Annotated in this window: 97 protein-coding genes, 2 tRNA genes and 2 pseudogenes (1 of these 101 only partly in view); 47 read left to right on the forward strand and 54 right to left on the reverse strand. The window is 62.3% G+C overall.

The window, feature by feature from the left end; translation table 11 throughout:
- Positions 1-186: 186 nt before the first annotated feature.
- Positions 187-840, reverse strand: coding sequence for a TetR/AcrR family transcriptional regulator (locus tag RAC97_RS09335; RefSeq protein WP_377748428.1), 654 nt, complete (start codon positions 838-840; stop codon positions 187-189).
- Positions 841-979: 139 nt separating this feature from the next.
- Here RAC97_RS09335 and RAC97_RS09340 point away from each other — a divergent pair, with 139 nt between their 5' ends.
- The 3 genes from RAC97_RS09340 (at position 980) to RAC97_RS09350 (ending at position 3,225) form a co-directional block, all read left to right on the forward strand.
- Positions 980-1,720 carry an SDR family NAD(P)-dependent oxidoreductase gene (locus RAC97_RS09340; RefSeq protein ID WP_377748427.1) on the forward strand — a complete coding sequence of 247 codons (741 nt, stop codon included), beginning with the start codon at positions 980-982 and terminating at the stop codon, positions 1,718-1,720.
- 112 nt (positions 1,721-1,832) lie between these two features.
- Entirely contained in the window at positions 1,833-2,270 is a 438-nt protein-coding gene (locus tag RAC97_RS09345; protein ID WP_377748425.1) for a nuclear transport factor 2 family protein, read from the forward strand.
- A 13-nt stretch (positions 2,271-2,283) separates the two neighbouring features.
- Complete coding sequence (locus RAC97_RS09350; protein ID WP_377748423.1) at positions 2,284-3,225, forward strand: LLM class oxidoreductase; 942 nt, start codon at positions 2,284-2,286, stop codon at positions 3,223-3,225.
- A gap of 53 nt (positions 3,226-3,278) precedes the next feature.
- Here RAC97_RS09350 and RAC97_RS09355 read toward each other — a convergent pair whose 3' ends face one another.
- Positions 3,279-3,869: a TetR/AcrR family transcriptional regulator gene (locus RAC97_RS09355; RefSeq protein ID WP_377748422.1), complete on the reverse strand. Its 591-nt coding sequence runs from the start codon at positions 3,867-3,869 to the stop codon at positions 3,279-3,281.
- Positions 3,870-4,019: 150 nt separating this feature from the next.
- On the opposite strand from RAC97_RS09355, the gene RAC97_RS09360 reads away from it, so the two are divergent.
- From RAC97_RS09360 to RAC97_RS09375, 4 genes are all read left to right on the forward strand, one after another.
- Complete coding sequence (locus tag RAC97_RS09360) at positions 4,020-5,228, forward strand: ATP-NAD kinase family protein (RefSeq protein WP_379671409.1); 1,209 nt, start codon at positions 4,020-4,022, stop codon at positions 5,226-5,228.
- 28 nt (positions 5,229-5,256) lie between these two features.
- Positions 5,257-6,660 (forward strand): aminomethyl-transferring glycine dehydrogenase subunit GcvPA, encoded by a 1,404-nt coding sequence (gene gcvPA, locus RAC97_RS09365; RefSeq protein WP_379671410.1) that lies wholly within the window; start codon positions 5,257-5,259, stop codon positions 6,658-6,660.
- Positions 6,657-8,198 (forward strand): aminomethyl-transferring glycine dehydrogenase subunit GcvPB, encoded by a 1,542-nt coding sequence (gene gcvPB / locus RAC97_RS09370; RefSeq protein WP_379671411.1) that lies wholly within the window; start codon positions 6,657-6,659, stop codon positions 8,196-8,198. Before gcvPA ends, gcvPB begins: the two co-directional genes overlap by 4 nt.
- 234 nt (positions 8,199-8,432) lie before the next feature.
- Entirely contained in the window at positions 8,433-10,055 is a 1,623-nt protein-coding gene (locus RAC97_RS09375; RefSeq protein WP_379671412.1) for an acyl-CoA synthetase, read from the forward strand.
- Between the two features lie 171 nt (positions 10,056-10,226).
- Here RAC97_RS09375 and RAC97_RS09380 read toward each other — a convergent pair whose 3' ends face one another.
- The 6 genes from RAC97_RS09380 to RAC97_RS09405 all read right to left on the reverse strand — a co-directional run bounded on the left by RAC97_RS09380 (position 10,227) and on the right by RAC97_RS09405 (position 16,728).
- A complete protein-coding gene (locus tag RAC97_RS09380; protein WP_379671413.1) occupies positions 10,227-11,171 on the reverse strand; it encodes an alpha/beta fold hydrolase in 945 nt (314 codons plus the stop codon).
- A gap of 75 nt (positions 11,172-11,246) precedes the next feature.
- On the reverse strand, positions 11,247-12,458 hold the full coding sequence (locus tag RAC97_RS09385) for a CynX/NimT family MFS transporter (RefSeq protein WP_379671414.1): 1,212 nt from the start codon (positions 12,456-12,458) through the stop codon (positions 11,247-11,249).
- Positions 12,459-12,524: 66 nt separating this feature from the next.
- Entirely contained in the window at positions 12,525-13,649 is a 1,125-nt protein-coding gene (locus RAC97_RS09390) for an alkene reductase (protein ID WP_379671415.1), read from the reverse strand.
- 123 nt (positions 13,650-13,772) lie between these two features.
- The gene (locus RAC97_RS09395) at positions 13,773-15,227 is read right to left on the reverse strand and encodes an aldehyde dehydrogenase family protein (RefSeq protein ID WP_379671416.1); all 1,455 of its coding nucleotides are present in this window, start codon (positions 15,225-15,227) and stop codon (positions 13,773-13,775) included.
- Positions 15,228-15,407: 180 nt separating this feature from the next.
- Entirely contained in the window at positions 15,408-16,085 is a 678-nt protein-coding gene (locus tag RAC97_RS09400; protein WP_379671417.1) for a type 1 glutamine amidotransferase domain-containing protein, read from the reverse strand.
- Positions 16,086-16,134: 49 nt separating this feature from the next.
- Positions 16,135-16,728, reverse strand: a complete 594-nt coding sequence (locus tag RAC97_RS09405; RefSeq protein ID WP_379671418.1) for a TetR/AcrR family transcriptional regulator — start codon at positions 16,726-16,728, stop codon at positions 16,135-16,137.
- Positions 16,729-16,900: 172 nt separating this feature from the next.
- Between RAC97_RS09405 and RAC97_RS09410 the strand changes: the two genes are divergently transcribed.
- Positions 16,901-17,854: a GlxA family transcriptional regulator gene (locus RAC97_RS09410; protein WP_379671419.1), complete on the forward strand. Its 954-nt coding sequence runs from the start codon at positions 16,901-16,903 to the stop codon at positions 17,852-17,854.
- Between the two features lie 54 nt (positions 17,855-17,908).
- Here RAC97_RS09410 and RAC97_RS09415 read toward each other — a convergent pair whose 3' ends face one another.
- From RAC97_RS09415 to RAC97_RS09440, 6 genes are all read right to left on the reverse strand, one after another.
- Positions 17,909-18,604, reverse strand: coding sequence for a hypothetical protein (locus RAC97_RS09415; protein ID WP_379671420.1), 696 nt, complete (start codon positions 18,602-18,604; stop codon positions 17,909-17,911).
- Between the two features lie 2 nt (positions 18,605-18,606).
- The gene (locus RAC97_RS09420) at positions 18,607-20,907 is read right to left on the reverse strand and encodes a molybdopterin cofactor-binding domain-containing protein (protein ID WP_379671421.1); all 2,301 of its coding nucleotides are present in this window, start codon (positions 20,905-20,907) and stop codon (positions 18,607-18,609) included.
- Complete coding sequence (locus RAC97_RS09425; RefSeq protein ID WP_379671422.1) at positions 20,897-21,400, reverse strand: (2Fe-2S)-binding protein; 504 nt, start codon at positions 21,398-21,400, stop codon at positions 20,897-20,899. Before RAC97_RS09425 ends, RAC97_RS09420 begins: the two co-directional genes overlap by 11 nt.
- 399 nt (positions 21,401-21,799) lie before the next feature.
- The gene (locus RAC97_RS09430) at positions 21,800-22,504 is read right to left on the reverse strand and encodes a glutamine amidotransferase (protein WP_379671423.1); all 705 of its coding nucleotides are present in this window, start codon (positions 22,502-22,504) and stop codon (positions 21,800-21,802) included.
- Between the two features lie 16 nt (positions 22,505-22,520).
- Complete coding sequence (locus RAC97_RS09435; RefSeq protein WP_379671424.1) at positions 22,521-23,519, reverse strand: homoserine dehydrogenase; 999 nt, start codon at positions 23,517-23,519, stop codon at positions 22,521-22,523.
- Between the two features lie 19 nt (positions 23,520-23,538).
- Positions 23,539-23,961 (reverse strand): VOC family protein, encoded by a 423-nt coding sequence (locus tag RAC97_RS09440; protein WP_379671425.1) that lies wholly within the window; start codon positions 23,959-23,961, stop codon positions 23,539-23,541.
- 103 nt (positions 23,962-24,064) lie between these two features.
- Here RAC97_RS09440 and RAC97_RS09445 point away from each other — a divergent pair, with 103 nt between their 5' ends.
- The 6 genes from RAC97_RS09445 (at position 24,065) to RAC97_RS09470 (ending at position 31,202) form a co-directional block, all read left to right on the forward strand.
- A complete protein-coding gene (locus RAC97_RS09445; protein ID WP_379671426.1) occupies positions 24,065-24,961 on the forward strand; it encodes a LysR family transcriptional regulator in 897 nt (298 codons plus the stop codon).
- A 207-nt stretch (positions 24,962-25,168) separates the two neighbouring features.
- Positions 25,169-25,843, forward strand: coding sequence for a response regulator transcription factor (locus RAC97_RS09450; protein ID WP_379671427.1), 675 nt, complete (start codon positions 25,169-25,171; stop codon positions 25,841-25,843).
- Positions 25,840-27,180, forward strand: a complete 1,341-nt coding sequence (locus RAC97_RS09455) for a sensor histidine kinase (protein WP_379671428.1) — start codon at positions 25,840-25,842, stop codon at positions 27,178-27,180. Before RAC97_RS09450 ends, RAC97_RS09455 begins: the two co-directional genes overlap by 4 nt.
- 314 nt (positions 27,181-27,494) lie before the next feature.
- Positions 27,495-28,799, forward strand: a complete 1,305-nt coding sequence (locus RAC97_RS09460) for an ABC transporter substrate-binding protein (protein WP_379671429.1) — start codon at positions 27,495-27,497, stop codon at positions 28,797-28,799.
- 56 nt (positions 28,800-28,855) lie between these two features.
- Positions 28,856-30,469: a methyl-accepting chemotaxis protein gene (locus RAC97_RS09465; RefSeq protein ID WP_379671430.1), complete on the forward strand. Its 1,614-nt coding sequence runs from the start codon at positions 28,856-28,858 to the stop codon at positions 30,467-30,469.
- 49 nt (positions 30,470-30,518) lie between these two features.
- On the forward strand, positions 30,519-31,202 hold the full coding sequence (locus tag RAC97_RS09470) for a DJ-1/PfpI family protein (RefSeq protein WP_379671431.1): 684 nt from the start codon (positions 30,519-30,521) through the stop codon (positions 31,200-31,202).
- 554 nt (positions 31,203-31,756) lie between these two features.
- Here RAC97_RS09470 and RAC97_RS09475 read toward each other — a convergent pair.
- From RAC97_RS09475 to RAC97_RS09560, 18 genes are all read right to left on the reverse strand, one after another.
- Positions 31,757-33,658: a UvrD-helicase domain-containing protein gene (locus RAC97_RS09475; protein WP_379671432.1), complete on the reverse strand. Its 1,902-nt coding sequence runs from the start codon at positions 33,656-33,658 to the stop codon at positions 31,757-31,759.
- A complete protein-coding gene (locus RAC97_RS09480; RefSeq protein WP_379671433.1) occupies positions 33,640-35,874 on the reverse strand; it encodes an ATP-dependent endonuclease in 2,235 nt (744 codons plus the stop codon). Before RAC97_RS09480 ends, RAC97_RS09475 begins: the two co-directional genes overlap by 19 nt.
- Positions 35,875-36,337: 463 nt before the next feature.
- Positions 36,338-38,065 carry a hypothetical protein gene (locus RAC97_RS09485; protein ID WP_379671434.1) on the reverse strand — a complete coding sequence of 576 codons (1,728 nt, stop codon included), beginning with the start codon at positions 38,063-38,065 and terminating at the stop codon, positions 36,338-36,340.
- 76 nt (positions 38,066-38,141) lie between these two features.
- Positions 38,142-38,417 (reverse strand): hypothetical protein, encoded by a 276-nt coding sequence (locus RAC97_RS09490; protein ID WP_379671435.1) that lies wholly within the window; start codon positions 38,415-38,417, stop codon positions 38,142-38,144.
- On the reverse strand, positions 38,414-39,394 hold the full coding sequence (locus RAC97_RS09495; protein ID WP_379671436.1) for an integrase domain-containing protein: 981 nt from the start codon (positions 39,392-39,394) through the stop codon (positions 38,414-38,416). The genes RAC97_RS09490 and RAC97_RS09495 overlap by 4 nt, the downstream gene beginning before the upstream one ends.
- A gap of 929 nt (positions 39,395-40,323) precedes the next feature.
- Entirely contained in the window at positions 40,324-41,643 is a 1,320-nt protein-coding gene (locus RAC97_RS09500; RefSeq protein ID WP_379671437.1) for a tyrosine-type recombinase/integrase, read from the reverse strand.
- Positions 41,644-41,805: 162 nt separating this feature from the next.
- Positions 41,806-41,881: transfer RNA gene (locus RAC97_RS09505), tRNA-Thr, on the reverse strand.
- 98 nt (positions 41,882-41,979) lie between these two features.
- On the reverse strand, positions 41,980-42,225 hold the full coding sequence (locus RAC97_RS09510; RefSeq protein WP_379671438.1) for a hypothetical protein: 246 nt from the start codon (positions 42,223-42,225) through the stop codon (positions 41,980-41,982).
- A gap of 324 nt (positions 42,226-42,549) precedes the next feature.
- Positions 42,550-43,767: a methyltransferase gene (locus RAC97_RS09515; RefSeq protein ID WP_379671439.1), complete on the reverse strand. Its 1,218-nt coding sequence runs from the start codon at positions 43,765-43,767 to the stop codon at positions 42,550-42,552.
- 52 nt (positions 43,768-43,819) lie between these two features.
- Complete coding sequence (locus RAC97_RS09520) at positions 43,820-44,509, reverse strand: ABC transporter permease (RefSeq protein ID WP_379671440.1); 690 nt, start codon at positions 44,507-44,509, stop codon at positions 43,820-43,822.
- On the reverse strand, positions 44,509-45,201 hold the full coding sequence (locus RAC97_RS09525; RefSeq protein WP_379671441.1) for an ABC transporter permease: 693 nt from the start codon (positions 45,199-45,201) through the stop codon (positions 44,509-44,511). Before RAC97_RS09525 ends, RAC97_RS09520 begins: the two co-directional genes overlap by 1 nt.
- A 57-nt stretch (positions 45,202-45,258) precedes the next feature.
- Positions 45,259-46,008: an ABC transporter substrate-binding protein gene (locus RAC97_RS09530; protein WP_379671442.1), complete on the reverse strand. Its 750-nt coding sequence runs from the start codon at positions 46,006-46,008 to the stop codon at positions 45,259-45,261.
- Between the two features lie 11 nt (positions 46,009-46,019).
- A complete protein-coding gene (locus RAC97_RS09535) occupies positions 46,020-46,793 on the reverse strand; it encodes an ABC transporter ATP-binding protein (RefSeq protein ID WP_379671443.1) in 774 nt (257 codons plus the stop codon).
- A 582-nt stretch (positions 46,794-47,375) separates the two neighbouring features.
- Positions 47,376-47,819 (reverse strand): hypothetical protein, encoded by a 444-nt coding sequence (locus RAC97_RS09540; RefSeq protein WP_379671444.1) that lies wholly within the window; start codon positions 47,817-47,819, stop codon positions 47,376-47,378.
- A 262-nt stretch (positions 47,820-48,081) separates the two neighbouring features.
- Positions 48,082-48,157: transfer RNA gene (locus tag RAC97_RS09545), tRNA-Phe, on the reverse strand.
- Positions 48,158-48,246: 89 nt separating this feature from the next.
- Complete coding sequence (locus RAC97_RS09550; protein ID WP_379671445.1) at positions 48,247-48,519, reverse strand: oxidative damage protection protein; 273 nt, start codon at positions 48,517-48,519, stop codon at positions 48,247-48,249.
- A complete protein-coding gene (gene mutY, locus RAC97_RS09555) occupies positions 48,516-49,583 on the reverse strand; it encodes an A/G-specific adenine glycosylase (protein ID WP_379671446.1) in 1,068 nt (355 codons plus the stop codon). Before mutY ends, RAC97_RS09550 begins: the two co-directional genes overlap by 4 nt.
- Positions 49,580-51,829 carry an AsmA family protein gene (locus RAC97_RS09560; RefSeq protein ID WP_379671447.1) on the reverse strand — a complete coding sequence of 750 codons (2,250 nt, stop codon included), beginning with the start codon at positions 51,827-51,829 and terminating at the stop codon, positions 49,580-49,582. Before RAC97_RS09560 ends, mutY begins: the two co-directional genes overlap by 4 nt.
- A gap of 369 nt (positions 51,830-52,198) precedes the next feature.
- Here RAC97_RS09560 and RAC97_RS09565 point away from each other — a divergent pair, with 369 nt between their 5' ends.
- The 6 genes from RAC97_RS09565 (at position 52,199) to hisF (ending at position 57,107) form a co-directional block, all read left to right on the forward strand.
- A complete protein-coding gene (locus RAC97_RS09565) occupies positions 52,199-53,857 on the forward strand; it encodes an OFA family MFS transporter (RefSeq protein WP_379671448.1) in 1,659 nt (552 codons plus the stop codon).
- A gap of 211 nt (positions 53,858-54,068) precedes the next feature.
- Positions 54,069-54,662, forward strand: coding sequence for an imidazoleglycerol-phosphate dehydratase HisB (gene hisB / locus RAC97_RS09570; RefSeq protein ID WP_027907596.1), 594 nt, complete (start codon positions 54,069-54,071; stop codon positions 54,660-54,662).
- A complete protein-coding gene (gene hisH, locus RAC97_RS09575; RefSeq protein ID WP_379671449.1) occupies positions 54,662-55,300 on the forward strand; it encodes an imidazole glycerol phosphate synthase subunit HisH in 639 nt (212 codons plus the stop codon). Before hisB ends, hisH begins: the two co-directional genes overlap by 1 nt.
- Positions 55,301-55,561 carry a DUF2164 domain-containing protein gene (locus RAC97_RS09580; protein ID WP_379671450.1) on the forward strand — a complete coding sequence of 87 codons (261 nt, stop codon included), beginning with the start codon at positions 55,301-55,303 and terminating at the stop codon, positions 55,559-55,561. It begins immediately after the preceding gene.
- Between the two features lie 27 nt (positions 55,562-55,588).
- On the forward strand, positions 55,589-56,326 hold the full coding sequence (hisA, locus tag RAC97_RS09585; protein WP_275635842.1) for a 1-(5-phosphoribosyl)-5-[(5-phosphoribosylamino)methylideneamino]imidazole-4-carboxamide isomerase: 738 nt from the start codon (positions 55,589-55,591) through the stop codon (positions 56,324-56,326).
- 10 nt (positions 56,327-56,336) lie between these two features.
- Positions 56,337-57,107 (forward strand): imidazole glycerol phosphate synthase subunit HisF, encoded by a 771-nt coding sequence (gene hisF, locus RAC97_RS09590; protein WP_379671451.1) that lies wholly within the window; start codon positions 56,337-56,339, stop codon positions 57,105-57,107.
- 156 nt (positions 57,108-57,263) lie between these two features.
- Here the strand turns inward: hisF and choV are convergent, their stop codons facing one another.
- The 3 genes from choV to RAC97_RS09605 form a co-directional block, all read right to left on the reverse strand.
- A complete protein-coding gene (gene choV, locus RAC97_RS09595) occupies positions 57,264-58,442 on the reverse strand; it encodes a choline ABC transporter ATP-binding protein (protein ID WP_379671452.1) in 1,179 nt (392 codons plus the stop codon).
- Positions 58,439-59,287, reverse strand: a complete 849-nt coding sequence (gene choW / locus RAC97_RS09600; RefSeq protein ID WP_379671484.1) for a choline ABC transporter permease subunit — start codon at positions 59,285-59,287, stop codon at positions 58,439-58,441. The genes choV and choW overlap by 4 nt, the downstream gene beginning before the upstream one ends.
- Positions 59,288-59,359: 72 nt before the next feature.
- Positions 59,360-60,355 carry a choline ABC transporter substrate-binding protein gene (locus tag RAC97_RS09605; protein WP_379671453.1) on the reverse strand — a complete coding sequence of 332 codons (996 nt, stop codon included), beginning with the start codon at positions 60,353-60,355 and terminating at the stop codon, positions 59,360-59,362.
- Between the two features lie 446 nt (positions 60,356-60,801).
- Between RAC97_RS09605 and RAC97_RS09610 the strand changes: the two genes are divergently transcribed.
- Both RAC97_RS09610 and RAC97_RS09615 read left to right on the forward strand, forming a co-directional pair.
- Positions 60,802-62,178, forward strand: coding sequence for an L-serine ammonia-lyase (locus RAC97_RS09610; protein ID WP_379671454.1), 1,377 nt, complete (start codon positions 60,802-60,804; stop codon positions 62,176-62,178).
- A gap of 393 nt (positions 62,179-62,571) precedes the next feature.
- On the forward strand, positions 62,572-63,678 hold the full coding sequence (locus RAC97_RS09615) for a GlxA family transcriptional regulator (RefSeq protein WP_054886700.1): 1,107 nt from the start codon (positions 62,572-62,574) through the stop codon (positions 63,676-63,678).
- A 73-nt stretch (positions 63,679-63,751) separates the two neighbouring features.
- Here RAC97_RS09615 and RAC97_RS09620 read toward each other — a convergent pair whose 3' ends face one another.
- Entirely contained in the window at positions 63,752-64,009 is a 258-nt protein-coding gene (locus RAC97_RS09620) for a hypothetical protein (RefSeq protein ID WP_379671455.1), read from the reverse strand.
- Positions 64,010-64,340: 331 nt separating this feature from the next.
- On the opposite strand from RAC97_RS09620, the gene RAC97_RS09625 reads away from it, so the two are divergent.
- Positions 64,341-65,894 (forward strand): reprolysin-like metallopeptidase, encoded by a 1,554-nt coding sequence (locus RAC97_RS09625; RefSeq protein WP_379671456.1) that lies wholly within the window; start codon positions 64,341-64,343, stop codon positions 65,892-65,894.
- A 2-nt stretch (positions 65,895-65,896) separates the two neighbouring features.
- On the opposite strand, the gene RAC97_RS09630 is transcribed toward RAC97_RS09625, so the two are convergent.
- The 4 genes from RAC97_RS09630 to choX all read right to left on the reverse strand — a co-directional run bounded on the left by RAC97_RS09630 (position 65,897) and on the right by choX (position 69,333).
- Positions 65,897-66,370, reverse strand: a complete 474-nt coding sequence (locus RAC97_RS09630) for a thioesterase family protein (protein WP_379671457.1) — start codon at positions 66,368-66,370, stop codon at positions 65,897-65,899.
- A 10-nt stretch (positions 66,371-66,380) separates the two neighbouring features.
- Positions 66,381-67,346, reverse strand: coding sequence for an L-carnitine dehydrogenase (locus RAC97_RS09635; RefSeq protein WP_379671458.1), 966 nt, complete (start codon positions 67,344-67,346; stop codon positions 66,381-66,383).
- A gap of 25 nt (positions 67,347-67,371) precedes the next feature.
- On the reverse strand, positions 67,372-68,256 hold the full coding sequence (locus tag RAC97_RS09640) for a 3-keto-5-aminohexanoate cleavage protein (RefSeq protein WP_379671459.1): 885 nt from the start codon (positions 68,254-68,256) through the stop codon (positions 67,372-67,374).
- Positions 68,257-68,388: 132 nt separating this feature from the next.
- Positions 68,389-69,333, reverse strand: a complete 945-nt coding sequence (choX, locus tag RAC97_RS09645) for a choline ABC transporter substrate-binding protein (RefSeq protein WP_379671460.1) — start codon at positions 69,331-69,333, stop codon at positions 68,389-68,391.
- A gap of 147 nt (positions 69,334-69,480) precedes the next feature.
- Here choX and RAC97_RS09650 point away from each other — a divergent pair, with 147 nt between their 5' ends.
- Entirely contained in the window at positions 69,481-70,416 is a 936-nt protein-coding gene (locus RAC97_RS09650) for a GlxA family transcriptional regulator (protein ID WP_379671461.1), read from the forward strand.
- 204 nt (positions 70,417-70,620) lie between these two features.
- On the opposite strand, the gene RAC97_RS09655 is transcribed toward RAC97_RS09650, so the two are convergent.
- A complete protein-coding gene (locus RAC97_RS09655) occupies positions 70,621-71,025 on the reverse strand; it encodes a lysozyme inhibitor LprI family protein (protein WP_379671462.1) in 405 nt (134 codons plus the stop codon).
- A gap of 285 nt (positions 71,026-71,310) precedes the next feature.
- Here RAC97_RS09655 and RAC97_RS09660 point away from each other — a divergent pair, with 285 nt between their 5' ends.
- From RAC97_RS09660 to RAC97_RS09695, 8 genes and pseudogenes are all read left to right on the forward strand, one after another.
- Positions 71,311-72,288 carry a dipeptidase gene (locus tag RAC97_RS09660; RefSeq protein WP_003257506.1) on the forward strand — a complete coding sequence of 326 codons (978 nt, stop codon included), beginning with the start codon at positions 71,311-71,313 and terminating at the stop codon, positions 72,286-72,288.
- Between the two features lie 77 nt (positions 72,289-72,365).
- Complete coding sequence (locus RAC97_RS09665; protein ID WP_379671463.1) at positions 72,366-72,896, forward strand: DUF5943 domain-containing protein; 531 nt, start codon at positions 72,366-72,368, stop codon at positions 72,894-72,896.
- Positions 72,897-72,911: 15 nt separating this feature from the next.
- A complete protein-coding gene (dgcA, locus tag RAC97_RS09670) occupies positions 72,912-74,972 on the forward strand; it encodes a dimethylglycine demethylation protein DgcA (RefSeq protein ID WP_379671464.1) in 2,061 nt (686 codons plus the stop codon).
- A gap of 47 nt (positions 74,973-75,019) precedes the next feature.
- Positions 75,020-76,972: a dimethylglycine demethylation protein DgcB gene (gene dgcB / locus RAC97_RS09675; RefSeq protein ID WP_379671465.1), complete on the forward strand. Its 1,953-nt coding sequence runs from the start codon at positions 75,020-75,022 to the stop codon at positions 76,970-76,972.
- Positions 76,972-78,204, forward strand: coding sequence for an electron transfer flavoprotein subunit alpha/FixB family protein (locus RAC97_RS09680; RefSeq protein ID WP_379671466.1), 1,233 nt, complete (start codon positions 76,972-76,974; stop codon positions 78,202-78,204). Before dgcB ends, RAC97_RS09680 begins: the two co-directional genes overlap by 1 nt.
- Before the next feature lie 10 nt (positions 78,205-78,214).
- Positions 78,215-78,985, forward strand: a complete 771-nt coding sequence (locus tag RAC97_RS09685; protein ID WP_379671467.1) for an electron transfer flavoprotein subunit beta — start codon at positions 78,215-78,217, stop codon at positions 78,983-78,985.
- A 587-nt stretch (positions 78,986-79,572) separates the two neighbouring features.
- Positions 79,573-79,818: pseudogene (locus tag RAC97_RS09690) on the forward strand (RHS repeat-associated core domain-containing protein); the annotation flags it as partial.
- A 102-nt stretch (positions 79,819-79,920) separates the two neighbouring features.
- Positions 79,921-80,424, forward strand: coding sequence for a hypothetical protein (locus RAC97_RS09695; protein ID WP_379671486.1), 504 nt, complete (start codon positions 79,921-79,923; stop codon positions 80,422-80,424).
- Positions 80,425-80,481: 57 nt separating this feature from the next.
- Here the strand turns inward: RAC97_RS09695 and gbcA are convergent, their stop codons facing one another.
- On the reverse strand, positions 80,482-81,774 hold the full coding sequence (gene gbcA, locus RAC97_RS09700) for a glycine-betaine demethylase subunit GbcA (RefSeq protein ID WP_379671468.1): 1,293 nt from the start codon (positions 81,772-81,774) through the stop codon (positions 80,482-80,484).
- Between the two features lie 297 nt (positions 81,775-82,071).
- On the opposite strand from gbcA, the gene gbcB reads away from it, so the two are divergent.
- On the forward strand, positions 82,072-83,172 hold the full coding sequence (gene gbcB, locus RAC97_RS09705) for a glycine-betaine demethylase subunit GbcB (RefSeq protein WP_379671469.1): 1,101 nt from the start codon (positions 82,072-82,074) through the stop codon (positions 83,170-83,172).
- A 126-nt stretch (positions 83,173-83,298) separates the two neighbouring features.
- On the opposite strand, the gene RAC97_RS09710 is transcribed toward gbcB, so the two are convergent.
- Entirely contained in the window at positions 83,299-84,171 is an 873-nt protein-coding gene (locus RAC97_RS09710; RefSeq protein ID WP_379671485.1) for a methyl-accepting chemotaxis protein, read from the reverse strand.
- A pseudogene (locus RAC97_RS09715) lies at positions 84,154-84,924 on the reverse strand (MCP four helix bundle domain-containing protein); the annotation flags it as partial. The gene RAC97_RS09710 and the pseudogene RAC97_RS09715, both read right to left, overlap by 18 nt.
- Before the next feature lie 271 nt (positions 84,925-85,195).
- On the opposite strand from RAC97_RS09715, the gene RAC97_RS09720 reads away from it, so the two are divergent.
- Complete coding sequence (locus RAC97_RS09720; RefSeq protein ID WP_379671470.1) at positions 85,196-85,426, forward strand: hypothetical protein; 231 nt, start codon at positions 85,196-85,198, stop codon at positions 85,424-85,426.
- Entirely contained in the window at positions 85,423-85,725 is a 303-nt protein-coding gene (locus RAC97_RS09725) for a cell division protein ZapA (protein WP_379671471.1), read from the forward strand. Before RAC97_RS09720 ends, RAC97_RS09725 begins: the two co-directional genes overlap by 4 nt.
- Positions 85,726-85,810: 85 nt before the next feature.
- Here the strand turns inward: RAC97_RS09725 and RAC97_RS09730 are convergent, their stop codons facing one another.
- Both RAC97_RS09730 and RAC97_RS09735 read right to left on the reverse strand, forming a co-directional pair.
- The gene (locus RAC97_RS09730; RefSeq protein ID WP_379671472.1) at positions 85,811-86,239 is read right to left on the reverse strand and encodes a hypothetical protein; all 429 of its coding nucleotides are present in this window, start codon (positions 86,237-86,239) and stop codon (positions 85,811-85,813) included.
- 145 nt (positions 86,240-86,384) lie between these two features.
- Complete coding sequence (locus tag RAC97_RS09735) at positions 86,385-87,425, reverse strand: low specificity L-threonine aldolase (RefSeq protein ID WP_379671473.1); 1,041 nt, start codon at positions 87,423-87,425, stop codon at positions 86,385-86,387.
- 328 nt (positions 87,426-87,753) lie between these two features.
- Here RAC97_RS09735 and RAC97_RS09740 point away from each other — a divergent pair, with 328 nt between their 5' ends.
- The 7 genes from RAC97_RS09740 to fdhA all read left to right on the forward strand — a co-directional run bounded on the left by RAC97_RS09740 (position 87,754) and on the right by fdhA (position 96,751).
- The gene (locus tag RAC97_RS09740) at positions 87,754-89,007 is read left to right on the forward strand and encodes a serine hydroxymethyltransferase (protein ID WP_379671474.1); all 1,254 of its coding nucleotides are present in this window, start codon (positions 87,754-87,756) and stop codon (positions 89,005-89,007) included.
- 14 nt (positions 89,008-89,021) lie between these two features.
- Positions 89,022-90,272 (forward strand): sarcosine oxidase subunit beta family protein, encoded by a 1,251-nt coding sequence (locus tag RAC97_RS09745; protein WP_379671475.1) that lies wholly within the window; start codon positions 89,022-89,024, stop codon positions 90,270-90,272.
- A 16-nt stretch (positions 90,273-90,288) separates the two neighbouring features.
- Positions 90,289-90,621, forward strand: coding sequence for a sarcosine oxidase subunit delta (locus tag RAC97_RS09750; protein ID WP_379671476.1), 333 nt, complete (start codon positions 90,289-90,291; stop codon positions 90,619-90,621).
- A complete protein-coding gene (locus RAC97_RS09755) occupies positions 90,618-93,635 on the forward strand; it encodes a sarcosine oxidase subunit alpha (protein WP_379671477.1) in 3,018 nt (1,005 codons plus the stop codon). The genes RAC97_RS09750 and RAC97_RS09755 overlap by 4 nt, the downstream gene beginning before the upstream one ends.
- A 142-nt stretch (positions 93,636-93,777) precedes the next feature.
- Positions 93,778-94,410 (forward strand): sarcosine oxidase subunit gamma, encoded by a 633-nt coding sequence (locus RAC97_RS09760; protein WP_379671478.1) that lies wholly within the window; start codon positions 93,778-93,780, stop codon positions 94,408-94,410.
- Positions 94,411-94,422: 12 nt separating this feature from the next.
- The gene (purU, locus tag RAC97_RS09765; protein WP_379671479.1) at positions 94,423-95,280 is read left to right on the forward strand and encodes a formyltetrahydrofolate deformylase; all 858 of its coding nucleotides are present in this window, start codon (positions 94,423-94,425) and stop codon (positions 95,278-95,280) included.
- 271 nt (positions 95,281-95,551) lie between these two features.
- Complete coding sequence (gene fdhA / locus RAC97_RS09770) at positions 95,552-96,751, forward strand: formaldehyde dehydrogenase, glutathione-independent (RefSeq protein ID WP_379671480.1); 1,200 nt, start codon at positions 95,552-95,554, stop codon at positions 96,749-96,751.
- A 21-nt stretch (positions 96,752-96,772) separates the two neighbouring features.
- Here fdhA and RAC97_RS09775 read toward each other — a convergent pair whose 3' ends face one another.
- Positions 96,773-96,988: a hypothetical protein gene (locus RAC97_RS09775; RefSeq protein WP_379671481.1), complete on the reverse strand. Its 216-nt coding sequence runs from the start codon at positions 96,986-96,988 to the stop codon at positions 96,773-96,775.
- 99 nt (positions 96,989-97,087) lie between these two features.
- A complete protein-coding gene (locus RAC97_RS09780) occupies positions 97,088-97,987 on the reverse strand; it encodes an RHS repeat-associated core domain-containing protein (RefSeq protein ID WP_379671482.1) in 900 nt (299 codons plus the stop codon).
- Between the two features lie 304 nt (positions 97,988-98,291).
- Here RAC97_RS09780 and RAC97_RS09785 point away from each other — a divergent pair, with 304 nt between their 5' ends.
- On the forward strand, positions 98,292-98,867 hold the full coding sequence (locus RAC97_RS09785; RefSeq protein ID WP_379671483.1) for a DUF2780 domain-containing protein: 576 nt from the start codon (positions 98,292-98,294) through the stop codon (positions 98,865-98,867).
- A 14-nt stretch (positions 98,868-98,881) separates the two neighbouring features.
- Here RAC97_RS09785 and RAC97_RS09790 read toward each other — a convergent pair whose 3' ends face one another.
- A complete protein-coding gene (locus tag RAC97_RS09790; protein WP_375099533.1) occupies positions 98,882-99,769 on the reverse strand; it encodes an acyltransferase in 888 nt (295 codons plus the stop codon).
- 181 nt (positions 99,770-99,950) lie between these two features.
- Between RAC97_RS09790 and RAC97_RS09795 the strand changes: the two genes are divergently transcribed.
- Entirely contained in the window at positions 99,951-100,454 is a 504-nt protein-coding gene (locus RAC97_RS09795) for an ATP-dependent zinc protease (protein WP_375099534.1), read from the forward strand.
- 79 nt (positions 100,455-100,533) lie between these two features.
- On the opposite strand, the gene RAC97_RS09800 is transcribed toward RAC97_RS09795, so the two are convergent.
- The 5 genes from RAC97_RS09800 to aceE form a co-directional block, all read right to left on the reverse strand.
- Positions 100,534-101,157, reverse strand: a complete 624-nt coding sequence (locus RAC97_RS09800) for a glutathione S-transferase (protein ID WP_375099535.1) — start codon at positions 101,155-101,157, stop codon at positions 100,534-100,536.
- Between the two features lie 3 nt (positions 101,158-101,160).
- Positions 101,161-101,829 (reverse strand): peptide-methionine (S)-S-oxide reductase MsrA, encoded by a 669-nt coding sequence (msrA, locus tag RAC97_RS09805; RefSeq protein ID WP_375099536.1) that lies wholly within the window; start codon positions 101,827-101,829, stop codon positions 101,161-101,163.
- A gap of 165 nt (positions 101,830-101,994) precedes the next feature.
- On the reverse strand, positions 101,995-104,688 hold the full coding sequence (locus tag RAC97_RS09810) for a putative bifunctional diguanylate cyclase/phosphodiesterase (protein WP_375099537.1): 2,694 nt from the start codon (positions 104,686-104,688) through the stop codon (positions 101,995-101,997).
- Between the two features lie 318 nt (positions 104,689-105,006).
- On the reverse strand, positions 105,007-106,647 hold the full coding sequence (gene aceF / locus RAC97_RS09815; RefSeq protein ID WP_375099538.1) for a dihydrolipoyllysine-residue acetyltransferase: 1,641 nt from the start codon (positions 106,645-106,647) through the stop codon (positions 105,007-105,009).
- A 13-nt stretch (positions 106,648-106,660) separates the two neighbouring features.
- On the reverse strand, positions 106,661-109,306 hold the full coding sequence (gene aceE / locus RAC97_RS09820; protein ID WP_375099539.1) for a pyruvate dehydrogenase (acetyl-transferring), homodimeric type: 2,646 nt from the start codon (positions 109,304-109,306) through the stop codon (positions 106,661-106,663).
- 384 nt (positions 109,307-109,690) lie between these two features.
- Here aceE and glnE point away from each other — a divergent pair, with 384 nt between their 5' ends.
- The 3 genes from glnE to waaC form a co-directional block, all read left to right on the forward strand.
- The gene (glnE, locus tag RAC97_RS09825) at positions 109,691-112,624 is read left to right on the forward strand and encodes a bifunctional [glutamate--ammonia ligase]-adenylyl-L-tyrosine phosphorylase/[glutamate--ammonia-ligase] adenylyltransferase (protein WP_375099540.1); all 2,934 of its coding nucleotides are present in this window, start codon (positions 109,691-109,693) and stop codon (positions 112,622-112,624) included.
- Positions 112,625-112,722: 98 nt separating this feature from the next.
- Positions 112,723-113,772 carry a lipopolysaccharide heptosyltransferase II gene (gene waaF, locus RAC97_RS09830; RefSeq protein WP_375099541.1) on the forward strand — a complete coding sequence of 350 codons (1,050 nt, stop codon included), beginning with the start codon at positions 112,723-112,725 and terminating at the stop codon, positions 113,770-113,772.
- Positions 113,773-114,324 carry the 5' portion of a lipopolysaccharide heptosyltransferase I gene (waaC, locus tag RAC97_RS09835; RefSeq protein ID WP_375099542.1) on the forward strand. 507 nt of this gene lie beyond the right edge of the window, so 552 of the gene's 1,059 nt are visible here — the first part of the coding sequence; its start codon is at positions 113,773-113,775; its stop codon lies off the right edge, out of view. It abuts the gene before it with no gap.

Genomic DNA, 114,324 nt, shown 5'->3' on the forward strand with positions numbered 1-114,324 from the left:
CGCGCAAAATATAATTCCGCTATCGGTACGATTGAGGTGGTGCATCGGGGGATTGGGGGATGGCACCGGCGTTGCCGGTGTTCGCGGGCCAGCCCGCTCCTGCAGGGATGCAAAATCCGCTGCGAACCAAGGGGCAGCCCTGGCCATTCACCGCAGCGCTCTCATCGCGCGTGCAAACCCGCCGCGTCAGGCGCCGCTGGCCGCCACCCGCGCATCCCAACCCAACATGGCCGCATGCGCCACGGCCTCCAGCTCCTCGCGCCCCACCTCATCGCGGGCCAGGATCGACATGCCGCTTTGCACCGTTTGCACGAAACGGGCAAGGCTGTGGGCATCGAGGCTCTCGGGCAACTCTCCCTCTGCGATGCCCTGTTCGATCCGCGCCTTCACCCGCATGAATGGCGAATTGCGGAAGTTGCGCACCAACTCACCCAACGCCGGGTAGCCTTCGCTGCCCACTGCAGAGAGGGTGACCATGCAACCTGTGGGCGTGTCCGACAGCGACCCGGTGAGGAACGCCGCCGAGGTCATCAGCCACGACTGTACAGCCGCGCGCGCTGTGGCGGCCTGGGAGAAATCGCTCCAGCCCAGGGCTTTGTAGCTGTCGCAATAATGCTGCAAGGCCTCGGCGTACAGCGCCTCCTTGGAGCCGAACGCGGCGTACAGGCTCGGCGAGCCAATGCCCATCGCCTCGGTGAGGTCGCTCATCGAGGTGGCTTCATAGCCCTTGAGCCAGAAGACCAGCGCCGCCTTGGCCAATGCCGCGTCGCGGTCGAAGGCGCGTGGGCGCCCGCGAGGGCGTGGCCGGGTGCTGCAGGGGAGATCGTCTGAAGTGCGCATGCCGCGATTGTAGGGCCATCGCCGGGCTTGGACAACGCGCAGCGCGATATTTATGTATTGATCGGCACAATATTTATTGACAAGGCGGCATGCGCTCTCCGACTATTTATGTATCGTTCAACACATAAACAGGTGAGTCATGAGTGATCTGATCGGCAAACGCGCCTTGGTAACAGGTGCTTCGCGGGGTATCGGGGCCGCAATCGCGGTCGCCCTGGCGGAGAAGGGCGCGGATGTGGCCATTACCTACGAGCGCTCGGCCGAGAAGGCGGCCGAGGTGGTCGCGCGGGTCGAGGGCCTGGGCCGCAAGGCGGTCGCGATCCAGCTCGACGGCGGCAACCCGGCAGCGGTCAAGCGTGCGGTCGATGCGGCGGCCGATGCGCTGGGCGGGCTGGATATCCTGGTCAACAACGCCGGCGTCGCGCTGTTCGAAGCGATTGCCAACATCAGCGTCGACGACATCGACACGCTGCTCGACATCAACGTGCGTTCCCCTTTGCTTACCGCACAGGCAGCGATTCCTTACCTGAGCGCCGGCAGCCGGGTGATCAACATCGGTTCGGCGGGCGCCGAGCGCATCGTCGGCGACACCGGCACGGTGTACTACATGACCAAGTCGGCGCTGCACTCCTTCACCCGCGGCCTGGCGCGTGAACTGGGCGCGCGGGACATCACCGTGAACCTGGTGCAGCCAGGCTCGACCAACACCGACATGAACCCCAGCGATGGCGAATCCGCCGAGTTCCAGCGCGGCCTGATGCCCCTGGGTCGCTACAACGAGCCGAAGGACGTCGCGGCAGTGGTGGCGTTCCTGGCAAGCCCGGCGGCGCGGCAGGTAACCGGGGCGATCATCAACGTCGACGGTGGCTTGAATACCTGAAGCCTCTGGCATAGGGTACACACATACGAAGCGTATGTAGAGTTTGACATACGCTTCGTATGCCAATATGTTGCTCCTGTCCCCATCCCCTGGCAGTGCTACAGGAGCACCCATGATCGACTCGCTCGCAGGCTACCAATCCCCTTCGATGATCGCTGACCCGGCCACCCGGAAATCGCTGAACAGCTTCATCGCCGACGCGCTCGAAGCGCTGTCCACCCCTGGCTCGAACGTCACCGACTACTTCGCCGACGCAGACGTGGCCATCGCAGGTTCAGGTCTGGACGAGTACTTCATGGGCCGCGATGCCGTACACGACGGCCTGACCTGGGTCGCCACCCTGGGTATCCGCTGGCAGCCGCGCCTCGTCGTGTCGTGGATGCGTGGCGACATTGCCTGGGCGCAGATTCGTATCGACGGCCACAAGCTCGAAGACGACGCCCCGATCGTCGTGCCCTACGTGACCACCGGCGTGTTCCAGCGCACCGGCGACAGCTGGTCGTGGCTGTACTGGGGCGGCGGCGAGCCGCAGCAGACCCCGCGTCTGTAAGCCAGGGTGAATCATGACTGACTTCAGCAAACACCCCGGCTATTCGGCCATGTTCCAGGAAGGGCGGCTGACGCTAGGGTTGTTCTTCGCCATCGAGTCGTACAGCGGCGCCGTGCCGCAGATGGACATCACTCAACAGCTGAAAACCGCGCGCCTGGCCGAAGACCAGGGCTTTGCTGCGTTGTATTTCCGCGATGTGTTTCTCAACGTGCCGTCGTTCGGTGATGTCGGCCATATCCACGACCCCTGGGTGTTCATGGGCTTCGTTGCCGCGCAGACCTCGCGTATCGCCCTGGCCACCGGCAGCATCGTCACCACCCTGCGTCACCCGCTGCATGTGGCCAAGGCCGCTGCGTCGGTCGATCGCCTGTCCGGACAGCGGCTGGTGCTGGGGCTGGCTACCGGTGACCGGCCCAGCGAGTTCGCGGCGTTCAACACCCCGATCGAGCAGCGCCCGGAGCTGTTCCGGGAAGCCTTGGCGGTGATGCGCCAGGCTTGGGGTGAGGACTACCCGAGTATTGCCACGCCAAGGGTGGCGCTGTCGGGTGCGGATACCCTGCCCAAGCCCTTGCTGGGCTCGATCCCGGTGATGGTCACCGGGCACTCGCGCCAATCGCTGGAATGGATCGCCGAGCAGGCCGATGGCTGGCTGTACTACCCGCAGGGCGCGGCGCAGCAAGCCGATACCATCGCCCAGTGGCGCGCGCTGACCCCCTCGTTCAAGCCGTTCGCGCAATCGCTGTACGTGGACCTGGCAGAGGATGCGAACGCGCCGCCGACCCCGATTCAACTGGGCTTCCGCGCTGGGCACAAGTTCCTGCGCGAGTACCTGGAAATGCTCGAAAGCATTGGCGTGAACCATGTAGGGCTGAACCTGAAGTACGCCCGGCGCCCGGCACATGAGATGGTGCAGGAGATCGGCGAGTTCGTGCTGCCGCGCTTCGCTGCCCATTGATTTGCAGTAGCGGCGAACCTGTGGGAGCGGGTTGCAGCCTCCGCGCTTAGGGCTCACTTACCCAGCAGCAACCCCGAAGCCAGCACCTTGAACCCCTCGGTAGCCTTTACCGAAGCATCCTGCGGGTCGTCGGCATGGGCGATCCACAGCGAGGCATTGAGCAGCGCGCCCATCACCATCCGTGCCATGGCCTCGGCATCCACCGCCCGCACCGTGCCTTCATCCATCAGCTTCTGGATGCTGCGCTCGGTGCTGCGCATGCACGCGTTCTGGCTGGCCCAGCGCGAAGAGTCGCCCAGCACGGCGGGGCCGTCGAGCAGCACGATGCGCTGGATCTCCGGCTCCAACGCCATGCGGATATAGGCGATGGACTCCTCGATGAAGCCCTCCCAGGTGCTCGATGCCTGCTCGATCACCACCGCCAGGCGCTGCACCATTTCGCTGTCGATCTGCGCGATCACCGCTTCCAGCAGGCCTTTCTTGCCACCGAAATGGTGATACAGCGCGCCACGGGTCAACCCCGCCTCGGCGGTCAGGTCATCCATCGAGCTGTCGGCGTAGCCCTGGTTGGCGAAGGCTTGCCGGGCCGCTTTGATCAGCTTGGCGCGGGTTTCCACAATCATCTCTGCACGTTTCTGTGCCATTACCCTGATTCCCGAATATGACATACGGAGCGTATGTGAGAATTGACATACGTGGCGTATGTTGTATTTTGAATGGCATACGCGGCGTATGCAAGTTTCCTGGTTGTTCCTGTTACCTGCAGCGCCGTCCGTCCCCCTAGGAGTGTGCACATGTGTGAGCGGACCGGCCTGCCCCCCTTGGGTGCCGACGATAATGCCATTGATGCGCTTGTACAGGCCAAGTCCTTGGTCAGCAGCGGCATCAAGACGCTGGGGTTGATCGTCAACCCCATCGCTGGCATGGGCGGGCGCGTGGGCCTCAAGGGCACCGATGGCGTCGAGGTGCTGGCTGAAGCCAGACGCCGAGGCGCTCGCCCGCTCTCCAACGAGCGCGCCCTGCAAACCCTCCAGTACCTGGCCGCTACCTGTGCGCCTTTGCACCTGGTGACCGCTGCCGGCGAGCTGGGCGAGGACGTGGCCCGCGCTGCGGGTCTCGACCCTCTGGTGGTGTACCGTCCCTGCGCTGATCTCAGCGGCCCGGGTGCCACGCGCAACGCCGCACTGGCCATGGCCCGCGCCGGTGTCGACCTGGTGCTGTTCGCCGGTGGCGACGGCACGGCGCGCGACGTGCTGGCCGTCGTTGCCGACCGCATACCGCTGCTGGGCATTCCCACTGGCGTGAAGATGTACTCCGCGGTGTTCGCCACCACCCCGCGCAACGCCGGGCAACTGCTGGGCGATTTCCTGGCCAGTGCGCCCTCGGTAAGCGTGCGCGAAGCCGAGGTGATGGACATCGACGAAGCCGCCATGCGCGAAGACCGCGTGTCCACCCAGCTGTATGGCTACGCCCGCAGCCTTTACCAACGCCACCGGGTGCAGAACGCCAAGTCCGGCTCGGTGCTGGGCGCCGACGCCGCACTCGATGCTGCCAGCGCGCAAGTCGCCCAGCAGATGCAGCCCGGTTGCCTTTACCTGCTCGGCCCCGGCACCACCACCCGACGGGTGATGAATGCCCTTGGCCTGCCCTCGACGCTGTTGGGGGTGGACGCCGTGCTGGATGGCCAGCGCATCGCCGCCGACCTCGACGAACAAGCCCTGCTGCGCCTGATGGACGGGCGCCCCACGCGCATCGTGGTCGGTGTGCTCGGCGGCCACGGCAGCCTGTTCGGGCGCGGCAACCAGCAGTTCAGCGCCGAAGTCATCCGCCGTGTCGGGCGCGAAGGCATCGTCGTGATCGCTGCCATGGACAAGCTTGTTTCCCTCGACGGCGGCTGCCTGCGCGTCGACACCGGCGATGCCGAGGTCGACGCATTGCTCAGCGGCTACCTGCGAGTGCACACCGGGCCGGACCGCACCACCTTCTTCAAGGTTCGCGCCTGATCCCTTCCACCCCACCCAGGACCCTCCCATGAGAAGTCACGTCGCCCACCCCTACATGGCGAACTCCGTGCCCGCGCTCAAGCAGGAAATGCTCGAGTCGATCGGTGCCACCAGCATCGAGGAGCTGTTCCAGCAGATCCCCCAGGACCACCGCCTGAAGCGCCCGATCAACCTGCCGCCAGCCCTCACCGAAAGCCAGTTGCGCCGGCACCTGGTCGACACCCTGGCGAAGAACGTCACCTGCGAACAGAACCTCAACTTCCTCGGCGCCGGGTGCTGGCAGCACCATGTGCCCGCTGCCTGCGACGAAGTCGTACGGCGCAACGAATGGCTCACCTCGGTGTTCGGCGAGCCCAGCTCCGACCATGGCCGCAACCAGGCCTGGTTCGAGTTCTGCAGCCAGCTCGGCGAGCTGTTGAACATGGACCTGGTCGGCATGCCCGTGCGCAGCTGGGGCAGTGCCGCCGGCCACGCCATTCGCATGGCCGCGCGCCTCACCGAGCGCCGCGAAGTGGCGGTGGTGCGGGCCATCGACCCGGAGCGCCTGTCGGTGATCCGCAACTATTGCGAGCCGACCGAAATGGCCAGCCACATCGCCGTGCGCCTGGTCGACTACGACCCCGGCACCGGCCTGCTCGACCTCGAGCACCTCAAGGCCACCCTCGGCGAGCAGACCGCCGCGGTGTACTTCGAGACGCCCTCCTACTTCGGCGTGATCGAGCAGCAGGGCGCCGAGATCGCCCGCCTGGCCCATGCCGTGGGTGCCCAGGTGATCGTCGGGGTCGACCCGATTTCCCTCGGCGTGCTCGCCGCTCCAGTGGACTACGGCGCCGATATCGTGGTCGGCACCACCCAGCCACTGGGCGTGCACATGAACAGCGGTGGCGGCGTCAGCGGCTTCATCGCCTCGCACGACGACGCACGCTATGCCCACCAGTACCCGACCCTGTTCATCAGCATCAGCGAAACCACCCAGCCTGGCGAATACGGCTTCGGCCTGAGCCTGTTCGAGCAGTCGTCCTATGGCCTGCGCGACAAGGGCAACGATTTCACCGGCCACTCGGTGTACATGTGGGCCATCGCCAATGCCGTGTACATGGCCATGATGGGCCCCCAGGGCTTCGAGGAAGTGGGCGAGGTGATCCTGCAGCGCGCGCACTTCGCAGCCAAGCGGCTGGGTGAGATTCCTGGCGTGCGGGTGACTTTCCCGAACGGCTTCTTCAAGGAGTTCGTGGTGAATTTCGAGGGCACCGGGCACAGCGTCGCGACCCTCAACAAGCGCTTGCTGGCCAAAGGCATCTTCGGCGGCAAGGACCTCTCCACGGACTTCCCCGAGCTCGGCCAAAGCGCTCTGTACTGCGTCACCGAAATCCATACCCAGGCCGATATCGAGCGCCTGGTCGCCGCACTGAACGAGGTAATCGCACAATGAGTACGCCACTGCGGGAATACCACGCGCCGGTCTGGAACGAGCCGGTGATTCTTGAAATGGGCTATCCCGGTCGACGTGGCGTCGTCTTTCCAGAAGTGGAAGAGGCGGTGCACAACGCCAGTGGCGGTCTCGACGAGCTGGTGCCAGCGAGCATGCGCCGCACCCGCAAGCCGGCGCTGCCGGAGCTGTCGGAGCCGGAGGTGCTGTACCACTACCTGCGCCTGTCGCAGCAGACCCTGGGCATGATGAACATCAGCCTGTTCGGCACCTGCACCATGAAGTACAACGCGCAGATCAACGAAGCCATGGCCTGGCGCCCGGAAATGACCCACGTGCACCCCTACCAGGATGAAGACACCCTGCAAGGCACGCTCGAGGTGGTGCACGGCATGGACAGCATCCTGCGCGAGCTGTCGGGCATGGACCAGTTCATCTTCCAGCCCGGTGGCGGTGCCGATGCGGCGTACACCCACTGCGTGGTCACCCGTGGCTACCACGCCGCGAGGGGCGAGCTGGCCCAGCGTGATGAAATCATCACCACCATCCAGACCCATCCCAGCAGCGCGGCGACTGCGGCAGCGGCGGGGTTCAAGGTCATCACCCTGATGATCGAGGAAAACGGCTACCCGTCGCTGGAGTCGCTCAAGGCCGCGGTGTCCGAGCGTACGGCAGCCTTGATGCTGAACAACCCCGACGACATGGGCGTGTACAACCCCGAGATCCGCGAGTGGGTGCGTATCGTCCATGAGGCCGGCGGCCTGTGCTTCTACGACCACGCCAACTTCAACGGCGCGATGACCAAGATCCGCGCCCGCGAGCTGGGTTTCGATGCCTGCATGTTCATGCTGCACAAGACCTTCGGCGCGCCCAAGAGCGGCGTCGGTGGGCCGGCGGTGGGGGCTTATGGCTGCTCGGCCGAGCTGGCGCCGTTCCTGCCCGCGCCGGTGGTGGCCTTCGACGGCCAGCGCTACAGCCTGGACTACGACCGCCCGCACAGCAGCGGCAAGATCCGTGAGTTCTGGGGCAACGTGCCGGTGATCCTCAAGGCCTACGCTTGGGCCCGGGCGATGGGCGCCGAAGGCATGGGCGAGGCCTCGGATATCTCGGTGCTGGCCAACAATTACATGGAGAAGGGCCTGCTGGCGATTCGCGGCGTCACCCGCTCGCACCCCGACGCCACCAGCCCGCGTCTGGAGATGACCCGCTACAGCCTGCAACAGCTCAAGGACGACACGGGTGTCGATGCCCACGATGTGCAGAACCGCATGACCGACTTCGGCATCGACGCCATGTGGAGCAGCCACCACCCCTGGCTGATCCCCGAGCCGTTCACCCCCGAAGCCGGCGAGATGTATGGCAAGGAAGCGCTGGATACCTGGATCGCGGTGCTGGCGCACATTTGCGAGGAGGCCTACAGCAACCCCGAGATCGTCAAGACCGCGCCGCACAACCAGGCCATTCATAGGCTCAAGGGCCGTGACCTGGAAGACCCGGCGCAATGGGCGATGACCTGGCGCGCGTACCAGCGCAAGAAGTAGGCATACGCATCCCCTGTAGGAGCGCTGTGCTTCAGAACACCGCAGTACCTGTGGGAGCGGGTTCACCCGCGAAAAGAACACCGCGGTGCATGGCCAGGGCTTCGCCCTGGTTCGCGGGTAAACCCGCTCCTACAGGTTCAGCGCTGTGCTCAAGAGCGGCGTAACACCCTGACCAGAGCTAACAATCAGCCACTCGCGGGTTCGCTCGCTGCAACCCGCGTACAGGAACTTCCCATGTCTATCTTCGACCAGGGCCTGGCGCCCTTGCCTGTCAACCATATCCCGCTCTCGCCGCTGAGCTTCATCGAGCGTACCGCCAGCGTCTACGGGCACTATCCTGCCGTGATCCACGGCGCTATCCGCCGTAACTGGCAAGACACCTATGCCCGCTGCCGCCGCCTGGCCAGCGTCCTCCATGCCCGTGGCATCGGCAAGGGCGACACGGTCGCGGTGATGCTGCCAAACATCCCGGCCATGCTCGAAGTGCACTTCGGCGTGCCAATGCTCGGCGCAGTGCTCAACACGTTGAACGTACGCCTGGATGCAGCGGCAATTGCCTTCATGCTCGAGCATGGCGAAGCGAAGGTGTTGATCACCGACCGCGAGTTCCACGCGGTGATCCGTGAAGCCTTGAGCCTGTTGGCCAACCCGCCGCTGGTCATCGATGTCGACGACCCGGAATACGGCGAGGGCCAGCCGGTCAGCGAACTGGACTATGAGGCGCTACTGGCCGAAGGCGATCCGGAATTCGCCTGGCAATGGCCGGAAGACGAATGGCAGGCCATCTCGCTCAACTACACCTCCGGCACCACCGGCAACCCGAAAGGCGTGGTCTACCACCACCGCGGGGCCTACCTCAACGCGTTGGGCAACCAGATGACCTGGGCCATGGGCAACCACCCGGTGTACCTGTGGACGCTGCCGATGTTCCACTGCAACGGCTGGTGCTACCCCTGGACCGTCACCGCCCTGGCGGGCACCCATGTGTTCCTGCGCCGGGTCGAGCCGCAGAGGATTCTTGGGTTGATCAACGAACACCGGGTCAGCCACCTGTGTGGCGCACCCATCGTGCTCAATGGCCTGGTCAACGTGCCCGAGGCCGCCAAGCTGGCCATCGACCACCCGGTGGCGGCGATGGTCGCGGGCGCGGCGCCGCCGGCCAAGGTGATCGGCGCGGTGGAGGCGATGGGTATCAAGGTCACCCATGTCTATGGTCTGACCGAAGTCTATGGCCCGGTGACCGTGTGCGCGTGGCACGCCGAGTGGGAAGCACGGCCGTTGGACGAGCGTGCACGGATCAAGGCGCGCCAGGGCGTGCGCTACCCGACCCTGGAAGGGCTGATGGTGGCCGACCCGCAAACCCTGGCGCCGGTAGCTGCCGACGGCGAAAGCATCGGCGAGATCTTCATGCGCGGGAACACGGTGATGAAGGGCTACCTGAAGAACCCGCAAGCCACCCAGGAGGCGTTCGCCGGTGGCTGGTTCCACACCGGCGACCTGGCGGTGCGACACCCGGATGGCTACGTGGAGATTCGCGACCGGCTCAAGGACATCATCATTTCCGGCGGCGAAAACATTTCCACCATCGAGGTGGAGGGCGTGCTCTACCGTCACCCGGCAGTGCTGGAGGCGGCAGTGGTGGCGCGGCCAGATGAGAAATGGGGCGAGACGCCCTGTGCGTTCGTGACTTTGAAGGAGGGCTTTGTGGAGACCGATGCGGCCGAAATCGTGCGCTTCTGCCGTGAGCATCTGGCGGGGTTCAAGCTGCCGAAGACCGTGGTGTTCGGCGAGTTGCCCAAGACTTCGACGGGAAAGATCCAGAAGTACCTGCTGCGTGAGCGGGCGAGAGCACTTTAAGGCTTGCAAGTTTGCGCAAGGGCACTGGTGGATGGCACCGGCTTTGCCGGTATTCGCGGGTAAACCCGCTCCCACAGGTTGGGCGCCATTCTCACGGGCAGCGTCGTACCTGTGGGAGCGAGTTCACTCGCGAACACCGGCGCAGCCGGTGCCATCCACCGCGCAGCTCAGTTACTTCACGTGCTTGTCGAGAAACTCACGAATCACCGGAATGATTTCCTTGGCGTGGGTTTCCAGGGCGAAGTGCCCGGTGTCATAGAAGCGAATGTCCGCCTTCGGAATGTCACGCTTCCAGGCCTCGGCGCCGGCCGGCAGGAAGAACGGGTCGTTCTTGCCCCACACCGCCAGCAGTGGCGGCTGGTACTTGCGGAAGAACGCCTGGAACTCAGGGTACTTCGCCACGTTGTCCGCATAGTCCAGGATCAAGTCGAGCTGGATGTCGGCATTGCCCGGCTGGGTGATGTGCAGCCCTTCCAGGGTATAGCCGTCGGGCGACACCTTGCTCTTGTCCGCCACTCCTTCAAGGTACTGCCACTTGATCGAAGCCGGGGTCGGGAAGTCGCTCAGTGCTTCGCGGTTCTTCTGCGAGGGCTCGCGCCAGTAGGTCTGGATCGGCGCCCAGCCGGCCCCCAGGCCTTCCTCATAAGCGTTGCCGTTCTGCGAAACGATCGCCGTCACCCGGGTAGGGTGCGCGACCGCCAGGCGCCAGCCCACCGGGGCGCCATAGTCGTGGACCATCAGCGCGTACTTGTCGAGCTTGAGCTGCTCGGTGAACTGGCCAATGGTCTTGGCCAGCTGGCTGAAGGTGTAGGGGTATTTGCCGCGCGCGGGCGACTCGGTGAAGCCGAAGGCTGGCAGGTCCGGGGCGATCACGTGGTAGCGGTCTGCAAGGGCCGGGATCACGTCACGGTACATGAACGACGAGGCGGCGAAGCCATGCAGCAGCAGCACGGTCGGCGCCTTCGGGTCGCCTGCCTCGCGGTAGAAGACCTTCACGTCGCCGACCTGCTCATAGCGGTAGCGCACATCCTGCTTGGAAGGTTCAGCGGCTTGGGCATGGGCCGCCAGCAGCGTGGTCGCCAGTCCGGCGGATGCCATCAGTTTTGAGAAAGACATGACAGGACCTCCTGTGTAACTAGTTAAGTGGTGTAAAGAGGTTACTTGCCCCTATGTAACTCGTCAATAGCATTTTTAAGGGTTACATTGCCGATGTACACGCTGGTGGTAAGGCTGCATGAAAGGGGTTACCAGCAGCATCACGGCGCCTACGCCAACCAGCATCCACAGCGCCGACTGGAAATTCCCCGTGCTGTCGCGCAGGTAGCCCACCAGCAATGGCCCGGCCGCGCCGAGCACGTAGCTGATAAGCATCACGAAGGCATTCCAGGCGCTGGCTTCTTCTGGCGTCGAGGCGTTGTCCAGTGGCAGGGTCATGGCCAGGGTGAACGCGCCGCCCGTGCCGAACGCGGCGATGGGCACGATGAGCAAGGGCATGCTGTTCGGCGAAACGGCCATCGCCAGGCTGCCGAGCAGGGCGATGGACGAGCTTGCAGCCAGTGGCAGGCGGCGGTCGTCGCTGCGGCTGAGGAAGCCGAAGACCGGGTTTGCCACCATGAAGCCCAGGGTGTAGCTGGCCAGTATCAAGCCAGCCGAGGCAGTGCTCTCGCCCAACTCGCTGTACAGCGGTGCCAGCCAGGCGATCAGCGCGTAGAACACTACGGTGTTGCAGGCGAAGAACAGCGCGATCAACCAGGCGGTGGCATTGCTCCAAGGCATGCTCGGCATGGGCGTGTTGCCCGCGGCCGGGCGGTTTCCCAGGCTACGACGCTCGACCAGCAGCCAGGCCAGCGCTGCCAGCAGCACCGGCAGCACCCAGGCGCCGCTGGCCCAGCGCCAGCCCTGCAACACTTGCTCGAGCAGCCCGGTGCTGGCGGCTGCGACCGTGCTGCCCATGCCGATGGCCGTGGCGTAGATGCCCATGAACAAGGCCAGTCGTCCCGGTGCGCGGGCCTTCACGTAGCTGGAGAACAAGGTACCGGCGATGGCGATGCCTGCGCCCACGCCAGCGGTGGCGGCGAACAATTGGCCAGCGGAGCTTGCGAAGGTGCGCAGGGCAATGGCGCAGCCCAGCACCAGCAAGGCCGCCAGGATCACCCGGTCGCGCCCGTAACGGTGCGCCAGCCAGGGCGCGGGCAATGCCAGCAGGCCCATCAGCAACGTGGGGATGACGGTCAGCAGGGCGGCTTCGGTATGGCTCAGGCCCAGTTCGAGAATGATCGCAGGCAGCAACGGCCCCACCGAGACGATGCCTGGACGAAACGTAGTGGCGATGAGCACGATGCAAGCCACCAGCACCAGCGTCGACGGTGCATGGGGCTTGGCAGGTAAGGAGTCGGCGGACATGGCGAAGGCTTCCGGTCGTTTGATGATGGACTGCGCGGCTGAACGGGGCGTTCAGCCGCGTCGAGGTCAGGCCGAGTACGTGGGGTAGTCGGTCAGGCCTTTTTCGGCACCGCCGTACACCGTGGCCGGGTCGAGCGGGTTGAGCGGCCAGCCGTTGGCGATACGCGCCGGCAGGTCAGGGTTGGCGATGAACGGGCGACCGAACGCCACCAGGTCCGCCAGCCCCGACTCGATCAGGCGCGCCCCCCGCTCGGCGGTGTAGCGCCCGGCGTAGAGAATGCGCCCGCTGAACGCGGCGCGTACGTCGCGGCGGAAGGCTTCGGGCAGGTCGGGCGCGTTGTCCCAGTCGGCTTCGGCGATCGACACGTAGGCAACGCCAGCGGCCTCCAGCACCTTGACCGCCTCGACGTAGGTGGTGTGCGGGTCTTCCTCGACCAGGCCGATGTACACGCGGTCCTGGTCGGTGCTGGTGAACAGCGGGGTGAAGCGCACGCCCAGGCGTTCGCCACCCACTACCGCGCTCACCGCCTCGACGATTTCCCGCAGGAAGCGCAGGCGGTTTTCCAGCGAGCCGCCGTACTGGTCGGTGCGCTGGTTGGCGTGGGCCGAGATGAACTGGTTGACCAGGTAGCCGTTGGCCGAATGGATTTCCACGCCGTCGAAGCCGGCATCGATGGCATTGCGTGCGGCCTGTGCGTACTGCTGCACCAGCTCGCCGATCTCGGCCACTTCCAGTGCCCGCGGCACCGGTGGCTGCACCAGCTCGCCCGTGCCTGGGCCGGTCTGGATGAAGGCCTTGACCTTCTGCGCCTGGATCGCCGAAGGCGCTACCGGGGCGGCGCCGCCGGGTTGCAGGTCGTTGTGCGAAACCCGGCCCACGTGCCACAGCTGGGCGAAGATCACCCCGCCTTCGGCATGCACGGCGTCGGTGACTTTGCGCCAGCCTTCGATCTGCTCGGGGGTGTAGATGCCCGGGGTCCAGGCATAGCCTTGGCCGCGTGGCTCGATCTGGGCGCCCTCGGTGACCATGAAGCCGGCACTGGCGCGCTGGCGGTAGTAGGTGGCCATCAGGTCGGTGGCGATATCGCCGGGCTGGGCCGCGCGCTGGCGGGTCAATGGCGGCAGCACGATGCGGTTCTTCAGGGTGATGTGGCCCATCTCGAGGGGGGTGAACAATGCGCTGTGGTTCATGGCTCTAATCCTGTCGTTCAGGCGCACGGAGGCGTGCGTGAAGGCGCGAACGCCCACGGGCTCCAGTGCGAAAAATCAGGGGTGCTGGAAGGGCGGCCTCCCGCGGGGAGAGGCCGCACCGGCTTACTTCTTGATCAGCACGGTCTTGGGGTTGGTGAACAGCAGGCGGCCTTCGTGGCCGTGCTCGGTGCCCAGGCCCGACTGCTTGTGGCCACCGAACGGCACGTCGATGCCCTGGGTGTGGATCTCGTTGACCCAGACCATGCCGGTCTCCAGGCGGTTGGCCACGGCCACGGCAGCCTTGGTATCGCGACCCCAGACCGAGCCACCAAGGCCGAATGGGCTGTCGTTGGCGCGGGCGACCACGTCGTCGACATCGTCGTAGGCGATGATCGGCACGATCGGGCCGAACTGCTCCTGCTGCACGATCATCGACTGCTCTGGCGGGTTGTCCACCACGGTCACCGGGATGAAGTAGCCAGGACGGCTTTCGTCCACTTCGCCACCGAGCACCACCTTGTAGCCATTGGCCTTGATGTCATCGAGGAAGGTGCGCACCTTGTCGAACTGCATCTTGTTCTGCACCGGGCCCACGGTCACTTCAGGGTCCAGGCCGTTGCCCATCTTCTGCTGTTTGGCGTAGTCGACGAAGGCCTCGACGAACTCGGCGCGGTAGCTGCTGTGCACGTACAGGCGCTTGATGCCAACGCACCATTGGCCGGAGTTGCCCACCGCGCCCCAGTACAGCTGCGGGATGATGGCTTTGAAATCGGCGTCCGGCAGCACGATGGCCGCGTCGTTACCGCCCATCTCCATGGTCAGGCGCTTCATGGTGCCGGCCGCCGAGCGAATCACGTGCTTGCCGGTCTCGGTGGAGCCGGTGAAGCTGATCTTGGCGATGTCGGCGTGGGCGGTCATCTGTGGGCCCAGCTCGTTGCCGCCGGACACGACCGACAGCACGCCTGGCGGCAACACGGCCTGGGCGATCTGGCCGAAGCGCAGGGTGGTCAGCGGGGTGAACGGCGAAGGCTTGATGACCATGGTGTTGCCGGTGATCAGGGCCGGGGCCACTTTCCACAGCGCCAGCAGCACCGGGAAGTTCCACGGGGTGATCGCGCCGATCACGCCCAGCGGGGTGTGGTGCAGCTCGACCACATGGCTGTCGTTGTCCTCGACGATTTCCACCGGGATGCGGCGGGTGGCGATCTGGCGGATCCACGAGATGGCCTGGTCGACTTCAGGCTCGGCCATGGTCTTGAGCGGCTTGCCTTGCTCCAGGGTCAGCAATTGCGACAGCTCGTCACGGTGTGCTTGCAGGGCATCGGCGTAGGCGTTCAGGTAGACCTGGCGCTGGTCGTAGCTCAGTGCGGACCAGGTCTTGAAGGCGCTTTTCGCGCTGGCGATGGCGGTTTCCAGTTGCTCGGGCGAACCCGATGGCGCCTGGGCCAACACCTGGCCGGTGGCCGGGTTGAACACGTCGAAGTGCTCGGCGGTGGACACCAGGTCACCGGCGATGGACAGGTAGTAAGGGCCGGCGAAGACGCTGGCTGAGTAGGTGTAGCCTTTGGAAGTGGTCATTTTGCTAACTCCTTGAGTTAAATGGGAAAAGCCTGTTCGAAAAGGTTGATGAAGCTTTTTTCGGGCAACACGAAGCCCGTCATCCTGAAAAGGGCGACTGTGCAGACGTGCAGGTTGGTACTACGGCGCGACGGGCCTGGGCTTATCGATTCCCCGTGGCCCGTCGTTGACCCCTGTGGATCAGGCGATCAGGGCCAGCAAGGCCTTGGCGGCAGCCTCGGAACTACCCGGGTTCTGCCCGGTGACCAAGCGCCCATCGGTGATGACGAACGAACCCCAGTCCGGGCCTTTCTCAAACTGAGCACCGAGCGCTTGCAGCTCGTCCTCGACCAGGAAGGGCACGACCTGGGTCAGCTGGACGGCTTCTTCTTCGCTGTTGGTGAAGCCGGTCACGCGGCGGCCTTTGACCAATGGCTGGCCATCGGCGCCTTTGACGTGGCGCAGTACGCCAGGGGCATGGCAGACGAAGCCGATGGGCTTGCCGGCGCGCTCGAAGGCCTCGATCAGGGCGATGGACGTGCTCGACTCGGCCAGGTCCCACAGCGGACCGTGGCCGCCTGGGTAGAACACAGCGTCAAAGTCGCTGGCGCTCACATCGCTCAGCTTCACGGTATTGGCCAGGGCCTTCTGCGCCTCGGCATCAGCGCTGAAGCGGCGGGTGTCGTCGGTCTGGAAATCCGGCGAGTCGCTTTTCGGGTCCAGCGGCGGTTGACCGCCGGCGGGCGAGGCCAGGGTCAGCGCGGCACCGGCGTCCTTGAACGCGTAGTAGGGGGCGGCGAGCTCTTCGAGCCAGAAGCCGGTCTTCAGGCCGGTGTCGCCCAGTTGGTCATGGGAGGTCAGCACAATCAGGACTTTCATTTCGATTTCCTCGGGTTGGCATGGCTAGGGCGTGAACGGGCAGGCGCGTTCACAGGTTGTTCAGCGTAAGCCGGGTTTGCAGCAAGGCTTCGTCGAAGGGCTGGGTGGTACGGGTGATCTTGACCATCACGCTGGCGCCCAGCCATTGGGCGTAGAGCCTCATCGCGACTTGCCGGGGGCTGGCGGCGATCTTCACCGAGCCTTCGTCCACGCCCCTGGCGATGGCGACTTCCAGGCGGTCGGTGATCTGCGAGGTGCCGCGGTGCAGGGCCAGGCGCATCTGCTCGGAAAGGTCGGCCACTTCGGCGCCCAGCTTCACCGCCAGGCATTTGCCGCAGTCGGTCTGGCTGGTCTGGTTGCGGATCCACAGCTGCCAGTAGCTCATCAGCGCATCGAAGGCAGTGGCTCGGGGGCTTTGCAGGATCAGGTCCATCTCCTTGAAGTAGCCTTTGAAGTAGTGTTCCAGCAGCGCCGTGCCGAACGCGTCCTTGGAGGCGAAGTAGTGGTAGAAGGAGCCCTTGGGTACCTCTGCCGCTTGCAGCACTTCGTTGATGCCCACGGCGGAAAAACCTTTGCGGGCAATGATCGATTCCGCGACGTCGAAGATGCGTTGTTGGGTCGGGTTGCTGGCGACGGTTGCCATGGTCGGGTTCCTCAGTAGACCAGTCGTCTAGTGCGATGGGCCCATGGTAGGAAGTCGCCTGCCAGCGAACAATGTCATCCTCGCAAGGATTCCGGACATCGGCGCGTCGAGCTGTTGCGTGGGCTGTGGGGCATCCTGAAAATCGGCTGCACACGTATCCACGAGGTGCCCTATGCATACGGTAGCGCTGGTGGTCTACCCGCAGTTCCAGCCTATGAGCCTGTCGCTTGGCTCGGTGTTCGAGTGCGCCAACCTGCTGCATGGCAAGCAGATCTACGCGTTCACCCTGGTGTCCGAGGAGGGCGGGGCGGTGATGTCATCCCAGGGGTATTCGGTCAATACTGAGGCGCTCAAGTGTTCCGGCTACGACACCCTGATCATCAGCGGCTACTTGGAACTGGGCGTGCCCAGCGCGCGGCTGCTGAGTCACCTGAGCGTGGTCAGTGGCAAGTCGCGGCGCATCGCCTCGCTGTGCACCGGCGTCTTCGCGTTGGCCGAAGCGGGCCTGCTGGCCAATCGGCGGGTGACCACCCATTGGCTGCATGCGCCGGAGTTCAAGCAGCGCTACCCACACTTGCGCATGGATGACGACCGCTTGTTCGTGGTCGATGGCCCGGTGTGGACCGGTGCGGGCATGAGCGCTGGCGTGGACCTGGCCATGGCCATGGTCGAGAAGGACCTGGGTGTCGACCTGGCGCGCCGGGTGGCGCGCAAGCTGGTAATGCAGCAGCGCCGAGGGGCTGAGCAATCGCAGCTGTCGGCACTGCTGGAGATGGACCCCAAGTCCGACCGTATCCAGCTGGCCATGGCCTATGCCCGCGAGCACCTGCGCAGCGACCTGTCGGTGACCCTGCTGGCCCAGGTCGCAAGGCTCAGCCCGCGGCAGTTCAGCCGGGTGTTCCGCGAGGAGACCGGCACCTCCCCGGCGAAGGCCATCGAGCGCCTGCGGGTGGAGGCGGCGCGCACCCTGATGGAAACCAGCTGCCACCCGGTGGAGGTGATCGCCCGCGAGACCGGCTTCGGCGACCGCGAGCGCATGCGCCAGGCCTTCCTGCGTGCCTACGGCAAGCCCCCGCAAGCGATCCGCGTGAAGCTCTATGCCGATGCCTTCGAAGGCGCGCCCTGACCGCGCCTTCGTTTTCGTGGAGGCGGCGCAGTACCGGTAGGCGCAAGGTCGCAACTACAGGCTTTTCTTGCCGTCATCGGGGCAAGGCGCCCCTGCGCTGGTCCACAGCTGCATCGCCTCCACCAGTTGCTTGTGCGTGCCCGGTGCCGGGAGACGCCCAGGCCCCGGTTCCCAGGCCCAGCGCACCAGTGGGTCGTCGTTGACGTGGTGATCGAACTCCTTCTTGAAGGTCTTCAGGTCGTGGCGCCCGCCGCGCACGGCCAGGAAGCTGTTGCGGGCCGGGTCCAGCAACTGCTCGCACAGCGCCTGCACGCCCATGTCGCGGGTCAGCAGCATGGTTGGCGGAGGCATGTGCCAGACGAACCCCGGCATCAGGTCGTTGGCCGCGCCCGGCGGCATGCCCGGTGCGTCGCCGTTCTTGTCCTGGTGGCAGCTGCGGCAGTTGACCGGCTGCGAGGAGTTGGCGATTTCCACGAACATCTTGCCTTCCACCTTCAGGCGCAGGTTGTGCACGATGGAAATGTTCATCGGGTGCAGGCGGCCGTCCTCGCCGACCGTTGGCCGCTGCACGCCATCCTTGATGACCCCGTGGCAGTTCACGCAGCGCTGGTGGGTGGTGACCTGGTGGATGTACTTGAACGCGGAGTCTGGGTTGGGGGCTTTTACATAGTCCTCGTAGGCGTCGGCTTGCACCACGCCGGTAAAGCCGGTGATTGCCAGCACGCAGAGCGTCAGACGAGCGGTGGCCATGGTCAACCTACCTTCTTTTCAAGGGCTGCAAGGATGTGTGCCGGGCGCATCGGAAGGTCCCGAAGCCTGACGCCTACGGCCTGGTAAATGGCATTGCTGATGGCCGGCGCGATGCCGATCACGCCGGGTTCGCCGAGGCCTGTGGGGAATTCGCTGCTGTCGACGAACTCGATGACGATTTCCGGCAGCTCGTTCATGCGAATGGGCATGTAGGTGTTCAGGTTCACGTCACGCACTTGCCCGTTGGCGAACTCGGTGTGTTCGTTGAGCGCCATGCTGAGCCCCCACATTGCGCCGCCCTCCACTTGGGCGCGGGCGCCATCGGGGTGGACGATGATGCCGGCGTCCACCACCATCACCACCTTCTTCACTCGAATGCTGCCGCTGGCCGGGTCGACCGCCACCTGCACGGCGGTGGAAATCCACGTCGCGTTGGTACGCTCCTGGCCTGCCGACAAGGCGATGCCGATGCCCTCGTTGGCGGGCAGGGGGCTGCCATAGTCGATGCGCGCCTTGAGCACTTCCAGGGTATGGCGCAGGCGGTTGGCGCCGCCGGCGGTTTCCGGCGCGATGCCGGCGTGCTTGCCTTTGCCATCGAGCATCTGCAAGCGGAACTGCAGCGGGTCGACCCCGGCGCGGTGCGCGGCTTCGTCGATGAACGCCTCCAGCCCCCAGACAATCCAACCCTGCCCGACCGACCTGAGCCAGCCGGGCAGGAAGGTGCGCTGCGCAAGGTCGTTGTTGATGGCCCGCGAACGGTGGTTGGCGATGCTGTACCAGTGGTCGGCGCCGCTGGCGGAGAACGGGTCGACCTTACCTTTCTTGTCCACGCTTTCGGTCATCCCGGCCGGGAACATGGACAGGGTCGGCCAGGCGGCGGAAAAGGCGTGGTCCATCGCCACCAGTTGCTTGTCGGCGCTGAAGTTGGCCTGGAAGCGCTGCACAGAGGCCGAACGCACCTGGTCGAAGCGCGAGTCGTCGGCTCGGGTGAAGATCAGCTTCACCGGCTTGCCGTACTGCTTGGCGGTCAGGGCGGCCGGGATCATGTAGTCGCCCCCGAGCCTGCGGCCGAAGCCACCGCCGAGGTAGTACTGGTGGATGACGATATCGGTCTCTGCGACTTCGAGCGCCTTGGCCAGAATCGCCAAGGTCAGCGTCTGCCACTGGTTGCCGCCGTGGATATGCCACTTGCCGTCCTGTTGCAAGGCGATGGCGTTCAGCGGTTCGAGGGCGAAGTGCAGGACGGTGTGGGTGTTGTAGATCGCGTCTATCGAGTCTGGGTGCTTGGCCAGGGCGGTATCGACATCTCCGTCGTCGATGAACAGGACGCCTTCCGATGGGTCGTTCACCTGACGCAGGCCTTCGGCCAGGATGTCGCTTTCGTTGACCAGTGCCGTTGGGCCTGGCTGGTACTGCACCTTGATCAGGTCACCGGCCTTGATCGCGGTGGGGTAGTCCTTGGCGAGCACCGAAACCCAGCCTTCGAGCTGGCCGCTGGGGTCCTTGAGTACTTCAAAGCCCAGGTAGCCGGGCAGCGCTTTGGCGCGTTGGTCGTCAACCCCGATCACGCGGCTGCCATAGCGCGTTGGCGGTACGATGGGGCGGGCGTAGACCATGCCTTCGACTTCCACATCGATGCCGTACACGGCCGAGCCGTTGGTTTTCGGCGGGATGTCCAGGGCCTTGTGCTGGGTGCCGATGAGTGTGTGCCTGCTCTTGGGCTTGGCGTTGAAGGCGTTCAGTTGTTCCGGGGTGAAGGTACGGTCGATGGCGCCTTTTTGCACCACCTCGGCAAAGCTGAGGTTGCCGGCGGGCGTCAGCACATAGCCGTTTTGGGTATCGCACTGGGCAGCGGAAACGCCCTTGAGTTTCGCCCCTGCTTCGATCAGCGCCGTGCGGCCGGCGGCGCCGGCCTGGGAAAGGGTCTTGAACGAGGTGTTCACCGACCAGGACCCACCCGTGATCATCAGGCCCCACTTGGGGTCGGTGTCCACGTGGATGATCTTTACCTGGCTCCAGTCGGCGCCGAGTTCGTCGGCAACGATGCGCGCCAGCGCAGTGCCCACGTGCTGGCCCATTTCCGCGCGGGTGATGTTCACGGTGACCGCGCCGCTGCTGTCGATCTGGAACCAGATGGTGGGCGAGAACAGCTTGTCCTTGAGCAGGTCCTTGGCGGGGGCGGCGAAGGCCTGGAAGGTCGGGGCAAAGGCCATCATCAAGGTGCCTGCGACGCTGCCGACCAGGAAGTTGCGCCGTGACAGGCTGGCCATGTCGGCGGTGAGGCGCAGTTGCTTATTCGACATGGGCGACCTCCACCACGGCAGGCGTGGCGAGGGCCTGTGCTTCGGCGCGAGTCATCGCCGCCGCGTGCTTGATGGTGTCCTTGATGCGCTGGTAGGTCATGCAGCGGCACAGGTTGGAGCTCATGTGGTTGACGATGTCGTCATCGCTCGGGTTCGGCGTGCGGGTCAGCAGGGTGGCCGCTTGCATGATCTGCCCGGACTGGCAGTAGCCGCACTGCGGTACCTGTTTTTCGACCCAGGCGTGTTGCAGCGGGTGGTTGCCGCCCAAGCCTTCGATGGTGGTGATACGCGTACCTTTGGCCATGGCCATCGGGTAGACGCAGGCACGAATGGCATTGCCATCGATATGCACGGTGCACGCACCGCACATGGCCACGCCACAACCGAACTTGGTGCCTTTGAGTTTGAACTCGTCGCGAATGACCCAGAGCACAGGTACATCGTCAGCGGCGTTCGATTGGACTTTCTCGCCGTTCAAGTAGAACTCGATCATGCCGACCTCCAGAGGGTTTCAGGCTTCGCGTTATTGGTCTCTCTCGCTGTTTTTCAGGCAGCCGCATACGCAAGGCGCCACGCGAGGTGGCACACATACAACCGTTGAATAGGCAAGCAGTCGGCGCGATCAAAGTGTCGTGCCAGAGGGGTTTTTATGGCGTTCGCACAACCGCGCGCCCAAGAGGAAAAGTGCGCATTGGTGCACGTTGTCCTTGTACGTCGGGAAATTAATAGTTATTGGCTTAGTGCGAAAAGAAGCGCGACCACGGTGTTCAGAATGAGATGAAGTCTAGCAAGGGCAGGTGGGGCGGCAATGTCATATACGCAATGTTTTGGGACATTGTTGGAGTAAAGAAATGGGGCCGCTATGCGGCCCCACTTCCAGACAACGCTGGACTCAGAACGAAAGCCCGGCCAACCAACTGCGCAGCATGCGCTTGCCCGCTTGCTCCAGCCCTTTCGCATACAACCCGGCATCATGACGCAGGGCAACCGGGTCGATACCCGAGGTGGCCAGCTCGCACGCGTGCCCCAGCAGCCAATGCTCGAAGCGTGCGCCTAGCACTTCGGGGTGGAATTGCAGGCCCAGCTGGTTCGAACCACGGGAAAACGCCTGGTTGCGGCAGATCTCGGTGGACGCCAGGCGGGTGCAGCCTTGCGGCAGGTCGAAGGTATCGCCGTGCCAGTGCAGTACCGGCACATCGCGCAGTTCGGCCAGCGGGTTGGGCGCGTCCGTGTTTGCCAGCTCGAGCACCGACCAGCCGATTTCCTTCGCCGGGCCCGGATAGACCCGCGCCCCCAGGGCGGCGGCCATCAGCTGCGCGCCCAGGCAGATGCCGAGGGTCGGGCGGTCGGCGGCCAGGCGTGTGCGCAGAATCTCCAGCTGGTGAGTGACGATGGGGTAGGTGTCGTGGTCGTAGACGCCGATCGGCCCGCCGAGAATTACCAGCAGGTCGGCGCCGTTCGGGTCCAGCTGGGTCAGGTCGTGTTCTGCTGCCTCGATGTACTCGATGACATAACCGGCCTCGCGCAGCGGGGCTTCGAAGCTGCCGAGGTTTTCGAAACCGACATGGCGGATGGCTTGCAGGGTGCGTTGGGTCATGGTGCTGTTCCGGACGTTAGGCGTACTTGGCCATAAGGATATGTTCTAGGTCTTTCAACGCAGCGGCCGCAGTGGCCAAGGGCTCGGCCCCGCCGCCGATGGCGACGGTCTCGCCCATGGCATCGCTGTGGATGCGGATTGCCTTGTTCTTGCCCCGCACGTGGGCGAACGGGTCGGAGATTGGGTAGGTCTTGATGCCGACGCTGGCGCGCACCTTGCCATCCTCGTAGCTCAGGCTGCCGACCAGCTTGGGCACCAGGCCCTGGGCGCGCCAGCCTTCGCTGAGTTCCGGGGTGACCGAGTGAATGCCGTCGACTTCGAGGTCGTCCATGGTCAGGTCGGCGCCCAGGCCGAAGTTGGCCAGCAGCAACAACTTGCAGGCTGTGTCCCAGCCTTCGGTGTCGTTGCGTGGGTCCGCTTCGGCGAAGCCATTCTCCCGCGCCAGGCGCAAGGCTTCATCGAAGCCGAGCCCATGGGCGCCCATGGAGTCGAGCAGGAAGTTGGTGGTGGCATTGAGAATGCCGTCGACCGACAGCACCTTGCAGCCCGCCAGGCTATGCCCGACCAGGTCCAGGGTAGGCAGGGCGGCAGCGGTGGCGCCGCTGAGCTTCAGGGTCGCCCCCGAAGCCTTGGCCAGTTCGCGCAGCTGGCGCCCGCTGTGGACCAGCGCACCTTTGGAGATGACGATGCAGTCCTTCCCGGCAGCCAGGGCCGATTGCAGGTAGGGCAGGCCTGGGCCGCCGCTACGGAAGTCGCTCGGCCCCGCTTCTATGAGCAGGTCGGCGCCACTGGAGGCGATGAATGCCGGCCCTGTGAGGTCGGCTTGCAGCGCCTGCAACTGGCTGTCGCGCAGGCCATCGGTAGCGACCAGGCCGGCCTTCGACCCGCACACCGCCACCAGGCGCACGTCCACGCCGTAGCGCTGGCGATAGTGATCCTGGCGGGACAACAGCAGCTGGGCCGTGGTGCGGCCGACGCCGCCGAAGCCTGCGATGGCGACCTTGAGGGTGTGCATGGAGGCGCTCCTCGAACCGTTACTTGGCGAACAGGTTGTTGATATCGGCGAAGGCCTTCATCTCGACGGCATTCCCGCTGGGGTCCTTGAAGAACATGGTGGCCTGTTCCCCAGGCTCGCCCTTGAAGCGGATGTAGGGCTTGATGATGAAGTCGACGCCCGCTGCGGTCAGGCGTTCGGCGGCTTCCTGCCACTGGGGCATGGACAGCACCACGCCGAAATGTCGCACCGGCACGCCGTGGCCGTCCACGGCGTTGGCCGACACGCTGCCGGTCTGGTCGGGGGCGAGGTGGGCCACGACCTGGTGGCCATAGAAGTTGAAGTCGATCCACTGGTCGGAGCTGCGGCCTTCACTGCAGCCCAGCAGGTTGCCGTAGAACTCGCGGGCCTCGGCCAGGTCGTTGACGGGGAAGGCGAGGTGGAAGGGGCATAGTGCGGTCATCGGAGTATCCCTCTGGGGTGTGTGGAAACAGCGTATCCGGCGACAAGGCTCATGAAAAACTATATGTTCTTATCATGAGAACAACGAAGCGTTATCAATCCCTATGATCGTCGAACTCCGCACCCTGCTCGCCGTGGCCCGTCACGGTACCTTCAGCGCCGCCGGGGACCGCCTGGGCCTGACCCAGGCTGCCGTCAGCGGCCACATGCGGCGTCTGGAAGAAGCCCTGGGCTTCGCCCTGTTCGACCGCACCGGCCGTTCGGCCACCCTCAATGCTGCCGGCCTGCGCACCCTGGCCCGCGCCGAAGTGCTGGTGGCCGGGTTCGACGCGCTGGGCGAGCCGACCACTGACGAGGAATGGGGAAAGCCCCTGCAGGTCGGCGCCATCGCCTCGGTGCAGGCCACCCTGGTCACCCGCGCGCTGGTGCCGTTTCGCCAACGTTTCCCTAACTGCCGGGTGCACCTGGCGCCAGGGGTTTCCCTTCACATGATGGACCGCGTCGAAGCAGGCGAACTCGATGTGGCCATCCTCATCCGCCCGACCTTCGAGCCCCCGCAGGAGCTGGAGTGGATACCCCTGGTGCGCGAGCACTACGTGCTGCTCGCCCCCCAGGATGTGCGGGGGGACGACTGGCAGCGACTGGTGCTGGAGCAGCCGTTCATTCGCTACAACCGCTCGTCGTTCGGCGGCCGGCAGGTGGAGCGCTACCTGCGTGAGCACGTTCCGACGCTGCGTGAGTGGGTGGAGGTGGATGATATCCAGGCGATGGTGGCGATGGTCGAAGGCGGGTTGGGGGTGGCGGTGGTGCCGCTGACCGAGACCATCGTGCCGCTGCCGACGAGGGTGCGGGCGATACCGCTTGGGGGGGAGCCGATACATCGGGAGATTGGCGTGCTTTGCAGGCGGGTGGCGGTTTCGGATGCGGTGAAGGGGTTTGTGGCGTGCCTGCGCGATAAATCTAACTGTGAGCTAAGTTCGTCAAGGGCGTTGCAAGAATAATTACCCCGGCAGGATGGCGATATTGCAAAGTCGATTGAACGGTCAAGTATATGTGGAACATTGGTATACGAGACGTAATGAATATCGCCGGGCAAGTGAGTAAGCGTTACTTGTAGCTGTTTATCAGGAAGTGCCTGAATATTCTGTTTGGTTTTAGCAAAAGCCTATATTATCGGGCCCTCTCCAAACCCATGTATCGAGGTTGTCGTGCGTATCTTGTTGGTGGAAGACGACCCGAACATGGCCTCTGCCATACAAGGCGCCTTGGCGCGCTACGGTATGGTCGTCGATGTTGTGCACTCTTTGCTCATGGCCAAGTCTGCGTTGAAGTTGCAGGTCCATGACCTGATGATCTTGGACCGCACCTTGCCAGACGGCGATGGGCTGGCTTTCGTCGGTGTGGCTCGTCAGCTCAGTGCGGTGCTGCCGATCATTTTGCTCACGGCCCGTGGCGAGGTCTGCGATCGGGTGGCGGGGCTCAACGAGGGGGCCGATGACTATATCGTCAAGCCTGTCGCGGTGGATGAGCTGGTCGCGCGCGTGCGCGCCATTGCACGTCGACCCGCGACAGTAAGGTTGCCGTGCGCGACCATCAGTGCGCTGACGTTCGACTTTGCCGCGCTCGAAGTGCGGGTCAATGGGCGGGTGTTGCCCTTGCAGCGCAGGCAACTGTTGATTATCGAAGCGTTGATCTACCGACAAGGCCGCACGGTGCAGCGCGAACACCTGCACGAGGCGGTCTACGGGCTCGATGACGAAATCCAGTCCAACGCGCTGGATGCCCATATATCGAAATTGCGCCGCGTATTGAAGGCGGCGCAGGCGGGGGTCGAGATCGTGGTCATCCGCGGTGTCGGCTACCTGCTCAGGGAGTGCCAGTGACCTTCCGATTCGGCCAATCGCTGACCGCACGATTCCTCTGGGCCCTTTGCGCGTTGCAGGGTGCGGTGCTGCTGGCCTCTCTGGCGGGTACGCTTTATTACCTCATCGATGACAAGGTCGCGTATGTCAATGAGTCGGTCACCGATGCGCTCTTGAGCTCGGTGACGGTAGGGGAGCAGCTGACACTCAGCCGTGGCGAGGCGCTTGAGCAACTGCAGCAGGAGCACCCCAGGCTATGGGTGATAGTGGCCGCCGCGCAGCGCCCCACCCTGCGTTTGGGTGAGGTGCCGGCGGAATATCAGGGCCTCGTCGATAACCTGTTGCTGATCGGCAAACTCGATGTTGCCGCTTTCAAAGAACGCTCGGAACTGGCCTTGCATGCAGACTCCAGGGTGATCGACGGAGTGCGCGTGCATGTATTGGCAGGGGGCGCTGCGACGACGGATTTCAACCGGCTGATTTTCAATATCACCAAGGCTGTCAGCCCTTACTTTCTGATACCCGTGTTGCTGTTCAACCTGACCGTCACGCCCTGGGTGGTGCTTCGTGCCACGCGCGGTGTACGTCACGTGGCGGTGGAAGCCTCCTCGCTGGACATATCGGATATGAATTCGCGCCTGAGCGAGGAGTTCGTCCCGCGCGAGATTCGCCCTCTGGTGGCGGCGTTCAATGAATCGATGGAGCGGCTGCGCACAGCATACTTCCTGCGCAATCGTTTTTTACGCGATGCCGCCCATGAGTTGCGCATGCCGATCGCCATCTTGATGGTGCGCCTGGATGAAATGCCATCGAGCCCGTTGAAAGCGCAGCTGTTAACCGACCTGGAGCGCTTGGCCAATGTGGCCGAGCAGTTGTTGGACCTGCAGCGCCTTCATGAGCCGAAAGCGGCACTGGTGCCCCTCGACCTGGTGGCCCTGGCGCGCGATATGGCGGCGGATGTGGCGCCGTTGGCGCTGTCGCGCAATTACGAGCTGGAGTTGTTGGTGCCCGAACAGCGAGTAGGTGTGCTGGGGGATGTCCATGCGCTGAGCCGGGTGCTTGCCAATCTGCTGCAGAATGCGCTGGTCCATGGGGGCGGCAGAGGCAGGATCAGTTTGACCGTGACCGCCGATGGCAGTGTGGCGGTTGCCGACCAGGGCGATGGTGTGTGTCTGGCGGATATCGAACAGATCTTCCAGCCGTTCTATCGTGGCATCACCAACAAGCCTGGGCATGGGCTTGGGCTGCACCTGGTGCAAGAGATCGTCAGCCGGCATGGCGGGCGAATCACTGCCGCCAATGTGCCGGGCGCCGGGGCCATCTTTACCGTGTACCTGCAATCGGTGGATTTGAGCTGAGCATGCCCGCCGGCACGGCACCCGACCGGTGGCGGCGACGTGCGCAATGTTCGGGCAATGTCCGCCAGCAACCATGGGCACGGGGAAAAGGGGCGCCAGGTAAGCGCCCGCGCGGCCCCCGCCGGTTTAGGGACAATCGTTCGTCGCTCAGCAGCCGCTGACCAGTCGACGTTCTCTGCATAACGCATTGCAAGCGCCGCCCAGGGGCATCGATGCGTATGTGCGGCATCTTCCGAAGGGAAACGGAGCGCGTCTGCCAGTGGCCGGCGGCACACGCCTGCGCACGATCTTAGAGCTGACTGGAGCACCTGCAATTGAGCAGATTCTTTGCTTTTGGCCTGTTGGCCAGCTGTTGCACGCCTTGGGTATCGGCGACCACCACGGTCAATATCGCGACGATCAACAACCCTGACATGGTGATGTTGAAGTCGCTGTCCAGTGCGTTCGAAGCGGCCAATCCGGATATCCGCCTACGCTGGGTAACGCTCCCGGAAAGCGACTTGCGCCAGCGCGCCTTGATCGATGCGGTGACGCAATCCGGGCAATTCGACCTGATCACCATCGGCGCCTATGAAACGCCGCTCTGGGCCAAGAAGGGTTGGTTGATGCCGTTGGACATGCCACCCAGCTACCAGGCGTCGGACCTCATCCAGTCGGTGCGCGATGGGCTTTCCCACGAGGGGCGGCTGTACGCCTTGCCGTTCTATGCCGAAAGCTCCATGACCTACTACCGCAAGGATCTGTTTGCCAAAGCCGGCCTCAGCATGCCGCCGCAGCCGACGTGGAGCGACATCGCCGGTTTTGCCCAGCGGCTGGATGACAAGGCAGCCGGTGTGCACGGCATATGCCTGCGCGGCAAACCCGGCTGGGGTGAGAACATGGCGCTTCTCGGCACCATGGCCAACGCTTACGGTGGTCGCTGGTTCGACATGCAGTGGCGCCCGACGCTGGACTCGCCGGCGTGGAATCAAGCCCTCGGCGTGTACACCCAGGTGCTGCGCCAGTTCGGCCCGGCAGACCCGATCAGCAAGGGTTTCAACGAAAACCTCGCGTTGTTCAGCCAGGGCAAGTGTGCGATGTGGGTCGACGCCACCGTTGCCGCCGGCATGCTGTATGGGCAGGCGCAGTCCCAGGTGGCCGACAAGGTCGCCTTCGCGCCCGCCCCCATCGGCACGACCTCCAAGGGTAGCCACTGGCTGTGGAGTTGGGGGTTGTCGGTGCCCGCCGCCTCGCGTCACAAGGCCCAAGCCCAGCGCTTTGCCGCCTGGGCCACCTCGCGTGAATACATCGAGCTGGTGGCCAGCAAGCACGGTTGGGCAGCGGTGCCGCCCGGCACGCGCACCTCCACCTATGAAAACCCGGCCTACCAGCACGCCGCACCCTTCAGTGCGTTCGTGTTCGATGCGATCAAGAGCACTACCCCGACCGACCCGACCTTGGAGAAGGTGCCTTACACCGGCGTGCAGTTCGTGACCATCGCGCAATTTCAGTCGATCGGTACGTTGGTCGCCCGAGAGGTGGCGGATGCACTGAGCGGAAAAACCGATGTCGCCACGGCCTTGCGCAGCTCCCAAGCGTCGACGGAAGCCGCCATGCGTCGCGCAGGCCGTATGCCTTGAGTGCGCTCTTCCAACCGCCGGCCCAGTCTGGGACTTCACCCTGGAGCAACACCATCATGACCGTTTCCGCCCGTATCACGCTTCTGCTGGTGATCGCCGCCACAGGGCTTTCGCTGTTGGCTGGTATCGCATTCCTGACGTTCTACCGTCTGGATACCGACATTCGCAGCCTGACGGACGACACCCTGCAGAGCTCCCACACCATCCTGCTCATCCAGACCTTCACTGCCCATAGCCAGGCGGTTTCGAGCAGACGCATCTACTGGACCAATGGCCATGAAGAACAGGATGTACAACGTGCCGAACTCGATAGCAAAAGCGAAAAGCTGTTCCAGCAATACAGCAAGCTGCTGGTCACCGACGCGCAGGACAAGCGCTTGATGGAAGCCAGCCAGCAACTGTTCGGCCAGTGGCGCAGCAGCGTGGACGAGTCCATCACCGCCGCCCTCGAGCAACGCCTGGACGATGCCATCCTGATTGAAGACCAGCAGGCCAAGCCGCTTGCGCAAAAGCTCAGGGCAGCGCTGGAAGAATGGGCGGACTACAGCGACCGCCTGGGCAATCTGTCACGTCAGAGTGCGTTCGACTCGATGGCCTTGGCCCGCTACGAGATCGCCGTCGCCAGCGCCGTGACCGTCGCGGTGGTGCTGTTGCTGGGCATCTGGTTGTATCGCAGCATCCTGGTGCCGATGCGTTCGCTTCGCCAGGCTGCCCGCGACATGGCCGAAACGCTGGACTTCTCGCAGCGATCGCCGGCCACCTCCAACGATGAAATTGGCCAGACGGTCAGTGCCTTCAACCAACTGATCGGCTCGATCGAGAAAAGCATGCTGGCCCTGCAAAAGGCTTCCGACGAGGTGTACGGCATGGCCGGCACGATGGAGCAGGGCGCGATGGCCGTGGCGTCCGATTCGCGCACGCAAAGCGATGCGACCAACAGCATGGCGGCTGCCGTGCAGGAGCTGACCACCAGCATTTCCCATGTGTCCGATCGCGCGCAGCTTTCTGCCGAGGCGGCGGCCCGCTCGGGCAGCAGCGCCGAGCAAGGTGGGCAACTGATTGGCCGCACCGCCGAGGAAATTCGTCAGGTGGGGCAAAGCATCGAAGGCGTCGTGAACCTGGTCGAAGAGGTGGAGCAGCGCAGCCAGCAGATCGATGTGGTGGTGAAGGTCATTCGTGATGTTGCGGAGCAGACCAACCTGTTGGCATTGAACGCCGCCATCGAGGCTGCCAGGGCCGGTGAGCAGGGCCGCGGCTTTGCCGTGGTGGCGGACGAAGTTCGCCTGTTGGCCGAACGCACGGCGTCGTCGACAGGCGAGATCAACAACTTCATCAACCAGATGAAACAGAGCAGCCTCAAGGCTTCGCAACAGGTGCGCGGCGCGATGCAGCTTGCCCAGGCCTGTGCAGGGCAGGTCGTGCAGGTGGAGGAGGCGATGCTGGCCATTCGCGACTCGTCATCGGTTGCCTTGCACCTGGCTTCTGACATCAGTGCTGCGATTTCCCAGCAGGGCGTGGCCAGCAACGAGATCGCGGCGCAGGTGGAGTCGGTTGCCTTGATGACGTCCAGGAACAGCGAGTCGGCCGAGCGCTCGGCCAGCTCGGCAGGCAGCCTCAAGTCGATCACCCAGCGGCTCAACTCCGAGATCGGTGCCTATCGCTTTTCCTGACGGGCTTTATGTCGTCGGAAGACCTGCTCGAGCAAACGGAGGACATTGGATGCACTGCAATATCATCGCTGTGCCGGGCATGGTCCAGTTGAGTCTGACGGGTGCCTACGAAGTGCTTTCGCGCACACCGGGCTGGAGCGTTCATGTGGTGTCCGCAAGCCCTTGGCCAGTACGCACTAGCGGCGGCTTGCGGCTGCTCCCCGACGTGACCCGCGAGCAGGCCCTGCCCAGCGACATCTTGCTGATTCCTGGCGGCGACGGTATCGAACTGGCCATGTTGGATGCGCAGTGGTTGTCGTTCATCCAGCGTGAAGCGGCGCGAGCCAGGTACGTGGTGTCGGTGTGCAGCGGCTCGTTGCTGTTGGGGGCTACGGGGTTCCTAAAAGGCCGGCGTGCGGGCGGGCATTGGCAGTCGCGCGCGTTGCTTGCGCAGTTCGGAGCGATAGCCTGTGATGAACGGGTGACCATCGATGGGAATATCTACTCGTCTGGCGGCGTTACCTCAGGCATCGATATGATCCTGCGGCTGGTCGGTGATGTGGAAGGCGAGACGGTCGCGAAAAGTATTCAACTTGCGATGGAGCATGACCCTGTACCGCCTTATGCGGGCGGGACCCCGTTCAATTCCCATCCCGATATCGTGCGGGCCGTCAATCATGCTTCGCAGGCGAAGCAGGCGGGGCGGGAGAAGTTGGTTTCCCATGCGGTGGGGAATCGGGTGTTTTTTCCTTGAGGCGATTGCCGTCGAGGCTGGCAGCCTGTCCCTGAACCCGCAGTCTCTCGGTGCTTGTTGGATACTCCGCCGCGTCCAGCTCAGCCCCAGACAAATGCTGTGGATAGTGGTCGACTAGCTTCGAGTCCCAAGGCGCTCACTCGTCCAATATGCTTGTAGCCGGTAGGTCTGTCGCAGTTTAGCGCCAGGCCCGCCAGATCAGGCTTGCATTGCGTCTGGTAGCTTCTGGGCGATTGCCGTAGGCGTGATCGTCAGAATTGAGAGCCTTCGCCATCTGAGTCAGGTCGCGCGCCAAAGCAAAAAAGGCCCACCTTTTGGTGAGCCTTTTGAGTACTTCGTATGGTGCGGCACCAGGAGTCGAAATACCATTTATCTACCTAATTCTTATAGTTTTTTTTCATTGATTGGCGCTGTCTATCTCTAAAAATATCCTTTTTATCATCATGGGGGGTGTCGAGTTGCGGATAGTTCTTCGCGAACAGAGACACCCAGATACAGCTTCAAGGCCGATTGTAGCCGAAATTGAGCATCTCCAGATGATGACTAAAGTCGGACTACGTAATAACTGTTACGGCATCTTGCCCGAACCATTGAGTTGCAGTTTTAATGGCTGTTTTGCTTGGGTTTTTGTAATATATGGCTAGGCTTTTTTTGGATCTAGTAGTGCAAACGTAAAAAAGTTTCTTTGTGCGTTCGATGACAGATTCAGTGCCTTGCCCCTCGAATATGTAATTGAAGTTGTAGCTTGACCAGTTTCCATTGTCTAGGACGACAAGCACGTTATCAAACTCAGCTCCCTTTATTTTGTGCTGTGTAGAGAATGGGGTGTAGCCCTCCAGATAAGAATAAAGGTTTTGAAATTCGCTGAATTTGATTTTTTTGACGCGATCATAAACATAACTGTTTTTAGAAATAAATATTTCCAGTTTGTCGTCTTTTCTGCAGATGCCTAGTTCGTCTGCCTTGTCAATGACGGTCCCAATTTCGGTGTTTGACATATCGCTAAGATGTTCTATGACGGTTTTAAGCTTTCGCTTGTCATCTATAGATCTGATTTTGAATTCTGTGCGCTTTAAAAAGTCGTTGTATTTTTGTCTTTGATAAAGGCTAAGGATGTCCTGGATTTTAAATAAGTGTTTTATCAAGGCGTCTCTTTTACTGCCGGCTTTCTGCGGGTCATCAGGATTGTCTTTTTTATCATCTATTAAAGCATCTTTAGTTAAATAGATTCGACGGAAAATTTCGTAATTTTCTCTTTTTGCACGTTCAAAAAGTTCTGGCGCATCGTCGATGAACCTTTTCATGGCAGGCGTGGGGTTGATCCTGTTCAGATCCTCGGGGAAACTCTGCATCAAGTGTTGAATGACTTCTCCAAATGTGTGTGACGAGAAGTCGTCTGCTAGCTCTTTGGTTTTGATATAGCTCTTTATCCGGTCTCTGTAATCTAATATCTTGTCCCCGTCATATATAAGCATGAGTCCGGGGAAGCCAGCTTTGGGTGCGATTAAATTGTGAGTCAAGTTTAGCTCTTTGTTTTCCTTGCTGTCACTAAAGTCCCAGCCAAGCGAATCCTTAACTTGCGCTAATTTGTCCTCTTCCCCCAGGCTGTAGATGAACTTTACATCGCCATCTATGACGCTACCATTTAACATATTTGGTGCATTACTGTCTTGGGATGCTTGCTGCTCAAGATTGTCAGTTCTCAAGCGGTTTGCCAATTCATAAATGAGGCGAGGATTTCTCCTGTTCTGAGTTTTTTTTACTTCTTGAACGCGGTTCGCCTCTACATATTTTTTAAGGTCACCAACCCCGTCCGGATATATTGACTGCATAGCGTCGCCAAAAAAACCTACAACATTGTTTTTTACACCGCTTAAGAAGTGCTCTAGGAATATCTCAATGACCATTTGGGATGTGTCTTGATATTCGTCAATGAATATAAATCTGTATCTGTCTTTAGCAATGTCACAGAGCTTCGGATAGGATCTAAACATGCCGTGGGCGAGGATTAAAACTTCATCATGAGAAATTATGGCTTCTCTCACTAATGTGTATTCTTTATATTGGATTTCCTTATCATGTAGCGTTTGAGGATCAAAGTCAGTACTTGGGGGCTTGATTGAGCCCGGCGCCTCGCTTTCAAGCGATTCTATTAGCTTTAACATCAATTCGGATTTGAATGGTCGGATTAAATCCCAAAGGAATTCATGGATGGTGCCAACCTCTAAACGAGTGTCTGTTATCCTGCTTTTGATTTCGGCCACTGCTGCATTCGTGTAAGTCATGCATGCAATCTTGCTATGAGCGTGTTCTCGCAGGACTTGCTTGATGACTTGAACTAGAGAATAGGTTTTACCACTTCCCGCACCTCCGCTAAGTAGAAAGTTTTCGCCTTGGTCTATGATTCTAAATATTTCCTGTACTTCAGGCTCTAAATTTATTCTTGCTTCAGCCATGTCAGAGCTTCCTTGATATATGCAGGAGTAGACCAATTAGAAAATTCAACGTCGATCGTAACGGATTCTCCACTTTCAATGTCAGTTATCGACGTTGGAGTGATAGTACTGTTAAGCAAGATTTCCATTGCGAAGGAGGGCTTGCTCCCTACAGCCTTAGTTGCACAAGTATAGGCATCTGTCGTTGAATTTGCGAAATCTTTAAGGTGTGTCTGGACGAGAGATGGGAACTTTATCTTTCCTATAAATTTTGAATTCTCATCAAATGCCAGATCCTTCATAAATTTTCGGTTAATGTGAAAAAATGAGTCCTCAAAACTTCTTGCATGGTAAACTGTGCCAGTTTCATCCTGCTCGGGAGTTTGATAGGCACAAAATAAATCACCGCTCTCCTGTTGAACCCAGCTAGAGCCGCTGCCCTTTGTAAGGACCTTTTCTTTTTGAGAAAGTCCAATGTAAAAAGCTAGGCTGCTGTTTTTGAAAAAGTAATTTAGAGAGGCATTTGTGGTTGAGGTGCCATCCTCAACTTTACATTTTTTCTGCTCAATTTTCGGTGTCCCGTCGGCATTGTTTTTGGCAACTCCTTTGTCATCCAGCACAGGCTGGTCATTGGCTGAGTCAATATCAGTGATGATAAGCGAGCGTACCCCTATGAAATTTACAAATTTTTCAAATATATGAGAGTAAGCACCTACTTCAATCATGGATATATTTTGCGAGAGAAGCGGTATCGGGCTTTTTGAGCCGGTACTCAAGTCTCTAATGATGTCCTCTTGATCCACCTTCATCATCATTGCCGGCAGTAGGACACGCTCTGTATCCCCTTCGATAAAAACCGCCTTGTCAGCAAAAAATAACTCTGATCTGTGGATTGTTAGGTATTGCTTAAGGAAAGTGTAATGCTGTCCATCATTGTAGTAGTCTTTTAAGTTTTTTAGGTTTTTTGAAGTAACACTGTCACTTGTTTTTTTGAAGTATTTTATATCTTCGAAGTCGCTCTCTGATACAATATAGGAAGAGTGAGTGCTCAGTATTGTCTGTAGTGACCTCTCAGTGCCATCTTCCCTTTTTATCCCTGGCTTCAAAAGCGTTTTTATATTTTTTATGAAAATCCTCTGAAGCTGTGGATGAGTATGTGCTTCGGGCTCTTCAATGAATAAAATATTTATGTCGGAAGGTGATTCGTTCAAGTCTTTATGAAAATCATGAAGCTTGAGTTTTATTTCAAAAATCATGCTTATTAAATTTAGATAGCCTAGACCGTTGTAATTCTCCGGTAGGTTGTGCTCGCCGGCCCCCAGGCCGTACATTACAGTCGTATTTTCCTCCAGTAAGTCACGATGTTGGAGTGAGGATACAATCTTTATTACGGAGTCATTCTGACTTACTCCTCCAAACTTCTTGACATCATCAATCACGTCTTTGAATATTTTTTCATATACAACATTTAGCTGGGTGTCTGTGTCCGTCAGCGTGTCTTTGAACTCCTCTACAATGCTCTCATCAGGATTAGTGGCTTCTAGTTTTTTATAGATTTTTGCTGAGAGCATCGAAAGTGAATTGTCAGTATCTTTGTTTGACACGTTGCGACGGGCGCTGATCCACTTAAAATTTATCAAGTTTGAGATTTTGATACCTTCGGCATCTAAATCCACAAAGTCATTAATGTTGATGTTTTCGGTTGCGGCATCATATCGCACGCTCCGCCTAACAATACTAAAATAGCGAGCATGATTTTCTTTAAGGTAGTCAAATAGATTTTTTGGGGTTTTCCCCGTAGCAACCTTTTTGGTTGTGAGCTTTTGATAGTCTGTAACAATGTTTTGGATGTCTTCCGGTGTAACGTTGTAGTCAAAGCTCAAAACTACAAATTTGTTATCAGGGTCAAGATCCATAATGACCTTGTCACCGATATTTATCAGGTCGTCATGCTCGTCGTATTCAATGAAAATTTGTAAAGAAATACCCAGTATTTGGTTGTTTGGAAGATTGCCTTTAATTACTTCTATTAAGTTGTCTTTGGTTTCACTGCTTAAATCTTCAAAGGTGAAATTATTTTTGGATGAACTATTCCCTATGAATTTTTCTAGGCACAATAAAAAAGACGTTTTTCCGCAGTTATTTTTTCCAATTATTAAAGAGAGATTTTTCTCCAGGTCGACTGTTAAGTCTTTAAGTAGTCTGAAGTTTTTGACTTTTACCTTGGTGGCTCGCATGGTAGCATCCGTTCTTCAATAGTTAATTTTTCGTCGCTCAATGGGTACAGCAGAATTACGTGAGTTTTTGGGTGCATGGATAGGTTCTGTTACCAGTCATAAAACTTCATGCTGCTTATCAGCCTCTCCAAGATGGTTTTTCAGGCAAACATCAGTAATGGCACATTAGCCTCAAAGGCTGGCGATAGCAAGGTGCTGTGCTGTACCGTTCTCTGTCGTTAGGCCATCAGAGACTAATTTTGACGTCCGCTGAAACTCAGCATTAGCGGAAGTGACTTGAGGAAATAGCTGATAGCTGTAATTGGTTTGCTGGGTAACAAATTACCCAACCTACCTCGCTGGTTGGAATGTGCTTTTCAGCCCCCCAGTGGGAAAGTAATTCAGGCTCTCGCGCGGGATTTAGTAGCTGACTGAATAGTTTCGGCCTGTTATGGGCAGTATAAAGCGGTCTCAGCTTTGCGACTCAAGTTCTCGGCTTTCGGTTCCAGTAAGCGTCCCGAAGCGCCGTGAAAAGTGCGACGTCGCCGCCGAAGAACAGCTTGGCGCTCTCGGTATCCGGTATTCGCTGCAACTGCGCATCTTGTGCAATCCCCAAAATTTCACGAGCTGCCCACGAACCGCAAGCCGCAATCCTCTGGACGTCGTTGCCGTGATTAGCAAGTACGTACTCGCGCCAATCAGGGATGTCTTTCAACGCGCACAGCACGATGTGACCCAACGAGTCATAGTCGACCCAGTTGTGCTCCGTCGAATAAACCTCACCCCCAAGTCCTCGGCCGTCCAGGCTTCTCCAGTAGTCAGCGCCATCACCGAGCAGCAGGCGTTCAGCATTCCATGAGTCATTCAGCAGCGTTTGCGCCCGATTCAAGTTGAAGCGTCCACGAAACTGATGTTTGTCGGCGCACTGGTGCACGAATCGTTCTGTGAGGAAGTGCGCGTGCACGTCGAGCTGCCGGAGGTTATGCCCTTCGGGTGTCGACATGAACTGTGCATAGTCGAACTCATCAAAAAAGTGGCGCACTTGCTGGTGTCGGATATGCCCCATCTGCGATATCGTCGGGATGAGCGCCATCGATACCTTCGACAGCCTTCGCGCGCAGGCCGCAAATTGGAGTACAGCCCTGAACTCTGGCGCAGCCAGAAAGGCCGTGAGTGAGAGTGCAATAAGTTTCTTGATCGGTGCCTCCATATCGGCACCGGGGTGCTGGGCACCCAGCCAGGCAGGCATCCAACTGGCCTCACGTCCTAACTTGCCAAACTCAATGAGGGTTCGTAAAGCCTGCGCCACGTAGTGGTCATTCAAGTTCCTAGGATGATCCGGAAACATCGCGTACATCAAATCGAACCCGCCCGGCTTCGCCTTGTCCACCAAAGACTTGGCCACAACCCCCAGGCCGGGCGCCGTCTGGGCCGAAAAGAACTCGGTCGCAACAACGTCTCTGATGGATGCCTGTTCAAGCGCGCTGCGCCACTGCGCGTCTTGATCAGTGGAAGGCTTCACTTTGCGCCAGTTGTCGTACACCTTCGTACGCGCGTCCTGCACCCGCCGCTGCATGGCATCCGAGAATTCCTCAATTCGACCAGGTGTCATCTCCAGTTGCAGTACGCGGCTGGCAACCCTGAGCGCGCGGCGCTTCTGGAAGAACCAAGCCTGCCACGGGCCGAGTAGAACCTGAAGCACGTGGAACTGCTCCGGCAGCTTTTTGACCTCCACGCGCGCGGCCGGCTTGGTGACGCTCTCATCGCGGTCGTACACCTCAAAGACTCGCCCGTCGCATAGAACTACGAGAGCAGCGTCGATTTCTGGATGCACCGCATACAGCAGCGCCTGCTGCAGTTCTGCGGCGGTGAACTTCAGCGGCTTGCGCTTAACCTTCTTAGCCTCAATGATCCAGAAGGCCTGCGACCATAAAGTCATTCTGTAGTCGATGAACAAGTCGCCATCGGCCACCTTCAGGTGCTTTTCACGCTGCGTGGAGAAATAGGTCTCCTTAGCGTACCCCAAGACTCGGATAACGGGGTCAATGATCTCCGCCCGGACATCTTCCTCCGAATAGGTCGAAACGTCGTACTTCGAAATGCGCTCCAGCTCCGCCGTCTGCTCGGGGGTTAGCGGCCGTGGCGCCTTCGAGTGAAGCAGCAGCTCTCTGATGTCAGCAGCGGTTTCGATTTGAGGGCGTTTAGTGGTCATTTATCTTCTACGAGAGTGATTAGTGTCGAATAGGTGCGGTCGATGGGCGCAGAGCCTCGGTAGTATCAGGTCCAACTCAGAGATTGAAAACCCATGACGTTTTTAAACGTCGAGCCAGCAGCCGGGCCGTCAGCACGTAGTAATATCGCGTCGCCTCGCTGCGTTGGCTTATGCGATGCTCGAGAAACCAAGCCACATGCTTCCTCTGCCAAGTCCAAGGTGTTGCTCGCTGCCAGCGCTCTGCAATCTCAGCTTGGATGAATTTCGCCTGTCGCACATGGCGCTGCCGAGTTGCGTACGAGCCGGTCAGCACTCCAGCCACGAACAGTTCCATATCGAATGGCTTACTCATGTGCATCCTCCAATGTAGGCAGCGACCACGTCGATCCGACCGTGTCCTAACTCGTAGCTGATTTGCGTTCGAGCCTCGCAGTCAACGTGCTGATTTAACTGGCAACATTGGCCGCTGTTGATAGGCGCACGGTGTTCGGTGATCTGTTCATAGCGCTCACATGCGTATGCCGCTCGTAGCTCATGGAAACCTTTAAGCTCATGCACATGCAGGATTCCCCGCGCCGGGCGGATGATTTTTTGCAGAACATTCAGGTAGCTTTCGTGTGGTGCAATCAGGTTGCTGCTACCCGCAGGCGATACCTGCCGTGCAAACCTGAGCGCCTCGCGAACATGGTCGCCTACCGCAATCCACCGGGGCGCCGAGGCCCCGGCGCGGCCGCCTTTGCTGCCATCCTGAATGTTAATCCTGCCTAGCTCTTCAGCCTCACGGCTTAACCGTGGCAAGTCGGCTAGGATGGCCTCACGCAAGCGCATGCCGGTGGCTCGCGCCAACAATACAACCGCGGCGGCCCGTTGCTGATGATTGTGGCAAAGCGCATTTACGATCTTTTTAACCTGACTGCGGTCTTGGCCCTGCGGCACTGAGTGGCGAATCCCGGTGCGCTGCATTCCCAACGCCTTGCTCGGGCTTGGCAATTTCACGTACTGATCACCGCGAAGCGCCGCCACAGTCCTGTTGACGCTTGATAGCCGGTTTTGTGCGGTGCTGATGGCGAGGTCACCGCTCCGAACCATGTCGCGTAGATGCGCCGCATAGTCGGCCAACACCTTCCGATCAATCTGGCGCGCGTCATTGATACCGGGCCCTTGTTCGGAGCGGCACCATTTCACGAATGCCTGCCACCGACCACAGTGCGCTTTGACCGTGCCGTAGTGGCCTCCGCCGAACATGTCTTTCAGCGCTTGTGGCCCTGCGTAGCTCAGTTGCCTGCCGTACCAAAAATTGCGGCCATCCCGCCTACCTACCAATGCCATGTCGATCACCTCATCGCCTGTTCTCCGATCCTCGCCCCACGTCATCCCGCCAAGAATGCTGAGTGTTATCAGGGATCAAGGCCCCTGCTACCTGTGGGGATGTCCTCTAACGCGGGACTGGCGGCTCCTTACGTCCGGGAGCAAGGGCATCTCATGATCTGGCCTCCTGAGCACCGTTACCGGTGGGCGGGCGGAGGCTGCATTGGCTGACGAGACCAGTGCCGCGAGATCCTGAGCAGGGTGAACGCAGCAATGCGATGACCGGGGCATGCCTGACTGTCAGTCAGGTGCAGTCCATTCCTTGGTCTGCGGCACCATCATCTACATCGCTGTTGCTGGTGACATCGGCGTTTGTCACGCCGATTGTCACGAGTGAAGTTGCCGCAAAGCCAAATGCGATGAGGGCTGCAGCAGTGTTAGACGCGCCCGTCTCTTTCCAGGAGAAAGAGACGGGCGCAGGTTGGCGCACGCGAAATGGCCAAGCGGATAGGCTGCTGCTGAGCAGATGGGTAGGGTGGTTGCCGCAGGGGCAACGATATTGAGTTGGCATCCATCACATGGGTAGTGACCGTACGAGCTGCCGGACGCGAATCGTACTTGCGGGTGAACCACCGCGGGAGCGGCGTGACCTTTAAGGTTCGGGCCACCTGGGGTGCTGTCATCGACAGCTCTTGTGACTCCCGGTCTACGCTTGTGGACAATAATCGTCAAGCAGTGCGATATCAGGGATTTAGCGCCTGTGGATAAAACTATCCCCCGGTGGACATCAGTGGTTTTCCACAGACGTAAGCTGTGCCAGCAGTTTTTTCTTAGGTATGGTCCTTTCAAACGGGGCGGCTTTGCAGCCCCGTTTGAAAGGACCCGCGCGGAGGAGCTTCATGCGGTGCTGTGGGTAACTTCACAGCAAGTTGAGGTGGTGGTGCGGCGGGCTACTCGGTCCTCTTGGCACTGCGAAGGCGCGTGACGTTCTCGCCCGTTTGCTTGGCAAACTCATGCGGCGTCACATGGTCCTCGCGGTTCGCCTCCAGAAACCGGCTCCACCAGGTCATGATCATCCGGCGCTCTTCGAGGAACTCGGCCTTGTGGGTATAAGCGGCCCGCACGTTGTTGCGCTCCTTGTGGCTCATCTGCCGTTCGATGGCGGTCTCTGACCACAGCCCGGACTCGACCAGCGCACTGCACGCCATGGCTCGGAACCCGTGGCCGCAGATATCCACCTTGGTGTCGTAGCCCATCGTCCTGAGCGCGGCATTCACCGTGTTCTCGGACATCGGTTTCCACGGTTTGGCATCTCCCGCGAACACCAGGTCGAACTTGCCCGTGATCGCGTGGATTTGCTCAAGCAAGGCCACTGCCTGCGGCGATAAGGGTACAACGTGAATGTCTCCGGCCATTTTCGTACCCCTTGTGGAAAACGGTACGCCGTCGAGCGCCGGGCGAGTGTCGGGGATCTCCCAGATGCCGCGATTGAGGTCGAACTCGTTCCAGCGGGCGAAGCGCAGCTCACTGGAGCGTACGAACACGTGCAGCGACAGCATCGCGGTAAGGCGTGTGAGTGGACGACCTTTGTAGTCGTCGATGCGCGCCTGTAGCTCTGGCAGCCGCGATAAGGGTAGTGCGGGTCGATGTGTAACCCGTGGTGCTCTGATTGAGCCATCGAGGTCGTGGGCTGGGTTCGTCGTGATCAGCCGCAGCCGTTTGGCTTCGCGCATGATGCTTTGCAGGTAGTTCTTGATCCTGAGCGCCACGTCGATGGTGCCGCGCTTCGTCACGGCTTCCAGTGGCTGCATGAGGTCGTGGGTGTCCAACTCAACGATTGCCCTGGCACCGAGCAAAGGGAATACATGAGTCTTCAACCGGCTGAGCACAGTCTTGGCGTGGCCCGGCGCCCACTTGGGCACCATCCCGGCATACCAATCAAGCGCGACGCTTTCGAAGGTACGGCCATTGATTACGGCTTGCACCTTGGCCTGCTGCTTGGATTGGATGGGGTCAATGCCGTTGGCGAGCTGCTGTTTGAGCTCGAAGCGCTTGTGGCGAGCGTCAGCCAGCCCGACCACCGGGTAATTGCCGAGTGAGGTCAGGCCCTCGCGACCATCGGGCTTCACGTACCTGAGCCGCCAGCCTTTGCGACCGTTGGGCTTCACGAGCAGGTAAAGGCCATCGCCGTCAAAAAGCTTGTACTCACGTTCGCGAGCCTTTGCAGTGCGGCAGGCGTTGTCGGTAAGGGGAGCCGTTGTGCGAGCCATAAGGGTACTTTCCAATGTCGAATTGGTAGGTATCCTTAAAAGTACCCTTATTAGCGCTGGCTACCCTCGGAATCCGACGGAACGCCAAGACGAAAAAACCCGCCAGAAGGCGGGTTTTTCGGGGGTTCCAGAGATTGTGAAAGCTTTCTATGGAACCTTGAATGGTGCCGGCACCAGGAATCGAACCCGGGACCTACTGATTACAAGTCAGTTGCTCTACCAGCTGAGCTATACCGGCATAGGGGCGTCATTATAGCGATCGGTTGGCGGCTGTAAACCACTTCCTCACGCTTATCGTGCAACACGGTAAGTTACCGCCCCGAAAGGAGAATTTTCCTACCAGCCACGGTGGATGGTATTGACGCTCGGCTCGGGTTGGCCGGGGTTGAAGAAAAGCTTGTCGTTGTCGCAACCACGCTTGCGGCAGGGTGTCTCGGAGCGCAAAGGCAAACCGCGGTCACCGCCCAGTTGCATGCCGGGCATGCTCCAATCCAGGGAGGGCTGCTGCGGGGTCGGCGTGCTGGCGCAGCCGGCAAGGGCCAGGGCAAAGGTCAGCGCGGCAAAAGGTTTGATGCTGGTCATGATCTGCATTCCGTTCTTCATGTCCAATTCAGGCAGCCGCGAATTATACATTTTTCCCTCAAGACGCATAGTTCAGCCTAAGTGTAGGCATCGTTTTTGCTGGGGAGTCGACACTTTCCCAAAATGCTTATGCACAAGGGGCATCGCAGCGCTGCGCGAAAAGCATGCCGCAAACGCTTACCACCGGTCGTTGCGCAAAGGCCTGTTTTTACTGGCCTTCGTTACCCGCTGGAATAACGCAAGCGCCTGAAATAACGATTGGATCCAGCATTTCGCGACGTTTCATCACAAGCTTGTTCACAGAGTTATCCACAGGCTTTGCACCTAATTGAGCTCCGCCAGCACCAACAAGTTGCGTGGGGTAAGGGGATAGTCGCAGAACACCCCTACGCGCACGGCGTAGCCGTTTTCCCTCAGGAACAACGCGCGGTCGAGCACCAGCCACATCTCCAACGGCCTGCGGAACAGGTTGCGCACCAACTCCAGGTTGCGCACCTCGGCGAGCCGTCGCCAGCCCGCAGCCTCCAATGCCTGCCACGGCGGGTTGCCGCTGATCGGCACCTGGCGCAGTTCGGCCAGGTCGCGGCAGTACTGTTCGAATGTCTTTTCCAGCCAGGCCGTTGGGAGTGACGGCGTGGGCAGGTATTCATCACATTGGCGCTGTTCACGCTGCAACAGGTCGAAGCCCAGGCGGCGAGCCATGGAAAGGTCGCGCTGGCGGCGTACCCGCGCACCGGAGGTGACGGTCTCGGCCAGCGGCAGGCCAAGGTCGGTGATCGACAAGGTCAGCGGGGAGGCCTGCGCGGCCACGGAAAGCGGTATGTACTGCTCGGCCTGGGTGCGGTTGTAGCAGCACGGCGATAGCGCCACTTGGCGGCAGCCCTGGGCAATGGCCAGTTGCAGCAGGCGCACGTGTAGGTCGCCACAGGCGTGCAGGGCCACCACGCTCTTTTCGCCATCGAGGTGTCGGGCGCTGTCGGCAGTCATTACATCCTGGTGCAGGTGCGTGGCCGGCAAGTGGTGGTGATCGCTCAGCGCCTGGCCGGCGCTGACCAGTTCGGCATCGTATTCCAGGCACGTCAGCTGCTGGTCGGCTTGCAGCAGGCGGCGGCCCAGGTGGCCTTTGCCTGAGCACCAGTCGAGCCAGTGGCGGGTGGGCCCGCGAAAGGCCAGGTGCTGGGTGAAGGCTTCGATCTGTCGCCACTTGCGGCCGGGAACCCCGGCGTCCAGGCGATGGCGGGCCGGGTGCAGGGCGCTGGCGGGCAGCTCGCCGACCGCCGACAGGTGCAGGGCTTCCTGGGCGAGCTGCGGAAAAGGTGCGGGGGCGGCAAGGCGCTCAGGGTGTGGTTGCACGGCTTCGGCGTCTTCCAGGCTGCGTTGGCGCAGCCAGGTGGACAGCTCGGGGTGATGGGTTTCCCAATCGAGGCGCAGCGCGGTGAAGGGGCGGGGCTGCCACAGCGATTGGTGGGCGACCAGGAACTGGTCCAGGGCCTGGAAGTGATCCAGCAGCTGCGCGTCTTGCAGGAATGAGGTTCGGGTCATGATGTGCGTGGTCAGTGTCGGGGCCGCGTTGCGACCCCAGGTTACTACTGCCTCAGCGCCCTTGGCAGGCGTCCACGCGCAGCCAGCGTTCGAGCAGCTTGAAGCCCTGCACCAGGAGGAACGCGATCACCAGGTAGAACACCCCGGCGGCGAAGAAGATCTCCACCGGCAGGTAGGTGCGGGCGATGATGGTCCGGGCCATGCCAGTCAATTCCAGCAAGGTGACGGTACTGGCCAGGGCACTGGCCTTGAGCATCAGGATCACTTCGTTGCTGTAGGCCGGCAGGCCGATGCGCGAAGCGCGCGGCAGCATGATGTAGAACAGCGTCTTGCCCCGCGACATGCCCAGCGCCCGCGCCGCTTCGATCTCGCCCTTGGGGATGGCCTGCAGCGCACCGCGCAGGATCTCGGCGATATAGGCGGCGGTGTGCAAGGTCATGGTCAGCACGGCGCACCAGAACGGGTCGCGCAGGTAAGGCCACAGCGAGCTGGAACGCACTGCGTCGAACTGTGCCAGGCCGTAGTACACCAGGAACAGTTGCACCAGCAGCGGCGTGCCGCGGAAGAAAAAGATGTAGCCGTAGGGCAGGGCACGCACGTACCAGTGTCGCGACGAGCGGGCAATACCCAGCGGAATGGCCAGGATCAACCCGGCGATGACCGCGATGGCTACCAGCTCCAGCGTCAGGGCCGCCCCTTCGGCCAGGCGTGGCAGCCATTTGATGATGACTTCCCAGTTCATTACGCGGCCCTCATGAAGCCGCGAGCGGCACGTTTTTCCAGGAAATGCATGCCGATCATGGCGACCACGGTCAGGCTCAGGTAGATGCAGGCGGCGACCATGTAGAAGGTGAACGGCTCCTTGGTCACGGTCACGCCGATCTGCGCGTGGCGCATGATCTCTTCAAGGCCGATCACCGAGACCAGCGCGGTGTCCTTCATCAGGATCATGAACAGGTTGCCAAGGCCGGGCAGGGCGATGCGCCACATCTGCGGGAGGATGATGCGCGACAGGATGCGCCCTTTGGAAAGCCCCAGCGCCAGCCCCGCTTCGCGGTGGCCCTTGGGGATCGCCAGGATGGCGCCACGGAACACTTCCGTGGCATAGGCGCCGAAACACAGCCCCAGGGCGATCACCCCGGCGGCGAAGGCGCTGAGCTCGAGGCCCGGTAGGTTGAGGGCTTCGCCAAGGCTGTTCATCAGCCCGACGGTGCCGAAATAGATGAGCAGTACCCAAAGCAGTTCGGGTACGCCGCGCACTAGCGTGGAGTAGGTGCCGCCAAGCCATTGCAGTGGCTTGACCGGGGACGTCTTGGCCAAGGCGCCGAGCAGGCCCAGGACCAGCCCCAGCAGCAAGGCGCAAAGCGCCAGTTTTACGGTCATCAGGGTGCCGGCCATCAAGGCCGGGCCGAATCCGTGCAGGTCGATATTCATGGGCAGGGTGTGTTCAAGGGACCGACACCGCGCAGCGGCGGTGTCGGTCGGGGCGAATCAATAGATGCTGAACGGGAAGTACTTGTCGTTGATCTTCTTGTACGTGCCGTCGGCGACGATTTCCTTCAGCGCGGCGTTCAGCTTCTCGCGCAGCGGGTCGCCTTTACGCACGGCGATACCGATCTTGTCGCTTTCTTCCACCGGCTCGCCCTTGAACTCGAAGGTCGAACCGTCCTTGCTCTTGAGCCACTCGTACTGCACGTACTTGTCGGCCAGGATGCCGTCGATACGACCGGCGACCAGGTCCAGGTAGGCGTTTTCCTGGGTGTCGTAGAGCTTGATGTCGGTGCCGCTGGTGTTGTCTTCCAGCCAGGTGCCGGCCAGGGTCGCGCGCTGGGCGCCGATCACCTTGCCTTTCAGGGCAGCCTTGTCGGTCTTGAAGTCGACGTTCTTGGGCGCGATGAACTGCAGCTTGTTGGAGTAGTAGGGGTCGGTGAAGTCGACGGCCTGCTTGCGCTCGTCGGTGATCGACAGCGAAGACACCAGGAAGTCGAACTTCTTGGCGTTCAGGGCCGGGATGATGCCGTCCCAGTCGGAGGTGACGACCGAGCACTCGACCTTCATCTTGGCGCACAGGGCGTCGCCGATGTCCTTGTCGAAGCCGACCACGTTACCGCTGGCATCCTTGTTGTTGAACGGCGGGTAGGCCGCCTCGATACCCATGCGCAGTTTCTCGGCGGCCATGGCGTTGGCGGACATCACCAGCGTGGCAGCGGCTGCCAGGAGGAATTTCTTGTAGGTCTGCATGTATTGCTCCGTTAGCGGTGGCTGGACATGAATTGCTTGCAACGCGCCGAGGTCGGGCTTTCAAAGACCTGTTGCGGCGATCCTTGCTCTTCCACGAGGCCCTGGTGCAGGAAGACCACTTCACTGGACACCTGGCGGGCAAAGTTCATCTCGTGCGTTACCAGCAGCATGGTACGGCCTTCTTCGGCGAGTGCGCGGATAACGTTAAGCACTTCCTGGACCATTTCCGGATCGAGCGCCGAAGTTGGCTCGTCGAACAGGATGACCTTTGGCTTCATGGCCAGGGTACGGGCGATGGCGGCACGTTGTTGCTGGCCACCGGAAAGCTGGGCGGGGTAGCTGTGGCGCTTGTCGTAGATGCCGACCTTGTTCAGCAGCGCCTCGGCGTGCTCGACGGCCTCGGCCTTGCTCTGGCCGAGCACGCGGCGTGGGGCCTCGATGATGTTGTCGAGGACCGACATGTGCGGCCACAGGTTGAAATTCTGGAACACGAAGCCGATTTCGCTGCGCAGGCGGTTGATCTGGCGGTTATCGGCGGCGATCAGGTCACCGGTCTTGGTGGCCTTGAGCTTGAGCGCTTCGCCAGCGACGAGGATCTCGCCCTGGTGAGGGTTTTCCAGCAGGTTGATGCAACGCAGCAGGGTGGACTTGCCGGAGCCGGACGAGCCGAGGATCGAGATCACGTCACCGTCGCGGGCGGTCAGCGAAATGCCCTTGAGAATTTCCTGGTCGCCGTAGCGTTTGTGCAGATTGCGGATTTCCAGCGCGGGCGTGGCCTGGGCCATGTGCGGTCCTCATGTGTTCGGGTGCGTTCCCAGCTGTTGGCGGCCTTCCTGGCGAGCGCCACGCTAGCATAGCGGCACAATGACGGCCAACCGGGTCGCAGGGGGCTCGGGTCGCTTGTGGGTCAGTTTGTCGCATCGTTGCAGTGCAACGTCGCCACAATGTCCGGCAAAGCGTTTTTCCGGTACCGGAGCCTGGATGAAAAAAGGCGCGATGGTGCCAGTTTTGCCGGGATGAGGGAAGCGGTTTTGCCTGGGGAGGCGGGTGGATGCCGTGATTGTGGAGGCATTGCGGCCCTTATTGGCGGTCCCTCGCCTGACAGGCCGCTCTCATAGAGCGCCACATAGCTAATTGATGTAGCTGGGGCCTGTGGGAGCGGGTTTACCCGCGAACCAGGGCAAAGCCCTGGCCATACACCGCAGTGGCTGCTTCGCGGGTAAACCCGCTCCCACAGGGTCTGCGTCGTGCTTACGATTTACGATCAGAGTTCTGCGCGTCACAACGTAGCACCCAGCTGCGCCCCAACTGCACAGATGTGGCGCACCGGTTTCACCGGGCGCCACCTTTTGGGTGCGCGAAGGGGGTCAGCCAAATTGTTTCTGCTGTTGCTGCTGCTTGGCCACCAGCTCCGAGGCGGCCACGTAGGCATCCTGGAATTCATCGCTTTCCAGCCAGGCCATGGTGGCGTCGGCATCGGTGCCGTCCAGCCATTCGCGGTAGGCGGTGAACACCAGCACGATGTAGTCGGTGGCGTGTTCTTCTTTATGGCCCTTGAGCACCAGTGCCAGCAGCGGGTCGACCAGGAACACCGAGATCATCGGCACCAGGCCGTTGGCCTGGGCTTCCTTCATCTTTTCGAACAGGCTGTTGTAGCTGCCCGACTCTTGGGCCTTGGTGAACACCTGCTCGACGCTGGTGCTGTCGCCGGCGCTGGCTTTCACGGCCTGGCCGCTGCGCACCATGCGGTTCTGCTTGGCCTTGGCGGCGGCGCGCTTGGCGCGTTTTTGTTGCTTGGTGTTGGTGGCCATGGGGTGAGGTGGTCCTTGGTTGGAGCGGTGGAGGCATATTGAAGCGTAGATAGGCGGCAAACCCAAGTGCTATGCCGCTTGCAGCGCTCGTTGGCGGTATTCGACGAAGCAGCTGTTCAAGGTGATAGCTGCGCTTGGCCTGTACCTGTGGAGCAGCTGTCGCTAGCTACCGTGCTCTAAAACGCAGACAACAAAAAACCCGCACTAGGCGGGTTTCTTGTTGTCGCTTCGGGTGGCTTTGGAACCACCCGATGCTTAATGGTGGTGCCCAGAGACGGAGTCGAACCGCCGACACGAGGATTTTCAATCCTCTGCTCTACCGACTGAGCTATCTGGGCGACGGGGCGAATTAAAAAGGTTTTCAGACCCTTCGTCAACGACTTTTTGAAAATTTTTTTAAATTATTCCGTCGCTTACGTTCCACGGGTCAGGCGCTAGGTGGGACGTACCCTTCCGCCTGGGCGTAGTCTTCGCCGGCGAAGAACTTGTCCATCTCGGCCTGGATGAATTTGCGGTCCTCGGCATTCATCATGTTCAGGCGCTTCTCGTTGATCAGCATGGTCTGGTGGTCCTGCCACTCCTTCCAGGCCTTCTGCGAGATGTTTTCGAAGATGTCCTGGCCCTTGGCGCCGGGGTAGGGCGGGCGGTCGAGGCCGGGGAGTTCTTCGTTGTACTTGCGGCACTTCACGGTGCGGGTCATTGGGGCTCTCCTGCAATCAATTCGTCGGCCGCGCGTTTGAGCAGCTTCTTGACCGGGGCGGCGAGGCCCAGGCGCGGCGGGGTGGCGAGGTTATACCAGAGCCAGTCGGGCTCGGCCACGTGCGCACCGACCGGGTCCACGCGTACCAGCCAGGGTTCGATTGCCAGCTGGAAATGGCTGAAGGTGTGGGTCAGGCCGTCCAGGGCCTGGCTGCTGGCCAGGCGCAGCCCGTGCTGGTAGGCCAGGTCGTCGAGCTGCTCGAGGTTGTCCAGCTCCGGCAGGCTCCAAAGCCCGCCCCACAGGCCTGTGGAGGGGCGGCGGTACAGCAGTATCGCGCCTTCGTGGTTGGCCAACAGCGGCATCAGGGTCTTGCGTTGAGGCAGCGCCTTGCGCGGCTTGGGCTCCGGGTAGCGGGTTTCCTCACCGTGCAGGTGCGCCTCGCAGCCTTGCTGCACCGGGCAGATCAGGCAGCTGGGCTTGCTGCGGGTACACAGCGTGGCGCCCATGTCCATCATGGCCTGGGTGTAGTGGTTGGCGCGGGCGTGGGGGGTGAAGCGCTCGGCGGTGGCCCACAGCGCGTTGGCCACCTTCGGCTCGCCGGGGTAGCCGGCCTGGGCGGTGTATCGGGCCAGCACGCGCTTGACGTTGCCGTCGAGGATCGGCGCGCGGATGCCCATGCTGATGCTGGCGATGGCCCCGGCGGTGGAGCGGCCGATACCGGGCAGCTCGGTGAGCTGTTCGACACTGCGCGGGAACTCGCCGCCATGTTGCGCCATCACCACTTTCGCTGCCTTTTGCAGGTTGCGGGCGCGGGTGTAGTAGCCCAGGCCCGTCCACAGGTGCAGTACTTCGTCCTCCGGCGCTTCGGCCAGCGCCTGCACGGTGGGCAGCGCCTGCATGAAGCGGTCGAAGTAGTTGAGCACGGTGCTCACCTGGGTTTGTTGCAGCATGATTTCCGACACCCACACCCGGTAGGGGGTGATGCCCTGTTGCCAGGGCAGGTCGTGGCGACCATGCTGGTCGTACCAGGCCAGTACGGCGCTGGAGAACTGCTCGGGGCTCATCGCTTGAACAGCCCCTTGAGTGCTTCTTTGAGTTCCGGGCTCACTTTGTCTCCGAGCTTCTCATCGAGTTTTTCATCGAGCTTGTCTTTCAGGCGGTTGCCAGCCAGTTGCGCGGCGACCTTGCCCAGGCCTTCCTGGTCCAGGCGGCAGGCCTTGGCGCCGAGCTCCAGCGGGCCGCGGCAGCGCAGGGGCACGGCAACGCCGACATAGCGCTCGTTGACCTGGCAGGCTGGGTCGGGCATGGCGGTCTGGTCGCCCTCGACGATCACCCCGACGTTGTAGTCCATGCCCAGCACGCGCAGGTCGAGGTCGCCCTGGCCATTGACGGTCAGGCCGGGAATCCGCGCCTTGAGGTCGGGGTTGCTGGCCACGCCGTTGCGTATCACCAGGCTGCCGCGCAGCTCCTGGAAAGGCGTGTCCTTGCCGCGTGGTTCGCCGCTGAGCTGCTTGCGGTTGAGCGTGGCGATGGCCTGGCACAGTTGCTGTTCAAGGTTGGCGTTGACCAGCACGCCGTCGTTGATGGTGAAGCTGGCGTTGCCGTTGAGGGTGTCGACCAGTGCTTTCTGGCTGTTGCCGGTGGCGGTCAGGTCGCTGGACAAGGTCAGCAGGCCCTTGACCGGTGGGGCCTGGTCGGGGCTTTCGCGCTTGATGAAGTGCTCCACCGGCACGCGGTTGATGCGCGTGTTCACCCCCACCTGCGGCACGGCGGGGCGTACATCGACGGTGCCCTTGGCTTCGAAGGTGCCGTTGTACAGGCCGCCGCGCAGGGTTTCGAGGGTTACCAGGCCGCCTTGCCCATTGGCTTTGAGCTGGGCATTGCTGATCGGCAGCTTGTTCAGGGTCAGGGCACCGAACGACAGGTCGGCTTGCAGGTCGAGCACGCGCAGGCGGTCGACCGGCAGCAGCTTGTCGGTGCTCCAGGCCAGCTGGGTGGGTGGGGCCGGCAGCGGCGAAGTGCCGGCGCCTGCGGTAGCGCTGGCTTCCTGCTGCTTGACCTCGGCCTGGCGAGCGGCCGCCGTGCCCCTGGCCTCGTCGCTCTTGGCTGGCAGGTAGCGGTCGGCATTGAAGGTGTCGGCTTTCAATTGCAGGCTCAGGGCCTGCTTGGCGAAGTCGTCGATGGCCACACGGCCGGTGAAGGTGCTGTCGTCCAGTTTCATCGCCAGGTCTTCGAGGGCCAGGCTGGTGGGCGTGCCTTGCAGGCGGCTGACCAGTTCGAACTTGCCGAAGGCCGCCGCATCGGTGGTGGCTGGCAGCGGATGGCCGATACCGTCGAGGAAGGTGCGCAGGTCGAACGAGGCGATGGACAGGCCGCCGCTGAGCTGCGGGGTCTTGTCCAGGTCACGCAGATTCAGTTCACCGAGGGCGCGCAGCTGGTTGGCGGAAACCTTGAGGCCGGTCCACGAGGCGACGTTGGCGGCCAGGTCGACCAGCACCTGGCCCTGGGCAGCGAAGGTCAGGCTCTTGCCGGCCAGCGGCTCGCCCGAAGTTTCCCCGGAAAGGCGCATGTCCTCGAGGCGGTAGCGCTTGAGCTTGCGGTCGAAGCGCAGCTCGCCGGCAAGCTCCGTGCGCGCCTTGATGTTCGGCACGCTGGCGCTGAGGAAGGCACTGGCCTTGAGCGGGATGTTCACCCCGTCGTGCACCGCACCGGTGCTCAACTGGATGCTTTCGGCCAGGTAGCTTTTGCCGCTCTGCTCGTCGGTGTACTGCACGCGGGCGTTGTTCACCGTCAGGCTGTCGATGTCCAGCTTGACCGCGCGCTCGCTGCCGCCCTGGGTTTCGGCAGGGGTCGTGGCCGGGGCCGCGTCCTGCCCTGTTGGGGTGGCGCTGGCGTTCGGGTCCGGCAACGGCTTGCCGATGTCTTCCCAGTTGCCATGGCCCTGGGCGTCGCGCACCAGGGTCAGGTTCAGCCCTTCGACGCGCACATCGCTCATTTGCACTTCACGGCGCAGCAGCGGTAACACCCGCACCGAGAGGCCGAGCATCTGCAGGTCGGCGAACGGCTCGGTGGGTTTGTTCAGGGTGGCGATGCTCGCCTCGTGCAGCTCAAGGCCCAGCCAGGGGAACAGGCTCCAGCCGATGTCGCCATTGAGTGTCAGTTCGACATGGGCCTTTTCGCGGGCGAGCTGACGAATCTCGTCCTTATAGTCGTTGGGATCGAAGAGGTGGGTCAGGGCGAAGCCCAGCGCCACGATGATCAGCAACAGCCCGAGCAAGCTCAGCCCCAGGATTTTGCCGAACGCTTTCATGGGCGAGTCCTTGTAGTCCGATAGTGAAATTCAAGCGGCAAAGTATAGCGCCGCAACCATGGCCTCTGCGTATCCGACAACAGATACAGGGCATTTCATGCATCTCTGGAGGCTTTGGCGGTAGCGCGCCACCTGGCCTCGGGTTCGACAACCCAGGGTATTACAGTTCCGTTAAACGTTTGCGCTGGCAAAAAAATATCAATATCAGATTGCTTTCACCTGTTACTCTTGCGCCGCTCGACGAGCGCCCGCGACGCATTGTCGCGGCGCGTTGCCGCAAATGGCCGGGCTTTTCCGGGGGGAAAAGCCACATCAGAGCCAGGCATTCAATCTTCGAACGCCCGCCTACCTACATAAAGGAACGATCCCATGAACAGCAGTGTTGCGACAGGGATTCCGGAGCGCGTGCCCGGTTTCCTGTCCAAGGAAAGAATCATCGCCCGTCCGGGCTTCAACCGCTGGCTGGTCCCGCCTGCGGCCCTGGCCATCCACCTGTGCATCGGCATGGCCTACGGCTTCTCGGTGTTCTGGCTGCCACTCTCCCAAGCCATCGGCATCACAGCGCCCGTTGCCTGCTCGCCTGACGTAGGCTTCATCGCCCGCCTGTTCAGTGCCGAGTGCGACTGGCCGATCTCCATGCTCAGCTGGATCTACACCCTGTTCTTCGTGTTCCTCGGCTGCTCGGCCGCGGTGCTCGGCGGCTGGCTGGAGCACGCCGGCCCGCGCAAGGCCGGCCTGGTATCGGCCGTGTGCTGGTGCGGTGGCCTGCTGATCTCGGCGATCGGCATCAAGACCCACCAGCTGTGGCTGATGTGGCTGGGTTCCGGCGTCATCGGTGGTATCGGCCTGGGCCTGGGCTACATCTCGCCGGTCTCGACTCTCATCAAGTGGTTCCCGGACAAGCGCGGCATGGCCACCGGCATGGCGATCATGGGCTTCGGTGGTGGTGCCATGGTGGGTGCGCCGCTGGCCACCGCACTGATGGGCCACTTCGCCAATGGCCAGGAAGTAGGCGTATGGCAGAGCTTCGTCGCCATGGCCGCGATCTACTTCGTGTTCATGACCGCAGGTGCCCTGGCCTACCGCGTGCCACCGACCGGTTGGAAGCCTGAGGGCTGGACCCCTCCGGCGAAGAAAGCCAACACCATGGTCACCGACCGCCACGTGCACGTCAGTGTGGCCTGGAAAACCCCGCAGTTCGCACTGATCTGGCTGGTTTTGTGCCTGAACGTTTCGGCCGGTATCGGCATCATCGGCATGGCCTCCCCACTGCTGCAGGAAGTGTTCGCCGGCAAGCTGCTGGGCAACGATTTGAGCTTCAGCGAGCTGAACAGCGCGCAACTGGCACAGATCGCCGCCATCGCGGCGGGCTTCACCGGCCTGCTGAGCCTGTTCAACATCGGTGGCCGGTTCTTCTGGGCCTCGTTCTCCGACTACATCGGCCGCAAGAACACCTACTTCGCCTTCTTCGCCCTGGGCTTCGCCCTCTACGCCATGGTGCCGAACCTCGGTCACCTGGGTAACGTGGCGCTGTTCGTGGCGGCGTTCTGCGTGATCCTGTCGATGTACGGCGGCGGCTTCGCCACTGTGCCTGCCTACCTGGCCGACCTGTTCGGTACGCAGATGGTCGGTGCGATCCACGGTCGCCTGCTGACTGCCTGGGCCGCCGCTGGCGTGCTGGGCCCGGTGCTGATCACCTACCTGCGTGAGTCGCAGCTGGCCGCGGGCGTTGCCCGTGCAGCCGCCTACGACATGACCTTGTACATCCTCGCCGGCCTGCTGGTGCTGGGCTTCATCTGCAACCTGCTGGTGCGTCCAGTCGCCGACAAGTACTTCATGACCGATGCCGAGCTGGCCGCCGAGCGCGCGCTGAGCCACGACAAAGGTGCCGACAGTGCTCGTTCGTTGGAATGGCATGCCGCCCCTGGCAGCCTGCCGCTGGTGCTGATCGCCTGGGCCGTGGTGGTGATTCCGCTGGCCTGGGGTGTGTGGATCACCCTGCAGAAGACTGCGGTACTGTTCAACTGATGCCTGATGCAGCCGGCTGATTGGCTGGCTGTGATGGCCCTTTCGCGGGCAAGCCCGCTTCTGCAGGAGTCACCTCGACCTTGCAGGAGCGGACTTGCCCGCGAATGCTTTACGCCAAACACCATCTGCCGCACGTCATCCGCGTTTCAAAGCGGCGCGTTCTGGGCGTACAATGTAGCCCTTTTCGCCCAATGATTTTGCGGAGCTGGTGATGGTCGAACGTAAGGCTTCCGTCGAGCGCAACACCCTGGAAACCCAGGTCAAGTGCTCGATCAACCTCGATGGCAGTGGCAAGGCCCGATTCGATATCGGTGTGCCTTTCCTCGAACACATGCTCGACCAGATCGCCCGGCATGGGCTGATCGATCTGGACATCGAGTGCAAGGGTGACCTGCATATCGACGATCACCACACCGTGGAAGACGTCGGCATCACTCTCGGCCAGGCATTCGCCCAGGCCATCGGTGACAAGAAAGGCATCTTCCGCTACGGCCATGCCTACGTGCCGCTGGACGAAGCGCTGTCGCGCGTGGTCATCGACTTCTCTGGCCGCCCAGGCTTGCAGATGCACGTACCCTACACCCGTGCCACTGTCGGTGGCTTCGATGTCGACCTGTTCCAGGAGTTCTTCCAGGGCTTCGTCAACCACGCCCTGGTGACCCTGCATATCGATAACCTGCGCGGGCACAACACCCACCACCAGATCGAGACCGTGTTCAAGGCCTTCGGCCGCGCGCTGCGCATGGCCGTGACCCTTGACGAGCGCATGGCCGGGCAAATGCCATCCACCAAGGGATGCCTTTGATGCAGACGGTTGCGGTAATCGACTATGGCATGGGCAACCTGCACTCGGTAGCCAAGGCCCTGGAGCATGTGGGCGCCGGCAAGGTGCTGGTCACCAGCGACGCTGCGGTGATCCGCGAGGCCGACCGCGTGGTGTTCCCCGGCGTTGGCGCGATTCGCGACTGCATGGCCGAGATTCGTCGCCTGGGCTTCGACAGCCTGGTGCGTGAAGTCAGCCAGGACCGTCCGTTCCTCGGCATCTGCGTGGGCATGCAGGCGCTGCTGGAGCACAGCGAGGAGAACGACGGCGTCGATTGCATCGGCCTGTTCCCTGGCAAGGTGCGTTTCTTCGGCAAGGGCCTGGAGGAAGACGGCGAGCACCTGAAGGTGCCGCACATGGGCTGGAACCAGGTCAGCCAGTCCATCGACCACCCGCTGTGGCACGACATCCCTGAGCTTGCACGTTTCTACTTCGTGCACAGCTACTACATCGAGGCCGGCAAGCCGGGCCAGGTAGTCGGTCGTGGCCACTATGGCGTCGACTTCGCCGCCGCGCTGGCCGATGGCTCGCGCTTCGCCGTGCAGTTCCACCCGGAGAAGAGCCATACCCATGGCCTGCAGCTGCTGCAGAACTTCGCCGCCTGGGACGGGCGCTGGTAGATGAGCAAGTCGCGGACCAAGGCCCCAAGCATCACGCTTGCTCCCGAGCAGGAGCGCGAGGCGCTCGACACCCTCAAGCGCTTCCTCGAAGACCGCTTCGAGTTGCAACTGGGGTCGTTCGAGGTGGCCGAGGTCCTCGAGGTGTTCAGCAAGGAAATTGCACCCCATTACTACAACAGGGCGATTGCCGATGTTCAGCTGCACCTCAAGGAGCGGTTCGAGAGCATCGAAAGCGACCTGTGGGCGCTCGAGAAGCCCTGAATTCCAACGTTTAGACAGGTTCCCAAGATGCTGATTATTCCCGCTATCGATCTCAAGGACGGTGCCTGCGTACGCCTGCGCCAAGGCCGCATGGAAGACTCCACTGTGTTTTCCGACGACCCGGTGAGCATGGCCGCCAAGTGGGTCGAGGGTGGTTGCCGCCGCCTGCACCTGGTCGACCTGAACGGCGCCTTCGAAGGCCAGCCGGTCAACGGCGAGGTGGTTACCGCCATCGCCAAGCGCTACCCGCACCTGCCGATCCAGATCGGCGGCGGCATCCGCTCGCTGGAAACCATCGAGCATTATGTGAAGGCCGGCGTCAGCTACGTGATCATCGGCACCAAGGCGGTCAAGCAGCCGGAATTCGTCGCCGAGGCGTGCAAGGCCTTCCCGGGCAAGGTCATCGTCGGACTGGATGCCAAAGACGGCTTCGTCGCCACCGACGGCTGGGCCGAGGTCAGCTCGGTACAGGTCATCGACCTGGCCAAGCGTTTCGAGGCCGATGGCGTCTCGGCGATCGTCTACACCGACATCGCCAAGGACGGCATGATGCAGGGCTGCAACGTGCCCTTCACCAAGGCCCTGGCCGAGGCCACGTCGATTCCGGTGATCGCGTCCGGCGGCATCCACAACCTGGGCGACATCAAGGCCCTGCTGGATGCCAAGGCCCCAGGCATCATCGGCGCCATCACCGGTCGTGCCATCTACGAAGGCACCCTCGACGTCGCCGAGGCCCAGGCCTTCTGCGACAACTACCAAGGCTGAGGACCGACACATGGCACTGGCCAAGCGCATCATCCCTTGCCTGGACGTGGACAACGGCCGGGTGGTCAAGGGCGTCAAGTTCGAGAACATCCGCGATGCCGGCGACCCGGTGGAAATCGCCCGCCGTTACGACGAGCAGGGTGCCGATGAAATCACCTTCCTCGACATCACCGCGAGCGTCGATGGCCGTGACACCACCCTGCATACCGTCGAGCGCATGGCCAGCCAGGTCTTCATTCCGCTGACCGTAGGCGGTGGCGTGCGTACCGTGCAGGACATCCGCAACCTGCTCAACGCCGGTGCCGACAAGGTGTCGATCAACACCGCGGCTGTGTTCAACCCGGAGTTCGTCGGCGAAGCTGCGCAGCGCTTCGGTTCGCAGTGCATCGTCGTGGCCATCGATGCGAAGAAGGTTTCCGGGCCGGGCGAGGCGCCGCGCTGGGAAATCTTCACCCACGGCGGGCGCAAGCCGACCGGTCTGGATGCCGTGGAGTGGGCGAAGAAGATGGAAGGCCTGGGGGCTGGGGAGATCCTGTTGACCAGCATGGACCAGGACGGCATGAAGAATGGCTTCGACCTGGGCGTGACGCGGGCCATCAGCGATGCGCTGGGGATCCCGGTGATTGCCTCGGGTGGCGTGGGTAACCTGCAGCACCTGGCCGACGGAATCCTGGAGGGGCATGCCAGCGCGGTGCTGGCGGCGAGCATCTTCCATTTCGGCGAATACACCGTGCCGGAGGCCAAGGCCTACATGGCTTCGCGCGGGATCGTCGTTCGTTGATAAACCTGCAGGCCCCCACTGCTCTCAGGAGCGACAAAGCACCTGTGGGAGCGGGTTTACCCGCGAAGAATCCAACGCGGTGTATGGCCGGGGCTTTACGCCCCGGTTCGCGGGTATGGAGTATTCCTTGAGGGCCGCGCAGCGGCCCCAATGGCATTACCCGTGGTTCTTGCCGAGCAACGCGTGATAGAGCTCGGTATCCCCGAGAATACCCACCACCTTGTCGTTGTCCTGCAACACCAGCTTGTTGCCGGTCTGATAACGAATCTGCAACGCCTCGCGCATGCCGATATCGGCATTCACCAGGGTCGGCAGCCGGCCCAGTTCTTCCACATCCTGCCCCGGCGCCCAGGCTTGCAGGTCCAGGCCGTTCTGGCCTTGGCGCGCACGCTTGATCGAGTTGCCCTCGCCAAGGTCCAGCCAGGAATCGCCGCCTGGGTCCAGGCAGACCGAGCCATTGATGCGCTTGCAGTTGTCCAGGCTGCGCATCAGGCTGCGGCCGCACAGCACGTTCAGTGGGTTGGTGTGAGCGACGAAGGTACGCACATAGTCGTCGGCCGGGTTCAGCACGATGTCCTCGGGCTTGCTGTACTGGATGATCCGCCCGTCCTTCATGATGGCAATGCGGCTACCGAGCTTTAGCGCTTCGTCCAGGTCGTGGCTGACGAACACGATGGTCTTGCTCAGCTTGCGTTGCAGCTCCAGCAACTCGTCCTGCAAGCCCTGGCGGATCAGCGGGTCGAGGGCCGAGAACGGTTCGTCCATCAGCAGGATGTCGGCGTCCATCGCCAGCGCCCGGGCCAGGCCCACGCGCTGCTGCATGCCGCCAGAGAGTTCGTCGGGCTTCTTGTTGCGCCACTGGGTCAGGCCCACCAGCTCCAGCTTCTCGTCCACCAGCTTGCGCCGCTCCTTCTCGGGGCGGCCCTGCATTTCCAGACCGAAGCTGATGTTCTCGCGCACCGTCAGCCAGGGCATCAGGGCGAACTTCTGGAAAACCATGGCGATGCGCTTGGTGCGCATCATCTTCAGCTCCGCCGGGGTGCAGTGGGCGACGTCGATGTCCTTGCCTTCGTGCTCGATGAACAGCTTGCCGCGGCTGACGGTGTTCAGGCCGTTGATGCAGCGCAGCAGGCTCGACTTGCCCGAGCCGGACAAGCCCATCAGTACGCAGATCTCGCCCTTGTTGATCTCCAGGTTGGCCTTCTCGACACCGACCACCAGGCCCGTCTGCTTGAGGATTTCCTCGCGGGTCTTGCCCTGGTCGAGCAGGCTCAGGGCCTCGCGTGGCTTGTTGGAGAAGATGACGTCGACATCTTCGAAGCGAATGATGCTCATGCTTCACTCCTTGCCGGCAGTTCCGGTTGCTTGCAGATACGGTCGAGCATGATTGCCAGCAGCACGATTGCCAGGCCTGCCTCGAAGCCCAGGGAAATGTCGGCGGTGTTCAGTGCGTTGACCACGGGTTTGCCCAGGCCGTCGGCGCCCACCAGGGCGGCGATCACCACCATCGACAGCGACAGCATGATGCATTGGGTGACGCCAGCGGCGATGCTTGGCATGGCGTGGGGTAGTTCGATGCGCGTCAGCAACTGGCGGCGCGAGCAGCCGAAGGCCTTGCCGGCGTCCAGCAGTTCCTGCGGCACGTCGCAGATGCCCAGGTAAGTGAGGCGGATGGGCGCCGCGATGGCGAACACCACGGTGGAAATCAGCCCCGGCACTACGCCCAGGCCGAACAGCGTCAGGGTGGGGATCAGGTAGACGAAGGTGGGGACCGTCTGCATCAGGTCCAGCACCGGGCGCATGGCGGTGTAGAACATCGGCTTGTGCGCGGCGACGATGCCCAGCGGCACGCCGATGGCCACGCAGACCACGGTGGCGAAGGTGACTTGCGCGAGGGTTTCCATGGTTTCCTGCCAGTACCCCAGGTTGAGGATCAGCAGGAACGACAAGGCGACGAAGACGGTGAGTGCCCACTTGCGTTGGATCAGGTGTGCCAGGGCGGCGAACAGGGCGACGAGTACGTAGGGGTTGAACCAGGTCAGGGCGCTGGTGACCCCATGGATCATGAATTCCAGGCCTTGGGCGATTGCATCGAAGTAATCGGCGCCGTTCTGGGTCAACCATTCGACGAATGAGGCGATGTACTGCCCCAGGGGTATTTTCTGATCGATAAGCATGATAGCGAGCTTCCACCTGCAAGATTGAAATCAGTCCGGGGCGAGCACGGTCTCGCCCCGCGGTAGTGCCTACAGCTACTGCGCCAGCTTGGCCTTGGCCGCCTCCAGGCCTGGCTTGCCGTCGACGGTGGTCACCCCGGCGAGCCACGCATCGAGCTTGCCTGGGTTGTCCTTGAGCCACTTCCTGGCGGCAGCGTCGGGCTTCATCTTGTCGTCCAGGACGTAGCCCATCATGGTGCTTTCGTCCTTGAGCTCGAACGACAGGTTCTTCAGCAGTTGCCCGACGTTGCTGCACTCCTGTGCATAGCCCTTGCGGGTGTTGGTCAAGACAGTCGCCTTGCCCAGTTCAGGGCCGAAGAATTCATCGCCACCGGTGAGGTACTGCATCTTGAAGCGGGTGTTCATCGGGTGCGGTTCCCAGCCGAGGAACACGATCGCTTCACCGCGCTTCTGTGCCCGGTCGACCTGCGACAGCATGCCGGCCTCGCTCGACTGCACGATCTTGAAGCCGGCGTCCTTCAGGCCGAAGGCGTTCTTGTCGATCATGCTCTGGATGGTGCGGTTGCCGTCGTTGCCCGGCTCGATGCCGTAGATCTTGCCGTCCAGTTCCTTCTTGAACTTGGAAATGTCGGCGAAATCCTTCAGGCCCTTGTCATACAGCGCCTGGGGCACGGCCAAGGTGTACTTGGCGTTTTCCAGGTTGGCGCGCACGGTTTCGACCGTACCGGCATCGCGGTACTGCTTGATGTCGTTCTCCATGGTCGGCATCCAGTTGCCGAGGAACACATCCAGATCCTTGCCACTGGCCAGCGACTTGTAGGTCACCGGCACCGAGATCATGGTGGTGTGGGTCTTGTAGCCCAGGGCTTCGAGCACGACGCTGGTCGTGGCCGTCGTCACGGTGATGTCGGTCCAGCCGACATCCGAGAAGCGGACCGTCTGACATTGTTCGGGCTCCGCTGCCTGGGCCAGCAACGGTGCAGCGAGCAACGCAACCAGGGTGTGTGCGAAAAGTCGCTGCGCAGGAACTTTTCGTACGAAACCCAGCAACAGCGAGGGTGAACCTTTCATAGGTGAGGACTCCTGTGATTTTTTCTTCGGGTTCGCGGGGGCCGCCGGGCCTTCTTCGGGCTACCGTTCGACCGGGCCTGCAGAGGGCAGGTTGCGAGGCCGTGCAATACGAGTCGCTTTCGATAATCCACCAGCGTTGGGCAATCGCCTACTGGTAGGGTCGTAACCAGTGCAGGACAGGTCGCATCCAGTACGGGCAATGTCGCATATGGTGTTTTCCACCTCCCAGGCCCGCACTTTGCGTCCCACCCGCAGCGAAAAACGGCCAAGCGAGGCCGGGTTCAGCAGGGCGCGGCTGGACAAAAGTACGTCGGTTGCAGACGGCGTGGGGCGGGGTAAAAGCCTGATGATGCGCTCATTCACGGCAGCTCGCCGGTAACAGCCTAGCACCTGCAAGCGCCGCTACACGGCCTGTGCAGACAAGCCCATCAAGAGGTGATTCGACAATGGCCATCAGCGTGTTCGACCTGTTCAAGATCGGTGTCGGGCCTTCCAGCTCGCACACCGTCGGCCCCATGCGCGCTGCGGCGCTGTTCGTCCAGGGCCTGCGTGAACGCGGCGAGCTGGAGCAGGTACGACGTATCGAAGTGCGCCTGTATGGATCGCTGTCGGCCACGGGCGTCGGCCATGGCACCGACAACGCCACCATCATGGGCTTGATGGGCGAATGGCCGGACTCGATAGACCCCACGCAGATCAGCCCACGCATCGCCGACCTGCGCGAAACCAACACCTTGCAGCTCGACAAGCGCCTGCCCATCGAATTCGTCTGGGCCCGCGACATGCTGCTGCTGGACGAGAACCTGCCGTACCACCCCAATGCCATGACCTTGATCGCCGAAGGCGGCCACGGCGAGCTGCACCGCGACACTTACTACTCGGTCGGCGGCGGCTTCGTGGTCGATGAGGCGCAGGCTGCCAGTGGCGTGCTGGACGCCGACCAGACCGTGCTGCCCTACGATTTCAACAGCGCCGCCGAACTGCTGCGGCTGTGCAAGCAAAACGACATGCGTGTGTCGCAATTGATGATGGCCAACGAACGGGTCTGGCGCAGCGATGCCGAGATCCGCGCTGGCCTGCTCAAGCTTTGGGACGCCATGCAGGAATGCGTGAACAACGGCCTGAAATACGAAGGCACGTTGCCCGGCGGGCTCAATGTGCGCCGCCGCGCGGCCAAGCTGCACCGAAGTTTGCAGGAACTGGGCAAGCCCAACGTGATCGGCTCGACCATGAGTGCCATGGAATGGGTCAACCTGTATGCCCTGGCGGTCAACGAAGAGAATGCCGCAGGCGGACGCATGGTCACCGCGCCCACCAACGGCGCGGCGGGCATCATTCCGGCGGTGCTGCACTACTACATGCGTTTCTCCGACGTTGTGGATGAGTCCAACGTGGTGGAGTTCTTCCTCGGTGCGGCGGCAGTGGGCATCCTGTGCAAGAAGAATGCGTCCATTTCCGGGGCCGAGGTCGGTTGCCAGGGCGAGGTCGGCTCGGCCTGTGCCATGGCGGCTGCCGGCCTGGCCGAAGTGCTCGGCGCCACCCCGGCGCAGCTGGAGAACGCCGCCGAAATTGCTTTGGAACACAACCTGGGGCTGACCTGCGACCCGGTCGGCGGGTTGGTGCAGGTGCCATGCATCGAGCGCAACGCCATCGCTGCGGTGAAGGCGATCAACGCCGTGCAGATGGCCCTGCGTGGCGACGGCGAGCATTTCATTTCCCTCGACCAGGTGATCCGCACCATGCGCGATACCGGCGCCGACATGCACGACAAGTATAAAGAGACCTCGCGCGGCGGCCTTGCGGTCAACGCCATCGAGTGCTGATGCGCCGGTTTGGCACCGTCTGCGGTGCCATGCCACTTTTTGGCGCGCAGGCCCCCGTCGACCGGCGGTCGGGTGTCGCTACCAGAGGTGTCATTGTCGGTGACACTCAAGAATGTCGTTTCTGGGCAACCTTCCCACAAGTGCTACCGAATTGCTCAGCAGTGACAGGCAACGGCGCTGGCACGGCGCTTTGCGCCAAGCGCACAACACTCCAGGAAAAGCCCTACAAGACGAGTGGCAACGTCGTTTTTGGTTTTTTTTGGATGGCCGTTCAACTTCCGGCACGGCGTTTGCGTTGAGATTGGCAAAGCCCCTGCATACGAACTGGGGCAATTACAAGAAAAACGGTGCCCGCCTGAGGCACGCCCTGCATTTGTGTGAGGAGAAACCGCGATGACGTCGTACACCTCCGGGAACCCAACCCAGAACCGCACAGCCCCCCAGTCCATCGGCTTTCTCCTGCTGGACAATTTCACCCTCATTTCCCTGGCGTCTGCGGTCGAGCCGCTGCGCATGGCCAACCAGCTTTCGGGCCGCGAGCTGTACCGCTGGCATACCCTGACCGTCGACGGCGGCCAGGTGTGGGCCAGCGATGGTTTGCAGATCACCCCGGACGCGGCCATGCACAGCGCCCCGCCGATCGACACGGTGATCGTCTGCGGCGGCGTGGGCATCCAGCGCACCGTTACCCGCGAGCATGTGACCTGGCTGCAGGCCCAGGCCCGTCAGTCGCGCAGGCTTGGCGCGGTGTGCACAGGCAGCTGGGCGCTGGCCTGCGCCGGACTGCTCGATGGCTTCGATTGCAGCGTGCACTGGGAATGCCTGGCGGCCATGCAGGAGGCCTTCCCGCGGGTGAACATGAGCACCCGCCTGTTCACGCTCGACCGCAATCGCTTCACCAGCTCTGGCGGCACCGCGCCGCTGGACATGATGCTGCACCTGATCAGCCGCGACCATGGCCGCGAGCTGTCGGCGGCAATCTCGGAGATGTTCGTCTACGAGCGCATCCGCAACGAGCAGGACCACCAGCGCGTGCCGCTCAAGCACATGCTCGGTACCAACCAGCCCAAGCTGCAGGAAATCGTCGCGCTGATGGAGGCCAACCTGGAAGAGCCGATCGACCTGGACGAGCTGGCGGTGTATGTGTCGGTATCGCGTCGGCAGCTCGAGCGCCTGTTCCAGAAGTACCTGCATTGCTCGCCGTCGCGCTACTACCTGAAGCTGCGCCTGATTCGCGCACGGCAGTTGCTCAAGCAGACGCCGATGTCGATCATCGAAGTGGCATCGGTGTGTGGGTTCGTCTCAACGCCGCACTTCTCCAAGTGCTACCGCGAGTACTTCGGCATTCCGCCGCGTGACGAGCGCGTGGGCTCCAACACTGCCCAGCAGGTAGCGATGATGCCGATTCCCCAGGCCATGACGTTGTCGCCGCACAGTGGGCCAATGGCGGCGCTGAGCCAGGCACGCAACGAGTCGACCTTTGCCAGCGTGAGGCTCTGAACGAGCCGTTCCCGAGAGCGATGGTGAGCCTGTAGGAGCGGGCCCGCTCCTACAGGAATGCGGTGAACCGGTATCAGGGGCGGCTGTTGAACTGCGCCAGGGCTGGCAGCAGTTGCTTGTCGATGGCCTGGCGCACGGCTGGAAGAATGGTGGCGCTGCCGGTGTACATCTGCTCGACCATGCCTTTCAACGCCCTTGCGTTGGGCTCGGTCAAACCGCGTACCACCGTTTCACATGCCTGCTCGGCACTGGCCCCGGCAGGAATGTCGAAACCGCGCGCGCGCAGTTGGCCGGCGAGGTCGTCCTGGTCAATCAAATCCGCATGCATCATGGTTTTTATCCTTCTCGCTGCTGTGGTCTGCAACCGATTCTGTGACCAAGCCAACAGCCCGGCAACTACAGAATGTCGCGATGGCTGCTTTGGCTAAGAACAGGTCGCTTCCGGCTAAATCGCAAGACAGGGGAGCGTGCACACTGAAGTCATTCACCGCACCCGAGGGCTTGGTCACCCTCATTCAGGCACAGTGGATGTTGCTCGCTCTCGCACCCCGGTAGCTCACGGCTTTCCGGGGTTTTTTTGTGTCGGCACTGACATTTTTGTCAGTTGCGACGTTTGCAAGACGCCACCTAAATGTGGGCTTCAAGCACATTGAGGTGAGCTCATGAACACAAGATCAGGGACGATTCCAGCCATGCTGTTGGTAGCGCTGTGCGCCGCAGGTGCCGCCAACGCATCCGAGCCTACGAGCGCTTCTACGGGGATACTCTTCGAGCTTGCGGGTGACCACGACCTGCAAGCGCTTCAGGGAAGCTCAGGTATCTACCCGCAACTGCAAGCGTTGCTCAGCGACCCGGCAAGCGCGCAAGTGCAGGTGGTCAAGGTCAATGCCGCATCGATCAGCCCGTCCACCAAGACGTTGCGAGTGCCGCTAAGCCAAGGCAAGGCCGTGACCTTCCGGCTCAGACGAGCCGACCCGCCCGCTCCGGGCATGGAGGGCTGGGTGGGCGATGTGCTGAAGCAGCCTGACCAGAAAACCTCCCCAGGTGAGGTTGATTTCGACCCGTTCACCTGGGTTTCGCTGGTGCGCAACGGCGACCAGATCGTCGGAAGCATCAATGTCGATGGCCAGGCTTATCGCTTGGCGTACGTCGGCGCTGGGCAGCATGTGCTGGTCAAGCTTGACGCCTCCAAAGGCCCTTCCGAAAGCGAGCCGGAACTGAGCGAGGTGCTCAAGCAAGCCGCTGCTGCCAAGACGCCGAAGTCGGCGCATAGCACCATCCGCGTGCTGTTCTTCACCACCAAGGAACGGCGCATGAAAACCCCTAATTACCAGGCGAACCTGGCGGCTGCGATGCAGGACGCCAACCAGGTGATGATCAATTCGCGGGTTCCGGTGACATTCGAGATGGCGGGGAGTGTCGACTCTGACTACGAGGAAGGTACGAAGACCGGCGTTCAACAGTTCGATGACTTCAAGACACCGGGCCGAGCGCTGAACCAGGAAGTGGTGCGCATGCGCCAATACCTGTTGGCCGACCTGGTGAGTTTGTACACCTCATACCCGGGCACAGGTGGCCAAGTCGCCGGGGGGGGCTATTCGATCATTGGGAGCTGGGAAACCCTGGCCCATGAGTTTGGGCATCATCTGGGCGCGGCGCACGGTTGGAACGGAACGTCACCAGGCTACCACCACGGATACCAGCATGAATTGCCGAAGTTTCACACCCGCATGGTGACCACCTGGGGCTCGATTCCCTACTTCTCCAGCCCAAACCTTTACTACCAAGGCATTCGGATAGGTACGCCCGAGCACCATGATGTCGTGCGTACCATCAATGAGCGCCGGGAGGGTGTGGAAAACACCTATCCGGCACCCAGCACCGTACCTTTGGTCACGTTGTATGAGCGAAGCAACTTCTCGGGTAACAGTTGCAAGCTTTATCTTCAACGCAACAAGCTAGTGGCGGTGGGCGACACCTATTGCCGTTCGGTGATGGGCAGCCCTTACTCGCTGAAGGTCAGTAATTTCAGGTCGGGGCACAAGCTCTGCGTGCGCAATGCCGACGACTCGCGCAACCGCTGTTTCTCGGGCGCTTACCAAGGTGATTTCGAGGTCAGGAACCTTGACGTACAAGGCGGCCTGCCTGAGGGGTTGACCCGCACCGCCAAGGGCTACCCCATGAACGGTGCGGTGACTCATATACAGGATGAGTGAGGCTAACGCTGTGGCAGCCCCATTACTCGGCCAACGAACTCCGCGTGGGGCTGGTCACTTTGCGTATCCACCAACCCTTGCAGCAACTGCCCGCTGCGCTCGCTGAACGGCGCCGACTTCGGCCCCGCCAGGTCCACGTGTAGCAGCATCTGTTCGCTCGCCGAGAGGGCTTCGCTGAAACCCTCGCGGTGTAGCGTGTGGTAGAGGTGCAGGCGCTTCTTGTCGAAGCCGATGATTTGCGTCTGCACCCACACCTCGGTGCCGAGTTTCACCTCGTGCAGGTAGTTGATGTGCGCCTCCAGGGTGAACAACGAGTGGCCGCTTTGCCCACGGCTGTCGGCATCCAGGCCGATACGCTCCATCAATGCGTCGGTGGCGTAGCTGAAAATCAGCAGGTAGAAGGCGTCGCGCAGGTGCCCGTTGTAGTCGACCCAGTCCTCCTGGACTGGGGTGCGGTAGGTAATCAGTGCGGGCATCGTCGCCTCCTCAGTCGCCGAACGCCATGCCGTGCTTGGCCTTGCTGTTCTTCACCGCTTCCAGCACGGCCAGCAGGGTGTCGTCGCGGTAGCGCTCCAGCGCGGTAATGCTGCGTTCGCCCAGTTGCTCGCTGGTGCCGTCGACCACGTCGTCGATCAGCTTGTCGGTCAGTTCCGGCGCGGGCAGGTAGGTCCAGGGCAGTTTCAGCGCCGGGCCGAACTGCGACATGAAGTGGCGCATGCCGGCATCGCCACCGGCCAGGGTATAGGTCAGGAAGGTGCCCATGAACGACCAGCGCAGGCCGGCGCCGAAACGGATCGCGTCGTCGATTTCGCCCGTGCTGGCCACGCCGTCGTTGACCAGGTGCAGGGCCTCGCGCCACAGCGCTTCGAGCAGGCGGTCGGCGATGAAGCCGGGCACTTCCTTGCGTACGTGCAGTGGGCGCATGCCCAGAGCCGTATAGATGGTTTTCGCGGCTTCGATGGCCTCGGGGGCGGTGTTCTTGCCGCCGACGATTTCCACCAGCGGCAACAGGTACACCGGGTTGAAGGGGTGGCCGACCACGCAGCGCTCAGGGTGGCTGGATGACTCGTAGAACTCGCTGGGCAGCAGGCCCGAGGTGCTGGAGCCGATGATAGCGTTGGGCTTGGCCGCGGCGCTGATCTTGGCATGCAGGTCGAGCTTCAGCTCCAGACGCTCTGGGGCACTTTCCTGGATGAAGTCGGCGTCGCGCACGCATTCCTCGATGGTGGCCACGAACGTCAGGCGATCTTGCGCCGCGCCTGGGGCCAGGCCTTGTTTTTCCAGGGCTGGCCAGGCGTTGGCGATGCGCTTGCGCAGGGCCTGCTCGGCGCCGGGAGCTGGGTCCCAGGCGACCACGTCCAGGCCGTGGGCCAAGGCGCGGGCCACCCAGCCGCTGCCGATCACGCCACTACCCAGGGCGGCGAAGGTTTTGATTTCGGTGATGAAGGACATTGCGTGCAACTCCTGAAAGTAAGGCTTAGCGGCGCTTGAGGTTCATTTTTGCCCGGCCTTCGGCAGGGGTAAGCACGCGGGCGCCAAGGCGCGAGATGATCTCTACCGCGCGCTCGACCAACTGGCCGTTGCTGGCCAGCACGCCGCGGTCCAGGTACAGGTTGTCTTCCAGGCCCACGCGCACGTTGCCGCCGAGCAGTACCGCCTGGGCGGCCATCGGCATCTGCATGCGGCCGATGCCGAAGCCTGCCCAGGTGACATTGGCCGGCAGGTTGTCGACCATCGCCTTCATGGTGGTGGTGTCGGCCGGCGCGCCCCAAGGGATGCCCAGGCACAGCTGGAACAGTGGGTCTTCGAGCAGGCCTTCTTTCATCATCTGCTTGGCGAACCACAGGTGGCCGGTGTCGAAGATTTCCAGTTCGGCCTTCACACCCAGCTCGGTGATGCGCTTGGCCCCGGCGCGCAGTTGCGCGGGGGTGGAAACGTAGATGGCGTTGCCGTCGCCGAAGTTGAGGGTGCCGCAGTCCAGGGTGCAGATTTCCGGCAGCAGGGCTTCGACGTGGGCCAGGCGCTCCAGCGGGCCGACCAGGTCGGTAGCGGCGCCGAACTCCATGGGCGATTCGCCCGGGCCGATCTCCAGGTCGCCGCCCATACCGGCGGTGAGGTTGACGATGATGTCCACGTCGGCCTCGCGGATACGCTCCATCACCTCGCGGTACAGGTTCACGTCACGGCTGAAGCGCCCGGTCTCGGGGTCGCGGACATGGCAGTGGACGACCGTGGCACCGGCCTTGGCGGCCTCCACGGCGGCGTCGGCTATCTGCTTCGGGGTCACCGGCACCAGGTGGCTCTTGGCGACGGTGTCGCCGGCACCGGTCAGTGCGCAGGTGATGATGACGTCATGGTTCATGGGCAAATCCTTCAGGCATGTCTTTGGGGGCGGTGTTGTCTTTTTCGCGGGTGAACCCGCTCCCACAGGATCTGCACCGATCCTGAGTGTTGTGCAGTCATGTGGGAGCGGGTTTGCCCGCGAAGGGGCGTATCAGTTGGCGGTGAGCTTGATGTTCTCAGCCGCCGGCTTGCCATCGAGGGTGGTGACGCCTTCGAGCCAGCGAGCCTTGTCCTGCGGGTGGTCCTTGAGCCACTGGCGGGCCGACTCCAGCGGGTCCTTGTGGTCGAGCAGCGGCTGCATCATGCGGCTCTCGGCTTCGGCGCTGAAGGTCAGGTTGGCCAGTAGGCGGCTGGCGTTGGGGCAGCTCTGGGCATAGTCCGGCGCGGTCACGGTCCAGACCGTGGCCTTGCCTTCATCCGGGCCCAGGGCGCCTTCGCTGCCTTCCAGGTAGGTCATTTCGATGTTCACGTTCATCGGGTGCGGCGCCCAGCCGAAGAACACCACCGCTTCCTTGCGCCGCACGGCGCGGTCGACCGCAGCCAGCATGCCTGCTTCGCTGGACTCGACCAGCTGGAACTTGCCCAGGCCGAACTGATCCTTCTTGATCATTTCCTTGATCTGGGTGTTGGCGCCCGAGCCCGGCTCGATGCCGTAGATCTTGCCGCCCAGTTCCTTCTGGAATTTCTGGATATCGGCGAAACTCTTCAGGCCCTTGTCGGCCAGGTAGGTGGGAACTGCCAGCGTGGCGCGCGCATCTTCCAGGCTGGGCTTGTCGAGCACCTTGACCTGCTTGGCGTCGACGAACGGGGTGATGGTCTGGGTCATCAGCGGGTTCCAGTAGCCCAGGAACATGTCCAGGCGTTTGTCGCGGATACCGGCGAAGATGATCTGCTGCGAAGCGCTGGTCTGCTTGACCTGGTAGCCCAGGCCTTCGAGCAGCACTTGCGCCATGGCGCTGGTGGCGATCACGTCGGTCCAGTTGACCACGCCCAGGCGCACGTTCTTGCATTCGGCGGGCTCGGCGGCGAACACAGGGGAAATCAGGGTGGAGCTCAGAGCGAGGGACAACAGACTGCGGCGGATAAAGCGTTGCATGGTGGCTCTCCATCGGCAGAACGTATTGTTATGGGGGCCGGCCTCTACGGGCCGTGTTCAAAAAGTTACGCCGGTGGCACAGTAGGAAATCGCACGCTGGCGACCAAGAATGGCACGCAAGCGACCACCTTGCCTGCGGAGCACGCAATGCCTGAAACCATCCAGTTCCTGTTGTTGCCTGGCTTCTCCGCGATTGGCTTCATCAGCGCCGTGGAGCCGCTGCGCGTGGCCAACCGTTTTCGCGGCCCGCTGTATCGCTGGCGCGTGCTGAGCCTGGATGGCGGCGCGGTGCAGGCGAGCAATGGCATGTCGGTGAACGCCGACGGCGCGCTGGCCGAGGCCGAGCGCGCCGGCATGCTGCTGGTGGTGGCGGGGTTCGAGCCGCTGGCCGGGTTCGGTTCGGCGTTGCAGCATGCGCTGCGTCGGCTCGACCATGACGGCATGACGCTGGGAGGGATCGACACGGGGGCGATGGTGCTGGCCGAGGCAGGGCTGCTCGATGGCTACCGGGCGACCTTGCACTGGGAGGCGCTGGAAGCGTTCAAGGAGCGCTATCCCAGGTTGCAGGCAACCCAGGAGCTGTTCGAGATCGACCGTCGGCGCATCACCTGCGCGGGCGGCACCGCGTCGATCGACCTGATGCTCGACCTGATCGCCCAGGCCCATGGCAGCGAGCTGGCGATCCAGGTGTCGGAGCAGTTCGTACTGGGGCGAATCCGTCCGCGCCAGGACCACCAGCGCATGCAGATCGCCAACCGCTATGGCATCAGCAACAAGAAGCTAGTGAAGGTGATCGGCGAGATGGAGCGCAACACCGAGCAACCGCTCGATACCCAGGTGCTGGCCGATGGCGTGCAGGTTACCCGTAGGCAGCTGGAACGGTTGTTTCGCTTGCACCTGGGAGACACGCCCAGCGGTTTTTACCTCCGGCTACGTCTGGACAAGGCGCGCCAGCTATTACGCCAGAGCGACATGAGTGTCTTGGAAGTAGGTATCGCGTGCGGGTTCGAGTCGGCCTCGTACTTCTCCCGACGTTATCGGGGCCGGTTTGCGTGTTGTCCGAGAGAAGATCGACGGAATTAGTCAGTTCATTCAACGGCAATTACACCGGTAGCTTCGAAGTTCGCCGACTTCTCGAGAACCCGACACCCAACCTGCCACAGGGTTTGAAGTCGGTTCGCTACTCAGCTGGGCTGGCGGGAATCCTCGCGGTGTCATACCTTACAAAAAATAACCATGGACCTGCCCTGCGAGCCATTTACCCAGGCTCGCGGGGCAGCGCCGTACTCACCGCTGGCCGATCGACTGCAGGTATTCCGAGCGCTCATCGCTACGCTGCGCAAAACAGGCATTGCCTGCCGCCTCGAAAGCCTTGTTGCCAGGTTTCTCGGCAAAGGTCTCCACCCTGCAGTCAGCGTCGCGCAGCTTCGTCCACAGTTCCTGCGCCGCATGAAGCTTGTCTATAAGCGACTTGGCCTTTGCCTCATCATCGGCATACTGGTCGTGCACACGCTGCACCAGTTCGTCGAACGCATCTTTCAAGCCTCGCTCGGCCTCCTGCCTGTTATAGGCCGCACAGGCGTATTCCTGTTGCTCGGTCTCGACATTGTCGCAGGGCGTGCTTTCTTCCTCCGAGGCGTGGGCACCGAGGGCCACGACAGCCAGCAGGGCCAGCCATGCCTTTGATTTCATCCGGTTTCTCCTGAGCGAGCGGTCGAGTCGCTGGCGATTCTCGCTCAGCCGCGCGCAGGACGTATAGCTCTCTGACAAAAAGTTCATACAGTGCGGATAAGGGTCTTATCGAGAGCCACTCTCATTAGCGCAACCCCTGGCGCAGAGCCCACATCGCCCATTGACGCTTTCGGCAAACCCCCTGTCGTTTTTGCATCGGGACGCCCCCTGCCACAGGCATATGCTGGCCCCAAAGCGCCGACACACGATTTGGCGCGGCATAACTCGATAAAAGGGGACCGCCTGATGAGCCCAGCCGAACTACACGCCGACAGCATCGTCATCGATGGCTTGATCATCGCCAAGTGGAACCGCGAGCTGTTCGAAGACATGCGCAAAGGCGGCCTGACCGCTGCCAACTGCACCGTGTCGGTATGGGAAGGGTTCAAGGCCACCGTCGACAATATCGCCGCCAGCCAGAAGCTGATTCGCGACAACAGCGACCTGGTGATGCCGGTGCGCACCACCGCCGACATCCGCAAGGCCAAGGAACTGGGCAAGACCGGCATCCTTTTCGGCTTCCAGAACGCTCACGCCTTCGAAGACCAGATCGCCTACGTGGACGTGTTCAAGCAACTGGGCGTGGGCATCGTGCAGATGTGCTACAACACCCAGAACCTGGTGGGCACCGGTTGCTACGAGCGCGACGGCGGGCTGTCGGGCTTTGGCCGCGAAATCGTCGCCGAGATGAACCGCGTGGGCATCATGTGCGACTTGTCCCATGTCGGTTCCAAGACCTCCGAGGAAGTCATCCTCGAATCGAAAAAACCGGTGTGCTACTCCCACTGCCTGCCTTCGGGCCTGAAAGAGCATCCGCGCAACAAGTCCGATGAGGAACTGAAGTTCATCGCCGACCACGGCGGCTTCGTTGGCGTGACCATGTTCGCGCCGTTCCTGGCCAAGGGCATCGACTCGACCATCGACGACTATGCCGAGGCCATCGAGTACACCATGAACATCGTCGGTGAAGACGCCATCGGTATCGGCACCGACTTCACCCAGGGCCACGGCCAGGACTTCTTCGAGTACCTGACCCACGACAAGGGCTACGCCCGTCGCCTGACCAACTTCGGCAAGATCATCAATCCGCTGGGCATTCGCACCGTCGGCGAATTCCCCAACCTCACCGAAACCCTGCTCAAGCGCGGTCACTCCGAACGCGTGGTGCGCAAGATCATGGGCGAGAACTGGGTCAACGTCTTGAAAGACGTCTGGGGCGAGTAAGCCGCTCTCCAAGCCTGCAAGCCCTTGCCAGCAACGCTGGGGCATCCAAACACAAAATTTTCTGGAGTTGAGTTTCCATGGCCAAGATCGCCCCGCAATTGCCAATCGAAGTCGACAGCGAAACCGGTGTCTGGACCTCCGACGCCCTGCCGATGCTGTACGTGCCGCGCCATTTCTTCGTCAACAACCACATCGGCATCGAGGAAGTGCTGGGCGCCGACGCCTATGCCGAGATCCTCTACAAGGCCGGCTACAAGTCCGCCTGGCACTGGTGTGAAAAAGAAGCCGAGTGCCATGGTCTGGAAGGCGTGGCGGTGTTCGAGCACTACATGAAACGCCTGAGCCAGCGCGGCTGGGGCCTGTTCGAGATCCAGGACATCGACCTGGACAAGGGCACCTGCAGCGTCAAGCTCAAGCACTCGGCGTTCGTGTACGTGTATGGCAAGTGCGGGCGCAAGGTCGACTACATGTTCACCGGCTGGTTCGCCGGGGCCATGGACCAGATTCTCGCGGCCCGTGGCAGCTCGATTCGCACCGTGGCCGAGCAGGTCTACGGTGGCTCCGAAGAAGGCCACGAAGATGGCCTGTTCATTACGAAGCCGTTGTAAGCCGGAGACTGCGTCATGGCATTCGAAGCAATGTTCCAGCCGATCCAGATCGGCAAGCTGACCATCCGCAACCGTGTGCTCAGCACCGCGCACGCGGAGGTCTACGCGACCGACGGCGGCATGACCACCGACCGCTACGTGAAGTACTACGAAGAGAAGGCCAAGGGCGGCATCGGCCTGGCCATCTGCGGCGGCTCGTCGGTGGTGGCCATTGACAGCCCACAGCAGTGGTGGGCCTCGGTGAACCTGTCGACCGACCGGATCATCCCGCACTTCCAGAACCTTGCCGACGCCATGCACAAGCATGGCGCCAAGATCATGATCCAGATTACCCACATGGGCCGTCGCTCGCGCTGGGACGGTTTCAACTGGCCGACCCTGATGTCGCCGTCGGGTATCCGCGAGCCGGTACACCGCGCCACCTGCAAGACCATCGAAGTGGAAGAGATCTGGCGGGTGATCGGCAACTATGCCCAGGCTGCGCGCCGGGCGAAGGAAGGTGGCCTGGATGGTGTCGAGCTGTCGGCCGTGCACCAGCACATGATCGACCAGTTCTGGAGCCCGCGGGTCAACAAGCGCACCGACGAATGGGGCGGAAGCTTCGAAGGCCGCATGAAGTTCGGCCTGGAAGTGCTCAAGGCCGTGCGCGCAGAGGTGGGTGACGACTTCTGCGTGGGCATGCGTATCTGCGGCGATGAATTCCATCCCGATGGCCTGAGCCACGAGGACATGAAGCAGATCGCCGCGTATTACGACGCTACCGGCATGATCGATTTCATCGGCGTGGTGGGCTCGGGTTGCGATACCCACAATACCCTGGCCAACGTCATTCCCAACATGAGCTACCCGCCGGAGCCGTTCCTGCACCTGGCGGCGGGCATCAAGGAAGTGGTCAAGGTCCCGGTGCTGCACGCGCAGAACATCAAGGACCCGAACCAGGCCACGCGCATCCTCGAAGGCGGCTACGTCGACATGGTGGGCATGACCCGTGCGCACATCGCCGACCCGCACCTGATCGCCAAGATCAAGATGGGCCAGGTCGACCAGATCAAGCAGTGCGTCGGTGCCAACTACTGCATCGACCGCCAGTACCAGGGCCTGGATGTACTGTGCATCCAGAACGCCGCGACCTCCCGTGAATACATGGGCGTGCCGCACATCATCGAGAAAAGCACCGGGCCCAAGCGCAAGGTGGTAGTGGTGGGCGCAGGCCCTGCCGGCATGGAGGCCGCCCGCGTGGCTGCGGAACGTGGCCACGACGTGACCCTGTTCGAGAAGAAAGACCAGATCGGCGGGCAGATCACCACGGCGTCCAAGGCGCCGCAGCGTGACCAGATCGCCGGTATCACCCGCTGGTACCAGCTGGAGCTGGCGCGCCTGAAGGTCGACCTGCGCCTGGGCACCGCAGCGGATGTGGACACCATCCAGGACCTGCGTCCGGACGTGATCGTGCTGGCCGTAGGCGGCCACCCGTTCGTCGAGCAGAACGAGCACTGGGGCGCAGCCGAAGGGCTGGTAGTCAGCAGCTGGGACGTGCTCGATGGCAAGGTTGCGCCGGGCAAGAACGTGCTGGTGTACGACACCATCTGCGAATTCACCGGTATGTCCACCGCAGACTTCCTGGCCGACAAGGGCGCGCAGGTGGAGATCGTCACCGACGACATCAAGCCGGGCGTGGCCATGGGCGGTACCACCTTCCCGACCTACTACCGCAGTGTGTACCCCAAGGAAGTGATCATGACCGGCGACATGATGCTGGAAAAGGTCTACCGCGAGGGCGACAAGCTGGTGGCGGTGCTGGAGAACGAATACACCGGCGCCAAGGAAGAGCGCGTGGTCGACCAGGTGGTGGTGGAGAACGGCGTGCGTCCTGACGAAGCGCTGTACTACGCGCTCAAGGAAGGCTCGCGCAACAAGGGCCAGATCGACATCGAGGCGCTGTTCGCGATCCAGCCTCAGCCGATCCTCGGCCAGCCGGGTGAGGGCTACCTGCTGTACCGCATTGGCGACTGCGTGGCCCAGCGTAACGTGCATGCGGCGATCTATGACGCCTTGCGGTTGTGCAAGGATTTCTGATCGATACAAGTCGTCGCCACCGGGCGCGGCCCCTGTGGGAGCCTCCCATGTTGAACACCCTTCTACCCATCCTGCTGTTCGCTGCCCTTGCACTCGCCGTGCTCGGTGCCGCACGCCGGGTGCGCATGTGGCGCCGGGGCCGGGCGTCCAAGGTCGACCTGCTCGGTGGCCTGCTGGCCATGCCGCGCCGCTACCTGGTGGACCTGCACCATGTGGTCGAGCGCGACAAATACATGTCCAACACCCACGTGGCCACGGCCGGCGGTTTCGTGCTTTCGGCGGTGCTGGCGATCCTGGTGCATGGCTTCGGCCTGCAGAGCCAGATCCTTGGCTACGCATTGCTGGTGGCCACGGTGATCATGTTCAGCGGCGCGATCTTTGTCTTCAAACGTCGCCTGAACCCGCCTGCGCGCCTGTCCAAAGGCCCCTGGATGCGCCTGCCGAAAAGCTTGCTGGTGTTCGCCGCCACCTTTTTCATCGCTACCTTGCCCGTGGCCGGCATCCTGCCTGCCAACAGTGGCGGCTGGGTGATGGTCGGTATCCTCGGCCTGGGCGTGCTGTGGGGTGTGTCGGAGCTGTTCTTCGGCATGACCTGGGGCGGGCCTATGAAGCACGCCTTCGTCGGTGCCCTGCACCTGGCCTGGCACCGCCGTGCAGAACGCTTTGGCGGTGGCCGCTCCACCGGCCTCAAGCCGCTGGACCTGGAAGACCCGAACGCGCCGCTGGGCGTGGAAAAGCCGGTGGACTTCACCTGGAACCAACTGCTCGGCTTCGATGCCTGCGTGCAGTGCGGCAAGTGCGAGGCCATGTGCCCGGCGTTCGCCGCTGGCCAGCCGCTGAACCCGAAGAAACTCATCCAGGACATGGTCATCGGCCTGGCCGGTGGCAGCGACGCCAAGTTCGCTGGCAGTCCATATCCAGGAAAACCGATCGGCGAGCACAGCGGCCACCCACACCAGCCCATCGTCAATGGCCTGGTCGATGCCGAAACGCTGTGGTCATGCACCACTTGCCGCGCCTGCGTCGAGGAATGCCCGATGATGATCGAGCACGTCGATGCCATCGTCGACATGCGCCGCCACCTCACCCTGGAAAAGGGCGCGACCCCGAACAAGGGCGCCGAGGTACTGGACAACCTGATCGCCACCGACAACCCCGGCGGCTTCAACCCCGGTGGCCGGATGAACTGGGCAGCCGACCTGAACCTGAACTTGCTGGCGGAGGTGAAGCGCACCGAGGTGCTGTTCTGGGTCGGCGACGGCGCCTTCGACATGCGCAACCAGCGCACCCTGCGTGCCTTCGTGAAAGTGCTCAAGGCCTCGGGCGTGGACTTCGCCGTGCTCGGCCTGGAAGAACGCGACAGCGGCGACGTGGCGCGCCGCCTGGGCGACGAAGCGACCTTCCAGCAACTGGCCAGGCGCAATATCCAGACCCTGGCCAAGTACAAGTTCCAACGCATCGTCACCTGCGACCCGCACAGCTTCCACGTGTTGAAGAACGAGTACGGCGCCCTGGGCGGTGACTACCAGGTGCAGCACCACAGCACCTACATCGCCGAACTGATCGCCGCCAACAAGCTCAACCTCGGCCAGCACAAGGGTGGCAGCGTCACCTACCACGACCCCTGCTACCTGGGCCGCTACAACGGCGAGTACGAAGCCCCGCGCGAGGTGCTCAAGGCGCTGGGTATCGAGGTGCGCGAGATGCAGCGTTCGGGCTTCCGGTCACGTTGCTGCGGCGGCGGTGGCGGCGCGCCGATCACCGATATCCCTGGCAAGCAGCGTATTCCCGACATGCGCATGGACGATATTCGCGAGACCGAGGCCGAACTGGTCGCCGTGGGCTGCCCGCAGTGCACCGCGATGCTCGAAGGCGTGGTCGAACCGCGCCCGCAGATCAAGGACCTCGCCGAGCTGGTGGCCGATGTGCTGATCGAGGACCAAGCCCCGGCGGCGGGAAAGTCGCCGGTAGCCAAACGTGAACCTGCGGAGGTGCATTGATGAGCGACATCATCCGCCGCGACCCGCGCGCCGAGTGGATCGCCCGCAACCGCCTGCACCCGCTGCATGCGGCCATGCAGACGCAACAAACCAGTTGGATGGGCCCCAACGGGCTCATGCGCAAGAACCCCCACGCGCTGGCGGCCGGCTTCATCGGCCCGGCCGGGCTCAAGCGTATCGACCGCAGCGGCGCCCAGCAGGGTACCGGCGTGGGCGGGCGGCGCAGCGCGGCGGCTGAAGTGCAGTTGCCACTGCACCAAGTGGCGGAACCTGCGTTCTACATCGCAGTGGTGCCGGACATGGTGGGTGGTCGCCTGGGCAGCCACGACCGCGATCTGCTGGGCCTGGCCCACAGCCTGGCGGGCAACGACGGTGCCGTGCTGGCGATCGTCTTCGGCGAGCACAAGGAAAGCAGCTTCTCCAGCGCCGGGGTCGACCGCCTGCTGGTCATCGAAGGCGAGCAGTACCTGGGTTATGCACCGGAGCAGTGGGTACAGGGCCTGCGCGCTGTGGATAACCAGTTCGCACCGCGTCACTGGTTGCTGCCGGACAGCCGCACCGGTGGCGGCGAACTGGGCCGCCGCCTGGGCGCGGCCCTGGGCGAGCGCCCGGCCACGCGAGTGTGGCAGGTCAAGGATGGCCAGTGCATCGGCCGAGCCGGTGCGGGCCAGCAAGACCTGCAACGCACCGTTCCGCGTCTGATTCTGGGGGCGGCGGAATGTGCCGAGCCGGTCAGCGAAACGCGACACGAAGCCCTGCCGGTAGAGTTGTCCACACGCGTGGCGCGCAGCCTTTCGCGTATCGAAGACCTCGGCTCGGTGGCCGTGGACCCGGCCAGTATCGCGATGGCCGAGGCGGAGTTCATTGTCTCCGGCGGCAATGGTGTCAAAGACTGGGACTTGTACCACAAGGCAACCGCCGCCCTCGGCGCCACCGAAGGCGCCTCGCGGGTGGCGGTGGACGACGGTTTCATGCCGCGCAACCGTCAGGTGGGCGCCACGGGTACCTGGGTGACAGCGCGGGTCTATGTGGCCGTGGGTATCTCGGGGGCGATCCAGCACCTGCAAGGCATCGGCGCCTGCGACAAGGTGGTGGCGATCAACATGGATCCCGGCTGCGACATGATCAAACGCGCCGACCTGTCGGTGATAGGCGACAGCTCGGCGATTCTCCAGGCCCTGATCGACGCTGTGGACAACTTCCGCAGCGCCGGCCAGCGCGACGCGGCATAAGGGCACTAGCATGAGTACCAAAGTGATCAGTCTGGTTTCCATCGGCGCCCACCCCAGCTCCGGCCGCGCCCGCCGCGCCGAGCAGGACTCGCGCGCCGTGGAGCTGGGCTTGCAGCTGGCTGGGGATAACTTGCAGGTGGTGCATGCCGGCGACCCGCGCGAAGAAGCGTTGCGTGGCTACCTGGGCATGGGCCTGGAGCATCTGGACGTGCTGGAGCAACCGGCCGGCGCCGACGTGCTGGGCGTCTTGGGTGATTACCTGCGCGACGCCGGGGCACAGTTGGTGCTGACCGGCAGCCAGGCGGAAACCGGCGAGGGGTCCGGCATGCTGCCGTTCCTGCTGGCCGAGAAGCTGGGTTGGCCACTGCTGGTGGGCCTGGCCGAGGTGGAATCGATCGAAAATGGCACCGCCCAGGTACTCCAGGCGCTGCCCCGTGGCCAGCGCCGCCGCCTAAAGGTGCGTTTGCCGTTGCTGGCAACTGTGGATAACGCCGCGCCCAAGCCTCGCCAGAGCGCTTTTGGTCCGGCGCGCCGTGGCGTGCTGGCGGCGCGCAGCGTGGCGATCGTCGAGGATGAACTGCTGGTCGATGCCGAGTTGCAACCGGCCCGCCCGCGCCCCAAGCGGCTCAAGGTAATCAAGGCCAAGAGTGGTGCCGACCGTATGAAGGCAGCGACGGCCAAGACCAGCGGCGGCGGGGGCAAGGTGCTCAAGGATGTTTCTCCACAGGAAGGTGCCGAGGCGATCCTGAAGCTGCTGGTGGAGGAAGGCGTGCTGCGCTGAGCAGGGGTTACACACACACGCTGTTCGCCACTCTGTGGATAAAGTGTTTGTGTATCGCTGCAGGCCATGATTGCCGCGGACTGTAGAGATTCGATCAATAAATGAACAGGCTAAGCCACGGATCTTCCGTGGCTTTTTCATTTCACTCCGAGGGCAATTTGGGAAGTTGCCCACAATGGCTGTTGGTGTGCCTGTGGACAAGATGTTGGGTTAGTGCTGCAGCCCTCGTCACCCGCGGGGTGCAGGAGTTTGATCGGAAAATGATCAATTTTCGCCAGACTCGTATTTCCGATGTTCGCGGCAAGCCCTACAGGTTCGATCACCCTTCGTAGGAGCGGCCTTGGGCGCGAACACGGGGCAGCCGGTGCCTTTGGGCGCTGGCCTCACAGCGCTCTCCACATCCTTCCACAAATACTGTGCGCCACCCTGTGGATAAAATGTGCAACGCCTCGCCAGGCCCCGTAAACATGGGTGTTTGAGTGAATAGATCAAAAAATGACCGGTGATCGAAAACTGGTAATCTTGCCAGTTATCCAGGTCAGTTGGATGGGTTACGTTGCCTTGCCCTACGCCTGGAGTGCCCCGCAATGCATCGGTCGTCCTTGCTTGCTAACCATCATCAATGCTCGACGCTGCGCGGTACGAGAACCTCACCACGTGCCTATGGCCCCTACGGCTACCTTGCGCAACAGGGAGCACCGCTTACCTGCTTCGTAGGCCAAGCACGTGACCCGATAACGGGCCTTTATCATTTGGGTAATGGCCATCGAAGCTACAGCCCGGTCACGATGAGGTTCTTGTCCGCGGACTCGCTCAGCCCTTTCGGTACAGGGGGTATCAACGCCTATGCATACTGTGGCGGCGACCCGGTCAACCGTATCGATCCTAGCGGGCGTACTTTTCATTTCGCGAGTTTGTTCCTGCGGGGGCTGAGCATGGCGTCCAACGCCGCCACACTCGTCTACAACTTCCTGGGAAACGTTCCCACTAATCGCGTGGCGGCGAATGCCCAACGGATAAGTACGTTTGGGGCCGTGCTTAGTCTGGCGAGTGCTGCCGCGCAGTACGCGGGTGTGTCAAGTGCGGTTTTTGGTGCCAACGTCGGAACTGCAATCAGCCTGACGGCCACTGCAACCCGTGCCATCTACGCAGCTTTCGGGCCGGAATCGAACCCGCTGCGGCAGATCAGAGACAACTGGCGAGTGATGATAGGCTTTGAGGGTGCCGCGCCAAGCGTTAGTCATGACATACCTCTGCAGGCGCTTATCTCTGCACCGAGAGGCCCGGATAATCCAGCGGCGGTGCCTGAGAGGGGCGCGGTCTCGATAGATATGGTTCACATCAGGCAGGGTGATGACGTCAGGTTCGACGTCAACCGGCATCTGGTGAACCGATTTACACGTCAACGCATGGTGCGCCGAAACAGCTGGCCGGGGTGAGGCTCGGTCCTTCATGAACCCCGCTGCACAGCTGACGCTGTGCAGCGGGGGTGTTTGTCACTGCGCCTTCACTTCCTTCAGGTAAGGCGCCGGCTCCGCCCCAAGGTTCGCCAGCAGGCGGTCACTGTACCAATCGATGAAGTTCACCACGCCGAACTCGTAGGTCTTGGAATAAGGCCCTGGCTGATAGGCGGTGGAGTTGATGCCGCGCTGGTTCTCTTCGGCCAAGCGACGGTCCTGGTCGTTGGTGGCATCCCACACCTTGCGCATGCGCTCGGGGTCGTAGTCGACGCCTTCCACGGCATCTTTGTGCACCAGCCATTTGGTGGTGACCATGGTTTCCTGTGCGCTGATCGGCCACACGGTGAAGACGATCATATGGTCGCCCATGCAGTGGTTCCACGAGTGCGGCAGGTGCAGGATACGCATCGAGCCCAGGTCCGGGTTCTGGATACGACCCATCAGCTTGTTGCACGCCTGCTTGCCGTCCATGGTCATCGACACGGTGCCCTTGAGCAGTGGCATGCGCACGATGCGGTTACGCAGGCCGTGGCTCTTGTGCAGGTACGGGATCTTTTCGGCTTCCCAGGCGGCAGCCGAGGCGGCAACGTGGTCCTTGAAAGCCTGGTCGGCGCGGGGGTCGTTGGTGTCGTCCCACTCCAGCAGGGTGTTCAGCAGCTCCGGGTGCGAACCGTTGCAGTGATAGCACTCGCGGTTGTTCTCCAGCACCAGTTTCCAGTTGGCCTTTTCCATCAAGGTGGTCTGCACCGCCACCTTGGTGTTTTCCATGTCGTACGGTTCCATGTAGTGGTCGAGCGTGGCCAGGAACTCGTCGATGGCCGGCGGGTTTTCCGCCAGGCTGATGAAGATGTAGCCGCCGGCTACCTTCACGTTCACCGGTTTCAGGCCGTATTGCTTCATGTCGAAGTCGGCGCCCATCTCGGTGCCGGCGAACAGCAGGCGGCCGTCCAGTTCGTAGGTCCACTGGTGGTACGGGCAGACCAGCTTGGCCACCTTGCCCTTCTCGCTGGTGCACAGGCGCGAGCCACGGTGACGGCAGACGTTATGGAAAGCGTGCACCTTGCCTTCGGCGCCACGGATCACCACGACTGGGTTCTTGCCGATCTGCAGGGTGATGAAGTTGCCCTTGGCCGGGATCTCGCTGACCAGGCCCGCGATCAGCCATTCCTTGTGGAAAATCTCCTGCATGTCGATCTGGAACAGGCGCTCATCGTTGTAGAACGGTTGCGGCAGCGAGTAGGTGCGCTCGCGGGTTTGCAGCATCTCGGCGGTGGCCTTGCGTGCAGGTTCCAGTGGATCGCCCAGGCTCAGGGTTGCGGTGACGTCCATCGTTGTATCCTCAAGGCCGTGTTTCGGCCGGCGAAAGGTGGCTAATCGTTGTTGTGTTGCCGCAAGGCTGTTTGGCGGAAAAGCAGCGGTTCTATTTGCCGAGGAGTGTGCGTTCACGCCGCTGGCGAACCATATCCATGGGCGACATGGCCGAATCGAATTCCGACGCGCCAACCCTTGTAGTGCGGGGCTGGTCGCGATAAGCACGCCGATGTCGCGGATGGGAATGTGCGACGCCCTGCGCTTGCGCATTATCGCAACCATAAGAAGGCCGATAGTCGGCTGCTGGAGATGAACATGTCCGAAACCTTCCTCAACCCGGTCACCACCCAGACCTGGGCCAACGGCCGCCACATCGTGCGCTGCGTCAAGGTCATCCAGGAGACCTGGGACGTGCGCACTTTCTGCTTCATGGCCGACCAGCCGATCCTGTTCTTCTTCAAGCCCGGCCAGTTCGTCACCCTGGAACTGGAGATCGAAGGCCGGCCTGTGATGCGTTCGTACACCATTTCCAGCGCGCCGTCGGTGCCCTACAGCTTCTCGATCACGGTCAAGCGCGTGCCGGGCGGGCTGGTGTCGAACTTCCTCCACGACACCATGCACGAAGGCGCCGAGCTGCCGGTGCACGGCCCCGTGGGCTTGTTCAACGCCATCGATTTCCCGGCGCAGAAGGTGCTGTACCTCTCCGGCGGCGTCGGCATTACGCCGGTGATGTCGATGGCCCGCTGGTTCTACGACACCAACGGCAACGTCGACATGGTCTTCGTGCACAGCGCCCGCTCGCCGAAGGACATCATCTACCACCGCGAACTGGAGCACATGGCCTCGCGGATTCCCAACTTCAGCCTGCACATCATTTGCGAGAAACACGGCCTGGGCGAACCTTGGGCGGGTTACCGGGGGTACTTGAACCAGCGCCTGATGGAACTGATCGCCCCGGACTACATGGAGCGCGTGGTGTTCTGCTGCGGCCCGACGCCATACATGAACGCGGTCAAGCGCATGCTCGAGGCGGTGGGCTTCGACATGAAGAACTACCATGAGGAGTCGTTTGGCGCGACGCCGCCAGAGGCCAAGGCCGATGCAGTGGAGCATGCCGAAGCTGCGGCGGATGCGCCGGCGCCGGATCTGGCCGAGCTGAACCTGGTGGAGTTCGTCGGTAGCGAGAAGAGCATCCGCGTCGCCCCGGGGGAGACCGTGCATGCGGCAGCGGCCAAGGCCGGGCTGATGATTCCCAAGGCCTGTGGCATGGGTATCTGCGGCACCTGCAAGGTGCTCAAGCTCGGCGGCGAGGTAGAGATGGAACACAACGGCGGCATCACCGAGGACGACGAGGCCGAGGGCTATATCCTGTCGTGCTGCAGCGTGCCGAAGGGCGATGTGCGGATCGATTACTGATCCCTTGTACCCGGCGTAACTGTAGGAGCGGGCTTGCCCGCGAAGAAGGCCCCGCGGTGCATGACCAGGGCTTCGCCCTGGTTCGCGGGCAAGCCCGCGCCTACAGGATTTTGCGTGCGGCTATGTTCAGGTGCGGAACCGCGCTACCAGCCCGTTCAAATCGACCGCCAGGCGTGACAGCTCGGCACTTGCCGCAGCGGTCTGGTGCGCACCGGTGGCGCTCTGCACCGACAGGTCGTTGATGTTCACCAGGTTGCGGTCCACCTCGCGTGCCACCTGGGCCTGCTCCTCGGCTGCGCTGGCGATCACCAGGTTGCGCTCGTTGATCTGCAGGACCGCACCGGCGATGGTATCCAGCGCCTGGCCTGCGCCGCGGGCGATGTTCAGGGTCGATTCGGCGCGCTCGGTACTGGTACGCATCGACGCCACCGCCTGCTCGGTCCCGCCCTGAATACTCCCGATCATGCGCTCGATATCGCTGGTGGACTGCTGCGTACGGTGCGCCAGTGCACGTACCTCATCTGCCACCACGGCGAAGCCGCGACCCGCCTCGCCAGCACGGGCCGCCTCGATGGCGGCGTTGAGCGCCAGCAAGTTGGTCTGGTCGGCCAGGCCACGGATCACATCCAGCACCTTGCCGATGTCACGTGACTGCTCGGCCAGGTTGGACACCAGCCCCGACGTTGCCTGCACGTCGGCGCTCATGCGCTCGATGGCGCCCACCGTTTCCTGCACCAGGTCACGACCGTCGCCTGCCGAGCGGCTGGCCTCGCGCGAAGCTTCCGAGGTGCTGACCGCGTTGCGCGCGACTTCTTCCACTGCGCTGGTCATCTCGGTCACTGCCGTGGCGGCCTGTTGGATCTCGTTGTTCTGCTGCGACAGGCCGCGTGCGCTCTCGTCGGTAACGCTGTTGAGCTCTTCGGCAGCTGAGGCTAGCTGGGTGGCGGAGCCGGCGATCAGGTGCAGGGTGTCGCGCAGTTTCACCTGCATCTTGCTCATGGCTTGCAGCAGGCGCGCAGCTTCGTCGCTGCCTTCGGCCTGGGTGGAGCGGGTCAGGTCGCCCTCGGCAATCTGCTCGGCGGCCTGCAATGCCTCGTCGATTGGCTTGACGATGCTGCGGGTCAGCGCCAGGGCGAACACCAGTGTCAGCAGCGCAGCGATGACCAGCAAGATCACCACCAGGGTAAAGGCGTTGTCGTACTGCTTGGCGGCGACTTCGTTGGCTTGGCGGGTCTGTTCGGTATTGATGGCTACCAGCTTCTCCATGACGCTGCTGATCTGCTCGGAGTTGCTCAGCAGGTCGTGGGCCATCAGCTCGCGCAACGCCTCCAGCTGGTTGGCCTGATTAAAGGTGCGCATCTTCGCTTCCAGCTGACGGTACTGGTTGAGCAGTTGCCCGTACTGGTCGTAGGCGGCTCGCTCGTCGGCGGCGCTGATGAGCGGCTCGTAGGTTTTGCGGGCCTTGTCCACCTGCGCGTTGCGCTGGTCCATTTGCGCCAGGGTGTTGGTTTGTGACTGGGCTTCGCGGTTGCTCAGCAGGCGGTAGCCCAGGTTGCGCAGTTGCAGGTTGAGGATGGCGAGCTCATCGATGGCCTTGATGCTTGGCACATTGATGCGCTCGATGGTCGCGCCGGCTTCGCGAATCTTTCCCATCTGGATCAATGAGAAAATACCCAGGCCCAACATCAATAGGCCGATCAACGCAAAACCAAGTAACGCACGGGGGGCGATGTTCAGGTTTCGTAACGACATGGAGGTTTCATCCGCAGGTAGGTTCGCGGTCCATGCGAATAAGGGGCTCTGACCTGCCTATCGGTTGCCGCCAACAAGTCTTGAGGGCGAAATGGAAAAATCATGCTCAGTCACGAGGTGACCGGACCGATGGTTGCCCCAACCTTGGAACAAGGTGCTTTTCTGCCTGTCAATCTTCCACGCCCAACCCTTTGATTTCCCATATTTAATGGCGAGGGCACACGCTTTTCTTTATCGTGTGCGCCCTTTGCAACAACCCCGAGATAGACGCATGTTGGAAGCATCCCTGAATCAACTGGAGCAACTGGTCACCGACCTGATGCACAAGAACACCCAATTGGCCGAGCAGAACCACAAGCTCTACGAGGAACTGGCCCAGGCCAAGGAAGAGAATGAAACCCTGCAGCTGTCGTTGATGGAGCAGGAAGAGAAGCACGGGGCCACCGCTGCGCGTATCCAGGCGCTGGTCGAGCGCGCCAGTGCAGGCGTCGTCGGCGCATGAAGCTGCAAGCGCAGCCGATCAACGTGGTGTCGATCCTCGGCAACGACTATTCGCTGAAGGCCCCCGAGGGCCAGGAAGAAACCCTCAACCAGGCGGTGCGCATGCTCAATGCCGCCCTGGCCGAAACCAAGCGCAGCTACCCGACCTTGATCGGTGACAAGCTGCTGGTGCTGGCCGCCCTGAACCTCTGCTCGAAGCAGATCGAGCTGCAGCGTGAGCATGCCCAGACCCTGGAGCGCACCCAGGCGCAGGTGGATGCCACGGTGAACGCGATTGCCCGGACCATCGGCGAGCAGTGAGCCGCCGTTGCGAGATGCCCCGATGGGCGGCGTTCAGGCCGTGCATCGGGGCAGGAAGGGTTGGGGGCAATGAAATCGCTGGGTATCAGATGTAGCCAACGGTCACTTGGAGTTCGGCGAAGCAGCCGGATTTGACCGTGATATCCCGCTTGAGCACCCGCACGATGTAGCTACCGCGTCGGAAGGTGGTGCCCAGTGGCATCTGCATCAGCGCGTAGCGCAGTTGCGGCTCGTTCACCCGCTCTGGACGGTGCTCGTTGTTGACCTGGAGCAAAACCTTTACCCCGGGCTTGTCGGCAGGGCACATGGCATTTAGCGCCTCCTTGGGGCAGGTGCAATTGCCCTTGATGGCCCAAGTGCCCTGTTTGCCGTTATCGGTGTATTCGAAGAAGTAGGGTGGACGAAAACCCGTACCCCAGAAGAAATCGTTCAGGTGACAGTTGAGCAGCAACTGCTTGACGTCGGGATGGGTGATGAGGGTGCCGAAGAAGGTGACTTCCAGGTCTTGGTGCATGAAATTGATCCCTGTATGGGTGGAGAAGGGATCAATATGTGGAGTGTGTACAACACGACGTATCAGGGAATGGCGAAACGGAAGTAGGAGTTATCGTCGTCCCTAGGTATCTGGCGGTCGGGGGGCAAGGCCCCCCGGCGATCTATCAGGTACCGAGAACCGCGCGAATGTCTTTCGCCAGCTCGCGCACCCGAGCTTCTTCGGTATCCCACGAACACATGAACCGCGCACCGCCGCTACCGATGAAGGTGTAGAAGCGCCAGCCCTTGTCGCGCAGGGCTTGCAGGGCGAATTCCGGCAGTTGCAGGAACACGCCGTTGGCTTCCACCGGGAACATCAATTCGACCTGCGGCAGGTCGCTCACCAGCGACGCCAGCAATTGCGCACAATGGTTGGCATGCTGGGCATGGCGCAGCCAGGCGCCATCCTCCAGCAGGCCGACCCAGGGCGCCGACAGGAAACGCATCTTCGAGGCCAGCTGCCCGGCCTGCTTGCAGCGGTAGTCGAAGTCTTCGGCCAGGTCGCGGTTGAAGAACAGGATCGCCTCACCCACGGCCATGCCGTTCTTGGTGCCGCCGAAGCACAGCACGTCTACGCCAGCCTTCCAGGTCAGCTCCGCTGGCGAGCAGCCCAGGAACGAGCAGGCGTTGGAGAAACGCGCGCCGTCCATGTGCAGGTTCAGGCCGAGCTCCTTGCAGGTGGCGCTGATCGCCTTGAGCTCGTCGGGACGGTAGACCGTGCCGACCTCGGTGGCCTGGGTGATGGTCACCACGCGAGGCTTGGGGTAGTGGATGTCCTGGCGCTTGAGGGCCACTTCGCGGATGGTTTCCGGGGTCAGCTTGCCATCGATGCTGCGCGCGGTCAGCAGCTTCGAGCCGTTGGAGAAGAATTCCGGTGCGCCACACTCGTCGGTCTCGACGTGGGCGGTCTCCGAGCAGATCACGCTGTGGTAGCTCTGGCACAGCGAGGCCAGGGCCAGGGAGTTGGCCGCAGTGCCGTTGAAGGCGAAGAACACTTCGCAGTCGGTCTCGAACAGCTTGCGGAAGTACTCCGAGGCGCGCTCGGTCCACTGGTCGTCGCCGTAGGCGCGTTCGTGGCCTTGGTTGGCCTTGGCCATCGCGGCCCAGGCTTCGGGGCAGATGCCAGAGTAGTTGTCGCTGGCGAATTGCTGGTTGTTGTCGGTCATGACGGCGGTCCTTGTTACGACGCAAGGCGAGCACTCTAAACCATCGCTGAAACGGTTGCCTATACAAGCTGAGCCCTGCGCCGATCATGGCGGCCCTTTCGCGGGTAAACCCGCTCCCACAGGTACTCCATAGCGCTTGAATTCTGTGGAGAACCTGTGGGAGCGGGTTTACCCGCGAAGAGGCCATCACAGACACAACCCAATGTCGTAAACGCGCCATTGCAAGGCGCGCGCAGGCATCTGTGCCCCCCGGCCCAGTCATACCATCGCCGCAAAGGGTGAGAAGACCCTCACCTGACAAGAAACGATCGCTGCCGGGAGATACACGATGTTCAGCAAGCAAGACCAGATCCAGGGTTACGACGACGCACTGCTGGCGGCGATGAATGCCGAGGAACAGCGCCAGGAAGATCACATCGAGCTGATCGCCTCGGAGAACTACACCAGCCAGCGCGTCATGCAGGCTCAAGGCAGCGGCCTGACCAACAAGTACGCCGAAGGCTACCCTGGCAAGCGCTACTACGGCGGCTGCGAGCACGTCGACAAGGTCGAGGCGTTGGCCATCGAGCGCGCCAAGCAGCTGTTCGGCGCCGACTATGCCAACGTCCAGCCACACTCCGGCTCATCGGCCAACAGCGCGGTGTACCTGGCCCTGCTGCAGGCCGGAGACACCATCCTGGGCATGAGCCTGGCCCACGGCGGCCACCTCACCCACGGCGCCAAGGTGTCGAGCTCGGGCAAGCTGTACAACGCCGTTCAGTACGGTATCGACACCAATACCGGCCTGATCGACTACGACGAAGTCGAGCGCCTGGCCGTCGAGCACCAGCCGAAGATGATCGTCGCCGGCTTCTCGGCCTACTCGAAAACCCTCGATTTCCCACGCTTCCGTCAGATCGCAGACAAGGTCGGCGCCTTGCTGTTCGTCGACATGGCCCACGTGGCCGGCCTGGTTGCTGCTGGCCTGTACCCGAACCCGATTCCGTTTGCCGACGTGGTCACCACCACCACCCACAAGACCCTGCGCGGCCCACGTGGCGGCCTGATCCTGGCCAAGTCCAACGAAGAGATCGAGAAGAAGCTCAACGCTGCCGTGTTCCCCGGCGCCCAGGGCGGCCCACTGATGCACGTGATCGCCGCTAAGGCGGTGTGCTTCAAGGAAGCCCTGGAGCCAAGCTTCAAGGCCTACCAGCAGCAAGTCATCGACAATGCCCAGGCCATGGCCCAAGTGTTCATCGAGCGCGGCTATGACGTGGTCTCCGGCGGCACCGACAACCACCTGTTCCTGGTCAGCCTGATTCGCCAGGGCCTGACCGGCAAGGACGCCGACGCCGCCCTCGGTCGCGCCCATATCACCGTCAACAAGAACGCCGTGCCCAACGACCCGCAATCGCCGTTCGTCACCTCGGGCCTGCGCATCGGCACCCCGGCCGTCACCACCCGCGGCTTCAAGGTCGCCCAGTGCACCGCACTGGCCGGCTGGATCTGCGATGTGCTGGACAACCTGGGCGATGCCGACGTCGAAGCCGACGTCGCCAAGAACGTCGCCGCGCTGTGCGCCGACTTTCCGGTCTACCGCTGAGTGGAGTAACCAACATGCAACGCTATTCGGGCTTCGGCCTTTTCAAGCACTCCCTCAGTCACCACGAGAACTGGCAGCGCATGTGGCGCACGCCGACCCCCAAGAAGGTCTACGACGTGGTCATCGTCGGCGGTGGCGGCCATGGCCTGGCTACCGCCTACTACCTGGCGAAAGAACACGGCATCACCAATGTCGCGGTGATCGAGAAGGGCTACCTGGGCGGCGGCAACACCGCCCGTAACACCACCATCGTGCGTTCCAACTACCTGTGGGACGAATCGGCGCATCTGTACGAACACGCCATGAAGCTGTGGGAGGGGCTGTCCCAGGACATCAACTACAACGTGATGTTCTCCCAGCGTGGCGTCTACAACCTGTGCCACACCTTGCAGGACATCCGCGACTCCGAGCGCCGGGTCAACGCCAACCGCCTCAATGGCGTGGATGGCGAACTGATCCGCACCGAGCAGGTGGCGGCCGAAATTCCGTACCTGGACTGCTCGAAGAGCACCCGCTACCCGATCCTCGGCGCCACGGTGCAGCGCCGTGGCGGCGTGGCCCGTCACGACGCCGTGGCCTGGGGCTACGCCCGTGCTGCCGACGCCCTGGGCGTGGACCTGATCCAGCAGACCGAAGTGATCGGTTTCCGCAAGGAAAACGGTGCGGTGATCGGCGTGGAAACCAACAAGGGTTTCATCGGCGCCAAGCGCGTCGGTGTGGTCACCGCCGGTAACTCCGGGCACATGGCCAAGCTCGCCGGCTTCCGCCTGCCGCTGGAATCGCACCCGCTGCAAGCGCTGGTGTCCGAGCCGATCAAGCCGATCATCGACAGCGTGATCATGTCCAACGCCGTGCACGGCTACATCAGCCAGTCCGACAAGGGCGACCTGGTGATCGGCGCCGGTATCGATGGCTGGGTCGGCTATGGCCAACGCGGTTCGTACCCGGTGATCGAGCACACCTTGCAGGCGATCGTCGAGATGTTCCCGATCCTCTCCCGGGTGCGCATGAACCGCCAGTGGGGCGGCATCGTCGACACCACCCCAGACGCCTGCCCGATCATCTCCAAGACCCCGGTGAAGAACATGTTCTTCAACTGTGGCTGGGGCACCGGCGGCTTCAAGGCCACCCCTGGCTCGGGCAACGTCTTCGCTGCGAGCCTGGCCAAGGGCGAGATGCACCCGCTGGCCGCGCCTTTCTCCATCGACCGTTTCTACAACGGTGCGCTGATCGACGAACACGGCGCCGCTGCCGTCGCCCACTGACCCGGAGACAACCGTCATGTTGCAAATCTTCTGTCCCCACTGCGGCGAGCTGCGCTCCGAAGAAGAATTCCATTCCTCGGGCCAGGCGCACATCGCCCGCCCGCTGGACCCGAACGCCTGCTCCGACGAAGAGTGGGGCACCTACATGTTCTTCCGCGACAACCCGCGTGGTATCCACCACGAGCTGTGGGACCACGTCGCCGGTTGCCGCCAGTACTTCAACGTCACCCGTGACACGGTGACCTACGAGATCCTGGAAACCTACAAGATCGGCGAGAAGCCTCAGGTCACCGCCGCAGGCAAGACCACCGCCGCCGCGACCGCCAAGGGCCAAGGGGAAAAAGTATGAGCCAGAGCTATCGCCTCGCCAGCGGCGGTCGCATCGACCGCAGCAAGGTGCTGAACTTCACCTTCAACGGCAAGACCTACCAAGGCTATGCCGGCGACACCCTGGCCGCCGCGCTGCTGGCCAATGGCGTGGACATCGTCGGGCGCAGCTTCAAGTACTCGCGTCCGCGCGGCATCATCGCCGCCGGCACCGAAGAGCCGAACGCCATCCTGCAGATCGGCGCCAGCGAAGCCACGCAGATCCCCAACGTGCGTGCCACCCAGCAGGCCCTGTACGCCGGCCTGGTGGCCAGCAGCACCAATGGCTGGCCGAACGTCAACAATGACGTCATGGGCATCATCGGCAAGGTCGGCGGCAACATGATGCCGCCGGGGTTCTACTACAAGACCTTCATGTACCCCAAGTCGTTCTGGATGACCTACGAGAAGTACATCCGCAAGGCCGCAGGCCTGGGCCGCGCACCGTTGCAGAACGACCCGGACAGCTACGACTACATGAACCAGCACTGCGACGTGCTGATCGTCGGTGCCGGCCCCGCGGGCCTGGCTGCCGCGCTGGCCGCTGGGCGTAGCGGCGCGCGGGTGATCCTGGCCGACGAACAGGAAGAGTTCGGTGGCAGCCTGCTCGACAGCCGCGAAACCCTCGACGGCAAGCCTGCGGCCGATTGGGTCGCGGCGACCATCGCCGAGCTCGAGGCGCTGCCGGAAGTGACCCTGCTGCCACGTGCCACGGTCAACGGCTACCACGACCACAACTTCCTCACCATCCACGAGCGCCTCACCGACCACCTCGGCGACCGCGCACCCATCGGCCAGGTGCGCCAGCGCGTGCACCGTGTCCGCGCCAAGCGCGTGGTATTGGCCGCCGGTGCCCACGAGCGCCCGCTGGTGTATGGCAACAATGACCTGCCGGGCAACATGCTGGCTGGCGCGGTATCGACCTATGTGCGCCGCTACGGCGTGGCGCCGGGCCGCAAGCTGGTGCTGTCGACCAACAACGACCACGCCTACCGTGCAGCGTTGGATTGGCACGACGCGGGCTTGCAGGTAGTGGCCATCGCCGATGCCCGCCACAACCCACGCGGTTCGCTGGTGGAAGAGGCGCGGGCCAAGGGCATTCGCATCCTCACCTCCAGTGCGGTGATCGAGGCCAAGGGCAGCAAGCACGTCACCGGTGCCCGCGTGGCCGCCATCGATGCGCAGGCGCACAAGGTCACCAGCCCAGGCGAAACACTCGACTGCGACCTGATCGCCACGTCCGGCGGCTACAGCCCGGTAGTGCACCTGGCCTCTCACCTGGGTGGTCGCCCGGTGTGGCGTGAAGACATCCTTGGCTTCGTGCCGGGCGATGCGCCGCAGAAGCGCGTATGCGTGGGCGGCGTGAATGGCGTCTACGCCCTGGGCGATGTGTTGGCCGATGGTTTCGAAGGCGGCGTTCGCGCAGCCACCGAAGCAGGCTTCAAAGCCAGCACCGGCGTGCTTCCGAAAACCTTGCAGCGCAAGGAAGAGGCCACCCTGGCGCTGTTCCAGGTGCCCCACGACAAAGGCACTGCCCGTGCGCCGAAGCAGTTCGTCGACCAGCAGAACGACGTCACCGCCGCCGCCATCGAACTGGCTACCCGCGAAGGCTTCGAGTCCGTCGAGCACGTAAAACGCTACACCGCCCTGGGCTTCGGTACCGACCAAGGCAAGCTGGGCAACATCAACGGCCTGGCCATCGCCGCCCGTTCGCTCGGCATAGGCATTCCGGAAATGGGCACCACCATGTTCCGCCCCAACTACACGCCGGTGACCTTCGGCGCGGTAGCGGGCCGCCATTGTGGCCACCTGTTCGAGCCGGTGCGCTTCACCGCGCTGCATGCCTGGCACGTGAAGAACGGCGCCGAGTTCGAGGACGTCGGCCAGTGGAAGCGCCCCTGGTACTTCCCCAAGGCCGGTGAAGACATCCACGCCGCCGTGGCCCGCGAGTGCAAGGCCGTGCGAGACAGTGTCGGCCTGCTCGATGCTTCGACCTTGGGCAAGATCGACATCCAGGGTGCGGATGCGCGCGAATTCCTCAACCGCGTGTACACCAACGCCTGGACCAAGCTGGACGTGGGCAAGGCCCGCTATGGCCTGATGTGCAAGGAAGACGGCATGGTCTTCGACGACGGCGTGACCGCCTGCGTCGGCGACAACCATTTCATCATGACCACTACCACCGGCGGTGCAGCCCGCGTGCTGCAATGGCTGGAGCTGTACCACCAGACCGAATGGCCGGAGCTGAAGGTGTACTTCACCTCGGTTACCGACCACTGGGCGACCATGACGCTGTCCGGCCCCAACAGCCGCAAGCTGCTGGAGGAAATCAGCGACATCGACCTGGACAAGGACGCCTTCCCATTCATGAGCTGGAAGGAGGGCAACGTCGGTGGCGTACCGGCGCGGGTGTTCCGTATCTCGTTCACCGGCGAGCTGTCGTACGAGGTCAACGTGCAGGCCAACTACGCCATGGGCGTGCTCGAGCAGATCGTCGAGGCGGGCAAGAAGTACAACCTGACCCCGTACGGCACCGAGACCATGCACGTGCTGCGCGCCGAGAAGGGCTTCATCATCGTCGGCCAGGACACCGACGGCTCGATGACCCCGGACGACCTCAACATGAGCTGGTGCGTGGGCCGCAACAAGTCGTATTCGTGGATCGGCCTGCGCGGCATGAACCGCGAGGACACCACCCGCGAGAACCGCAAGCAGCTGGTGGGCCTCAAGCCTGTGGACCCGAACGTGTGGCTGCCCGAAGGTGCCCAGCTGGTGTTCGATCCGAAGCAGCCGATCCCGATGGACATGGTCGGCCATGTCACCTCCAGCTATGCGGCCAACTCCCTGGGCTACTCGTTCGCCATGGGCGTGGTCAAGGGCGGCCTCAAGCGCATGGGCGAGCGGGTGTATTCGCCCCAGGCCGATGGCAGCGTGATCGAGGCGGAAATCGTGTCTTCGGTGTTCTTCGATCCGAAGGGTGAGCGGCAGAACGTCTAAGGCTTCCGGCTGGCAACACCGGACCCTGTGGGAGCGGGTTTACCCGCGAATGCGATGGTGGATTCACCGCCCTCTTCGCGGGTAAACCCGCTCCTACAGGTTCGGCGTCGCCCTGACCTACAGAATTCAAGGCAGGTAAGAAATGAGCGCTATCAACGTCTTCCAGCAAAACCCCGGCAGCGATGCCAAGGCCCAGTCGCCACTGCACCACGCCGACCTGGCCAGCCTGGTCGGCAAGGGCCGCAAGAACGCAGGCGTCACCCTGCGCGAAAAGAAACTCCTCGGCCACCTGACCATTCGTGGCAACGGCCATGACCAAGCCTTCGCCGGTGCCGTGCACAAGGCCCTGGGCCTGGAGCTGCCGGTGGCCTTGACCGTGGTGGCCAACGGCGAGATGTCGCTGCAATGGGTCGGCCCGGACGAGTGGCTGCTGATCGTGCCGGCGGGCCAGGAGTTCGCCACCGAGCAGAAGCTGCGCGACGCTCTCGACGGCCAGCACGTGCAGGTGGTCAACGTCAGCGGCGGGCAGACCCTGCTCGAGCTGCGCGGCCCGAATGTGCGCGAGGTGCTGATGAAATCCACCAGCTATGATGTACACCCGAACAACTTCCCGGTCGGCAAGGCTGTCGGCACCGTGTTCGCCAAGTCGCAACTGGTGATTCGCCGTACAGCCGAGGACACCTGGGAGCTGGTGATTCGCCGCAGCTTCTCCGACTACTGGTGGCTGTGGCTGCAGGATGCGTCGGCCGAGTACGGCCTGGCCATCGAGGCATAAGGAGCGCAGCACATGAGTCGGGCACCGGATACCTGGATTCTCACCGCCGACTGCCCGAGCATGCTCGGCACGGTCGATGTGGTCACGCGTCACCTCTACGAGCAGCGCTGCTACGTCACCGAGCACCATTCCTTCGATGACCGGCTGTCGGGGCGTTTCTTCATTCGCGTGGAGTTCCGCGCCCCCGATGGCTTCGATGAAGACGGCTTCCGTGCAGGCTTCGCCGAGCGCAGCGAAGCGTTCGGCATGGCCTTCGAGCTCACCGCGCCGAACCACCGCCCCAAGGTGGTGATCATGGTCAGCAAGGCCGACCACTGCCTGAACGACCTGCTCTATCGCCAGCGCATCGGCCAGCTGGCCATGGACGTGGTCGCGGTGGTGTCCAACCACCCCGACCTCGAACCGCTGGCCCATTGGCACAAGATCCCCTACTACCACTTCGCCCTGGACCCGAACGACAAGCCGGCCCAGGAGCGCAAGGTGCTGGATGTGATCGAACAGACCGGCGCTGAGCTGGTGATTCTCGCCCGCTACATGCAGGTGCTGTCGCCCGAGCTGTGCCGCAGGCTCGATGGCTGGGCGATCAACATCCACCACTCGCTGTTGCCGGGCTTCAAGGGCGCCAAGCCCTACCACCAGGCCTACAACAAGGGCGTGAAGATGGTCGGCGCCACCGCGCACTACATCAACAACGACCTGGACGAGGGGCCGATCATCGCCCAGGGCGTGGAGGTGGTGGACCACAGCCATTACCCCGAGGACTTGATCGCCAAGGGGCGCGATATCGAATGCCTGACCTTGGCGCGGGCGGTGGGGTATCACATCGAGCGGCGGGTGTTCTTGAACGCCAATCGTACTGTGGTGCTTTGACATTGGGGCTGCTTTGCAGCCCATCGCGACGCAAGGCCGCTCCCACAGATGTAGCGCATGTGACGCCTCTGTGGGAGCGGCCTTGTGTCGCGATGGGGCGCGAAGCGGCCCCGGGTTCTTGCGCCGCAAACAGACAACCCCCTGTCGCTTCCAGTCAGCGCACCTTCGGCCATCGCGCCCACAATTCCCTGCATTCCAGTAACACATGTCGCCCATGGACGGCGGCGCTTCAACCAACGCTGCATAAATACAAATCAAGCGAGGTAAGAGCATGTCTGGTAATCGTGGAGTGGTGTATCTCGGCGCTGGCAAGGTCGAAGTACAGAAGATCGACTACCCCAAGATGCAGGACCCGCGTGGCAGGAAGATCGAGCACGGGGTCATCCTCAAGGTGGTCTCCACCAACATCTGCGGCTCCGACCAGCACATGGTCCGCGGTCGCACCACTGCCCAGGTCGGCCTGGTACTTGGCCATGAAATCACCGGCGAAATCGTCGAACTGGGCCGCGACGTCGAGCGCCTGAAAATCGGCGACCTGGTGTCGGTACCGTTCAACGTCGCTTGCGGGCGCTGCCGTTCCTGCAAGGAAATGCACACCGGCGTGTGCCTGACCGTCAACCCGGCCCGCGCTGGCGGCGCCTATGGCTACGTCGACATGGGCGACTGGACCGGCGGCCAGGCCGAATACGTGCTGGTGCCGTACGCCGACTTCAACCTGCTGAAACTGCCCGACCGCGACAAGGCCATGGAAAAGATCCGTGACCTGACCTGCCTGTCGGACATTCTGCCCACTGGCTACCATGGCGCCGTGACTGCCGGCGTCGGCCCGGGCAGCACCGTGTACGTGGCAGGTGCAGGTCCCGTCGGCCTGGCCGCCGCGGCGTCGGCCCGCCTGCTGGGCGCTGCCTGTGTCATCGTCGGTGACTTGAACCCGCTGCGCTTGGCCCATGCCAAGTCCCAGGGCTTCGAGGTGGTCGACCTGTCCAAGGACACCCCGCTGCACGAGCAGATCGTCGACATTCTTGGCGAGCCAGAAGTGGACTGCGCCGTGGACGCCGTAGGTTTCGAAGCCCGTGGCCACGGCCACGAAGGTGCCAAGCACGAGGCTCCGGCCACTGTGCTGAACTCGCTGATGCAGGTGACCCGCGTTGCTGGCAGCATCGGTATCCCGGGGCTCTACGTGACCGAAGACCCTGGCGCGGTCGATGCCGCCGCGAAAATCGGCGCGCTGAGCATCCGCTTCGGCCTGGGCTGGGCGAAATCCCACAGCTTCCACACTGGCCAGACCCCGACCATGAAATACAACCGCCAGCTGATGCAGGCGATCATGTGGGACCGCATCAACATTGCCGAAGTGGTGGGGGTGCAGGTGATTAGCCTGGATCAAGCGCCGGAAGGGTATGGCGAGTTCGATGCGGGTGTGCCGAAGAAGTTTGTGATTGACCCGCACAAGACGTTCAGTGCGGCGTGAGTGTTGATGAAAGAGCCCCGGTCAGGGGCTCTTTTTTTCATCATCCTTCTGGCTGACAGCCAGCACCGAGCCTTTTTCGTCACTTGCCAGCAAGCTGCCACCGCCATCTGTAAAGCATTGCTCGGCTAGCGGCATATGGGCGTTACGAATGATAGAGCGTTTGCTATCACTATCATTGACCGTGACGAGGTTTCCGTTTTGATAGAAAAAATGTGTGACTTTATTTTGTGAGTTCATGAGTTCCTCCTGTTTTAATCACTGTCACTCTTTTAGTGCGGCCGTCGATTACTTCTTGGGCAATGCAGAAGCTTACTACTGAAAATTTTGGTAAATGATCTAGAGAGGCGAGGGGCTGCGCAGGTTTTGGATCCGTTGCGTTATGGCTGTTTGAGGTAGGGCTTTTGGTTCTAGGCGATAGTTTTGAAAGTAATCAAGTATTTTAGTTAGGTCGGAGGAGGTTGAGTAATGTTTAAACCAGAATTTACCTTCGGTCGCCCAGTGTTTCATCGTGATTTCCAGTCGATCTGCATGAGCACGTGTCACGCCTCGAAAGTGCTTTGATGTAACTTCTCCCCCCCATCCTCCTCGGCCAGATGCCCTCTTGAAAGATGCGTAAAGCCCTGCTCCACCAGGCGGTGTCGACGCGATGCGTAACGCATTTGTAGCCGACACTGCGTCACGCAAAGCGTCATTCCCAGGAAATGTGCTATTGAAGTATTCATCAAATTTTTTCGGTTTCATGTTCTGAGCCGCATGCGCAAGCCCTCCGACTCGCTCTGTCCAACTAAATGTCCCTTCTGTGAATTTTCCAAGTTTGGGTCTTGCTGGGCGGGAGTAAATTGATTTTAGGGACTGGAACGGTTTGGCGCTTGCCAGTTCTTTGGCCCAGATGGGTATTCTGAAGTTACCCGAAGGATCATGAAAATTAACGGGGTCATTCGATGAATAGGCGTAGCTGTTTACGCCGCCTACGCCAAACGGGCTCAGTGTGTCGGTCGAGCAAAAACGCATGAGTGAAGGGCTAAACATGCGCCTGCCATTTCCTAACCAGTAATTTTGGGTGAGGGCGTTGTAAAGCTCGCCGTTCAAAGCGATTGGAGATGACAGGTTCGATATTTGAGCACTGTACCCGTAGACGGTGTATGCAATAGGGACGGACTGGCCGTCAGGCATGACCCGCTGAACGATAGACTGAGCGAGATCGGTGGCCAGTAAAGATGAAGAATTTCTTCCCATGGGAGAGGTCACGTGATTTGAATGCTATCAAGTTTAATTTGATTCCATGTAATTCTACATCTGCCGACGTTTTAGCTGTTGTAGGTCTCAGGGAACTTAGTTTCGGGCGAGTAAGTAAATCGTTCAACTAGCAAATTTACCAGGTAGGCACTCGGTGAATCTGATCCACTTTGGCTTCTGTCAGTTAGCGCGAGTCGGGTGATAAGCCTTGCGCGTGAACAGCGATGACTGACCCGGAACAAAGCCTTCTGTGCCTAGTCAAATCCTCGTTTTCCGGCCATCCTGGCCCGTGAGGTACCACCCGATGAAAGCATCCACCCTTGCAACGCTGCTCACCCTGGCCGCCAGCCCGGCATTCGCCTTCAACTTAAGCGACGCTGCCAACGCCGTATCCGCCATGCAAGCGCCAACGCCGCAAGGCCAGGTACAAGCACCCGCCGCCCAGGCCAATCTGCTGCACACCTTGGGCAGCGAACTGAACATCACCCCCGAGCAGGCCGTGGGCGGGGCTGGGGCGATGCTGGGGTTGGCGCGCAACAACCTGAGCAGCGACGACTATGGCCAGTTGACCAAGGCTGTGCCGGGGCTGGACCTGTTGTCCGGGGCTAACGCACTAGGTGGGCTCAGTGGTTTGGGCAGCTTGCTGGGCAACAGCGGTGAAGGCCAGTCGGCCTTGAACAAGGCGCTGGGCAACGATGTGCAGAACCGCAGCGACCTGGACAGCGCCTTCAAGGCGCTGGGCATGGATACCGGCATGGTCGGCCAGTTCGCGCCGTTGATCCTTCAGTACCTGGGGCAGCAGGGTATCGCCGGTTCGTTGCTGCAGAACCTGGGCAGCCTGTGGAACAGCCCGGCGCCATTGGCCCAGCCCTCGGTCTGAGGCCTGGGCTGTGCTTAGCGCATCTCGGCGCGAAGTGCCTCGATGCGCTGGTCTTTCTCTTCCCACAACTGGTTCACCCAGGCCTGCACGGTCTGGCGAAACGCCGGGTCGTTTTCGTAGTCGCCTGTGCACAGGGCCGGGTCCAGCTCACGCACACGAATATCGATGATGACCCGGCTGATGCTGCCATTGAGCAAGTCCCAGAAGCCGGGCGCCTTGTTGCCGGGGTAAACGATGGTCACGTCCAGCAGTGCATCGAGCTGTTCGCCCAGTGCGCCCAGCACGAAGGCCACGCCGCCGGCCTTGGGCTTGAGCAAGTTGCGGTAGGGCGACTGCTGGGCCTGGCGCTTGGCTTCGGTAAAGCGTGTGCCTTCGAGGTAGTTGACCACGGTCACCGGCTGGCGCTTGAACAGCTCGCACGCCGCTTTGGTGATCTCCAGGTCCTTGCCCTTGAGCTCGGGGTGCTTCTCCAGGAAGGCCTTGCTGTAGCGCTTCATGAAGGGGTAATCCAGCGCCCACCAGGCCAGGCCCAGCAGCGGCACCCAGATCAGCTCTTTCTTGAGGAAGAACTTGAAGAACGGCACCTGGCGGTTCAGGGCCTCGATCAATGCGGGGATGTCGACCCAGCTCTGGTGGTTGCTCACGCACAGGTAGGAAGTGCTTTTGCGCAGGTTTTCGATGCCACGGATATCCCACTGGGTGGGAATGCACAGGGCGAAGATGGCTTTGTCGATTTCAGACCAGGTTTCGGCGCACCACATCACCGCTGCCGACGCATAGTCGCGGCCCCGGCCGGGCAGTACCAGCTTGAGCAGGGCGAAAACCAGCAGCGGGCCGATAATCACCAACGTGTTCAGCAACAGCAGCAGGGTAGTAAGAATGCCGGTCAGCAGGCGACGCATAAGGAGACTCTTGTTGTGTGAATTTTGCGGTTGGCAATGATAAGCAGGGCAGCGTCCTAAGCCAAACTTCCAGTGCCCAGCGGGCGGCACAAATGTTTCACATTGTGTTGGATAAGCTGTGACAACGAACCTATCCTGCCGACGCAGTCTAAGCACTGTCTCATCTCAAGGAATACTGCCCGTGAAACCTCTGCTCGCCCTCCTGTCGCTGCTGGCATTGCCGGCGATGGCCGCCGACCCGACGCTCTATGGCCGTTACGAGTACATCAAGCTGCCGGAGTTCGGCGAAACCCTGAAGGCCAAGATGGACACCGGGGCGTTGACCGCCTCGCTGTCGGCCAAGGACATCGAGACCTTCACCCGCGACGGCGAGGACTGGGTACGCTTCCGCCTGGCCACCAAGGATTCCGACGGCAAGGTCTATGAGCACAAGGTGGCGCGTATCAGCAAGATCAAGGCCCGAAGCGGCGATGACGATGAGGACGAGGAGCCGGCCGAGGCGGCGCGGCGCCCGGTGGTCGAACTGCAGCTGTGCTTGGGGGAGGTGAAGCGCACGGTGGAAGTGAACCTGACCGACCGCAGCAATTTCAACTACCCCTTGCTGATCGGCGCCAAGGCCCTGCGTGAATTCAAGGCCGCTGTAAACCCAGCACGGCGTTATACGGCGGACAAGCCTGACTGCTGATTGCCGGTGATGGCCTCCTTGCGGGCAAGCCCGCTCCCACAGGTCGTGTAGGAGCGGGCTTGCCCGCGAAGAGGGTAGGTCAGGCAACCGGGGCAGTAGCGACCATCGATGGCCGTTGGCTCACCTCGGCGTACCAGGCGGCCAGCCCTGGCTGCTGTTCGCGCCAGCCGAACTCGGGCTGGCGCAGGTCCAGGTAACTCAAGGCACAGGCCACGCCTATCGCCGCCAGATCGAAGGTCGAGGCGAGTTCGGCCAGGTGCTGTCGCTCCAGGTCTGCCAAGCTGCGGCGGATCTTCTGCGACTGCGCGTCCAGCCAGCCGCCCCAGCGTTTGTCTTCAGGGCGCAGGAAGCTTTCGTAGCGGCTGGAGACCGCTGCATCCAGAATCGCATCGGCCTGTGAAGCAAGGGTCATCCGACGCCAGCGCGCCGAGCCCTCACGGGGCAGCAGCGGGCTGCCGACGTGCTGGTGGTCGAGGTATTCGCAGATCACCCGGCTATCGTGCAGCACAGTACCGTCGTCCAGGCGCAGGGCCGGAAGCTTGCCGATCGGGTTGCTCTGGTTGAGCTGGTCATCGCCGCTTACCGGGCTGACATTCACGCTTTTCAGGGTCACGCGCTCGAGTTGACCGGTCTCGTGCAACACCACCATGACCTTGCGCACGAACGGCGACAGCGGCGAGTGGAACAGCGTCATCGTCGCCATGGCTCAGTTACCTTGCAGGCTCGGTGGCAGGCAGACACCGGTACCGCCGATGCCGCAGTAGCCTTCCGGGTTCTTGGCCAGGTATTGCTGGTGGTAGGCCTCGGCGAAGTAGACGGTAGGCGCCTGCTCGATCTCCGTGGTGATCTGGCCGAAACCGGCCTTGTCCAGTTCGCCCTGGAACACCTCGCGGCTGGCCTTGGCCTGCTCCAGCTGTTCCGGGCTGGTGCAGTAGATGGCCGAACGGTACTGGGTACCGATGTCGTTGCCCTGGCGCATGCCCTGGGTGGGGTTGTGCAGCTCCCAGAACATTGCCAGCAGCTCGCGGTAGCTGACCTTGTCCTTGTCGAACACCACCAGCACCACTTCGGTGTGGCCGGTCAGGCCCGAGCAGACTTCCTCGTAGGTGGGGTGCGGGGTGAAGCCGCCGGCATAGCCGACAACGGTGCTGACCACGCCTTCACGTTGCCAGAAGCGGCGCTCGGCGCCCCAGAAGCAACCCAGGCCGAAGATGGCGAAGTCGATGTTGCCCTCGAAGAATGGGCCGAGCAGCGGGGTGTCTTTGAACACGTAGTGGAATTCGGGCAGGGACATCGGGGTGTCGCGGCCAGGCAAGGCTTGTTCCGCGGTGGGCATCACGTTTTTGTTCACCAGGATTTCAGAACGCAGGACCATGGTGGTTCCTCTGTGTCTTTTCTGTGGGATAGGTTGTGGCCTTCTTCGCGGCGGTTCGGCGCCCCGACAAGCCCGCTCCTACAGTGGGCGCGAATCCTGTGGAAGCGGGTTTGCCCGCGAAGAGGCCGACGCTGTTGCCAATAGTGCCCGAGCTTCGTGCCGCTGTCAGTCAATTGGCCCGCGCGGGTAGCGCTTGAGCTTCTCGACCAGCTCGCGCCCGGGAATCGGCCTGTCGAACAGGTAGCCCTGGCCGACGTCGCAGCGATGCCTGCGCAGGAATGCCAGTTGCTCGGCGGTCTCGATGCCTTCGGCGACCACCTTGAGCTTGAGATTGTGGGCCATGGCCACCACCGCCGAGGTGATCTCCATGTCGTCCTGGTTGGCCGGGATCTCGCTGATGAAGCTGCGGTCGATCTTGATGATGTCGATGGGGAATTTTTTCAAGTAGCTCAACGACGAATAACCGGTGCCGAAGTCGTCCATGGCCAGGGTCAGCCCCAGGCGCTTGAGGTCGTCGAGCTGGCGCCGGGTGTCTTCGGTGGCTTCCAGCAGCAGGCCTTCGGTGAGCTCCAGCTCCAGCAGATGCGGGGGCAGCGCTTCTTCCTCGAGGATGGTGCCGATCGAGCTGACCAGCTCGGGGTCGGAGAACTGCTTGGGCGACAGGTTGATGGCCACATGCAGGTTGCCCATTCCGGCGTTGCGCAACTCGTTGCTCATGCGGCAGGACTGGCGTACCACCCACTTGCCGATGGGGATGATCAGCCCGGTTTCCTCGGCCACGCTGATGAACTGGTCGGGGCGGATCATGCCGCGCTCTGGGTGGTTCCAGCGCAGCAGCGCCTCCAGGCCCAGCAGGCGGCCGCTGCGCAGGCACAGCTTGGGCTGGTAGAACACTTCCAGTTCGTTCTGGGTCAGGGCGCGGCGCAGGTTGTTCTCGACGAACAGCTTGTAGCTGGCCTCGGCATTGAGCACCTCGGTGAACACCTGCACCTGGTGCTTGCCGTTGGCCTTGGCCTTGTGCAGGGCAAGGCCTGCGTTCTTCATCAGGGTAGCGGGGTCGCTGCCGTGCAGCGGCGCGCAGGCCAGGCCCACGGAGGCGGTGACGTTGATCAGCTGGTTGTCGACGAACATGGGTTTGTCGAGGGTGCGCAGCAACTGCTGGGCAACGCCCTGGCCGTCTTCCAGGCTGGTGTCGTCGAGCAGCACGGCGAACTCGTTGCTGGCGAAACGCGCCAGGCTGCCGCCGTCGCTCAAGCTGTTGCGCAGGCGGCGGGCCAGGCTGATCAGCAGTTTGTCGCCGGTCTGGTGGCCGAGGCTGTCGTTGATGCGCTTGAAGTTGTCGATGTCCACCAGCAGCAGGCAGATCGGGCTGTTGCCGTCGCGGGCGAAGCGCTCGTCGAGGCTGCGGATGAACGCGGGGCGGTTGCCCAGGCTGGTCAGGTTGTCGGTGTAGGCCAGGCGTTCGATGCGTTGCTGGGCCAGCTTGCTCTGGGTGATGTCTTCGTAGATGCCGATGTAGTGGGTCAACTCGCGGTTGTCGCCATACACCTTGGAGATCGACAGCTGGCCCCAGTAGGGCTCCAGGCTCTTGCGCCGGCTCTTGAACTCGCCTTGCCAACTATTGCCCATGGCCAGGCTCGAGGGTGAGTCGAAGAGGATCTGGTTGAGGTTCTCAAGCGCCGGAAGCTCGGCCAGGTGGCGGCCCTGCACCTCGTCGGTGCTGTACTGGGTGATCGCCGTGAAGCTTGGGTTGACGTACTCCACCACGCCATCGCGGTTCACCAGCAGGAAGGCGCTGGCGCTCTGCTCGACCGCCCGCTGGAACAGGTGCAGGGCGCTGGTGGCGGTGCGTCGGTTGTGGTTGGTGATGACCTGGGCGAACTGGTCGGCCAGCTCGCCGGCAAAGGCGATTTCGTCGGACTGCCAAGCCCTGGGCAGGCCGGTCTGCTCCAGGCACAGCACGCCCACCACCTGGCCATCGACGCGGATACTGGCGTCGAGCATGGCGTTGTCGTTGCTGTTGAAGAGCACTTCGGCCATTTCACGGGTGCGCGGGTCGTGGCTGGCGTTGTGGGCGTCGATGGCGCGGCTGGCGTGCAGGGCGTCGAGGTAATCGGGGAACTGGCTGGCGTCGATCGGCTCTGGCAGGCGGTAGGCTTGGGCGTTCTGGTCCCAGGCGCTGATCGGTTCCAGGCGCTGCTCGTTGAGATACCAGATACTGGCGCAGTCGAGCTTGTAGATCTCGCAGGCGCTGCGGGTGATCAGCTCGGCGGCTTCCAGCAGCGAGTTGCTGGCGCTGTAGCGCTGGCGTGCCAGGCGCAGGATCAGGTCCTGCTGGGCGTGTACCCGCTCGAGGTGTTCGAGTTGCTCCTGCTGGGCGCGCTGGTTCAGCTGCAGGGCCAGTTCCAGCCGGCTGTTGCGCGACTCCAGGTCATTGGTGTCCTGGTCGCTACCTTCGTCCTGCTGGTCGTCCAGCACGGTGAGGTAGCCGCGCAGCAGCTGACGGTTGTGCTGCTTGTAGGCTTCGCCGGTCTCCAGCAGGCGCAAGGTCCCGGTGGCGCAGTGCAAGGTGTAGCGCACCCGGTAATGGCCGCGCTGGGCCAGTTGGGCCTGGATCTGGTCATGCTGGCGGTAGCGCGCTTCGGGCTCCATGAGGCTGGCGTAGGGCGAGCCGATCAGGGCGCACAGCTCGCCTGCCGGCAGGCCGAATTGGCGATCGCAGCCAGGGTCGAGGTAAAGCATCGCCCAGCTGGCCTCGTTCAGCCGCTCGAAACGCAGCATGCCGAGCCGCGAGGGCACGGGTAGCTGCGTCACGACCTCGGCCGCCACACGGCTGACGGCATCGGGTTGGCTTTTCATCGAAGACTCGCTTGAACAGGGCAGTGGGCGCGGTTGCCACGTACAGGCGGTGGCGCGTTGAGCAAGGGTGCATCATGTCCCGAAGGCTGGCAAGCGGCCATGTAGGGAGCACCGTACAGATTGTCGGCTGATGCAAGAATATCTGAAGGTTTGCCGGGGCGTCGAAGCGCCGCGAGGGCCCCGCCGCGCATGGCACCGGCTATGCCGGAGTTCGCCGGCCAGGCAAAAAAAAGCCCCGCCAGAACGTGACGGGGTTGAGGTACGAGCGTGGCAGCTCGAAAAGGGTACTGCCCCTCCGGGGAGGGGCAGGGGGACGCTTTACAGCAGCATCGTGCGGATATCCGCCAGCACGTCGCCCAGGCGCTTGGTGAAGCGCGCGGCGGCGGCGCCGTTGATCACGCGGTGATCGTAGGACAGCGACAGCGGCAGCATCAGCTTCGGCTGGAAGGCCTTGCCGTCCCAGACCGGTTGCATGGTGGCCTTGGACACGCCGAGAATCGCTACTTCAGGCGCATTGACGATCGGCGTGAAGCCGGTGCCGCCAATGTGGCCGAGGCTCGAGATGGTGAAGCAGGCACCTTGCATGTCGTCGGCCGACAGCTTCTTGGTGCGCGCTTTTTCGGCCAGGGCCGCCGCTTCGCCAGCCAGTTGCAGCAGGCTCTTCTGGTCGACGTTCTTGATCACCGGCACCAGCAGACCGTCCGGGGTGTCCACGGCGAAGCCGATGTGCACGTACTTCTTGCGGATCACGGCCTTGCCGCTTGGCGCCAGGGAGCTGTTGAAGTCCGGCAGTTCCTTGAGCAGGAACGCGCAGGCCTTGAGCAGCAGCGGCAGCACGGTCAGCTTGACGCCAGCCTTCTCGGCGGCGGCTTTCTGCGAAACGCGGAAGGCTTCCAGCTCGGTGATGTCGGCGGAGTCGAACTGGGTCACGTGCGGCACGTTCAGCCAGCTGCGGTGCAGGTTGGCGGCGCCGACCTGCATCAGGCGGGTCATGGCCACTTCTTCCACTTCGCCGAACTTGCTGAAGTCGACGGTCGGAATCGGCGGGATGCCCGCGCCACCGGTTGCGCCGGCGGCTGGAGCTTCCTTGGCCTTTTGCATCATGGCCTTGACGTAGGCCTGCACGTCTTCCTTGAGGATGCGACCGTGCGGGCCAGTGGCCGCGACCGCGCCCAGGTCGACACCGAATTCGCGGGCCAGCTGGCGAACAGCCGGGCCTGCGTGGACCTTGGCATTGCTGCCAGCGGCCGGAGCGGTGGCAGCCGGTGCAGGTGCAGCAGCCGGGGCGGCAGCGGCAGGTGCGGCGGCCGGAGCTGCCTCAGCCTTGGCCGGGGCAGCAGCAGCGGCAGGTGCAGGCGCGGCAGCAGGTGCAGCGCCTGCGACTTTCAGCTTGAAGATCAGGTCGCCAGTGCCGACTTCGTCTTCCAGCTTGCACAGTACTTCCTCGACCACGCCAGCAGCAGGCGAGGGGATCTCCATGGAGGCCTTGTCGGACTCCAGGGTGATCAGCGACTGGTCGGCTTCGACGGTATCGCCGACCTTGACCAGCACTTCGATGATCTTGGCCTTGCCCGACGAGCCGATGTCCGGCACGTGGATGTCCTGCACGCTGGCTGCAGCCGGGGCGGCGGCCGGTGCTGGCGCGGCTTCGGCCGGCTTTTCGGCGGCGGCAGGTGCGGCAGCCGGGGCAGCCGCGGCCGGAGCCTCGGGCGCCGCAGCAGCGGCACCCTCGGCTTCCAGGACCAGCAGCTCGTCGCCTTCTTTCAGACGGTCGCCCAGCTTGACCTTCAGTTCCTTGATGACGCCGGCCTTGGGGGCCGGGATCTCCATGGAGGCCTTGTCGGACTCCAGTGTCAGCAGGCTCTGGTCAGCCTCGATACGGTCACCGACCTTGACGAACAGCTCGATGATTTCACCTTCACCGCTGCCGATGTCAGGTACGCGAATGAGTTCGCTCACTTAAAAATACTCCTCAGCAGTCCAGTGGGTTGCGCTTGTCCGGGTCGATACCGAACTTGACGATAGCGTCTGCCACAACCTTGGGTTCGATCTCGCCGCGGTCGGCCAGGGCTTCCAGCGCAGCCAGTACCACGAAGTGGCGGTCGACTTCGAAGAAGTGACGCAGCTTCTTGCGGCTGTCGCTGCGGCCGTAGCCGTCGGTACCCAGGACCTTGAACTCTTTGCTCGGCACCCACTGGCGAATCTGCTCGGCGAACAGCTTCATGTAGTCGGTGGAGGCGATGACCGGGCCTTTGCGACCGTTCAGGCACTGCTCGACGTAGGTCTGCTGTGGCTTCTGGCCAGGCTTGAGGCGGTTGGCGCGTTCCACGGCCAGGCCGTCGCGACGCAGTTCGTTGAAGCTGGTGACGCTCCACACGTCGGCGCCGATGTTGTACTCGTCACGCAGGATCTTCGCCGCTTCGCGGACTTCGCGCAGGATGGTGCCGGAGCCCATCAGCTGTACGTGGTGCGCGGCTTCGCGGGTGTCTTCTTCCAGCAGGTACATGCCCTTGATGATGCCTTCCTCGACACCGGCCGGCATGGCTGGCTGCTGGTAGGACTCGTTCATCACGGTGATGTAGTAGAAGATGTCCTGTTGCTCTTCGGTCATCTTCTTCATGCCGTCCTGGATGATCACCGCCAGCTCGTAGCCGTAGGTGGGGTCATAGGTGCGGCAGTTCGGGATGGTGCCCGCCATCATGTGGCTGTGGCCGTCTTCGTGCTGCAGGCCTTCACCGTTGAGGGTGGTACGGCCGGCGGTACCGCCGATCAGGAAGCCACGGGTGCGGCTGTCGCCAGCGGCCCATGCCAGGTCGCCGATACGCTGGAAGCCGAACATCGAGTAGAAGATGTAGAACGGCAGCATCGGCTGGTTGTGGCAGCTGTACGAGGTACCGGCAGCGATGAACGACGACATGGCGCCGGCTTCGTTGATGCCTTCCTCGAGGATCTGGCCCTTCTTGTCCTCGCGGTAGAACATCACCTGGTCTTTATCGACGGGCTCGTAGAGCTGGCCGACCGACGAGTAGATGCCCAGCTGGCGGAACATGCCTTCCATACCGAAGGTACGGGCTTCGTCCGGGATGATCGGAACGATGCGCTGGCCGATTTCCTTGTCCTTGACCAGCTGCGCCAGGATGCGCACGAAGGCCATGGTGGTGGAGATTTCACGGTCGCCCGAGCCATCCAGGATCGCCTTCAGGGTCTCCAGCGGCGGGGTCGGCACGCTGAAGCTCTTGGCGCGGCGCTGCGGCACGAAGCCACCCAGGGCGGCGCGGCGCTCGGCCAGGTACTTGGCTTCGGCGGAGCCTTCTTCAGGCTTGAAGAACGGCAGGTTTTCCAGGTCGGCATCCTTGACCGGGATGTCGAAGCGGTCGCGGAAGTGACGCAGGCTGTCGACGTCGACCTTCTTGGTGTTGTGCGCGGTGTTCTTGGCTTCGCCGGCACCGGTGCCATAACCCTTGATGGTCTTGGCCAGGATGACGGTCGGCTGTTCTTTGTGGTTCACCGCCTGGTGGTAGGCCGCGTAGACCTTGTACGGGTCGTGGCCACCGCGGTTGAGCTTCCAGATCTCGTCATCGGACAGGTCTTCGACCATGGCCTTGAGCTCTGGGGTGTTGAAGAAGTTCTCACGGACGTACGCGCCGTCCTTGGCCTTGTAGTTCTGGTACTCGCCGTCGATGACTTCGTCCATGCGGCGCTGCAGGGCGCCGTTGGTGTCCTTGGCCAGCAGTGGGTCCCAGAAACGGCCCCAGACGACTTTGTTGACGTTCCAGCCGCCGCCACGGAACACGCCTTCGAGTTCCTGGATGATCTTGCCGTTGCCGCGAACCGGGCCGTCGAGGCGCTGCAGGTTGCAGTTGATGACAAAGATCAGGTTGTCCAGCTTCTCGCGGCCAGCCAGGGCGATGGCACCCAGGGATTCCGGCTCGTCGCACTCGCCGTCGCCCATGAAGCACCAGACTTTCTGCTTGCCGGCCGGGATGAAGCCACGGGCTTCCAGGTACTTCATGAAGCGTGCCTGGTAGATCGCCTGGATCGGGCCAAGGCCCATCGAGACGGTCGGGAACTGCCAGAAGTCAGGCATCAGCCATGGGTGTGGGTACGAAGACAGGCCGTTGCCATCGACTTCCTGGCGGAAGTTGGTCATCTGCTCTTCGCTGATGCGGCCTTCCATGAAGGCGCGGGCGTAGACGCCTGGCGATGCGTGGCCCTGGAAGAAGATCAGGTCGCCGCCGTGTTCTTCGGTCGGGGCCTGGAAGAAGTAGTTGAAGCCGATGTCGTACAGGGTAGCGCTGGAGGCGAAGCTCGAAATGTGTCCGCCCAGGTCCGAGTCTTGCAGGTTGGTACGCATGACCATGGCCAGGGCGTTCCAACGCACCATCGAGCGGATGCGGCGTTCCATGAACAGGTCGCCAGGCATGCGTGCTTCGTGGGTGACAGGGATGGTGTTGCGGTATGGCGTGGTGATGGCATATGGCAGCTGCGAACCACTACGGGTGGCCAGCTCGCCCATGCGGGTCATCAGGTAATGAGCGCGGTCTTCGCCTTCTTTGTCGAGGACCGACTCCAGGGCATCCAGCCATTCCTGGGTTTCGATGGGATCGAGGTCTTGCATGGCTTGCTCCAGGGCGGAAAGGCAACCAGAATCGGAAGCCTGAGTTTGCGACTGGCCTTTTGGGCAGACGTCGTGAATTCTTGGATTAGCCGGACAGTCATCCGGCGCCGTGTAGTTTTACTACAAATGGTTCGGCATTTCATGCTTTTGCGCTAAAGGGGTAGTAGTAAAACTACAGGAAAAGCGCTTTTGGCAGCCTTTCAGGTTGTGGAGAAAAACGTTCCTGTGGGTTGGTAGTGTGCTTGCTTTGGGTGAACCTTGATGTTTCTTGCCAATGATTCACATTTTTCAGCTATTTCCAACTTTTGTATGACAGTCCAACCGTGGTCCGGCTCTCTCGCGGCCGCTCATCCCCCTCTTCTACACGCCGATCAAGGATAGACCATGCGCCTGCCTTTGCCGCTCGATCTGCCCGCTGCCCTGCAGCCACTGGTCGCCCGCAACCGCCAATTCTTCGCTGAAGCCCTGGCCCACCACCCAGGCCTGGACTTCGCGACCTGGAGCGCGGCGCACCAATTGCAATTCGACCAGGTGGCCGCGGCCAGCGACTTCGTACAGGCGCTGGCCCTGCGTGAGCCGGCGACGCTGTTCGACCTGCTCGCCAGCGGCGAAATGGACCAGGCTTACACCCCCGGCCAGTTGCGGGCTCGGGTCAAGGCCGCAGCGGATGCTGCGCAGACCGAGGATGACCTGGCGCGCAACCTGCGCCGCGAACGCAACCGCCAGCAGGCGCGCATCATCTGGCGCGACATCACTCGCCAGGCGGCGCTGGGCGAAACCTGCCGCGACCTCTCGGAACTGGCCGACGCCTCCATCGACGAAGCCTATCAATGGCTGTACCCGCGCCATTGCCAGCAATTCGGCACTCCGATCGGCAACCGCAGCGGCCAGCCCCAGCACATGGTGGTGCTGGGCATGGGCAAGCTTGGCGCGGTGGAGCTCAACCTGTCGTCGGACATCGACCTGATCTTCGGCTTCCCCGAGGGCGGCGAAACCGAGGGCGTGAAGCGCTCACTGGAAAACCAGGAGTTCTTCACCCGCCTGGGCCAGCGCCTGATAAAGGCACTGGACCCGGTGACCGTCGATGGCTTCGTGTTCCGCGTCGACATGCGGCTGCGCCCCTACGGCTCGGCCGGCGCGCTGGTGCTGTCGTTCAACGCGCTGGAGCAGTATTACCAGGACCAGGGCCGCGACTGGGAGCGCTACGCGATGATCAAGGCGCGGGTAGTGGCCGGTGACCAGGTGGCCGGGGCGCAGTTGCTGGAGATGCTGCGACCGTTCGTCTACCGCCGCTACCTGGACTTCTCGGCCATCGAGGCGCTGCGCACCATGAAGCAGCTGATCCAGCAGGAAGTGCGGCGCAAGGGTATGGCCGAGAACATCAAGCTGGGCGCGGGCGGTATTCGCGAGGTGGAGTTCATCGCCCAGGCCTTCCAGCTGATTCACGGCGGGCGCGACCTGAGTTTGCAGCAGCGGCCGTTGCTCAAGGTGCTGGCCACCCTGGAAGGCCAGGGCTACCTGCCGCCAGCGGTGGTCGGCGAGCTTCGCGAAGGCTACGAATTCCTGCGCTACACCGAGCACGCCATCCAGGCCATCGGCGACCGACAGACCCAGATGCTGCCGCACGACGAACAGGACCGGGCGCGGGTCGCCTATATTCTTGGCTTTGCCGATTGGCAGCACTTTCACGACCAGCTGGTGCACTGGCGCGGCCGGGTCGACTGGCACTTCCGCCAGGTGATCGCCGACCCGGATGACGAAGACGGCGAGGGTGAACTGGTGGTCGGCGGCGAGTGGTCGCCGCTGTGGGAGCAGGCCCAGGATGAAGAAGCCGCCAGCCGCCAGCTCCAGGAAGCCGGCTTCAAGCAGCCCGCAGAAGCCCTGCGGCGCCTGGCCTCGCTGCGCACAAGCGCGGCGCTGCGTGCGATCCAGCGCATTGGCCGGGAGCGCCTGGATGCCTTCATTCCACGCCTGTTGGCCCAGACCGTCGAGCATGACAACCCCGACCTGGTGCTGGAGCGCGTGTTGCCATTGGTCGAGGCAGTGGCGCGGCGTTCGGCCTACCTGGTGCTGCTCACCGAGAACCCCGGCGCGCTGCGCCGCCTGTTGACCTTGTGTGCGGCCAGCCCATGGATCGCCGAACAGATCGCCCGTTACCCGCTGCTGCTCGACGAGCTGCTCAACGAAGGGCGCTTGTTCAGCCCGCCCCTGGCGCCGGAGCTGGCGGCAGAGCTGCGCGAGCGCCTGACACGCATTCCCGAGGATGACCTGGAGCAGCAGATGGAGGCCCTGCGGCACTTCAAGCTGGCCCACAGCCTGCGCGTGGCCGCCTCGGAAATCAGCGGCAACCTGCCGTTGATGAAAGTCAGCGACTACCTGACCTGGCTCGCCGAAGCCATCCTCGACCAGGTGCTGGCCCTGGCCTGGCGCCAGACCGTTGCCCGCCATGGCCAGCCACAGCACCGCAATGGCGGGCTGTGCGACCCCGGCTTCATCATCGTCGGCTACGGCAAGGTGGGCGGCCTCGAGCTGGGTCATGGTTCGGACCTCGACCTGGTGTTCATCCACGATGGCGACCTGCATGCCGAAACCGATGGCGCCAAGCCGATCGACAGCGCGCAGTTCTTCACTCGCCTGGGCCAGCGCATCATTCACCTGCTGACCACCCAGACCCAGTCCGGGCAGCTCTACGACGTGGACATGCGTCTGCGACCCTCCGGCGCTTCGGGGCTGCTGGTCAGTTCGGTCGGCGCCTTCGAGCGCTACCAGCAGAACGAAGCCTGGACCTGGGAGCACCAGGCCCTGGTGCGTGCCCGCGTGCTGGTGGGCTGCAGGGAGGTGGCGGCGGCGTTCGAGGGTGTGCGTGCCCGGGTGCTCGGGCAGGCCCGCGACCTTGACAAGCTGCGCGCCGAGGTAAGCGACATGCGTGCCAAGATGCGCGACAACCTGGGCAGCAAACGCACCGGCGCAGGCACCGCCGACAACGCCTTCGAGGCCGGCCAGCCGTTCGATATCAAGCAGGATGCCGGTGGTATCGTCGATATCGAATTTATGGTGCAATACGCCGCTTTGGCTTGGTCCCACGACCATCCGGCCCTGCTGCGCTGGACCGACAACATCCGCATCCTCGAAGAGCTCGAACAGGCAGGCCTGATGCCCGCCGCAGACGCCGTGCTGCTGCGTGAGGTATACAAGGCGTTCCGTTCGGCCTCGCACCGCCAGGCGCTACAGAAGCAGGCCGGGGTCATCGATGCCGGGCAGTTCGTGGATGAGCGTCGGCAGGTGCGGCGGATCTGGGGGCAGCTCGGCCTGACCTGAGAACACCACCTACAGGGTCGGTGATACACTCACCGCCACATAGCCTGAATATAAAGAGGGGAGGCCTTGCAGCCTCCCCGAGTGTTTCTGGACAACGCATGAGAATACTGATCATTGGGCCCAGCTGGGTTGGCGACATGGTGATGGCGCAGACCCTGTTCCAGTGCCTCAAACAGCAGCACCCCGACTGCGTGATCGACGTGCTGGCCCCCGACTGGAGCCGGCCGATTCTCGAACGCATGCCCGAGGTGCGCCAGGCCTTGAGCTTCCCGCTCGGCCACGGCGCATTGGAGCTGGCCACGCGTCGGCGCATCGGCAAGTCGCTGGCCGGCCAGTACGACCAGGCGATCTTGCTGCCCAATTCGTTCAAGTCGGCACTTTTGCCGTACTTCGCCGGTATTCCCAAGCGCACCGGATGGCGCGGCGAAATGCGCTACTTCCTGCTCAACGACGTGCGCACCCTCGACAAGGCGCGCTACCCGCTGATGATCGAGCGCTTCATGGCCCTGGCCTACGCGCCGGGCGCCGAGCTGCCCCAGCCATACCCCCGCCCGAGCCTGCGCATCGAAGCGCAGAGCCGCGACGCTGCACTGACCAAGTTTGGCCTGGCCCTGGACCGACCGGTGTTGGCGCTATGCCCGGGCGCGGAGTTCGGCGAGGCCAAGCGCTGGCCTGCCGAGCACTACGCCCAGGTGGCCGAGGCGCTGATTCGCCAGGGTTGGCAGGTCTGGTTGTTCGGCTCGAAAAGCGACCACCCGGTGGGCGAGCAGATTCGCGAGCGGCTGATTCCCGGCCTGCGCGAGGAGTCGAGCAACCTGGCCGGGGAAACCTCCCTGGCCGAGGCCATCGACCTGCTGTCGTGTGCCGATGCCGTGGTTTCCAACGACTCCGGGCTGATGCATGTGGCCGCCGCACTGAACCGCCCGCTGGTGGCGGTGTACGGCTCTACCTCGCCCGGTTTCACGCCACCCTTGGCCGACCAGGTCGAGGTGGTGCGCACCGGTATCGAATGCAGCCCGTGCTTTGATCGCACCTGCCGCTTCGGTCACTACAACTGCCTGCGCCTGCTGGAGCCTGCGGCGGTGATCGCCGCGTTGCAGCGTCTGGGCGGGCCTAACCTGATCGATGTCATGGCCGAGGTCGACTAAGTGCGGGTCCTGATCATCAAGACGTCTTCCCTGGGGGACGTGATCCACACCCTGCCGGCGCTTACCGATGCGGCACACGCCATTCCCGGCATCCGTTTCGACTGGGTGGTGGAAGAAGGCTTCGCCGAGATCCCGTCCTGGCACCCGGCGGTCGACCAGGTGATTCCGGTGGCGATCCGCCGCTGGCGCAAGAACCTCTGGCAGACCCTCAAGGGCGGTGAGTGGAAGGCTTTCAAGCAGCGCCTGCGCGAACGCAAGTACGACCTGGTGATCGACGCCCAGGGCCTGGTCAAGTCGGCCTGGCTGACCCGCTACGTCAAGGCGCCGGTGGCCGGGCTCGACCGCTACTCGGCGCGCGAAGGCTGGGCCAGCCGCTTCTATGACCGGCGCCTGTCGGTCGCGGTCGGCCAGCATGCAGTGGAACGCGTGCGACAGCTGTTCGCCTTGTCCCTGGCCTATGACCTGCCTGAGGGCATCGGCGACTACGGCCTGGACCTCGCCCGCCTGGAGCTGCCGCCGGTAGCCCCCTACGTGGTGTTCCTGCACGGCACC

Origin of the sequence: Pseudomonas sp. LS_2, assembly GCF_042709235.1 — a bacterium.
GTDB lineage: Bacteria > Pseudomonadota > Gammaproteobacteria > Pseudomonadales > Pseudomonadaceae > Aquipseudomonas.

Coding starts and splice junctions, on each gene's coding strand:
- RAC97_RS09335 (WP_377748428.1), bottom strand. CDS start 840: ATGCGCACTTCAGACGATCTCCCCTGCAGCACCCGGCCACGCCCTCGC.
- RAC97_RS09340 (WP_377748427.1), top strand. CDS start 980: ATGAGTGATCTGATCGGCAAACGCGCCTTGGTAACAGGTGCTTCGCGG.
- RAC97_RS09345 (WP_377748425.1), top strand. CDS start 1,833: ATGATCGACTCGCTCGCAGGCTACCAATCCCCTTCGATGATCGCTGAC.
- RAC97_RS09350 (WP_377748423.1), top strand. CDS start 2,284: ATGACTGACTTCAGCAAACACCCCGGCTATTCGGCCATGTTCCAGGAA.
- RAC97_RS09355 (WP_377748422.1), bottom strand. CDS start 3,869: ATGGCACAGAAACGTGCAGAGATGATTGTGGAAACCCGCGCCAAGCTG.
- RAC97_RS09360 (WP_379671409.1), top strand. CDS start 4,020: ATGTGTGAGCGGACCGGCCTGCCCCCCTTGGGTGCCGACGATAATGCC.
- gcvPA (WP_379671410.1), top strand. CDS start 5,257: ATGAGAAGTCACGTCGCCCACCCCTACATGGCGAACTCCGTGCCCGCG.
- gcvPB (WP_379671411.1), top strand. CDS start 6,657: ATGAGTACGCCACTGCGGGAATACCACGCGCCGGTCTGGAACGAGCCG.
- RAC97_RS09375 (WP_379671412.1), top strand. CDS start 8,433: ATGTCTATCTTCGACCAGGGCCTGGCGCCCTTGCCTGTCAACCATATC.
- RAC97_RS09380 (WP_379671413.1), bottom strand. CDS start 11,171: ATGTCTTTCTCAAAACTGATGGCATCCGCCGGACTGGCGACCACGCTG.
- RAC97_RS09385 (WP_379671414.1), bottom strand. CDS start 12,458: ATGTCCGCCGACTCCTTACCTGCCAAGCCCCATGCACCGTCGACGCTG.
- RAC97_RS09390 (WP_379671415.1), bottom strand. CDS start 13,649: ATGAACCACAGCGCATTGTTCACCCCCCTCGAGATGGGCCACATCACC.
- RAC97_RS09395 (WP_379671416.1), bottom strand. CDS start 15,227: ATGACCACTTCCAAAGGCTACACCTACTCAGCCAGCGTCTTCGCCGGC.
- RAC97_RS09400 (WP_379671417.1), bottom strand. CDS start 16,085: ATGAAAGTCCTGATTGTGCTGACCTCCCATGACCAACTGGGCGACACC.
- RAC97_RS09405 (WP_379671418.1), bottom strand. CDS start 16,728: ATGGCAACCGTCGCCAGCAACCCGACCCAACAACGCATCTTCGACGTC.
- RAC97_RS09410 (WP_379671419.1), top strand. CDS start 16,901: ATGCATACGGTAGCGCTGGTGGTCTACCCGCAGTTCCAGCCTATGAGC.
- RAC97_RS09415 (WP_379671420.1), bottom strand. CDS start 18,604: ATGGCCACCGCTCGTCTGACGCTCTGCGTGCTGGCAATCACCGGCTTT.
- RAC97_RS09420 (WP_379671421.1), bottom strand. CDS start 20,907: ATGTCGAATAAGCAACTGCGCCTCACCGCCGACATGGCCAGCCTGTCA.
- RAC97_RS09425 (WP_379671422.1), bottom strand. CDS start 21,400: ATGATCGAGTTCTACTTGAACGGCGAGAAAGTCCAATCGAACGCCGCT.
- RAC97_RS09430 (WP_379671423.1), bottom strand. CDS start 22,504: ATGACCCAACGCACCCTGCAAGCCATCCGCCATGTCGGTTTCGAAAAC.
- RAC97_RS09435 (WP_379671424.1), bottom strand. CDS start 23,519: ATGCACACCCTCAAGGTCGCCATCGCAGGCTTCGGCGGCGTCGGCCGC.
- RAC97_RS09440 (WP_379671425.1), bottom strand. CDS start 23,961: ATGACCGCACTATGCCCCTTCCACCTCGCCTTCCCCGTCAACGACCTG.
- RAC97_RS09445 (WP_379671426.1), top strand. CDS start 24,065: ATGATCGTCGAACTCCGCACCCTGCTCGCCGTGGCCCGTCACGGTACC.
- RAC97_RS09465 (WP_379671430.1), top strand. CDS start 28,856: ATGACCGTTTCCGCCCGTATCACGCTTCTGCTGGTGATCGCCGCCACA.
- RAC97_RS09470 (WP_379671431.1), top strand. CDS start 30,519: ATGCACTGCAATATCATCGCTGTGCCGGGCATGGTCCAGTTGAGTCTG.
- RAC97_RS09475 (WP_379671432.1), bottom strand. CDS start 33,658: ATGGCTGAAGCAAGAATAAATTTAGAGCCTGAAGTACAGGAAATATTT.
- RAC97_RS09480 (WP_379671433.1), bottom strand. CDS start 35,874: ATGCGAGCCACCAAGGTAAAAGTCAAAAACTTCAGACTACTTAAAGAC.
- RAC97_RS09485 (WP_379671434.1), bottom strand. CDS start 38,065: ATGACCACTAAACGCCCTCAAATCGAAACCGCTGCTGACATCAGAGAG.
- RAC97_RS09490 (WP_379671435.1), bottom strand. CDS start 38,417: ATGAGTAAGCCATTCGATATGGAACTGTTCGTGGCTGGAGTGCTGACC.
- RAC97_RS09495 (WP_379671436.1), bottom strand. CDS start 39,394: ATGGCATTGGTAGGTAGGCGGGATGGCCGCAATTTTTGGTACGGCAGG.
- RAC97_RS09500 (WP_379671437.1), bottom strand. CDS start 41,643: ATGGCTCGCACAACGGCTCCCCTTACCGACAACGCCTGCCGCACTGCA.
- RAC97_RS09510 (WP_379671438.1), bottom strand. CDS start 42,225: ATGACCAGCATCAAACCTTTTGCCGCGCTGACCTTTGCCCTGGCCCTT.
- RAC97_RS09515 (WP_379671439.1), bottom strand. CDS start 43,767: ATGACCCGAACCTCATTCCTGCAAGACGCGCAGCTGCTGGATCACTTC.
- RAC97_RS09520 (WP_379671440.1), bottom strand. CDS start 44,509: ATGAACTGGGAAGTCATCATCAAATGGCTGCCACGCCTGGCCGAAGGG.
- RAC97_RS09525 (WP_379671441.1), bottom strand. CDS start 45,201: ATGAATATCGACCTGCACGGATTCGGCCCGGCCTTGATGGCCGGCACC.
- RAC97_RS09530 (WP_379671442.1), bottom strand. CDS start 46,008: ATGCAGACCTACAAGAAATTCCTCCTGGCAGCCGCTGCCACGCTGGTG.
- RAC97_RS09535 (WP_379671443.1), bottom strand. CDS start 46,793: ATGGCCCAGGCCACGCCCGCGCTGGAAATCCGCAATCTGCACAAACGC.
- RAC97_RS09540 (WP_379671444.1), bottom strand. CDS start 47,819: ATGGCCACCAACACCAAGCAACAAAAACGCGCCAAGCGCGCCGCCGCC.
- RAC97_RS09550 (WP_379671445.1), bottom strand. CDS start 48,519: ATGACCCGCACCGTGAAGTGCCGCAAGTACAACGAAGAACTCCCCGGC.
- mutY (WP_379671446.1), bottom strand. CDS start 49,583: ATGAGCCCCGAGCAGTTCTCCAGCGCCGTACTGGCCTGGTACGACCAG.
- RAC97_RS09560 (WP_379671447.1), bottom strand. CDS start 51,829: ATGAAAGCGTTCGGCAAAATCCTGGGGCTGAGCTTGCTCGGGCTGTTG.
- RAC97_RS09565 (WP_379671448.1), top strand. CDS start 52,199: ATGAACAGCAGTGTTGCGACAGGGATTCCGGAGCGCGTGCCCGGTTTC.
- hisB (WP_027907596.1), top strand. CDS start 54,069: ATGGTCGAACGTAAGGCTTCCGTCGAGCGCAACACCCTGGAAACCCAG.
- hisH (WP_379671449.1), top strand. CDS start 54,662: ATGCAGACGGTTGCGGTAATCGACTATGGCATGGGCAACCTGCACTCG.
- RAC97_RS09580 (WP_379671450.1), top strand. CDS start 55,301: ATGAGCAAGTCGCGGACCAAGGCCCCAAGCATCACGCTTGCTCCCGAG.
- hisA (WP_275635842.1), top strand. CDS start 55,589: ATGCTGATTATTCCCGCTATCGATCTCAAGGACGGTGCCTGCGTACGC.
- hisF (WP_379671451.1), top strand. CDS start 56,337: ATGGCACTGGCCAAGCGCATCATCCCTTGCCTGGACGTGGACAACGGC.
- choV (WP_379671452.1), bottom strand. CDS start 58,442: ATGAGCATCATTCGCTTCGAAGATGTCGACGTCATCTTCTCCAACAAG.
- RAC97_RS09605 (WP_379671453.1), bottom strand. CDS start 60,355: ATGAAAGGTTCACCCTCGCTGTTGCTGGGTTTCGTACGAAAAGTTCCT.
- RAC97_RS09610 (WP_379671454.1), top strand. CDS start 60,802: ATGGCCATCAGCGTGTTCGACCTGTTCAAGATCGGTGTCGGGCCTTCC.
- RAC97_RS09615 (WP_054886700.1), top strand. CDS start 62,572: ATGACGTCGTACACCTCCGGGAACCCAACCCAGAACCGCACAGCCCCC.
- RAC97_RS09620 (WP_379671455.1), bottom strand. CDS start 64,009: ATGATGCATGCGGATTTGATTGACCAGGACGACCTCGCCGGCCAACTG.
- RAC97_RS09625 (WP_379671456.1), top strand. CDS start 64,341: ATGAACACAAGATCAGGGACGATTCCAGCCATGCTGTTGGTAGCGCTG.
- RAC97_RS09630 (WP_379671457.1), bottom strand. CDS start 66,370: ATGCCCGCACTGATTACCTACCGCACCCCAGTCCAGGAGGACTGGGTC.
- RAC97_RS09635 (WP_379671458.1), bottom strand. CDS start 67,346: ATGTCCTTCATCACCGAAATCAAAACCTTCGCCGCCCTGGGTAGTGGC.
- RAC97_RS09640 (WP_379671459.1), bottom strand. CDS start 68,256: ATGAACCATGACGTCATCATCACCTGCGCACTGACCGGTGCCGGCGAC.
- choX (WP_379671460.1), bottom strand. CDS start 69,333: ATGCAACGCTTTATCCGCCGCAGTCTGTTGTCCCTCGCTCTGAGCTCC.
- RAC97_RS09650 (WP_379671461.1), top strand. CDS start 69,481: ATGCCTGAAACCATCCAGTTCCTGTTGTTGCCTGGCTTCTCCGCGATT.
- RAC97_RS09655 (WP_379671462.1), bottom strand. CDS start 71,025: ATGAAATCAAAGGCATGGCTGGCCCTGCTGGCTGTCGTGGCCCTCGGT.
- RAC97_RS09660 (WP_003257506.1), top strand. CDS start 71,311: ATGAGCCCAGCCGAACTACACGCCGACAGCATCGTCATCGATGGCTTG.
- RAC97_RS09665 (WP_379671463.1), top strand. CDS start 72,366: ATGGCCAAGATCGCCCCGCAATTGCCAATCGAAGTCGACAGCGAAACC.
- dgcA (WP_379671464.1), top strand. CDS start 72,912: ATGGCATTCGAAGCAATGTTCCAGCCGATCCAGATCGGCAAGCTGACC.
- dgcB (WP_379671465.1), top strand. CDS start 75,020: ATGTTGAACACCCTTCTACCCATCCTGCTGTTCGCTGCCCTTGCACTC.
- RAC97_RS09680 (WP_379671466.1), top strand. CDS start 76,972: ATGAGCGACATCATCCGCCGCGACCCGCGCGCCGAGTGGATCGCCCGC.
- RAC97_RS09685 (WP_379671467.1), top strand. CDS start 78,215: ATGAGTACCAAAGTGATCAGTCTGGTTTCCATCGGCGCCCACCCCAGC.
- RAC97_RS09695 (WP_379671486.1), top strand. CDS start 79,921: ATGGCGTCCAACGCCGCCACACTCGTCTACAACTTCCTGGGAAACGTT.
- gbcA (WP_379671468.1), bottom strand. CDS start 81,774: ATGGACGTCACCGCAACCCTGAGCCTGGGCGATCCACTGGAACCTGCA.
- gbcB (WP_379671469.1), top strand. CDS start 82,072: ATGTCCGAAACCTTCCTCAACCCGGTCACCACCCAGACCTGGGCCAAC.
- RAC97_RS09710 (WP_379671485.1), bottom strand. CDS start 84,171: ATGAGCAAGATGCAGGTGAAACTGCGCGACACCCTGCACCTGATCGCC.
- RAC97_RS09720 (WP_379671470.1), top strand. CDS start 85,196: ATGTTGGAAGCATCCCTGAATCAACTGGAGCAACTGGTCACCGACCTG.
- RAC97_RS09725 (WP_379671471.1), top strand. CDS start 85,423: ATGAAGCTGCAAGCGCAGCCGATCAACGTGGTGTCGATCCTCGGCAAC.
- RAC97_RS09730 (WP_379671472.1), bottom strand. CDS start 86,239: ATGCACCAAGACCTGGAAGTCACCTTCTTCGGCACCCTCATCACCCAT.
- RAC97_RS09735 (WP_379671473.1), bottom strand. CDS start 87,425: ATGACCGACAACAACCAGCAATTCGCCAGCGACAACTACTCTGGCATC.
- RAC97_RS09740 (WP_379671474.1), top strand. CDS start 87,754: ATGTTCAGCAAGCAAGACCAGATCCAGGGTTACGACGACGCACTGCTG.
- RAC97_RS09745 (WP_379671475.1), top strand. CDS start 89,022: ATGCAACGCTATTCGGGCTTCGGCCTTTTCAAGCACTCCCTCAGTCAC.
- RAC97_RS09750 (WP_379671476.1), top strand. CDS start 90,289: ATGTTGCAAATCTTCTGTCCCCACTGCGGCGAGCTGCGCTCCGAAGAA.
- RAC97_RS09755 (WP_379671477.1), top strand. CDS start 90,618: ATGAGCCAGAGCTATCGCCTCGCCAGCGGCGGTCGCATCGACCGCAGC.
- RAC97_RS09760 (WP_379671478.1), top strand. CDS start 93,778: ATGAGCGCTATCAACGTCTTCCAGCAAAACCCCGGCAGCGATGCCAAG.
- purU (WP_379671479.1), top strand. CDS start 94,423: ATGAGTCGGGCACCGGATACCTGGATTCTCACCGCCGACTGCCCGAGC.
- fdhA (WP_379671480.1), top strand. CDS start 95,552: ATGTCTGGTAATCGTGGAGTGGTGTATCTCGGCGCTGGCAAGGTCGAA.
- RAC97_RS09775 (WP_379671481.1), bottom strand. CDS start 96,988: ATGAACTCACAAAATAAAGTCACACATTTTTTCTATCAAAACGGAAAC.
- RAC97_RS09780 (WP_379671482.1), bottom strand. CDS start 97,987: ATGGGAAGAAATTCTTCATCTTTACTGGCCACCGATCTCGCTCAGTCT.
- RAC97_RS09785 (WP_379671483.1), top strand. CDS start 98,292: ATGAAAGCATCCACCCTTGCAACGCTGCTCACCCTGGCCGCCAGCCCG.
- RAC97_RS09790 (WP_375099533.1), bottom strand. CDS start 99,769: ATGCGTCGCCTGCTGACCGGCATTCTTACTACCCTGCTGCTGTTGCTG.
- RAC97_RS09800 (WP_375099535.1), bottom strand. CDS start 101,157: ATGGCGACGATGACGCTGTTCCACTCGCCGCTGTCGCCGTTCGTGCGC.
- msrA (WP_375099536.1), bottom strand. CDS start 101,829: ATGGTCCTGCGTTCTGAAATCCTGGTGAACAAAAACGTGATGCCCACC.
- RAC97_RS09810 (WP_375099537.1), bottom strand. CDS start 104,688: ATGAAAAGCCAACCCGATGCCGTCAGCCGTGTGGCGGCCGAGGTCGTG.
- aceE (WP_375099539.1), bottom strand. CDS start 109,306: ATGCAAGACCTCGATCCCATCGAAACCCAGGAATGGCTGGATGCCCTG.
- glnE (WP_375099540.1), top strand. CDS start 109,691: ATGCGCCTGCCTTTGCCGCTCGATCTGCCCGCTGCCCTGCAGCCACTG.
- waaF (WP_375099541.1), top strand. CDS start 112,723: ATGAGAATACTGATCATTGGGCCCAGCTGGGTTGGCGACATGGTGATG.